112 protein-coding genes (1 of these 112 running past the window's edge) are annotated in these 111,352 nt (G+C 73.3%); 52 read left to right on the forward strand and 60 right to left on the reverse strand.

Going from position 1 to position 111,352, the window contains the following annotated elements:
* Window positions 1–181 precede the first annotated feature (181 nt).
* The 5 genes from ACFYXE_RS16265 (at window position 182) to ACFYXE_RS16285 (ending at window position 2,816) form a co-directional block, all read left to right on the forward strand.
* Window positions 182–613 (forward strand): hypothetical protein, encoded by a 432-nt coding sequence (locus ACFYXE_RS16265; RefSeq protein WP_389312896.1) that lies wholly within the window; start codon window positions 182–184, stop codon window positions 611–613.
* A 308-nt stretch (window positions 614–921) separates the two neighbouring features.
* Entirely contained in the window at window positions 922–1,173 is a 252-nt protein-coding gene (locus ACFYXE_RS16270; protein ID WP_361176396.1) for a hypothetical protein, read from the forward strand.
* Between the two features lie 212 nt (window positions 1,174–1,385).
* Window positions 1,386–2,042 (forward strand): hypothetical protein, encoded by a 657-nt coding sequence (locus ACFYXE_RS16275; RefSeq protein WP_389312898.1) that lies wholly within the window; start codon window positions 1,386–1,388, stop codon window positions 2,040–2,042.
* A 136-nt stretch (window positions 2,043–2,178) separates the two neighbouring features.
* The gene (locus ACFYXE_RS16280; RefSeq protein WP_389312900.1) at window positions 2,179–2,460 is read left to right on the forward strand and encodes a hypothetical protein; all 282 of its coding nucleotides are present in this window, start codon (window positions 2,179–2,181) and stop codon (window positions 2,458–2,460) included.
* 92 nt (window positions 2,461–2,552) lie between these two features.
* Window positions 2,553–2,816: a chaplin gene (locus tag ACFYXE_RS16285; RefSeq protein ID WP_389312902.1), complete on the forward strand. Its 264-nt coding sequence runs from the start codon at window positions 2,553–2,555 to the stop codon at window positions 2,814–2,816.
* Between the two features lie 71 nt (window positions 2,817–2,887).
* On the opposite strand, the gene ACFYXE_RS16290 is transcribed toward ACFYXE_RS16285, so the two are convergent.
* The 9 genes from ACFYXE_RS16290 to ACFYXE_RS16330 form a co-directional block, all read right to left on the reverse strand.
* Window positions 2,888–3,760 carry a tyrosinase family protein gene (locus ACFYXE_RS16290; protein ID WP_389312904.1) on the reverse strand — a complete coding sequence of 291 codons (873 nt, stop codon included), beginning with the start codon at window positions 3,758–3,760 and terminating at the stop codon, window positions 2,888–2,890.
* Between the two features lie 34 nt (window positions 3,761–3,794).
* Window positions 3,795–4,241 carry a tyrosinase cofactor gene (locus ACFYXE_RS16295; RefSeq protein WP_389312906.1) on the reverse strand — a complete coding sequence of 149 codons (447 nt, stop codon included), beginning with the start codon at window positions 4,239–4,241 and terminating at the stop codon, window positions 3,795–3,797.
* Window positions 4,242–4,243: 2 nt separating this feature from the next.
* Entirely contained in the window at window positions 4,244–4,750 is a 507-nt protein-coding gene (locus tag ACFYXE_RS16300) for a hypothetical protein (RefSeq protein WP_389312908.1), read from the reverse strand.
* A gap of 71 nt (window positions 4,751–4,821) precedes the next feature.
* On the reverse strand, window positions 4,822–5,505 hold the full coding sequence (locus ACFYXE_RS16305; protein WP_389312910.1) for a vitamin K epoxide reductase family protein: 684 nt from the start codon (window positions 5,503–5,505) through the stop codon (window positions 4,822–4,824).
* Entirely contained in the window at window positions 5,505–6,005 is a 501-nt protein-coding gene (locus tag ACFYXE_RS16310) for a DUF5949 family protein (protein WP_389312912.1), read from the reverse strand. The genes ACFYXE_RS16305 and ACFYXE_RS16310 overlap by 1 nt, the downstream gene beginning before the upstream one ends.
* 241 nt (window positions 6,006–6,246) lie before the next feature.
* Window positions 6,247–6,498, reverse strand: a complete 252-nt coding sequence (locus ACFYXE_RS16315; protein ID WP_389312914.1) for a chaplin — start codon at window positions 6,496–6,498, stop codon at window positions 6,247–6,249.
* Window positions 6,499–6,631: 133 nt separating this feature from the next.
* Window positions 6,632–6,913, reverse strand: coding sequence for a hypothetical protein (locus tag ACFYXE_RS16320; RefSeq protein ID WP_389312916.1), 282 nt, complete (start codon window positions 6,911–6,913; stop codon window positions 6,632–6,634).
* Window positions 6,914–7,234: 321 nt separating this feature from the next.
* A complete protein-coding gene (locus ACFYXE_RS16325; protein ID WP_389312918.1) occupies window positions 7,235–7,912 on the reverse strand; it encodes a hypothetical protein in 678 nt (225 codons plus the stop codon).
* Between the two features lie 274 nt (window positions 7,913–8,186).
* On the reverse strand, window positions 8,187–8,426 hold the full coding sequence (locus tag ACFYXE_RS16330; RefSeq protein WP_361176374.1) for a chaplin: 240 nt from the start codon (window positions 8,424–8,426) through the stop codon (window positions 8,187–8,189).
* A 384-nt stretch (window positions 8,427–8,810) separates the two neighbouring features.
* Here ACFYXE_RS16330 and ACFYXE_RS16335 point away from each other — a divergent pair, with 384 nt between their 5' ends.
* The 9 genes from ACFYXE_RS16335 to ACFYXE_RS16375 all read left to right on the forward strand — a co-directional run bounded on the left by ACFYXE_RS16335 (window position 8,811) and on the right by ACFYXE_RS16375 (window position 19,517).
* The gene (locus tag ACFYXE_RS16335; RefSeq protein WP_361176372.1) at window positions 8,811–9,893 is read left to right on the forward strand and encodes a DUF3344 domain-containing protein; all 1,083 of its coding nucleotides are present in this window, start codon (window positions 8,811–8,813) and stop codon (window positions 9,891–9,893) included.
* Window positions 9,894–9,944: 51 nt separating this feature from the next.
* Window positions 9,945–11,105: a glycosyltransferase gene (locus ACFYXE_RS16340; RefSeq protein WP_389312921.1), complete on the forward strand. Its 1,161-nt coding sequence runs from the start codon at window positions 9,945–9,947 to the stop codon at window positions 11,103–11,105.
* Window positions 11,102–12,616, forward strand: a complete 1,515-nt coding sequence (locus tag ACFYXE_RS16345; protein WP_389312923.1) for an exopolysaccharide biosynthesis polyprenyl glycosylphosphotransferase — start codon at window positions 11,102–11,104, stop codon at window positions 12,614–12,616. The genes ACFYXE_RS16340 and ACFYXE_RS16345 overlap by 4 nt, the downstream gene beginning before the upstream one ends.
* A gap of 73 nt (window positions 12,617–12,689) precedes the next feature.
* Window positions 12,690–14,024: an O-antigen ligase family protein gene (locus ACFYXE_RS16350; RefSeq protein WP_389313638.1), complete on the forward strand. Its 1,335-nt coding sequence runs from the start codon at window positions 12,690–12,692 to the stop codon at window positions 14,022–14,024.
* On the forward strand, window positions 14,021–15,772 hold the full coding sequence (locus ACFYXE_RS16355) for a lipid II flippase MurJ (protein WP_389312924.1): 1,752 nt from the start codon (window positions 14,021–14,023) through the stop codon (window positions 15,770–15,772). The genes ACFYXE_RS16350 and ACFYXE_RS16355 overlap by 4 nt, the downstream gene beginning before the upstream one ends.
* The gene (locus ACFYXE_RS16360; protein WP_389312926.1) at window positions 15,762–16,550 is read left to right on the forward strand and encodes a polysaccharide deacetylase family protein; all 789 of its coding nucleotides are present in this window, start codon (window positions 15,762–15,764) and stop codon (window positions 16,548–16,550) included. Before ACFYXE_RS16355 ends, ACFYXE_RS16360 begins: the two co-directional genes overlap by 11 nt.
* Entirely contained in the window at window positions 16,547–17,695 is a 1,149-nt protein-coding gene (locus tag ACFYXE_RS16365) for a glycosyltransferase (protein WP_361176364.1), read from the forward strand. Before ACFYXE_RS16360 ends, ACFYXE_RS16365 begins: the two co-directional genes overlap by 4 nt.
* Entirely contained in the window at window positions 17,692–18,345 is a 654-nt protein-coding gene (locus tag ACFYXE_RS16370; protein ID WP_389312929.1) for a lipopolysaccharide biosynthesis protein, read from the forward strand. The genes ACFYXE_RS16365 and ACFYXE_RS16370 overlap by 4 nt, the downstream gene beginning before the upstream one ends.
* A complete protein-coding gene (locus ACFYXE_RS16375; protein WP_389312931.1) occupies window positions 18,342–19,517 on the forward strand; it encodes a GNAT family N-acetyltransferase in 1,176 nt (391 codons plus the stop codon). The genes ACFYXE_RS16370 and ACFYXE_RS16375 overlap by 4 nt, the downstream gene beginning before the upstream one ends.
* A 30-nt stretch (window positions 19,518–19,547) precedes the next feature.
* Here the strand turns inward: ACFYXE_RS16375 and ACFYXE_RS16380 are convergent, their stop codons facing one another.
* Window positions 19,548–20,888: a glycosyl hydrolase gene (locus ACFYXE_RS16380; protein WP_389312933.1), complete on the reverse strand. Its 1,341-nt coding sequence runs from the start codon at window positions 20,886–20,888 to the stop codon at window positions 19,548–19,550.
* A gap of 129 nt (window positions 20,889–21,017) precedes the next feature.
* On the opposite strand from ACFYXE_RS16380, the gene ACFYXE_RS16385 reads away from it, so the two are divergent.
* Together ACFYXE_RS16385 and ACFYXE_RS16390 are read left to right on the forward strand one after the other, a co-directional pair.
* Entirely contained in the window at window positions 21,018–22,319 is a 1,302-nt protein-coding gene (locus tag ACFYXE_RS16385; protein ID WP_389313640.1) for an ATP-grasp domain-containing protein, read from the forward strand.
* Complete coding sequence (locus tag ACFYXE_RS16390; protein ID WP_389312935.1) at window positions 22,312–23,562, forward strand: NAD(P)-binding domain-containing protein; 1,251 nt, start codon at window positions 22,312–22,314, stop codon at window positions 23,560–23,562. Before ACFYXE_RS16385 ends, ACFYXE_RS16390 begins: the two co-directional genes overlap by 8 nt.
* Before the next feature lie 98 nt (window positions 23,563–23,660).
* On the opposite strand, the gene ACFYXE_RS16395 is transcribed toward ACFYXE_RS16390, so the two are convergent.
* From ACFYXE_RS16395 to ACFYXE_RS16405, 3 genes are all read right to left on the reverse strand, one after another.
* Window positions 23,661–24,488 (reverse strand): chaplin, encoded by an 828-nt coding sequence (locus ACFYXE_RS16395; protein ID WP_389312937.1) that lies wholly within the window; start codon window positions 24,486–24,488, stop codon window positions 23,661–23,663.
* A 97-nt stretch (window positions 24,489–24,585) separates the two neighbouring features.
* A complete protein-coding gene (locus tag ACFYXE_RS16400; protein ID WP_389313642.1) occupies window positions 24,586–24,777 on the reverse strand; it encodes a chaplin in 192 nt (63 codons plus the stop codon).
* A 309-nt stretch (window positions 24,778–25,086) separates the two neighbouring features.
* Window positions 25,087–25,485, reverse strand: a complete 399-nt coding sequence (locus ACFYXE_RS16405) for a rodlin (protein WP_361169682.1) — start codon at window positions 25,483–25,485, stop codon at window positions 25,087–25,089.
* Window positions 25,486–25,682: 197 nt separating this feature from the next.
* Between ACFYXE_RS16405 and ACFYXE_RS16410 the strand changes: the two genes are divergently transcribed.
* Window positions 25,683–26,111, forward strand: a complete 429-nt coding sequence (locus tag ACFYXE_RS16410; protein ID WP_389312940.1) for a hypothetical protein — start codon at window positions 25,683–25,685, stop codon at window positions 26,109–26,111.
* Window positions 26,112–26,187: 76 nt separating this feature from the next.
* Complete coding sequence (locus ACFYXE_RS16415; protein ID WP_361169676.1) at window positions 26,188–26,598, forward strand: rodlin; 411 nt, start codon at window positions 26,188–26,190, stop codon at window positions 26,596–26,598.
* A 95-nt stretch (window positions 26,599–26,693) separates the two neighbouring features.
* Here the strand turns inward: ACFYXE_RS16415 and ACFYXE_RS16420 are convergent, their stop codons facing one another.
* On the reverse strand, window positions 26,694–26,840 hold the full coding sequence (locus ACFYXE_RS16420) for a hypothetical protein (protein ID WP_361169673.1): 147 nt from the start codon (window positions 26,838–26,840) through the stop codon (window positions 26,694–26,696).
* A gap of 380 nt (window positions 26,841–27,220) precedes the next feature.
* Here ACFYXE_RS16420 and ACFYXE_RS16425 point away from each other — a divergent pair, with 380 nt between their 5' ends.
* The 4 genes from ACFYXE_RS16425 to ACFYXE_RS16440 all read left to right on the forward strand — a co-directional run bounded on the left by ACFYXE_RS16425 (window position 27,221) and on the right by ACFYXE_RS16440 (window position 29,972).
* Window positions 27,221–28,165 (forward strand): LCP family protein, encoded by a 945-nt coding sequence (locus tag ACFYXE_RS16425; RefSeq protein WP_389312943.1) that lies wholly within the window; start codon window positions 27,221–27,223, stop codon window positions 28,163–28,165.
* A 115-nt stretch (window positions 28,166–28,280) separates the two neighbouring features.
* Window positions 28,281–28,688: a rodlin gene (locus ACFYXE_RS16430; protein ID WP_361169667.1), complete on the forward strand. Its 408-nt coding sequence runs from the start codon at window positions 28,281–28,283 to the stop codon at window positions 28,686–28,688.
* Between the two features lie 209 nt (window positions 28,689–28,897).
* Window positions 28,898–29,296, forward strand: a complete 399-nt coding sequence (locus tag ACFYXE_RS16435; protein ID WP_389312945.1) for an ATP-binding protein — start codon at window positions 28,898–28,900, stop codon at window positions 29,294–29,296.
* 196 nt (window positions 29,297–29,492) lie between these two features.
* A complete protein-coding gene (locus tag ACFYXE_RS16440; RefSeq protein WP_389312947.1) occupies window positions 29,493–29,972 on the forward strand; it encodes a hypothetical protein in 480 nt (159 codons plus the stop codon).
* Window positions 29,973–29,987: 15 nt separating this feature from the next.
* On the opposite strand, the gene ACFYXE_RS16445 is transcribed toward ACFYXE_RS16440, so the two are convergent.
* Genes ACFYXE_RS16445 through ACFYXE_RS16455 form a run of 3 tightly spaced genes read right to left on the reverse strand, consistent with a single transcriptional unit; the run spans window position 29,988 to window position 31,749 of the window.
* Window positions 29,988–30,344 carry an Asp23/Gls24 family envelope stress response protein gene (locus tag ACFYXE_RS16445; RefSeq protein ID WP_389312949.1) on the reverse strand — a complete coding sequence of 119 codons (357 nt, stop codon included), beginning with the start codon at window positions 30,342–30,344 and terminating at the stop codon, window positions 29,988–29,990.
* Window positions 30,341–31,168 carry a hypothetical protein gene (locus ACFYXE_RS16450; RefSeq protein ID WP_389312951.1) on the reverse strand — a complete coding sequence of 276 codons (828 nt, stop codon included), beginning with the start codon at window positions 31,166–31,168 and terminating at the stop codon, window positions 30,341–30,343. The genes ACFYXE_RS16445 and ACFYXE_RS16450 overlap by 4 nt, the downstream gene beginning before the upstream one ends.
* Window positions 31,159–31,749 (reverse strand): RNA polymerase sigma factor, encoded by a 591-nt coding sequence (locus ACFYXE_RS16455; RefSeq protein WP_389312953.1) that lies wholly within the window; start codon window positions 31,747–31,749, stop codon window positions 31,159–31,161. Before ACFYXE_RS16455 ends, ACFYXE_RS16450 begins: the two co-directional genes overlap by 10 nt.
* Window positions 31,750–31,979: 230 nt before the next feature.
* Here ACFYXE_RS16455 and ACFYXE_RS16460 point away from each other — a divergent pair, with 230 nt between their 5' ends.
* The 5 genes from ACFYXE_RS16460 to ACFYXE_RS16480 all read left to right on the forward strand — a co-directional run bounded on the left by ACFYXE_RS16460 (window position 31,980) and on the right by ACFYXE_RS16480 (window position 35,649).
* Complete coding sequence (locus ACFYXE_RS16460) at window positions 31,980–32,495, forward strand: Asp23/Gls24 family envelope stress response protein (RefSeq protein ID WP_389312955.1); 516 nt, start codon at window positions 31,980–31,982, stop codon at window positions 32,493–32,495.
* A 73-nt stretch (window positions 32,496–32,568) separates the two neighbouring features.
* Window positions 32,569–32,754 (forward strand): hypothetical protein, encoded by a 186-nt coding sequence (locus tag ACFYXE_RS16465; RefSeq protein ID WP_361169646.1) that lies wholly within the window; start codon window positions 32,569–32,571, stop codon window positions 32,752–32,754.
* Window positions 32,751–33,731, forward strand: coding sequence for a DUF6286 domain-containing protein (locus tag ACFYXE_RS16470; RefSeq protein ID WP_389312958.1), 981 nt, complete (start codon window positions 32,751–32,753; stop codon window positions 33,729–33,731). The genes ACFYXE_RS16465 and ACFYXE_RS16470 overlap by 4 nt, the downstream gene beginning before the upstream one ends.
* On the forward strand, window positions 33,728–34,312 hold the full coding sequence (locus ACFYXE_RS16475; protein ID WP_389312960.1) for a hypothetical protein: 585 nt from the start codon (window positions 33,728–33,730) through the stop codon (window positions 34,310–34,312). Before ACFYXE_RS16470 ends, ACFYXE_RS16475 begins: the two co-directional genes overlap by 4 nt.
* 320 nt (window positions 34,313–34,632) lie before the next feature.
* A complete protein-coding gene (locus ACFYXE_RS16480; RefSeq protein ID WP_389312962.1) occupies window positions 34,633–35,649 on the forward strand; it encodes a hypothetical protein in 1,017 nt (338 codons plus the stop codon).
* Window positions 35,650–35,749: 100 nt separating this feature from the next.
* Here the strand turns inward: ACFYXE_RS16480 and ACFYXE_RS16485 are convergent, their stop codons facing one another.
* Complete coding sequence (locus ACFYXE_RS16485; RefSeq protein ID WP_389313644.1) at window positions 35,750–36,565, reverse strand: RNA polymerase sigma factor SigF; 816 nt, start codon at window positions 36,563–36,565, stop codon at window positions 35,750–35,752.
* A gap of 408 nt (window positions 36,566–36,973) precedes the next feature.
* On the opposite strand from ACFYXE_RS16485, the gene ACFYXE_RS16490 reads away from it, so the two are divergent.
* From ACFYXE_RS16490 to ACFYXE_RS16500, 3 genes are all read left to right on the forward strand, one after another.
* Complete coding sequence (locus tag ACFYXE_RS16490; protein WP_389312964.1) at window positions 36,974–37,507, forward strand: hypothetical protein; 534 nt, start codon at window positions 36,974–36,976, stop codon at window positions 37,505–37,507.
* 133 nt (window positions 37,508–37,640) lie between these two features.
* Window positions 37,641–39,506, forward strand: a complete 1,866-nt coding sequence (locus ACFYXE_RS16495) for a prolyl oligopeptidase family serine peptidase (RefSeq protein WP_389312966.1) — start codon at window positions 37,641–37,643, stop codon at window positions 39,504–39,506.
* 69 nt (window positions 39,507–39,575) lie between these two features.
* Window positions 39,576–40,442, forward strand: coding sequence for an SURF1 family protein (locus ACFYXE_RS16500; protein ID WP_389312968.1), 867 nt, complete (start codon window positions 39,576–39,578; stop codon window positions 40,440–40,442).
* Between the two features lie 69 nt (window positions 40,443–40,511).
* Here the strand turns inward: ACFYXE_RS16500 and ACFYXE_RS16505 are convergent, their stop codons facing one another.
* The 7 genes from ACFYXE_RS16505 to ACFYXE_RS16535 all read right to left on the reverse strand — a co-directional run bounded on the left by ACFYXE_RS16505 (window position 40,512) and on the right by ACFYXE_RS16535 (window position 47,086).
* Complete coding sequence (locus ACFYXE_RS16505) at window positions 40,512–41,834, reverse strand: hypothetical protein (protein ID WP_389312970.1); 1,323 nt, start codon at window positions 41,832–41,834, stop codon at window positions 40,512–40,514.
* Complete coding sequence (locus tag ACFYXE_RS16510; protein ID WP_361169621.1) at window positions 41,831–42,406, reverse strand: SigE family RNA polymerase sigma factor; 576 nt, start codon at window positions 42,404–42,406, stop codon at window positions 41,831–41,833. The genes ACFYXE_RS16505 and ACFYXE_RS16510 overlap by 4 nt, the downstream gene beginning before the upstream one ends.
* Window positions 42,407–42,863: 457 nt before the next feature.
* Window positions 42,864–43,919: an aspartate-semialdehyde dehydrogenase gene (locus ACFYXE_RS16515; protein WP_389312973.1), complete on the reverse strand. Its 1,056-nt coding sequence runs from the start codon at window positions 43,917–43,919 to the stop codon at window positions 42,864–42,866.
* The gene (locus ACFYXE_RS16520) at window positions 43,916–45,187 is read right to left on the reverse strand and encodes an aspartate kinase (protein ID WP_361169615.1); all 1,272 of its coding nucleotides are present in this window, start codon (window positions 45,185–45,187) and stop codon (window positions 43,916–43,918) included. The genes ACFYXE_RS16515 and ACFYXE_RS16520 overlap by 4 nt, the downstream gene beginning before the upstream one ends.
* Window positions 45,188–45,422: 235 nt before the next feature.
* On the reverse strand, window positions 45,423–46,082 hold the full coding sequence (locus tag ACFYXE_RS16525) for a DUF5063 domain-containing protein (protein ID WP_361169612.1): 660 nt from the start codon (window positions 46,080–46,082) through the stop codon (window positions 45,423–45,425).
* Complete coding sequence (gene recR / locus ACFYXE_RS16530) at window positions 46,075–46,674, reverse strand: recombination mediator RecR (protein ID WP_062774664.1); 600 nt, start codon at window positions 46,672–46,674, stop codon at window positions 46,075–46,077. The genes ACFYXE_RS16525 and recR overlap by 8 nt, the downstream gene beginning before the upstream one ends.
* A 70-nt stretch (window positions 46,675–46,744) precedes the next feature.
* Entirely contained in the window at window positions 46,745–47,086 is a 342-nt protein-coding gene (locus tag ACFYXE_RS16535; protein WP_361169608.1) for a YbaB/EbfC family nucleoid-associated protein, read from the reverse strand.
* 227 nt (window positions 47,087–47,313) lie between these two features.
* Between ACFYXE_RS16535 and ACFYXE_RS16540 the strand changes: the two genes are divergently transcribed.
* Complete coding sequence (locus ACFYXE_RS16540; RefSeq protein ID WP_361169605.1) at window positions 47,314–48,066, forward strand: SLATT domain-containing protein; 753 nt, start codon at window positions 47,314–47,316, stop codon at window positions 48,064–48,066.
* Between the two features lie 107 nt (window positions 48,067–48,173).
* Here ACFYXE_RS16540 and ACFYXE_RS16545 read toward each other — a convergent pair whose 3' ends face one another.
* The 6 genes from ACFYXE_RS16545 to ACFYXE_RS16570 all read right to left on the reverse strand — a co-directional run bounded on the left by ACFYXE_RS16545 (window position 48,174) and on the right by ACFYXE_RS16570 (window position 55,329).
* Window positions 48,174–48,818 carry a dihydrofolate reductase family protein gene (locus ACFYXE_RS16545; RefSeq protein ID WP_389312977.1) on the reverse strand — a complete coding sequence of 215 codons (645 nt, stop codon included), beginning with the start codon at window positions 48,816–48,818 and terminating at the stop codon, window positions 48,174–48,176.
* A 101-nt stretch (window positions 48,819–48,919) separates the two neighbouring features.
* Complete coding sequence (locus tag ACFYXE_RS16550; protein ID WP_361169599.1) at window positions 48,920–49,570, reverse strand: hypothetical protein; 651 nt, start codon at window positions 49,568–49,570, stop codon at window positions 48,920–48,922.
* A gap of 249 nt (window positions 49,571–49,819) precedes the next feature.
* A complete protein-coding gene (locus ACFYXE_RS16555) occupies window positions 49,820–52,231 on the reverse strand; it encodes a dolichyl-phosphate beta-glucosyltransferase (RefSeq protein WP_389312980.1) in 2,412 nt (803 codons plus the stop codon).
* Window positions 52,228–52,923: a GntR family transcriptional regulator gene (locus ACFYXE_RS16560; RefSeq protein WP_389312982.1), complete on the reverse strand. Its 696-nt coding sequence runs from the start codon at window positions 52,921–52,923 to the stop codon at window positions 52,228–52,230. The genes ACFYXE_RS16555 and ACFYXE_RS16560 overlap by 4 nt, the downstream gene beginning before the upstream one ends.
* A 205-nt stretch (window positions 52,924–53,128) precedes the next feature.
* Window positions 53,129–54,484 (reverse strand): aspartate aminotransferase family protein, encoded by a 1,356-nt coding sequence (locus tag ACFYXE_RS16565; protein ID WP_389312984.1) that lies wholly within the window; start codon window positions 54,482–54,484, stop codon window positions 53,129–53,131.
* A 329-nt stretch (window positions 54,485–54,813) separates the two neighbouring features.
* Window positions 54,814–55,329 (reverse strand): hypothetical protein, encoded by a 516-nt coding sequence (locus ACFYXE_RS16570; protein WP_389312986.1) that lies wholly within the window; start codon window positions 55,327–55,329, stop codon window positions 54,814–54,816.
* An 83-nt stretch (window positions 55,330–55,412) separates the two neighbouring features.
* Between ACFYXE_RS16570 and ACFYXE_RS16575 the strand changes: the two genes are divergently transcribed.
* The gene (locus tag ACFYXE_RS16575; RefSeq protein ID WP_389312988.1) at window positions 55,413–56,126 is read left to right on the forward strand and encodes a response regulator transcription factor; all 714 of its coding nucleotides are present in this window, start codon (window positions 55,413–55,415) and stop codon (window positions 56,124–56,126) included.
* Window positions 56,126–57,463 (forward strand): sensor histidine kinase, encoded by a 1,338-nt coding sequence (locus tag ACFYXE_RS16580; protein ID WP_389312990.1) that lies wholly within the window; start codon window positions 56,126–56,128, stop codon window positions 57,461–57,463. Before ACFYXE_RS16575 ends, ACFYXE_RS16580 begins: the two co-directional genes overlap by 1 nt.
* On the opposite strand, the gene ACFYXE_RS16585 is transcribed toward ACFYXE_RS16580, so the two are convergent.
* Window positions 57,402–58,208, reverse strand: a complete 807-nt coding sequence (locus tag ACFYXE_RS16585) for a VTC domain-containing protein (protein ID WP_389312993.1) — start codon at window positions 58,206–58,208, stop codon at window positions 57,402–57,404. The two genes, ACFYXE_RS16580 and ACFYXE_RS16585, sit on opposite strands and share 62 nt — an antisense overlap.
* Entirely contained in the window at window positions 58,205–58,852 is a 648-nt protein-coding gene (locus tag ACFYXE_RS16590) for a DUF4956 domain-containing protein (RefSeq protein WP_389312995.1), read from the reverse strand. The genes ACFYXE_RS16585 and ACFYXE_RS16590 overlap by 4 nt, the downstream gene beginning before the upstream one ends.
* A gap of 210 nt (window positions 58,853–59,062) precedes the next feature.
* Here ACFYXE_RS16590 and ACFYXE_RS16595 point away from each other — a divergent pair, with 210 nt between their 5' ends.
* The 4 genes from ACFYXE_RS16595 (at window position 59,063) to ACFYXE_RS16610 (ending at window position 63,911) form a co-directional block, all read left to right on the forward strand.
* Window positions 59,063–59,659 carry a DJ-1/PfpI family protein gene (locus tag ACFYXE_RS16595; protein ID WP_389312997.1) on the forward strand — a complete coding sequence of 199 codons (597 nt, stop codon included), beginning with the start codon at window positions 59,063–59,065 and terminating at the stop codon, window positions 59,657–59,659.
* Window positions 59,660–59,673: 14 nt separating this feature from the next.
* Entirely contained in the window at window positions 59,674–60,156 is a 483-nt protein-coding gene (locus tag ACFYXE_RS16600) for a MarR family winged helix-turn-helix transcriptional regulator (RefSeq protein WP_389312999.1), read from the forward strand.
* A gap of 79 nt (window positions 60,157–60,235) precedes the next feature.
* Window positions 60,236–62,197: a serine/threonine-protein kinase gene (locus ACFYXE_RS16605; protein WP_389313001.1), complete on the forward strand. Its 1,962-nt coding sequence runs from the start codon at window positions 60,236–60,238 to the stop codon at window positions 62,195–62,197.
* A gap of 157 nt (window positions 62,198–62,354) precedes the next feature.
* Window positions 62,355–63,911, forward strand: a complete 1,557-nt coding sequence (locus tag ACFYXE_RS16610) for a PstS family phosphate ABC transporter substrate-binding protein (protein ID WP_389313003.1) — start codon at window positions 62,355–62,357, stop codon at window positions 63,909–63,911.
* Between the two features lie 82 nt (window positions 63,912–63,993).
* Here the strand turns inward: ACFYXE_RS16610 and ACFYXE_RS16615 are convergent, their stop codons facing one another.
* A complete protein-coding gene (locus ACFYXE_RS16615) occupies window positions 63,994–65,277 on the reverse strand; it encodes an adenylosuccinate synthase (protein ID WP_389313005.1) in 1,284 nt (427 codons plus the stop codon).
* 176 nt (window positions 65,278–65,453) lie between these two features.
* Here ACFYXE_RS16615 and ACFYXE_RS16620 point away from each other — a divergent pair, with 176 nt between their 5' ends.
* Entirely contained in the window at window positions 65,454–66,323 is an 870-nt protein-coding gene (locus ACFYXE_RS16620) for a diacylglycerol kinase family protein (protein ID WP_361169563.1), read from the forward strand.
* A gap of 95 nt (window positions 66,324–66,418) precedes the next feature.
* On the opposite strand, the gene ACFYXE_RS16625 is transcribed toward ACFYXE_RS16620, so the two are convergent.
* From ACFYXE_RS16625 to ACFYXE_RS16665, 9 genes are all read right to left on the reverse strand, one after another.
* Complete coding sequence (locus ACFYXE_RS16625; protein ID WP_389313007.1) at window positions 66,419–67,645, reverse strand: cytochrome P450; 1,227 nt, start codon at window positions 67,643–67,645, stop codon at window positions 66,419–66,421.
* A 100-nt stretch (window positions 67,646–67,745) separates the two neighbouring features.
* On the reverse strand, window positions 67,746–68,414 hold the full coding sequence (locus ACFYXE_RS16630) for a response regulator (protein ID WP_389313009.1): 669 nt from the start codon (window positions 68,412–68,414) through the stop codon (window positions 67,746–67,748).
* Entirely contained in the window at window positions 68,411–69,754 is a 1,344-nt protein-coding gene (locus tag ACFYXE_RS16635; RefSeq protein ID WP_389313011.1) for a sensor histidine kinase, read from the reverse strand. The genes ACFYXE_RS16630 and ACFYXE_RS16635 overlap by 4 nt, the downstream gene beginning before the upstream one ends.
* Window positions 69,755–69,851: 97 nt before the next feature.
* Entirely contained in the window at window positions 69,852–71,018 is a 1,167-nt protein-coding gene (locus ACFYXE_RS16640; protein WP_389313013.1) for an acyltransferase, read from the reverse strand.
* Window positions 71,011–71,964 carry an alpha/beta hydrolase gene (locus tag ACFYXE_RS16645; protein ID WP_389313015.1) on the reverse strand — a complete coding sequence of 318 codons (954 nt, stop codon included), beginning with the start codon at window positions 71,962–71,964 and terminating at the stop codon, window positions 71,011–71,013. The genes ACFYXE_RS16640 and ACFYXE_RS16645 overlap by 8 nt, the downstream gene beginning before the upstream one ends.
* 258 nt (window positions 71,965–72,222) lie before the next feature.
* Complete coding sequence (locus tag ACFYXE_RS16650; RefSeq protein ID WP_389313017.1) at window positions 72,223–73,101, reverse strand: alpha/beta hydrolase; 879 nt, start codon at window positions 73,099–73,101, stop codon at window positions 72,223–72,225.
* Window positions 73,102–73,232: 131 nt separating this feature from the next.
* Complete coding sequence (kynU, locus tag ACFYXE_RS16655) at window positions 73,233–74,447, reverse strand: kynureninase (protein ID WP_389313019.1); 1,215 nt, start codon at window positions 74,445–74,447, stop codon at window positions 73,233–73,235.
* A complete protein-coding gene (locus tag ACFYXE_RS16660; protein ID WP_389313021.1) occupies window positions 74,440–75,321 on the reverse strand; it encodes a tryptophan 2,3-dioxygenase family protein in 882 nt (293 codons plus the stop codon). The genes kynU and ACFYXE_RS16660 overlap by 8 nt, the downstream gene beginning before the upstream one ends.
* 175 nt (window positions 75,322–75,496) lie before the next feature.
* Window positions 75,497–76,084: a CGNR zinc finger domain-containing protein gene (locus ACFYXE_RS16665; protein ID WP_361169536.1), complete on the reverse strand. Its 588-nt coding sequence runs from the start codon at window positions 76,082–76,084 to the stop codon at window positions 75,497–75,499.
* Window positions 76,085–76,217: 133 nt separating this feature from the next.
* Here ACFYXE_RS16665 and ACFYXE_RS16670 point away from each other — a divergent pair, with 133 nt between their 5' ends.
* Window positions 76,218–77,345 (forward strand): NADH:flavin oxidoreductase, encoded by a 1,128-nt coding sequence (locus ACFYXE_RS16670; RefSeq protein ID WP_389313023.1) that lies wholly within the window; start codon window positions 76,218–76,220, stop codon window positions 77,343–77,345.
* Between the two features lie 184 nt (window positions 77,346–77,529).
* Here ACFYXE_RS16670 and ACFYXE_RS16675 read toward each other — a convergent pair whose 3' ends face one another.
* The 8 genes from ACFYXE_RS16675 to ACFYXE_RS16710 form a co-directional block, all read right to left on the reverse strand.
* On the reverse strand, window positions 77,530–77,943 hold the full coding sequence (locus ACFYXE_RS16675; RefSeq protein WP_361169530.1) for a DUF3151 domain-containing protein: 414 nt from the start codon (window positions 77,941–77,943) through the stop codon (window positions 77,530–77,532).
* Between the two features lie 78 nt (window positions 77,944–78,021).
* Window positions 78,022–79,053 carry a class II fructose-bisphosphate aldolase gene (gene fbaA, locus ACFYXE_RS16680; protein WP_361169527.1) on the reverse strand — a complete coding sequence of 344 codons (1,032 nt, stop codon included), beginning with the start codon at window positions 79,051–79,053 and terminating at the stop codon, window positions 78,022–78,024.
* 156 nt (window positions 79,054–79,209) lie between these two features.
* Entirely contained in the window at window positions 79,210–79,761 is a 552-nt protein-coding gene (pyrE, locus tag ACFYXE_RS16685) for an orotate phosphoribosyltransferase (protein WP_361169524.1), read from the reverse strand.
* A gap of 66 nt (window positions 79,762–79,827) precedes the next feature.
* Window positions 79,828–80,616: an aldose 1-epimerase gene (locus ACFYXE_RS16690; RefSeq protein WP_389313026.1), complete on the reverse strand. Its 789-nt coding sequence runs from the start codon at window positions 80,614–80,616 to the stop codon at window positions 79,828–79,830.
* Between the two features lie 25 nt (window positions 80,617–80,641).
* On the reverse strand, window positions 80,642–81,556 hold the full coding sequence (locus ACFYXE_RS16695) for an SRPBCC domain-containing protein (RefSeq protein ID WP_389313028.1): 915 nt from the start codon (window positions 81,554–81,556) through the stop codon (window positions 80,642–80,644).
* Between the two features lie 59 nt (window positions 81,557–81,615).
* Window positions 81,616–83,184 (reverse strand): polyamine aminopropyltransferase, encoded by a 1,569-nt coding sequence (locus ACFYXE_RS16700; RefSeq protein ID WP_389313030.1) that lies wholly within the window; start codon window positions 83,182–83,184, stop codon window positions 81,616–81,618.
* A gap of 61 nt (window positions 83,185–83,245) precedes the next feature.
* Window positions 83,246–83,770 (reverse strand): DUF2617 family protein, encoded by a 525-nt coding sequence (locus ACFYXE_RS16705; RefSeq protein WP_389313032.1) that lies wholly within the window; start codon window positions 83,768–83,770, stop codon window positions 83,246–83,248.
* Between the two features lie 382 nt (window positions 83,771–84,152).
* Window positions 84,153–84,452 carry a hypothetical protein gene (locus tag ACFYXE_RS16710; protein WP_389313034.1) on the reverse strand — a complete coding sequence of 100 codons (300 nt, stop codon included), beginning with the start codon at window positions 84,450–84,452 and terminating at the stop codon, window positions 84,153–84,155.
* Window positions 84,453–84,590: 138 nt separating this feature from the next.
* Between ACFYXE_RS16710 and ACFYXE_RS16715 the strand changes: the two genes are divergently transcribed.
* Together ACFYXE_RS16715 and ACFYXE_RS16720 are read left to right on the forward strand one after the other, a co-directional pair.
* On the forward strand, window positions 84,591–85,781 hold the full coding sequence (locus tag ACFYXE_RS16715; protein WP_361176284.1) for a pyridoxal phosphate-dependent aminotransferase: 1,191 nt from the start codon (window positions 84,591–84,593) through the stop codon (window positions 85,779–85,781).
* A gap of 63 nt (window positions 85,782–85,844) precedes the next feature.
* On the forward strand, window positions 85,845–87,095 hold the full coding sequence (locus ACFYXE_RS16720) for a mannosyltransferase family protein (protein WP_389313036.1): 1,251 nt from the start codon (window positions 85,845–85,847) through the stop codon (window positions 87,093–87,095).
* Between the two features lie 9 nt (window positions 87,096–87,104).
* On the opposite strand, the gene ACFYXE_RS16725 is transcribed toward ACFYXE_RS16720, so the two are convergent.
* Together ACFYXE_RS16725 and clpB are read right to left on the reverse strand one after the other, a co-directional pair.
* Window positions 87,105–87,650 (reverse strand): YbjN domain-containing protein, encoded by a 546-nt coding sequence (locus ACFYXE_RS16725; RefSeq protein WP_361176282.1) that lies wholly within the window; start codon window positions 87,648–87,650, stop codon window positions 87,105–87,107.
* A 242-nt stretch (window positions 87,651–87,892) separates the two neighbouring features.
* Complete coding sequence (gene clpB, locus ACFYXE_RS16730; RefSeq protein ID WP_389313039.1) at window positions 87,893–90,505, reverse strand: ATP-dependent chaperone ClpB; 2,613 nt, start codon at window positions 90,503–90,505, stop codon at window positions 87,893–87,895.
* A 131-nt stretch (window positions 90,506–90,636) separates the two neighbouring features.
* Here clpB and ACFYXE_RS16735 point away from each other — a divergent pair, with 131 nt between their 5' ends.
* Window positions 90,637–91,083 carry a pyridoxamine 5'-phosphate oxidase family protein gene (locus ACFYXE_RS16735; protein WP_389313041.1) on the forward strand — a complete coding sequence of 149 codons (447 nt, stop codon included), beginning with the start codon at window positions 90,637–90,639 and terminating at the stop codon, window positions 91,081–91,083.
* Window positions 91,084–91,207: 124 nt separating this feature from the next.
* Here ACFYXE_RS16735 and ACFYXE_RS16740 read toward each other — a convergent pair whose 3' ends face one another.
* Both ACFYXE_RS16740 and ACFYXE_RS16745 read right to left on the reverse strand, forming a co-directional pair.
* A complete protein-coding gene (locus tag ACFYXE_RS16740) occupies window positions 91,208–91,564 on the reverse strand; it encodes a hypothetical protein (RefSeq protein WP_361176276.1) in 357 nt (118 codons plus the stop codon).
* Entirely contained in the window at window positions 91,561–91,782 is a 222-nt protein-coding gene (locus tag ACFYXE_RS16745; protein ID WP_389313043.1) for a hypothetical protein, read from the reverse strand. Before ACFYXE_RS16745 ends, ACFYXE_RS16740 begins: the two co-directional genes overlap by 4 nt.
* Window positions 91,783–91,912: 130 nt before the next feature.
* Between ACFYXE_RS16745 and ACFYXE_RS16750 the strand changes: the two genes are divergently transcribed.
* Window positions 91,913–92,902, forward strand: a complete 990-nt coding sequence (locus ACFYXE_RS16750; protein WP_361176272.1) for a helix-turn-helix transcriptional regulator — start codon at window positions 91,913–91,915, stop codon at window positions 92,900–92,902.
* A 200-nt stretch (window positions 92,903–93,102) separates the two neighbouring features.
* On the forward strand, window positions 93,103–93,990 hold the full coding sequence (locus ACFYXE_RS16755) for a helix-turn-helix transcriptional regulator (RefSeq protein WP_389313045.1): 888 nt from the start codon (window positions 93,103–93,105) through the stop codon (window positions 93,988–93,990).
* 10 nt (window positions 93,991–94,000) lie between these two features.
* On the opposite strand, the gene ACFYXE_RS16760 is transcribed toward ACFYXE_RS16755, so the two are convergent.
* The 5 genes from ACFYXE_RS16760 to dnaK form a co-directional block, all read right to left on the reverse strand.
* Entirely contained in the window at window positions 94,001–94,507 is a 507-nt protein-coding gene (locus tag ACFYXE_RS16760) for a hypothetical protein (RefSeq protein ID WP_389313646.1), read from the reverse strand.
* Between the two features lie 99 nt (window positions 94,508–94,606).
* Window positions 94,607–95,056, reverse strand: coding sequence for a heat shock protein transcriptional repressor HspR (locus ACFYXE_RS16765; RefSeq protein WP_361176268.1), 450 nt, complete (start codon window positions 95,054–95,056; stop codon window positions 94,607–94,609).
* Window position 95,057: 1 nt separating this feature from the next.
* Window positions 95,058–96,251, reverse strand: coding sequence for a molecular chaperone DnaJ (dnaJ, locus tag ACFYXE_RS16770; protein WP_361176266.1), 1,194 nt, complete (start codon window positions 96,249–96,251; stop codon window positions 95,058–95,060).
* Window positions 96,252–96,284: 33 nt separating this feature from the next.
* Window positions 96,285–96,989 (reverse strand): nucleotide exchange factor GrpE, encoded by a 705-nt coding sequence (grpE, locus tag ACFYXE_RS16775; RefSeq protein WP_389313048.1) that lies wholly within the window; start codon window positions 96,987–96,989, stop codon window positions 96,285–96,287.
* A complete protein-coding gene (gene dnaK, locus ACFYXE_RS16780) occupies window positions 96,989–98,854 on the reverse strand; it encodes a molecular chaperone DnaK (RefSeq protein WP_361176262.1) in 1,866 nt (621 codons plus the stop codon). Before dnaK ends, grpE begins: the two co-directional genes overlap by 1 nt.
* A 355-nt stretch (window positions 98,855–99,209) precedes the next feature.
* Here dnaK and ACFYXE_RS16785 point away from each other — a divergent pair, with 355 nt between their 5' ends.
* From ACFYXE_RS16785 to ACFYXE_RS16820, 8 genes are all read left to right on the forward strand, one after another.
* Window positions 99,210–101,492, forward strand: coding sequence for a (Fe-S)-binding protein (locus ACFYXE_RS16785; RefSeq protein ID WP_389313051.1), 2,283 nt, complete (start codon window positions 99,210–99,212; stop codon window positions 101,490–101,492).
* Window positions 101,493–101,731: 239 nt separating this feature from the next.
* Window positions 101,732–103,102, forward strand: coding sequence for an FG-GAP repeat domain-containing protein (locus tag ACFYXE_RS16790; protein ID WP_389313053.1), 1,371 nt, complete (start codon window positions 101,732–101,734; stop codon window positions 103,100–103,102).
* Between the two features lie 50 nt (window positions 103,103–103,152).
* Entirely contained in the window at window positions 103,153–104,637 is a 1,485-nt protein-coding gene (locus ACFYXE_RS16795; RefSeq protein WP_389313055.1) for an FG-GAP and VCBS repeat-containing protein, read from the forward strand.
* A gap of 352 nt (window positions 104,638–104,989) precedes the next feature.
* Window positions 104,990–105,397: a hypothetical protein gene (locus tag ACFYXE_RS16800; RefSeq protein WP_389313057.1), complete on the forward strand. Its 408-nt coding sequence runs from the start codon at window positions 104,990–104,992 to the stop codon at window positions 105,395–105,397.
* Window positions 105,398–105,471: 74 nt separating this feature from the next.
* On the forward strand, window positions 105,472–106,986 hold the full coding sequence (locus ACFYXE_RS16805) for an FG-GAP-like repeat-containing protein (protein WP_389313059.1): 1,515 nt from the start codon (window positions 105,472–105,474) through the stop codon (window positions 106,984–106,986).
* Between the two features lie 351 nt (window positions 106,987–107,337).
* A complete protein-coding gene (locus tag ACFYXE_RS16810) occupies window positions 107,338–108,822 on the forward strand; it encodes an FG-GAP repeat protein (protein ID WP_389313061.1) in 1,485 nt (494 codons plus the stop codon).
* A gap of 144 nt (window positions 108,823–108,966) precedes the next feature.
* Window positions 108,967–110,499: an FG-GAP-like repeat-containing protein gene (locus ACFYXE_RS16815; protein WP_389313063.1), complete on the forward strand. Its 1,533-nt coding sequence runs from the start codon at window positions 108,967–108,969 to the stop codon at window positions 110,497–110,499.
* A gap of 181 nt (window positions 110,500–110,680) precedes the next feature.
* Window positions 110,681–111,352, forward strand: partial view of a Yip1 family protein gene (locus ACFYXE_RS16820; protein ID WP_389313065.1) — the 5' portion only. It continues 336 nt past the right edge of the window; 672 of the gene's 1,008 nt are visible here — the first part of the coding sequence; the start codon lies at window positions 110,681–110,683; the stop codon falls past the right edge of the window.

Below are 111,352 nucleotides of genomic sequence, written 5' to 3' on the forward strand. Positions count from 1 at the left end.
CGGGGGGCGGTCTGGGTGAGCCTCGCGTGGCGGGGGGGGGGGTGTGGGCCGGGGTGGTTTGTGGGGGGTGTCATCCCCCGGGGGGGGGGCGCCCCCCCCCCCCCCCCCCCCCCCGTCTTGTGCTCCACGGCAGGAGAAGCCGCGGAAGACCGCGGAAGACACGACGACGAGCAGGAGTGTGATGAAGGTTCTTCAGAAAGGTCGCCGCGCGGCGCGGTTCGCGCTGCGGGCCGCGACGGTGTGCGCGCTGCCCGCGGCGGTCGCGCTGGGACAGGTCTCCCCAGCCCAGGCGGCCGACGGCCTCACGGTGCTGAGCGTGACGGCGGACACGGGCGAGCCGTCCGTGCACGTCCGCTACCGCTGCGACGCCCTGACCGGCCTGGACTCCGTACGGGTGGGCGTCTCGGACACCCAGGGCGGCGGAGTGTTCACGGGCACCGCGGCGGCCGTCTGCGACGGCACCTACCACCAGGCGCGCGTGCGGGCCTCCCGCGCCGGCGGCCCGCCGCTGGCCCCCGGCCACGAGTGCGTGGTCTCCGCCTCGTTGGGCACGGCCTCGTTCGGGATGTTCTCGCCCGTGGTGACGGCGGGCGCGACGAAGACCGTCGGCTGAGCCGACCCGGCGCCCTCGCGCCACCCCCTCATCACCCCTTTAGTGCACACCGAAAAAATCCCGCGCAAAGGGGTGGTGACGGGTCGTCACCGCAGGTCAACACGGCGTGTCGACATCGGTACGAGCGCGTCGCCGGGCTCTTCGGGCGGATCTCGACAGGCACAACCGCGCGGACCTGCACACGGTGATATCGGCAAGGCCCTGCGAGGGGGCCTTGACCGTGGCCGTCAGGAACACTCCTGAGCTCCCGAACCCGGGGAAACACGGCCACTTGGATTCTCGCGACCCAATCGAAGGGAATGCGTCTCATGCGCAAGCTTGCCAAGGCGATCGCCGTCGGAGCTGTCGTCGTCCCCGTCGCCCTCGGTGGTGCCACTGTCGCCTCCGCCCACGACGGCCCGGGCTACCAGAAGTCCGACAACTCGGCGACCGTCAACGGCGGTATGTCGTCCAAGACGAAGAGCGGCTTCGGCGAGGACGGCACGGCCTACTTCGTGAAGTCCTCGAAGATGGCCAACTCCACCGGTGCGACGGGCAACTCGACCGGTTCGCATTCCTGACCCCACGGCTCACTGAGAGCCGTCGGGCAGCAGGCCCCGAGGGAACGATTCCTCGGGGCCTGCCGGTGCTTGAGGCCGTCTGCCGCCCCCTTCGGAGGAACACCCCGGCGGGCAGCTCAGCAGATCGGATGATCTCCGGTAAAGAAGCACGAAACGCCCGGCGCCCCGGCCCGGGCGCCCGCACCCCCCGTACGACCCGACAAGGAGTCCCGATGCCCGCCCCCCGCAGAATGCTGAGCACCCTGGCCCTGGCCGCCGCCTGCGCGGCCGCCGGGACCGCCACGACGGCCACCGCCCTGACGGCCCCCGACACCCGGCCCGCCGCCGCGGCCGACACCACCCGCACCGCCTCGGCCATCACCGAGCTCTCCGCGGAGGAGATCAGCACCGGAGGCTCGGCGCGCGTCCGCGTCACCGGACGACTCGTCGAGGGCGCCACGCTCTCCTTCCCGCTGGCCCGGATCCCGCTCACCGTCCAGGTCACCGACACGACGTCCCTGACGCCCGCCAGCTGCCACGCCCGCACGACGGACAAGGGCACCTTCAGCTGCTCGGTCTCCGTGTCCCCGAACTCGGCGCGCTCGGTCAAGGCGGCCTTCGCGGGCAACGAACTGTTCGCCCCCTGCTCCTCGACGACCAGCATCGGCTCGGCGGACGACACCGGGCTCCCCGCCGACCCGCTGCTCCCCGACACCACGACCGAGCTGCCGGCCACGACGACGACCCCGGCCACCACCCCCACCCCGGCCGCCACCGCACCGGCCGCCCGCACCACCGCGGAGGACCTCGCCGCCGCGGACACCACGACACTGCCCACCGCCCCGGCCGCGCCCACCGCACCGGAGCTGCCCACCGCACCGTTGAACTGATCGTTGAGCTGATCGGGTTGGATGACAGGCCTACTCGTTCCTTCACCGCCAGGAGACCGTCCCGGCTTTGCACAATGGGTCCGCAGAGAGCGACCGGTCCGCACTCCTCTCGGCCATCCCCAGGGAAGGAAGCCTCGTGAAGGCACGTCATCTCCTCATGTCCGCAGTGGCGACGGCCGCCGTGCTGACGGTGGCGGGAGCGCCACTGGCCCAGGCCGCGCCGCACTCCCCCGCCGCCGGCGCCGAGGCGCCCACGCCCGAATGGGCCAAGGAGACGCTCTCGTTCGGCCCGGGCACGATGCGGCACACCAGCACCGCGTCCGGCTTCACCGACGACGGCACCGCCTATTTCACCCAGGAGGGGATCGGGTTCTCGCCGGACGGGATCGAGTTCAGCGAGATCTCCTCGCACTCCTGAGCCCCTACGCCGTGACCTCGCTTGACGGCGGACGTTAGGAAATTTGCGACTGCGTGTGGGCAGCCGCACTATCCGATTCAAAGGAGAACGTGATGTCTCGCATCGCGAAGGCAGCCGCTGTCACCCTCGGCACCGGAGCCGTCGTCCTCGGCGGCGCCGGCCTGGCCATGGCGGACGCCGGCGCGCAGGGCGAAGCCGTGGGCTCCCCCGGCGTGCTCTCGGGCAACCTGGTCCAGGTCCCGGTCAACGTCCCGGTGAACCTGTGCGGCAACACCGTCGACGTCATCGGCCTGCTGAACCCGGCGTTCGGCAACCAGTGCGTCAACGACGGCCACGAGGGCGGCTACGGCGGCTGACCAGCCCCCCGAGAAGCCCCCGGTACACGTTCCGCCGGGGGCTTCGTCGTGTCCGCGGGACCGGACGGGGCCTACGCCTCGTAGGTGTACTGCCCCTGGTGCGAGAGCAGGTCGTCCGGCTTGGCGTCCCACGGCGGCATCGGCTCGTGACGGGCGACGATGCGCCGGTACTGGGCCTCGCCGAGGGACGGCGGGCGCACGGGCAGATACCCGGCGGAGTCCGGATGCCTGCGCTGCCAGCGGTCCCACAGCAGGTCGACGAAGGAGTGGTTGAGCCAGAAGACCGGGTCGTTCACCGAGGCGCCGCCCAGCATGTGGCCGCCGACCCAGCGGTGCACCCGGTTGTGGTTGCGCCACCGCTCCTTGCCGCGCGCCGACGTCCAGCCCTCCAGCCGGTTGCGGAAGCCCTCGGGCGCCGTGGAGTCCCACGGCGCCACGTCGTAGCGCGGGTCGGCCATCGCCCACTCCAGGTCCTGCGGCGTCGGCAGCTCGACGGGATCCTGGGGCCGGCCGAAGTCCCGGGTGAGGAAGTCCCCGTCGGTGACCCCCTCCTTGATCGTCCACTGCCCGCCGCGGTACGCGAACGGACCCGTCATGACCTGCCGGTCCTCCCGCCGCCCGTTCCCGCCCATCAGGTCCTCGCCCCACATCGAGGCGGCCGGGCCGCGGTCCTTCGTCCAGTCCCAGTACGGGACGCTCACCCCCGAGTCGATGCGCTGCAGGGCCCGCTCGAACTCCAGCAGGAACCGTCGGTGCCAGGGGAAGAAGGAGGGGGCCATGTGCGCGACCCGCAGGCTCCGCTCCCCGTCCGACACGTAGAAGTCGATGTGCATGCGGACGAACTCGTCGTACTCCCCGCGGCGCTTCAGCTTCAGCAGCGCGTCCACGAAGCGGCGCCGCTCCGCGCGGCTCAGCCCGCTCTGGTTCCTGCGCGTGTGGGCCATGTACGTCCCTCCTGCGTCGGGTCCTGCGGCCGGGTCAGTGCAGGCGGCCGCTCAGGGTCTGCCCGGGGCCGAGCTCGTCGACGGCCCCCCGGGTGGCGGCCAGCGGCGTCGCGTACGACTGGTAGTGGTCGACCATGCTGAGGTAGCTGCCGTCCGCGCGGCGCATCAGGCCGAGCCGCTGCCCGTCGACGGTGACCTGCCAGCCGTCCGGGGCGTGCCCCTGGCCGGGGACCGCGGGCCGGCCCTGGATGCGCCGGCCCCGGTACATCTCGTCGAACACCGGGTCGCCGGACGCCGGGTCGCCGTCCGGTCCGGCCGCGGGCCGGCCTGCGGGCGGGTCCGGCAGGGCGCGGACGACGCCGACGGCGGCGAGGACCGCGCCGGCCGCGACCCCGATGAGGTGGCGGCGGGTCACCCGGTCGGTCAGGCCCCGCCGGGCCCGGCGCGGGTCCGGGCCCGCCCGGTTCGGGAGCGTCGCCACGGTCAGGCCAGACCGAGGTCGGTCGCGGGCTCGGCGCTCAGCGACGGCGCCTCGACGCCCGCGTTGGGCACCGCCGGGGCGGGCAGCCCCCACAGGTCGCCGCGCGGGGCGGTCACCGGCAGGTCGAGGTTGGCGCTCGGCGTACTGGCGTCCACGTCGGAGGCGTACGCCCGCACCCCGAGCGACTCGACGGTGTCCTCGCCGAGCACGTCGGACATCGGCGCGACCACGCTCGCCGAGGGAAGGCTGTTGCTGACCGGGATGCGGGGCACCATCCGCTCGGGCAGCAGGTGGTCCTCCGCGTAGTGCGGTCCGTCGAGGCTTCCGCTGGGCAGCGGCACGGGGATGCCGGTGGTGATCTCGGGGGCGTCCATGTCCAGGGCGTGCTCGAGTCCGTTCAGCGGGACGGGCACCTCGGGCTGTTCGGACGCGGTCGCCGCCGAGGCCCCGCCGACGGCCGCCGCGCAGGCCATGACCATCGCGAAGGCACCTCTGGTTGATTTCTTCATCGTGCTCGACTCGTCCTTTCACCGTGCGACCACAGGGCCCCGATATCGGTCAAACGATGCCGGGTCGGCATTCAGCTGGTCCAGAATTCCCACCAGCGCGTCAGGATGAGCATGCCGATGACGCCCATGTGCAGAGCGGGAAGAACCCAGGTGAACTCACCCAGGAATGTACGCATTCCCCGCGGGGCGGGCAGGAATCCACACCGTACGTTGTGCGAAGTCACGTACCAGAACATGAGAATGGTGGCGGCCCACGCCAAGCAGCACCACAAACAGAGCGAGTTGATGCGGTACAGCGACTGGAATTGCAGCCAGCCGCAGAATGCGACGCCGAACAGGGTGCCCGCGTTGAGGGTCAGCCAGTACCAGCGGGGAAAGCGCGCCCCACCGAGCACTCCGGCGCCGACGCAGATCACGACCGCGTAGGCGGCGAGCCCCAGCATCGGATTGGGGAATCCGAATGCGGCCGCCTGCTCGCTCTTCATGATGTTCCCGCAGGCGACCACGGGATTGAGACTGCAGCCGGGAATGAAGTCCGGGTCCTCGAGCAGCTTGAACTTGTCGAGGGTGATGACCCACGCCGCGAGCAGCCCCGCCGCTCCGGTGAGCACCAGGAGCAGGCCGAGCGCCCGTCCCGCGGCCTGCCCGGGCGGCCCGGACGGCCCGGCCGCGGCGGGCGGCGCGGCGGGGGCCGCACCGGATGCGCCGACGGCCTGGAGCGGCACCCGGTGCGGCAGTTCGGTGGTGCGGCGCATCAGCGCAGGCTGCGCGCGGGCAGCAGGCAGTGCGCGGCGTTCAGCATGGTCTCCTCGGCCCCGGCGAACTCGGCCAGCTTCTCCTCCGCGACGGGCTCGCCCGGCGTGGCCTCGGGCCACGCGCGCGTGGTGGCCATGAAGTAGGCGTGACCGCGCTGCTTGACGGCGGCGAGCCACTCCGGCGGCACCACGCACTGCGCGTTCAGGTGGGGCATGTTGACGACGGCCTGGTCGCCCTGGACGAGCAGGCTCACCGGCAGGGAGGGGGTGCGCGCCCCGTCGAGGACGGGGCCGCCGAGCGGCAGGCCCGCGTTGTCGAGGAGCGTGCGCATCGCCTCGGCGGTGGCCTCCGGGCCGCCCTCGGTGTCGCCGAGGGAGTAGGCCAGCAGGAAGGGCATGTCCTTCTCGTCCTCGGGGTTCTCGCCGCTCCAGGCGAGAACGGCCAGGGTTCCCAGATCAGTTGCTTGGAAGGGGCGCTGCTCACTGGAAGTTGAGGTCATGAGGGGAACCGTATAGACGCCCGGGGGCCGCGCCCGCCCCGTTGTCACCCGTGTGGCGCAGCTCAGCAGCGCCATCACACGATGGGGTCACCCGCTCGGCGTTGATGACGCGGCGGGGTCGAACTGGCCTTCCTGCACCTTGTGTTGTCGGGCTCCGCACGCGGCGAAGGGCCGGCCCGTGGAAGAGGTGACCGGCCCTTGCGTGCCGCGGGCGACCGCCCGGGGCGTCCCCGAGGAGGCGTCAGTCGTTGACGGACTGGTTGCCGAAGGCCGGGTTCAGGGCGCCGATGACGTCGACGGTGTTGCCGGTGGCGTTGACCGGGACGTGCACGGGCAGCTGGCCGACGTTGCCGGAGGCGACACCGGGGGAGTTCACGGCCGCGCCCTGGGCGCTGGCACCGTCGCCGTCACCGGCGAAGGCGCTGCCGGACGCGGCACCGGCGGCGATGCCCGCGGCGGCGAGGACGAGGGCGGCCTTCTTGGCAGTCTTCATGAGGAAACCTTCCTTTGGGGGTTTACCGCAGCCTATGGACCTTGTTACGGGAAACTCCGCAATAACACGCCCACATGCTTTCGTTCCCGGTCCTTGCCAATACCCCTCAACGGACCCGGGAATTGGGCCCGTACTACTTGGCCAGCGGAAGTCCGCCGAGGAGCTCGGTCGGGCCGCCCGCCGAGTTCAGGCCGTCCGTCGCGTCCTTGACGGTGTTGACCGCGGAGTCGGGGTTCTCGGTGTCGAGCATGTTGGTGCTCAGCGGCTGGGCGTCCAGCAGGGGCTGTCCCGCAAGGGTGTCAAGACCGCCGTTCAGGCTGGTGGGCGCCAGCTCTCCGGCGAACGCGGGCACGGCGGAACCGGCGATGGCGATCGAACCGGCAAGGACAGCAGCAGCCTTCAGGGCCTTCATCATGTTCCTTTCTTTGGCAACTCGCGTCGCCTCGTGGGAGAACCGTTCAGGCAACGTTTGCCCGGTGTCTCTCTGTACCGGGACCAACGAGCGCGGGCCGGTACGGAAACCCCTGGGCCACAAACTTCCGTGATCCCACTCGAATGAATAGCGCGTTACATCCTCATATCAACTGGCCGATTTGCCGGGGGCGTTCACCGCACACGGAAGACCCGCCGTACCGGCAGCGGCCGGCACGGCGGGTCGGGGCGGACGGCCTCGGCGGGGAGGCCGCTCACCGTGTCCTCAGAGGGCCGCAGAGGGCCGCAGAGGGCCTCGGAGGTCTCAGAGGGAGGGCAGGCCCGGGGCCTGCGGCAGGGCGGGCGCCTGCGGCAGGTCCGGCGCCTTGGGCAGGGCGTCGGTGGGCAGCGCGGGCAGCTTCGGCAGGCCCGGCAGGTTCGGGGCGGGCAGGCCGCCGCCGAGCACGGTCGCGACGGTGAGGTTCACCAGGCCGGTGAGGACCGTCGGGGCCGCCGCGAGCACGGCCTTCGGGTCGCCGGCCGTGGCGGCCTTGACCAGCTCGTCGACCGCCTTCTGCAGCGCGGCGACGGCGTCGGCCTTGACGTCGACCGGCGCCTTGGCATCGCGCGGCGAGCCGCCGGTCGGGAGCTGCGGCACCGCGGCCGCCGGGTCGGCGGGCGCCTTGACGGGCGGCTTGGCGGCCGCCTCCAGGGCCTTCTTGACCGCGTCGGCGTGCTTCTTGGCGTCCTCGGGGGCCAGCTTGCCGTCCTTGGCCTGGAGCGCCGCGCTGAGCAGGTCGGTGACCGGGGTCAGGACACCGCCGAGGCCGTTCAGCTGCTGGGCCTGGCCCAGCAGGGCGGCCGCGTCCGGGGCAGGCGCGCTGGACGCGGTCCGGGTCTCGTCGCGGGTGGCGTCGGAGGCGAGGGCCGGACCGGCCGTGCCGAGAAGCAGCGTCGCGCACAGGGTGGTGGTCGCGATACGCCGTACGGGCAGAGCGCGCATAGGTGTGTCCCTTTCGGTGATGCGTCGGATCTTGTGATCACCGTGAAAGCGGCGAACTCCGACCGCAACCGAGCGACTGCGGAACGTAGCGGGCATTCCTTGGCCGGGCGGGCATCTGCGCAGGTGAGAAGTGGATGTGACGGCCGGTCGGCGATCGGCGGGGCGCCCCCCATTCGGGGCACGGCCCTTACCAGGCGCACGCCGCCGCGGGTGCCGACACGCGGAACGGCCGCCCCCGGATTCACGGGGACGGCCGCTACGGTCCGACGGTGCGTCAGTCGTTGGCGCACTGGTTGCCGAACGCGGGGTTCAGCAGGCCGATGACGTTGACGCTGTTGCCGCACACGTTGACGGGAACGTGGATCGGCGCCTGGACGCTGTTGCCCGAGATCACGCCGGGGGAGTTGGTGGCGGCACCCTGCGCGCCGCTGTCGGCGGCAGCGATACCCGCGGATCCGGCCACGGCGGCGGCGGCGACGGCGGACAGGGCGAGAGCCTTGGTGGTACGCGACATGGAGTGCTGCTCCTTGGTGGTGATGCGACGGACGGGCGGGATGCCCGTCTGGAGGGTTCAACTGCCGACCGCGACGCCGAGTTGTGCGCCCATACGAGTGATCCGGCGCGCGATCCATTGCGGTGACGCCCCCCGGACCGTTGAACCGGCCGGGACGCGCGCCCCCTGCGGTCTGCCACAAGGCGTGCGCACGCCCCCTGAAGCCCCGCCTTCACCAATCCGACACACGTGCCGAGGTTGACCGGGCCACTCGATTCAGGGGCTACAGTTGCGCTTCGTTTAAGGGTCATTTCACTCATAAGCATTCAAATTCGTACAGACAGTACGAATTACTCATCTTCGCCGTGGTCAGCGTTCTTCACACTCCGGAAGGCCAACGCCGTCATGCGTCACCCCCTGGGCCTGCGTCGCGTGTTCGTCATCCCTCTCGCACTCGCCGCCTGCCTCGCGGCGACCGGAACCGGCTCGGCCGCCCCGCCCGGCGGCGAGCAGCCGCGCATCGACTTCGCCCAGCGCCACCATGCGCTGCAGCACGGCGGGATCGTCCGGGCCGCCAACTCGGCGATCACCTGCCGCCGCCCGGTGGAGCGCACGGCACAGTCCTGCGCGCGCACGCGTGCCGGGCGGCCGGGCGTCAACGACGACTTCGACATGTTCTACATCGACGTCGACGACGACCCGAACACCTACAACTCCAGCCGGGGCGAGGTCCGCCTGCCCCCGCACTCGCGCGTCTCGTACGCCCGCCTGTACTGGGGCGGCAACCTGCGGGTCGGCGAGCAGAAGCCGCCCAAGGACAACGGCCGGGTGCTGATCGCCGAGCCGGGCGGCAACTACAAGCCGGTCATCGCCGACACCCTGGTCGGCCACCGCGTCACCGGTGACGCCGACGCCTTCCAGGCCTCGGCCGACGTCACCGACCTGGTGCGCGGCGCGGGCGCGGGCGCGTACACGGTGGCCCAGGTCAACGTCGCCATGGGCCACTCGAAGGCCGGTGCCTGGGGCGGCTGGACGCTGGTGGTGGCGTACGAGAACGCCGCCGAGCCGCTGCGCCACCTCGCCGTCTGGGACGGCTTCGACACCACCGGCGAGCGCGGGAGCAAGCACGAGGTGCGGCTGCGCGGCGTACCCGGACCCCAGTCCGGCGGCATCGCCGGAGTGGTCGCCTACGACGGCGACCGCGGGCGGCGCGGCGACACGGTGGACGTGTCGGCGGGCGACGGCCGGGCGGTCCCGCTGTCCGACGACGCCAATCCGGTCGGCGACGCGCTCAACTCCACCATCAGCGAGCCCGGCACGCCGATCCGCAGGACCCCCGCGTACGCCAACACCCTGGGCTACGACTCCGACGTCTTTCCGCTGGCCAAGGCCGCCGGCGGACAGAGCGGGGATCTGACGGTCCACCTTTCCTCGCAGGATTCCGCGTGGGTCGGCGTGGTCTTCGCCGCCGTCGACGCGAAGCGATAGCGCGCGTTGCCCCGCACGGACCCGCGCCGCACTGATTCAAGGGAGTCGCGCATGCCTCTGCCTTCAGCACCCCTCAGCCGCCCGCGGGTCCTGCACGTCAGCCAGCCGGTGGACGGCGGAGTGGCCCGGGTCGTCGTCGACCTGGCCGCGGCGCAGACCGCGGCCGGCCTCGACGTGCACGTGGCCTGCCCGCCCGAGGGCTTCCTGCCCCGCGCGCTGGCGGCCCTCGGCGTTCCCGTCCACCCGTGGACGGCCACCCGCTCCCCCGGCCCCGGCCTGCGCGCCGAGACCAGGGACCTGGGGCGCGTCGTCGCCGACGTCGCCCCGGCGCTCGTCCACGCGCACAGCGCCAAGGCCGGACTCGCCGCACGCCTCGCGCTGCGCGGCTCCCTGCCCACCGTGTTCCAGCCGCACGCCTGGTCCTTCGAGGCGGTCGGCGGCGTCACCGCGCTGCTGGCCCGCCGCTGGGAGCGGCACGCGGCCCGGTGGGCGGCGCGCATCGTCTGCGTGAGCGAGGCCGAGTGGGTCACCGGGCGCCGGGCGGGCATCGCCGGTGCGTACACGGTCATCCCCAACGGCGTGGACACCGAACGGTTCGCGCCCGCCGGACAGGGTTCGGCCGACGCCGCCGCCCGGCCGACCGTCCCGCTGGTCGTCTGCGTCGGACGGCTCTGCCGCCAGAAGGGGCAGGACGTGCTCCTGCGCGCCTGGCCCGCGGTGGCCGCGCAGGTGCCCGAGGCCCGGCTGGTGCTCGTCGGCGACGGGCCCGAGGCCGACCGGCTGCGCGCCCGCGCCGGGCCACGCGTGGCCTTCGCCGGGGAGGCGGCCGACGCCGCGCCCTGGTACCGGGCGGCCGACGTGGTCGTCCTGCCGTCCCGCTGGGAGGGCATGGCCCTCGCCCCGCTGGAGGCCATGGCCTGCGCGCGGCCCGTCGTGGTCACCGACGTCGACGGGGCCAGGGAGAGCCTGCCGACGGCCGACCGCGCGCACGCCCTCGTACCACCGGAGGACCCCGCCGCGCTCTCCCGGGCGCTGACCGCCCTGCTGCGGGACGCGGAACTGCGGGACGCGCTGGGGCGGCGGGGCCGCCGGCACGTCCTGGACCACCACGACGCACGGCACACCGCGGCCGCGATCGGCGCGGTCTACGGCGAGCTTCTGGGCACGGCGACCACCGGACCCACCGAGTACAGGGAGTGCACGACCACGTGAGTGCGGAACGGACCGTCGCCTCCTCATCGGCCCAGTCACGGCAGGACACCCAGGCCCCGCCCGGGGCCTTCGTCGTCGCGCCACGCGAAGCCACCGTCCCCCGCGCCGGCGCGTCGACGTGGCGCCCCGCCCTGCGGCAGCGCTCGGCCGCCGCCCTGCTGGCCGTGGACTGCGCCGCCGCCCTGGCCTGCCTGCTGCTGCTCGCCACACCGCGCCAGCAGACCGTCCTCGCGCCGGTCCTGGTGGCCGTGGTGCTGCTCCTGAACGCGCAGGGCCGCCTGTACGCGCACACCGCGCTGCCCGAGACCCTCGGCCAAGTGCCGTCGCTGGCCGGGCGGATCGCGCTCGGCTGGTCCGTCACCGCGCTGCTGGCCTCCGCGCTGCCCGCCGCGGGCCCCCTGTCGGCGGAGCCGCCGTCCCTGCGGACGCTGGCCGGCGCCGCCGCCGTGCAGTGCCTGCTGAGCTGCGGCGGACGCGCACTGGTGCACTGGCACCGGCGCGCCGAGACCGTGCGCAGACCCAGACCCGTGCTCGTCCTCGGCCCCGGCGGCGCGGCGCGCGGCGTGGCCGCCGCGCTGCTGCGGCGCCCCGGCTGCGGCATGCGGCCCGTCGGCATCGTGAGCGAGGCGGACCAGGACCGGGACGCCCCGGCCGCCGCGGCGGAGGCCGTACCGGAACCGGGGCCCGAACTGCCGGTCCTGAGCACCACCGACGAACTCCACCGTGCCGTCATCCAGAACGACGTGCGGGCCGTCTTCGTGCTCGCCGACCGCGGCCCCGGGTACAGCGGCTGGCTGCCCGCACTGAGCGGGCTCGGCTGCGACCTGTGGGAGCTCGACCCGCGCTGCCCCGAGGTGGCGCACGCGCCGGGCGGGCCACGGGAGTTCATCGCCGGGTACCCCTGCCGCCCGCTGCTGCCGACCCGGCCCCGCGGCACCAGCCCCGGCAAGCGTCTCCTGGACGTCGGCGTCTCCGGTGTGCTGCTGCTGGCCGCCGCGCCGGTCCTCGCCCTGTGCGCCCTGGTGCTGCGCGTCTTCGAGGGACCCGGCGTGATCTTCCGGCAGGAACGCGTCGGCAAGGACGGGCAGTTGTTCACGCTGCTGAAGTTCCGCACCCACCGGCCCGCCGACCCGACGGAGGCCGCCACCCGGTGGAGCGTCGCCGACGAGCACCGGATGAGCGCCTTCTGCCGGTTCCTGCGCGGCACCTCGCTCGACGAGCTGCCGCAGCTGTGGAACGTGCTGCGCGGCGACATGAGCCTGGTCGGCCCGCGCCCCGAACGGCCCTTCTTCGTCGCCCAGTTCAGCCAGACCTATCCGCACTACGCCCAGCGGCACCGGATGCCGACCGGCATCACCGGCCTCGCCCAGATCCACGGACTGCGCGGGGACACCTCCATCGAGGACCGGTGCCGCTTCGACAACGCCTACATCGACAGCTGGTCGTTCTGGCAGGACCTCTGCATCCTGCTGCGCACTCTCGGCTGCCTCGTACGCCGCACGGGGAGCTGACCACGTGACCCACAGCCCGACCACCCTCCTGCCCCCGGCAGGGCCGCTGTCCCAGGCCGTACGCCGGTCCCGGCTGCACGACGTGGTGCTGCCCGAGCTGAGACGGCACGGCCCCGTCCTGCCGGTGGTGCTCCTGGTCGCGCTGCTCGCGCTGCCGGTGCCCGCCGAGGACCCGGCCGCGGGCGGCGGCACCGGCACCGTGGCCGACGCGGTGTCCGCCCTGGTCGTCGCCTACTGCCTGGTCCGCCTCGTGCGGGAGCGGCGCCGCCCGCTGACCCGGACGGCCGCGGTGCTCCTGGGCCTGCCGGTCGTCGGCATCACCGTGGCCGCCTTCGGCGCCTCCACCGCGGCGACCGGTGTCGCCGGTGCCGCGCGCTACCTGCAGATCTTCGTGCTGGTCCCGGCCGCCGTCCTGATGCTCGTCCGCGACGCCGCCCACTTCCGGCTGCTCGCCTGGTCGTTCGTCGGCCTCGGGCTCTACCAGGGCGTCATCGGCGTCCACCAGAACCTCACCGGCACCGGCGCCTCGTACATGGGCGAGGACATCCGGGCCGTCGGCACGTTCGGCTCCACGGACGTCATGGGCATGGCCACCGTCGTCTCGTACGGGCTGGTCTGCGCGCTGGCCCTCGCCTTCCGGCCCGGCGCGCCCCGGCAGCGCACGGCGGCCGTGGCGTGCGCCGGGCTGCTGACCGTGCCGCTGGCCCTGTCCTTCAGCCGGGGCGCGTGGATCGCCACGGCGGCGGCCTGCGCCGCCGTGCTGCTGCTCGCCGGGGTGCGCCGGGCGGGCCAGGTGCTGCTGGCCGCGGGTGCGGCCGCGGTCGTCCTGGTGGCCGGGCTCGGCGTCGGTTCCGCGATGCTCCAGGAGCGCCTGAGCAGCATCACCCAGGTGACGGACACGCCCGACCAGTCGGTCACCGACCGGTACACGATGTGGGCCGCTTCGGCCGACATGTGGCGCGGCCACCCGGTGACCGGCGTGGGGCTCAAGGGCTTCCCCGAACACCGGGACGGCCACGCCTCGCTGGCCCTGTCCTCCGGCAGCGACACCGCGGGCGCCGGCAGCGGCTTCGTACGCCAGCCGCTGCTCTCCCCGCACAACATGTATCTGCTCGTGCTGAGCGAACAGGGGCTGCTCGGCCTGACCACGCTGGTCGGCGGCTGGGCGGCGCTCGTGGTGTGCGCGGTGCGCCGGTGGCGGCGGCAGCGGCCGCGCCGCGGACGGCCGGGCGGCGCCCACTTGGACTGCGCGCTGGTCGCCTGCGGGCTGCTGGTCTGGCAGTTGATCGACTTCATGTACGCCGACATCGGCGGCCCGTCCACCGTGCTGCTGGCGATCGCCCTGGGCCTGGCGGCCTGGTGGGCGGTCGGCGCCCGCGTACGACCGGGAGAGGCGGGCCCGCGATGACGACCGTCCCGCCCACGGTGGCGGACCCCGACCCCGAACCGGACGCGGGAGCGGTCTCCGTACCGGCCCCGCAGCCCCACTCGACGGCCCCGGAGACCTCGGCCCCGACGACCCCGGCGACCCCGGCGACCCCGGCGACGGACGAGCCCGCGGACACCGCCGAGAAGGCGCCGGGATCCGAGAAGACCGGCAGCTCCTTCCTCGCCAAGGCCGCGCTCGTCACCGCCGTGCTGTCCGTCGCCGGTTCCCTGCTCGGGCTCGTCCGCGACCAGGCGCTCGCGCACTTCTTCGGCGCGGGGACCGACACCGACGCCTTCCTCGTCGCGTGGACCGTGCCCGAGCTCGCCGCGACCCTGCTCATCGAGGACGGGCTCGCCTTCTTCCTCGTGCCCGCGTTCAGCCTGGCGCTGGCGCGCCGCGCGGACGGGCCGTCCGCCGTCGACCCGGTGCGCGAACTGGTCCGGGCCTCGCTGCCGCGGATGACCCTGTGCTTCGTGGGCACCGCCGCGCTGCTCGTCGCGGCGGCGCCCTACCTGGTGGCGGTGCTGGCCCCCGGCCTGCCCGACCCGCAACTGGCCGTCGACTGCACGCGGTTGACCGCCACCTGCGCGCTGACCTTCGGGCTCGCCGGGTACTGCAGCGCCGCGCTCCGGGCCCACCAGCGGTTCGTCGCGCCCGCGACGGTGTACGTGGCCTACAACGCGGCGATCATCGCAGCCCTGTTCGCGCTGGCCCTGCCGCTCGGCGTACGGGCCGCGGCGGCGGGCGTGGCGGTGGGCGGCGTGCTCATGGTGGTCGTCCAGGCGCCCTCGCTCTGGCGCCAGCTGCGGACCGTACCGGTGCCGGAGGCGGCGCCCGCGCCGAAGCCCGCCGGGGACTCCCCCGCCAGGACCCTGCAGACCGCGATCATCTGGACCGTCCTGCTGTTCGCGCTGTGCCGCCAGTCGCAGGTCCTCATCGAGCGGTTCCTCGCCTCCTCGCTGCCCGCCGGGGCGATCTCGCACCTGAACTACGCGCAGAAGGTCGCGCAGATGCCGATGGTGCTCTCGCTCATGCTCTGCACGGTCACCTTCCCCGTCGTCGCGCGGGCCCTGGCCGACGGACAGACCGAGCGCGCCCGCAAGCGCGTCGAGCGGGACCTCGTCCTCGCCGGGTGCATGGTGCTGCTCGGCGCGGCCGCCGTCATCGCCGCCGCGCCCCCGCTCATCCAACTCCTCTTCCAGCGCGGCGCCTTCACCGCCCAGGACACCGCGGCCACCGCCGCGGTGATGCGCGTCTACTCCCTGGGGCTGCTCGGCCACACCCTGGTGGGCGCGCTGGCGCGGGCCCACTTCTCCGTCGCGCGGACCACCTGGGTCCCGCTCTACGCGATGTTCATCGGGATCGTCACCACCGCCGGGATCGGCTTCCTGTCCGTCGGGACCTGGGGCGTCTACGGCATCGCCGCGGCCAACGCGACCGGCATCTGCGTCACCGCCCTGCTCCTGCTGCGCGCCATGGGTCCGCGCACCGTCCCGATCAGGACGCGCGCCGTGGTCGGCCAGCTGGCCCGCCTGGCGCTCGCGGCCGCCGGGGCGGCGGTGCTCGGCGCCGCGTGCGCCGAGCGCGTCGCCGGTCCCGCGCTCGCCGTCCTCGCGAGCTTCGCGGTGGTGACCGTCTCCTTCGTGCTCCTGGGCCTGCTGCTGGGGGCGCAGCCCTGGGCGTCCGTCGTCCGCTCCGTCACCAGAAAGCTGCGCCATGTCCGTTGATGTCACCCCGCCCGCGCCGTCCGGCACCGAGCCCTTCCTGCGGCTGAGGCAGCCCCGCACCCCGGCGTGGGTGGCGATGTACCACTCCGTCGCGGACCCGTCCGACGACCCGTACGAGATCACCGTCTCCCCCGAGCGGCTCGGCGCCCAACTGCGCTGGATGCGGCGTCAGGGGCTGCGCGGCGTCTCGATGAAGTACCTCCTGGAGGCGTGCGCGCAGGGCCAGGAGCACAACCTGGTCGGGCTCACCTTCGACGATGGCTACCGCGACTTCGCCGAGCACGCGCTGCCGCTGCTCCAGCAGCACGACTGCACCGCCACCGTCTTCGTCCTGCCCGGCCGCCTGGACGGCGAGAACGCCTGGGACCCGCTCGGCCCGCGCAAGCCGCTGCTCGGCGCCGAGGGCATCCGGCAGCTGGCCGAGTGCGGCATGGAGGTCGCCTCGCACGGGCTGAGCCACGTCGACCTGACACAGGCCGACGACCGGCAGCTGCGCCGCGAGGTCAGCGGCAGCCGGGCGGCGCTGCACGACCTGACCGGCACCGACGTGCAGGGCTTCTGCTACCCCTACGGCCACGTCGACGAGCGCGTGGTCGCCGCGGTCCGCGAGGCCGGGTACGGCTACGCCTGCGCCATCGCGCCGGGCCCGCTCGCCGGGACGTACGCGCTGCCCCGCGTGCACGTCGGCCAGGGCGACACGGCCTGGCGGCTGCGGCTGAAGCTGCGCACGAACCGGCTGCGGCGCCGCGTCCTCGACGGCACGGCGGTGGCCCGGTGAAGGTCCTGCACATCATCACCGGGCTCGGCGTGGGCGGCGCCGAACAGCAACTGCGCCTGACATTGCGGCACTTGCCGATGTCGAACGACGTGGTGACGCTGACCAACGCGGGCGCCGTCGCGCGCGGCATCATGGCCGACGGATCCCGGGTCGCCGACCTCGGCATGTCCGGCAACCGGGACGTGTCCGCGCTGCCGCGCCTGGTCCGGCTGATCCGCGCGGGCCGCTACGACGTGGTGCACACCCACCTGTACCGGGCCTGCCTGTACGGGCGGATCGCGGCCCGGATGGCGGGCGTGCGGGCGGTGGTGGCCACCGAACACTCGCTGGGCGACTCGCAGATGGAGGGCCGCGCGCTGACGCCGGGGGTGCGCGGGCTGTATCTGGCCGGGGAGCGCCTGGGCCGGATGACGGTGGCGGTCTCGCCCGCCGTCGGGGCGCGGCTGCACCGCTGGGGCGTGCCGCGCCGGCGCATCCGGGTGGTGCCCAACGGCATCGAGGTCGAGCGGTTCCGCTTCGACCCGGCCGCCCGGACCCGTACGCGCGAGCAACTGCAGCTGCCCGAATCGGCGTTCGTCGTGGGCGGGGTGGGACGGCTCGCCGCGGGCAAGCGCTTCGACGTCCTGCTGCGGGCGGCCGCCCAGCTGCCCGAGGACGTCGTCGTCCTGCTGGTCGGCAGCGGCCCCGAGGAGCCGGAGCTGCGGCGCCTCGCGCAGCGGCTCGGCCTCGCCGGGCGGGTGCGGTTCGCGGGCGAGTCCACCCACGAGGACAGCGGCGCCGCGACCGGCGGGGTGCCCGACCTGCCCTCGCTGCTGGCCGCGATGGACGCGCTGGCCTCCCCCTCGCCGGAGGAGGCCTTCGGTCTCGCGCTGGTGGAGGGCCTGGCCAGCGGGCTGCCCGTGCTCTACGCGTCCTGCCCCGCCGTCGAGGGCCTCGGCGCCGGGGAACGCACCGGCGCCGCGTACTGCCCGAGCGACCCGGACTCCTTCGCGCAGGCCCTGTACGGCCTGCGCGGCGACGTCCGCCCGCACCGCTCGGCACCGGCCGCGGTGCGGCACTACAGCATCACCCGAAGCGCCGAGCAGCTGATGAGCGTCTACGCGACAGTTGCGCCCGGCCCGACCCTGGAGGTGAACCCTCGATGAGCGACTCCCTCAACCAGCGCCCGCGCACCGTGCCCCTGCGAGCCCGCCTCGCCCGGCTGCCCCGCTGGTGGCCGCTGCCGGTCTGCGCGGTGCTCGGCGCCGCGGCCGGCGGCGCCTACGGCACGCTGCAGACCCCGCAGTACACGGCGACGAGCTACGTCGTCGCCGTCCCCCAGGAGAAGGCGGACCCGCAGACGGCGCTCGGTTTCGCCCAGGCGTACGGCCGGGTGGCCACGCAGCTCGCCGTGCTGGCCGACGCCCAGGTCGCGGCCGGTCTGTCGCCCGCGGAGCTGCAGGACAGCGTGAAGGTGGCCACCTCGCCCGACGCGCCGATGATCGCCGTGTCGGCGACCGCCGCCAAGCCGTCCTCCGCGGCGACCACCGCCAACGCGGTCGCGCGGTCGCTGGCGGGCAGTGCCAACCACTCCAAGGACAGCACGCAGGTCAAACTCCTGACGTTCTCCCGGGCGTTGACGCCGAACGCGCCCTCCTCGCTGTCGCCGGGCGTGACCACGCTGGTCGGCGGCTGCGCGGGCGGGCTGCTCGGCGCGCTCGCGCTCCTGGTCCGCCCGCGCGCCCGTACGGAGGAGGTGCCGACCGGCGCGTCGGTCCCCGGGCCCGCGTCCGCCCTGGTGCGGAGCGCCCCGTGAGCACGGCGACCGAGACCGATCTGCACGCCGAACTCTGCGTCGATGAGTCGGAGTTCGAGGCGCTCGCCGAGCCGTGGGGGCGGCTGCACCGGGCCTGCCCCGCGGCCACCCCGTTCCAGAGCCACGCCTGGCTGTCGTCCTGGTGGCGGTCCTACGGCCGGCCCGGGCGGCTGCGGGTGGTCCTGGTCCGCGACGGCGACCGGCTGGTCGCCGCGGCGCCGCTGATGCGGGTCAGCCGCCCGCTGCCCGCGCTGAAGCCGCTGGGCGGCGCGATCTCCGACTTCACCGACGTGCTGCTGGACGGCGGGTGCCGCGAGGCGGGCCTGGAGGCGCTGCTCGGCGGCCTGTACGCGCTGGCCGGGACCGCGCCGATCGACTTCGGCGAGGTGCGCCCCGGGGCCTGCGTGGAGAGCCTGTACGCCCGGTGGCCCGGCCCGCGCCGGACGCTGGCCGACTCGGAGTGCCTGGAGCTGCCCGCGCTGCCCATGGAGGAGCTGCTCAAGCGGCTGCCGACGCCGCGGGCCCAGCGCACCCGGGCCAAGATGCGCAAGCTGTCGGCGATGGGCGTGGAGAGCCGTGTCGTGCCCGTGGAGGAGGTGGAGTCCTCGGTGCGCACGCTGCTGCGCCTGCACCAGCTGCAGTGGCAGGGGCGCAAGGTGACCACCGAGCACCTCCAGCCGCGCTTCCACGAGCACCTGCTGCGCTCGATGCGCCCGATGGTCGCGGCCGGCGAGGCGGTGGTGACGGAGTTCCGGCTGGACGGCGAGGTGATGGCCGCGGACCTGACGCTGCTGTCGGGCACGCTGGCGGGCGGCTACCTGTACGGGGCGCATCCGCAGCTCAGGGAGCGCAAGGTCGACGTGGCCACGATGCTCCTGGACGCGTGCACCCGGCACACCGGCGGCGAGCACCGGCGGGCGCTGAGCCTGCTGCGCGGCAACGAGCCGTACAAGCACCACTGGCGCCCCGAGCCGGTCGCCAACCGGCGCTTCCTGCTGGCCCGCAGGCGCACCGCGCCGCTGGCCTGCGCGGCGGCCTGGGGCGCCGAGGGCCGCAGGTGGGCCAAGGAGCGGCTGCGCGAGCGGGACGAGCGCCGGGCGGCGGGCCGGGACGGCGGGCGCGCCAAGGACGGCGGGGGCGGCGGGCGGCGCGGGGGCGGAGCCTCGTCATGACGGCTGCCGCCACCGCGCCCGCGCGGCGGGTCAGGAGCCCTGCTTCTCCTTCCACCAGTCGAACTTCAGGCAGAGCTTGCCGCCCAGCCAGTACTCGACCCAGTCGCCGAGATCCACCGGCGAGCAGCTCGGCGGCGTCACCGGCTCGGTCGGCTGGGTCGGCTCGGTCGGTGTCCCGTCACGGCCGGACAGCAGCTTGCGGTAGACCGCCGCGGACTCGGGGTTGTCCTTGCACTGCCACACGCCGTGCGGGCAGTAGTCGGTGACCGTGTTGTACAGGGGCTTCTTGTCGTCCATCCATTCCAGCATCCGGCGCATGTACTCCTCGTTGTCGCCGTTGCGGAAGAGACCCCATTCCGGATACGAGATGGGCTTCTTGTGAGCGGCCGCGAAGTCCACGTGCTCCTGGAGCCCATAAGGCTCCTTGACCTGCTCGTCGAATGACATTCCGCGCGGCTGGTCGTACGAGTCCATGCCGATGATGTCGACGACGTCGTCCCCGGGATAGCACTGGGTCCAGGGAATGGCGTCGCGCCCCCTGCTGGGCGTGAAGTCGAACTGAAACTTCTGTCCCGGTACCGAGCGCATCGTGGTGACGATCCTGTTCCAGTACTTCTTCCAGGACTCCGGGTCCGGACCGCAGCGATGGGTGTAGGTCGTGCCGTTCATCTCCCAGCCCGGCACGATCACCGTGTCCGGCACGCCCAGGTCGACCAGGCGCTCGGCGAGCACCCGGAAGTGCTCGTCGAAGTCGCCCGCGGCCCCATGCTTGAGGAGCCGGGCCACTTCGGGGTCGCCGACGCCGGCCTCGTTGCGTTCGAGCATCGGGACGTTCAGGACGAACATCCGGTCGTCCTTCTCCTTGCGCCACTCCGCCCAGTCCTCCAGGAAGTCCGGGGTGCCCTCGATGTCCTTCCAGCTCCCGCCGCCGAGGTACGTGTGACCGACGCGCAGATCGGCGCCGCCGAGCCACCGGCTGAGCTCGGCGATGCGCTTGACCCCGCTGGCGTCGTAGTGGAGGTAGGCGCCGAAGGCGGGTGCCTTCTGTCCGGCGGCGGGGCTCGGGGACGCGGACGGTCCGGGCGTCGCGGCCGGGCTCACCGCGGGCACGGGCGTCGCGGCCGGCGTGTCCGCGGCCTTGCCCGGTTCCGCGGAGACCTGGGGCAGCGGGACCACGGGGTCCGGCACGATCGGCAGGGCCGGCCCCGAGGGGTCGGCGGACGCGGGCGCCGAGGGCACGGCCCCCGGCGGCTCACCGTCGCGCACGACACCCACGGTGTGTCCCGGCACGGCGGCAAGGGCCACCGACGAGACGATTCCTGCAGCGATGAAGGCGATACGTGTACTGCGTGGACGACGCTGTGGGGTCATGACTTCTCCTCGTTTCCGGACCTCACTTCACTGACACTCCGTCATATTTATTTCTATTGCGCCAATCGGGTTTCTAATCCTGTGTTCCGCCACATCGCCCGCATGGGCGATCGATAAGCGAGGGTGACGTTGCAGCCTCTGGATACACGAATTCCTGCGGTTCTTTTGCGGATCGACAGGAATCCCTTTCACCACGGCACGCTGGGCGCCGTCCGCTCCCTCGGCCGCGCGGGCGTCGAGGTGCACCTGGTCGCCGACGACCGGGAAAGCCCCGTACGGCGCTCCCGCCATCTGCACCGGATGCACGCCCCACCCGCCCCCGGGGCGTCCCTCGCCGAGGTGGCCGCCGTGCTGCGCCGCGTCGCGCGCCGCCTGGCCGGGCCCGCCGTCCTGATCCCGCTGGACGACGCGAGCGCCCTCGCCGTCAGCGCCCTGTACGAGGAGCTCACCGACCACTTCCTGCTGCCCCGCGCCCCCGGCGACGTCGCCGAACGCGTCGCCGACAAGGCGTCGCTGGCCCAGGTCTGCGCGCTGGCCGGGGTCGCCCACCCGACGACGCTGGCCCCGGAGTCCGCCGCCGAGGCGGCCGGCGCCGTCGACCGCCTCGGCTCCCCCGCCGTGGCGAAGTGGAGCCGCCCCTGGCTGCTGCCCCGCGACGCCGGTCTGCGCAGCACCACCGTGATCGGCACCCCGCACGAGGCCGTCGCGCTCTTCGAACGCCGTGCCGAGGCCGGCAGCCGGCTGCTGCTGCAGGCCTTCGTGCCCGGTGCCCGCGACGCGGACTGGTTCGTGCACGGCTGCGCGGGCCAGGACGGCGTCGTCCGCGGCGGCGGCACCGGCCGCAAGCACCGCTCCTGGCCGCGCTCGGCCGGTCTCACGGTGAGCGGCGAGTGGACCGCGAACCCCTCGCTGTGGTCCGCCGCCGCGCAGGTCGTGGCGGCCCTGGAGTACCGGGGCATCTTCGACCTCGACTTCCGCAGGGACGCGACGACCGGCGACTTCCACCTCATCGACTTCAACCCGCGCCCCGGCGCCCAGTTCCGCCTCTTCGCCGACGGCACCGGCACGGACGTGGTGCGCGCCCTGCACCGCGACCTGACGCACCGTCCGAACCCGGCGCCCGAACCGCTGGTGGGCCGCACCTTCGTGGTGGAGAACTACGCCCCCCTGACCGCGCTGCGCACCGTGTCCTGGCCGGTGCAGCGCACCGCGTCGCCGTCCGGCGAGCTCGCCTGGCACGCCGCCGACGACCCCGCGCCCGGCGCCGCGCTGCGCCGCCTGTGGCGCCGCCATGTCCTGCGGCGGCTGCGCGAGGGCGTGGGCCGACGCTCGCACAGGGTCCTGACGGCCCTGTCGATCCGGGCGCGCGCACACGCGCCCGCCGTTCTTCCCGGTACGACGAACAGAGAGCGAGCAGTCACCGATGCATGACCTGCTGATTGTCGGAGCGGGCCCCTACGGCCTTTCGGTCGCCTCGCACGCCGCGGCGGCCGGCCTGGACGTACGGATCTTCGGCAGGACGATGGCGTCCTGGCGCGACCACATGCCCCGCGGCATGTTCCTGAAGTCCGAGCCGTGGGCCTCCGACCTGTCCGACCCGGCGGGCCGCCACGGCCTGGCCGCGTACTGCGCCCGCGAGGGCCTGCCCGCCGAGCACGGCAGACCGCTGCCCATCGAGCACTTCGCCGCCTACGGCCAGTGGTTCGCCCGGCAGGCGGCCCCGCCGGTCGACGAGCGCCTGATCGCCTCGGTGCGCGCCACCGGGGACGGCTTCGAGGCCCGCACCCGGGACGGCGAGGCCTACCGCGCGCGCTCGGTGGTCCTCGCCGTCGGCGTCATGCCGTTCACCGAGATCCCCCGCGCCGTACGGGACCTCGGCGGCGACCACGTCTCGCACAGCAGCGACCACGGCGACCTGCGGCGCTTCCGGGGCCAGGACGTGACGGTGCTCGGGGCGGGCCAGGCGGCCCTGGAGACCGCGGCCCTGCTGGCCGAGCAGGGCACCCGGGTCCGCGTCCTGGCCCGCTCCCCGCGGGTGGACTGGAACACCGTGCCGCCGGCCTGGCAACGGCCCTGGTGGGAGTCCCTGCGCGCCCCGCACACCGGCCTCGGCTGCGGCTGGCGCAACCGCTTCTACGCCGAGACGCCCGGCCTCTTCCGCCGGCTCCCGGAGCCCGCGCGGGCCCGGGTCGCCGAGGGCGCGCTGGGCCCGGCGGGCGCATGGTGGATCAGGGAGCGCGTCGAGGCGGGCGTGGAGGTGCGGGTCGGCCACGAGGTCGTGTCGGCCGAACGCGCCGACGGGCGGGTGCGGGTGCGCACCGGCACGGGGGCGCGGTTCACGACCGACCACGTCATCGCGGCCACCGGCTTCCGGGCGACGACCGCCCGCATCGACGTCCTGGACCCGTTGCTCCGCGGCGGCCTGCGCTCCCTCGCGGACGGCACGCCCTACGTCGGCGACCGCTTCGAGTCGTCGTGCCCGGGCCTGTTCCTCGCGGGCCTGACGACGGCGTCGAGCTTCGGCCCCGCGATGCGCTTCGTGTACGGCGCCGCGTTCACCGCCGAGCGTCTCGTGCGGGGCGTCGAGCGGCACGTACGCCGGGGCCGCGGGACCGCGCTGCCGGTCCGGTCGTACGAGGAGACGGCGCCGCGGGCGGCCGCCGCCGTGCGGTGACCCGGCGGCGGGGACGGGCGGCGCACGGCCGCCCGGTCCCCACCCCCTCGAGCCGGCAGGGAAGCGTTTCCGTCCGGCTTCCCTGCCGGGGTACGGCCCTAGCTCCGGGCGGCGGCCAGCCCGCGCCGGTACAGGATCGCCCCGCCCAGCAGCAGGCCCGCGCTCGCGCCCGCGGCGCCGAGCAGCGTGGCGTCCGCGCCCGTCTCGGCCAGCCGGGCCGTGGGCGCCGCCGCGTGCACCGGGCGCTCGGCGCGCTCGCCGTGCGGCGCGTGGTGCGGGGCCGGGGGCGTCACCTGGTGGGGGATCTCGGGGCGGGGCACCGGGGGTACGGCGCGGGGCCTCGGGTCGGGGCCCTGCGGCGGCGTGACGGCTGGCGGCGTGACCGTGTCGGGGGTGTCCTGCGGGGCGCTCTCGCAGTGGTTGCCGAAGACGCCGGAGAGCAGGGCCACCACTCCCACGCCGTTGCCGCAGACGTTCACCGGCACGTCCAGCGGGGCCTGCACGTCGTTGCCCGCGAGCACGCCGGGCGAGTGGGCGGCGTCGCCGTGGGCGCTCGACCCGGCCGGGTCCTCGCCGGGCCGCGGCGCCGCGGGTGCGGCGGGCGCCGTGCGCGAGGTGCTCGAGCTCTGCTCGGAGCGGCCGGGCGCGGGGGCCGAGCGCTCCTCGGCGGGGGCGGCGGAGTGACCGGCGGACGCACAGCCGTTGCCGGTGGCCGGGTTCCCCGCGGCGACACCGTTGGCGGTGTTGCCGCACACGTTCACCGGCACGTCGAGCGGGGCCTGCACGCTGTTGCCCGACAAGAATCCGGGCGAGTCCAGCGCCTGCCCGTTCGCCTCGGAGGCGGCGAACGCGTGGGTGCCGGACAGGGACAGGATGCTCGTGGCGGCCGCCGCGGAGAGCATTCCTTTGCTGAGGGCCTGTCGCAATCTAGTGGTCTTTCTCTGTCCGAGGGGGAGCCGGCCTTGGCGCCGGGAGGGCTGCCAAGGCCGGCCGAGGCGCAGCAGGAACAGCTAGGCCGCTACGTCAGTCGTTGGCGCAGGTGTTGCCGAACGCCGGGTTCAGCAGCGCGATGACGTTGACGCTGTTGCCGCACACGTTGACGGGAACGTGGACGGGGACCTGGACGACGTTGCCGGAGAGGACGCCCGGGGAACCGACGGCCGCACCCTCGGCACCCGCGTCGGCGAACGCCGGGGCACCCAGGCTCAGGGCCATGACGGCACCAGCGATGAACGTTGCGCTCTTCTTGAGCTTCACAGCTTTTCCCTTCTTTCGGGTCACGCCTGAACGCCGGCCGAAACCGGGCGGGCAGTTCCTGTTCCCGCACCGTGACCTGAGCCCTGCTTAACGAGCGGTAAGGGCGAAGGAAACCGCGAAGTTGACACGCCTCGGAAGTTCACTCGAATGCAACCCGTGACCGAAATCACGGAGAGGAAAAGGAAGTTGGGCCCGGGCATGAGAAAGCCCGGGTCGCCCGAGGAGGAAGGAGTCGGGCGACCCGGGCTGTCTCGGCAGCACGACGGATCAGCCGTTGTGCGCACCGTTGCCGGCGAGAACCGGGATGTCGCTCAGGATGTGCGAGAGCGGCTCGTCACCCTTGGCCTGGGTGGAGTTCTCGGTGCACTGCTGGTTCTGCGGGGCCGACAGGACCGGGATGTCCTGGACGGCGATCGGCACGAGGCCCACGAGGGAGCCGACGTTGCCCTTGACCGGCAGGCCGACACAGGGCTTGTTCAGCGAACCCTGCACGAGGGAGAGCTGCGGGCTCATGTCGCCCTTGGTGGCCGAGTTGCCGAACACCTGCTTGGCACCGTTGCCGCTCAGCGACGTGGTGCCGCCGTCGTCACCGATGGCCATCGCGGGAGAGGCGATACCGGCGACCGAGACCGCGACCGCAGCAGCGGCCATTGCCTTCTTAAGCATTTGATGTTCCTTTTCTGGCGGACGCTCAGGTTACTGCGAGCTGTTCAACTCGCCCTGCCGCGTTTAGTTGTGGTCGTTCACTCCATCGGATCCTTCGCGCATCACCGTGCTGCCATCGTCACCCCGCGCGTCCCGCCCCTCTCGGCATGAAGGTCGGATTATCCTCAGAACGTCCGGCCGGTCCTGGAAGGGAATTCATGAAACGTGTGCGAGGCAAGACCGCAGATTCCTGTGCCGGCCCCTCGACCTCCTGGAGCGAACGCGAGCTGCGCCTGGTGGAACGGCTGGCGACGGTGCACCAGGAACTCGATCTGGTGCGCAGGGAACGGGCGGCACTCGTCTCCTACGTGTGGCGGGTGCACGGCGGAAGCGTCGGGCGGCCCGACGGAGCGGGCGGGCGCGCGGTGCACATCGACACCGCCGCGGGGAGCCTGTCGTGGCGCATCGACGCCGAGGACACGGACCTGCTCTCGGAGTCCGGCGGACCGGCCCCGGGCCCGGCGGGCACGGCGGCCGAGACGCTGACCCGGCTGTCGTTCCTGCACCTGCACCGACGGCCCAACCGGCCCACCAGACGGCGCAGGAGGACCGCCTCCGTCGGCACGAACGATGGGCCATCGGAGTGAACCCCAGCAACTCATCACTCCTGAGGCAGTTGCTCAGGGTGCTCCTTGGACGGGGCTCACTCAGAAGGGAATACCTGTGCTGAAGAAGGTTATGACCGCCGCGGCGGTCACGGCTTCCGTCGTCGGCATGTCTGCTGCTGCCGCTCCCACGGCTCTCGCCATCGGGAACGACGGCGGCACGACGACCATGAGCGGCAACGACGCCATGCAGGAGTTCGGCAACTCCGCCACGTACGGCAACATGAGCCCGCAGATGGCGCTCATCCAGGGCTCGCTGAACAAGCCCTGTATCGGTCTGCCGGCCAAGGCCAACGTCGGTTCGCTCGTCGGCGTCGTGCCGATCGCGGTCCAGGACATCCCGGTCCTGTCGGCCCCGCAGAACCAGCAGTGCACCGAGAACTCCACCCAGGCCAAGGGCGACGAGCCGCTGTCGCACCTCCTGGAGGACATCCCGGTCCTGTCGGGCAACGGCGTGCACAACAACTGACGCCGACCACAGTTCAGCGGGCCGCCATTTCTCTCCTTGGCGGCCCGCTGTCCGGCGTTTCGGCGCCGGATTTCCCCGTACCGTTCCGCAATTCCTCAGTGGCGGGGCCAGGGGTCGTGCTCGACCAGGCTCGTCCATTCGGGATCGGGCCGACCGGGGAGGGTCCTGCCCTGCTCGCGCCATTTCCTGAGCATCGATTCGTAGATGGGGTCCGCGGGTGAGTCCGGGGGCTGCCTGCTCACCGGAATGACACCTTGCCGCTTCCATGATCCTGCGCGGTCAGCCATATGTCCTCGTCACGAGTGGGGGCGTATCCGGTTTCGTTCCTGGCGAAGTCGCGAACGAAACAGCACCGTTGAGGCGAAAGAGTTGTTCGGTTGCGCCACACGCGCTTCTCGACGCCCTGCGACGTCTGCCGGTTTATCGTTTAAGGGTTCTTCTTTTCCCCTCATCACATGTGCGGAGAATCAGCATGGGGAAGGTCTCCTGTACACCCGGCCCCGGGCGGCGTTCCAAGCGTCTGGGAATCGTCGCCACGGGGATCGCGCTCGCCGCCGCCCTCACCGGAATCACCGCGGCCGCCACGCCTCTTCCTGTTCAACGCGTCGATGTCTTCAGCGGCATGAAGAATCGTCCGAACGACGGACCCGGTACGAATATTCTGCTGCTCGGCACCGACAGCCGCGCCGGACTCTCGAAATCCGAGCGACGCCGTTTCTCCACCGGCAGCAGGGGCTGCAACTGCTCCGACACGATGATGCTCGTCCACCTGTCGGCGAAGGACGACCGCGTCAGCGTCGTGGGCCTGCCGCGCGACTCACGGGCCGTCATCCCCGCCTACCGCGACGAGGCATCGGGGCAGAGCCGCCCCGCGCATCCGTCCAAGATCAACGCGGCCTACGCCGAGGGCGGGCCCGGTCTCGCGGCGCACACCGTCGAGCAGATGACGAAGGTCCGCATCGACCACTACCTGGAACTCGACTTCCGGCGCTTCATCGACGGCGTCGACGAGGCCGGCGGCGTCCGCGTCTGCACGCCGCGCCGCCTCAAGGACTTCGCGACCCGGCTCGACCTCAAGCCGGGCACCCACACCCTGTCCGGCGGCCGGTCCCTGCAGTACGTCCGCTCCCGGCACGTCGACCACAGCGCGGACTTCGGCCGCATCCAGCGTCAACAGCGCTACCTCGTCGGCGTCCTGAGCAAGCTCTCCGCCGACCGGACCTTCGCCGACCCGGTCAGGACCGCCAAGGTCGCCCGCGCGATGCTCGGATCCGCCCGCGTCGACCAGGGCTTCACCGTCGACCAGCTGGTCGCGCTCGCCGCCACGCTGCGCCGGCTCAAGCCGTCCGCCACGGAGTTCACCACCGTCCCCATCCGCGGCTTCGGCCCACCTCAGGACGGTCTCGGCGCGACGCTCGAATGGGACGGGCCGAAGGCCGCGAAACTCTTCGGCGCCCTCGCCGAGGACCGCGCCGTGACCGGGCGGACCTCGAAGGTCGTGCCCGCCGACCCGCCGCGCCTCGGGCACCAGGCGGCCTTCCGCGGCGACAAGGTCACCTGCGACTGACGTTCAACACATTAATCCGCTGAACGGGGCACAGGCCGCAACCGCTGCCCCATCACTCAGTTGATCACCATGCGGCTCCGCAGCGGAGCCTCTCTTCGAAGGGAACATCACCACCATGAAGAAGCTGTTCGCGACGGCCGCCCTCGCCGCTTCCGTCGCCGGTATGTCCGCCGTCACGGCCCCCCAGGCCATGGCCATCGGTGACGACCAGGGCACGACCTCGATCAGCGGCAACGGTGCCGAGCAGACGTTCGGCAACTCCGCCACGCACGGCGACATGAGCCCGCAGATGTCCCTGGTCCAGGGTTCGCTGAACAAGCCCTGCATCGGCCTGCCGGCCAAGGTCAACGCGGGCTCCCTGGTCGGCCTCGTGCCGATCGCCGTCCAGGACATCAACGTCCTCTCGGCCCCGCAGAACCAGCAGTGCACCGAGAACTCCACCCAGGCCAAGGGCGACGAGCCGCTCTCGCACATCCTGAGCGACATCCCCGTCCTCGCGGGCAACGGCGTCAACAACCACTGATCCCGCGAGCAGACCGACCCGGCCGGGACCACCCGGCCGTCGGCGTCGCGGCGTGGTACGCCCGGCGCGGTGGCCGCCACGGACTCCGTGGCGGCCACCGCCCATTTCGGGCGGTCGGGGCGAACCACCCGAACGACGCGTGTGGGCACGGCCCGGTGGGGCAGCCGAAGGACAACGGTCCCCCACAAGATCGGTGGAAGTGATGCGCTGTGACCCTCGACAGCACGCAGGACACCGGCCTGCTCAGCCGCCCCCGCAGCCCCGGCGCCGCCCGGGACGTCGTCCGCGCCCTGCTCCACGGGGAGCGGCGGGCCGTCGATGAGATGACCGTGGCCGACGCGGTGCTCGTGACCTCGGAACTGGTCACCAACGCGATCCGGCACGGCGAAGGACTGCGCGGATTCGGCTGCCGGGTGCACGCGGGCCACGTCGAGATCGCCGTGGAGGACGCCAGCGACGCGGTCCCGGTGACCCGCCCCCGTACCGCCCTCCTCGTCAGCGGCGGGCACGGCTGGCCCTCGGTGTGCCTGCTGGCCCGCGACGTGACCGTCACCCATCTGCCCGGCGGCGGCAAGCGCGTCGTCGCCCGCATCGCCCTGCCCGGCTGAACCGGCACGGCGGCGGGACGGGCCGCCGCGGGCAACCCTGCCGGCCCAGCGGAGCGCGCCGTCACCGTGTGGCTACCCGGCGGACCGGCGGTGACGCGGTTCCATGGCGTCGAACGCCTCCCCCCGGCGTCGTCCCACGCCTCACCTCCCGAAAGGGCCGGTCCCCGCGGTGCATCCCCTCCTCAAGACCCTCCTCGTGACAGCAGTGGCCGCCTCCTCGGCGCTGCTGCCCGCCGTGGCGCACGCCGCCGACCGGTACGAGGTCACCCTGGACAGCACGGCGCGCCTCGGCGCCGACGGCAAGGCCCGCGTCGCCGGGACGTACACCTGCGAGGGCTTCACCGGGCCGGTGCGGCTGAAGGTCAGGGTGCGCACCGAGGTCACGCGCGACCTGACGCCCGCGGAGACCGAGACCGTGCAGGGCATCTACGACTGGGTGGGCATCCCCGGGACGACGCAGGTGCCGAAGACGTCCACGGTCCACACCACGCGGGAGCGGATCCTCGACGGGACCTGCGACGGCAGCGCCACGGCCCACCCGTGGGAGCACGGCTTCTCCGGAGTGGGCACGAAGGACGGCACCGGCACGGTGACCGTGGCGATGACCTCCGTGGACCCCGCAACCGCAGAGGTGACCCCGCTCGCCGACACGACGGGCGAGGTCACCTTCGCCTGACCCCGGGCGGGGCGCTCACATCCGGCCGGTCACCGTCACCGAGACCCGCGGCGGGCGCTCCTCCCCGGTCGTGCGGCGCAGCGCCCCGGTCACGGCGGCGCGCACCGCGCGGGTGACGTCCAGGGCCCGGTGGCCGCGGCCGAGGACGACGTACACCTCGACGTGCCACCGGTCGGTGCCGGCGTCGCGGGTGACCCGGACGGCCGAGGTGCGCGCCGAAGGGGCGGCGGCCGGTGCCTGCCGTCCGGCCAACGGGTTCGCCGCGCGCAGGAGTTCGGCGAGGCCGGGGCGCAGGAAGGCGACGCCGGGCGTGCCGAGCACCGCCTCGCGGACGGCTGCGGCCGGCGCAGCGGATTCGAGTCGGTCCGTCACGGCCGCCACCCCTGCGCGTCGTCGTCGATGATGTCGGCGACCGTCACGTCGACGGTCGCCACCCGCATGCCCAGCTCGGCCTCCACGGCCTCCAGGACCCGACGGCGGACGCTCGCCGCGATCTCCTGGAGGCTGTGGGTGAGCGCCACGGCCACTTCGACGCGGATGTGCACCGGGCCGCGCGGCCAGCGGCCCCGCGGTGGCCCGGAGCGGCCCTCGTCGGCGAGTGCCTCGATGCGGCAACTGCCCGCCCGTACGCCCGGCAGGCTCTCCGCGGCGGCACGGACCGTCCGGGCGGCCGCGGCCTCCACGATCCACGCGTCCTCGTCGGGATCGCCCAGCGGAAGCGTGCGGCCCGGCCGCAGTTCGAGCCGGACCACGTCCATGACGCGGCCGACGAGCGCGGTGGCGTCGGGGTCGGGGGCATCGTCCGGGTCCGCGTCGCGGGCCGCCGAGACGACGTCCTCCAGGCGCCGCAGGGTGGCCAGGGCGTCGGTGCAGTGCGGGCAGGTGGCGGCGTGCGGATCGGGCTCGCCGTCCTCGGCGCGCTCCCATACGTCCCACAACCGGCGCCCGCAGGGCAGCAGTTCGTCGGGATCGCCGGTCGCCGGATCGCCGGCCGTGGGATCGCCGGCCGTGGGATCGTGATTCGTCGGGTCGTGGTCCGTCAGGTCGTGGTCCGTCAGGTCGTGGTTTGTCGGTTCGTGGTCCGTCAGGTCGTGGTCCGTCGGGTCGTGGTTCGTGGGTTCGTGCGTCATCGGTTCGTGGGTCATCGATCCGTCCCGCAGCGGTTCGTCTGGACCGCGCTCCTCGTTCACCGCCATGCGGCCATCGCCTCCGTGAGATAGCGCCGCGCCCGGAACACGCGGCCCCGGACCGCTTCCGGGCTGATGCCGACCGTCTCGGCGATGGCTTCGTAGTCCAGTCCGTTCAGTTCGCGCAGCACCCAGCACACGCGCTGTTCCGGGGAGAGCCCCTCCATCGCCCTGCCGAGGTCCGCGACGGCCGCGTGCCCCTCGGCGACCCGGGAGGGCGAGGCCTCGTGCTCCGGCGCCTGCGGCTCGGGCACCTCCCCCAGGTCCACGGCGGGTCTGCGCCCCCGCAGCACGTTCAGACAGCGGTTCGTGACGATGCGGTGCATCCACGTGCCGAACCGCGCGTCCCTGCGGAACTCCGGCATCTTGCGCCAGGCGCTCACGAAGGACTCCTGCACGGCGTCCTCGGCCTCCGTCCGGCTGCCCAACAGCCGGGTGGCCAGGCGCAGCAGGCCCGGCGCGTGGCGCCGCACGAGCGCCTCGAAGGCCTCCTCGTCGCCCTCGGCGGCCCGCACCGCCAGCAGTCCGTCGTCGCGCCACGAGGCTTCGTCCGCCTCTTCCTCCTGCGCTCTGCCCCGGTCGCCCGGCACACGCGGCTCCTCTCACTCGGGTCGTACTCCTGGGACACGCCGCGTCCGCCCGCGTTACGCGACGCGGTCATGTTCTCCGCCGCCCGAAGAAATTCTCGGGAGGCGCGTAACGAATCCCGGCCCCCCGTGTCAGACAGGCGTGGGACCGGGCACCCGGACCCGGTGAGCGAGCGGACGACCGACGGACGACGACACGTCCCGACGAGTACCCCGACGAGGAGATGCCTTTCATGACCACCCAGGAGATCACCCCGAAGACCGCGACGACCGGTGGCGACCGGGGCCTGAGCGCCCCGCACCAGAGCGTGCCGGGCAGCACCACCGTGACGGGCCGCACCGGGGCCGCCGAGCCCGCCGCGACCCGCGGCAAGACGTCCATCGCCGACGTGGTGGTCGTGAAGATCGCCGGGATGGCGGCGCGCGAGATCCCCGGCGTGTACGACATGGGCGGCGGCCTCTCCCGCACCCTCGGCGCCGTGCGCGATCGCGTCCCCGGCGGGCGGCCGAACGTGGGCCGCGGCGTGAAGGTCGAGGTCGGCGAGCGGCAGACGGCCATCGACCTGGACATCGTCGTCGAGTACGGCGTGCCCATCACCGACGTCGCCCACGACGTGCGCGAGAACGTCATCTCGGCCGTGGAGCGCATCACCGGCCTGGAGGTCGTCGAGGTCAACGTGGCCGTCAACGACGTCCGGCTGCCCGACGACGAGACCGCGGACTCCACCGGCGAGACCCGCGTCGAGTAGGCACGCGCACCGGCCGCCGAGCCGTTCCTCGGCACGTTTTCCGTGAGGTGGGTCCTGTGGTGAGGGGTGAGTGGTGAGCACAGCTCTGGTAGGCCTGATCGCCGGGATGGCGCTGGGATTCGCCGGGTGGTTCGGCGGCTTCGGAGCCTTCCTCCTGGTGGCCGCGCTCGGTGCGGTCGGCTTCGTCCTGGGACGCCTGGTGGACGACGGCACGGACATCCGGGGTTTCCTCGGCGGACGTGACCGGGAGCGGCGATGAGCACACCCGCGGCGGACCGCGGCTCGACGAGCATCGCCGACCGCGCCGTGCGCCGGATCGCCGAGCGGGCCGCCACGGAGGCGCTCGCGCCCGGCGAGGTCAGGACCGCCCGCGCCGCGGCGGCGGTACGCGGCCGCCGGGCACGGGTGGCCGTCACCGTGGCGCTGCCCTACCCCGCGCCGCTCGACGACGCGGGCGAACGCGTCCGGTCCCATGTGGCGGGCCGCACGGCGCAGCTCACCGGGCTCGCCGTGCCGTCCGCGCGGGTCCGGGTCAAGGAGCTGCGGCTGCGGGCGGCGGCGGAGACCGGTCCCGAGGGGTCGGCCTCCGCCGCCGGGCGGCCGGACGAGGGCGGCCGTAGGCTCCGCTCGCCGCGCCCGTGGTCCCCGCGGCGCGTCCCCGTCGCGCTGGCGGCGCTCGTCGCGGCCGCGGTGTGCGGGGTGTTCCTGTACGACGTCGTGGCCGTGCACGCGGCCGACCGCGCCCCCGCCCGGTGGCGGGCCGACCTGATGGACCGGCTGACCGCGCACGGCCCGGACGGCGGCGCCTGGCCCGGTCTGGCGGCGGCCGCGGGCCTGCTCGCGCTCGGCGTGGTGCTGCTGGTCCTCGCCGTCACGCCGGGCCGGCGCGGCAGGCTCCCGCTGCGCACACCGCTGCCGGGGGTCCGCGCGGTCATCGACCGGACGGCCGTGGCGTCGCAACTGCGGGACGCCGTGACGGAGTTGCCGGGCATCACGCGCGTGCGGGTCGACGTGGGCCGCCGCAGGGCACGCGTACGGGCCGGGCTCGCCTTCGGCGAACCGGGGCCCGCACGCCAGGAGTTGACCGAGTCGGCCGCACGGGCCCTGGCGGCCTGCGGCCTGGCCAGGCAGCCGCGGCTGCGGGTCCGCCTACGCACCGAGCCCGCCTGGCGCGCGCCCGCGGGGGCGGGTGAGCCGGGGGCTGGACCCACCGACCGAGGAAGCAGTTCCCGATGAGCCGTATGCGCAACGCCACCAACCGGACGGTCCTCTTCTGCCTGGCCGCGGTGCTGCTGGGCGCGGGCGCCGTGCTGGCGTCCGCGACCGGGCCCGTGCGCGACCGGCTGCCGGCCGGCTGGCCGCGGCTCGGCACCGACCGGGTGTGGCTGGACGGCGAGGAGCTCGGCCGGTGGCGGGACGAGGGCTGGTGGACGCCCGCGGTGATCGCCGCGCTCTCCGTCGCCGTACTCCTGCTCGCGGCCCTGGTCCTGGTCCAGGTGCGCCGCGGGCTGCTGCGCGAACTGGCCCTGGGGCAGCCCGAGGTGACCCTGTCCGGGCCCGCGCTCGCCGCCGCGCTCGCCGAGCGGGCGGGCGCCATCGACGGCGTGGACGACGCGCGGGTCCGCCTGCGGGGCAACGCGCGACGGCTGCGCGCCCGCATCACCCTGACCCTGCGGCCCGACACCTCCCCCGACGCGGTGCTGCACCGGCTCGCGCACGGCGCGGTGGCCGAGGCGCGGGCGGCGACGGCGCCCCGCGCGCTGGACGCCGACGTGCGTCTCACGGTGCGCTCGCACCGGGCCCGGCGGCTGCGCTGAGCGGACCCCGGGCGTCACCCGGTCGTGTCACCCGGCGTATCGCATTGTAAGAACGATTCTGCGCCATTAGGTGGCCTTCAATTTCTCCTGAAAGTATGGCTGTTGAGTCGGAAATTGAACCCGTTCGGCGGGCTCCTCACCTGCCTGACGACATCGGACGGAGCAACCGTCCGACCAGCAGTCAGGCGGTAAGAATGACTCGCCTGCTCATCGGAGAAGTAGGGCCGACCGGAGTACTCGGCGGCCAACGCCATTTCCTTCAAAGACGTTGATCCGTTCAGCCGGTCATGGAACTCAGGGACCGGCTTGAGCGACATGCCGTGCTCGCAGACATGTATTGCGAGGCCAACGAACGTGTCGTGGACGCGCAGTTGACACTGGAGGAGCTGAGAAAGAACAGAAACCGTGTGCTGGCGGCCCTCGCCGTCACTCTGGGCAGCGACACGGGAGCCGCGCACGTGCTGGGCCTGCCGGAGCGCGACGTCCGGACCGCCCGCAAGTCCGTGAACCGCGAGGAAGCCCTGGACCTGGCGACCAACGCGCTGGAACTGGTCGCGGACACCGCCCCGAACCCGGCGTACGCGGCCCAGCCCGCCGCCGCGGAACCGGCCGAGGCCCAGGAGGCCAGAGCCGTGCCGGAACCGGCCGCCGCCGCCCCCGCGGAGACCGTGGCGGCCCCCGCCGCCGCCCGGGAGCCCGTCGCGATGCCCGCGCCCGCACCGGCCCCCGCACCCGCACCCGCACCCGCGCCACCTCCTCCCTCGCCCTCTCCCGTGGCCGCGCCGCAGCCGGCCATGGCCGCGGCGCAGGCGGCCCCCACGGCCGCGCCCGCTGCCCCGCACGTGCAGGTCGCGGCCCCCACGGCGGTACCCGAAACCGTCTCGTGGACCGCGCCGATGGACCACCTGCTGGTCCAGGGCTGGCACGAGGGGGTGAACCCCAGCGTGCTCGCCACTCAGCTGGGCTGCGATCTGTCGGCACTGGCACTCAGGGTGCAGGAGCTCTCCTACGCGGAGAGCGCGCCCGCCCAGGCAGCCTCGGCACAGGCCGAAGTCCGGACGGGAGGTGACACTTGGGAGCCCGCGCAGGCTCCCTCGCGACAACCCGGGCGCCACCGGCGCCACCGAGCCAACGGGTCTGCTCATGGCCTTTTCCCGCAAGAGACGATGACCCAGCCGGGTCTGCAGGGCCAGCAGCTGCACCAGGGCCTGCAGGGGGTCCCGCAGGACGCCCATCCGACGGACCTGGCCTACCACCCCTCGTACGCCCCCCAGGGGCAGCCCGCGGACTACCACCTGCCCTACGGGGACGTGCACGCGTACCCCGTGGGCATGTGAGCCGCCGGTGGGCGAGGGGGACGGACGGCGAACGGACCGCCCGCGTGCCGTGGAAGCACGCGGGCGGCCCGTCGAGGTCCGCGGAGAGGGGGCCGGCCGGTCAGCGCTCGGCGAGCATCCCGGAGCGCAGCCGGTCCAGGGTGCGCGACAGGAGACGCGAGACGTGCATCTGCGAGATGCCGAGCACCTCGCCGATCTGGCCCTGCGTCATCTCCCGGCCGAAGCGCATCTCGATGATCCGGCGCTCCCGCTCGTCGAGCTGCTCGACGAGCGGCGCGAGCGTGTGCAGGTCCTCGAAGAGGTCGAGCGCCGGGTCGTCCTCGCCGAGGATGTCGGCGTAGTCCCGGCCCTGCGAGCCGTCGTCCTGGCCGACGGGCACGTCGATCGATCCGGCGGTGTAGCCGTTCGAGGCGACGAGGCCGTCGTTGACCTCCTGCTCGGTGATCTCCAGGTGCTCGGCGAGCTCGCGGACCGTGGGGTCGCGGTCGAGCTCGGCGGACAGCCGCTCCTTGGCCCTGGAGAGGTCGACGCGCAGCTCCTGGAGGCGGCGCGGGACGTGCACGGCCCACGTGGTGTCACGGAAGAACCGCTTGATCTCGCCGGTGATGTACGGCAGCGCGAAGGTGCTGAACGCGACGTCGCGGGAGAGCTCGAAGCGGTCGATGGCCTTGATCAGGCCGATCGTGCCGACCTGCACGATGTCGTCGATGTCGCTGCTGCCGCCGCGGAAGCGCGAGGCCGCGTACTGCACGAGCGAGAGGTTCATCTCGATCAGGGTGTTCCGCGCGTACTGGTACTCGTGCGTGCCCTCTTCGAGGTGCTGCAGCCGGTCGAAGAAGATCTTCGACAGGGAACGTGCGTCCTTGGGCGCGACGCTTCCGGCGTCCTCGACCCACGGCAGCTCGCTGCCGGACATCTCCTCCCAGGGGCCCGCCGTGCGCGCTTCCTCGTGCGGAGACACTGCAGTCGACTGAGTAGGCGGCCTCACGTGTTCACCTTTGGTCGGGGACAGCTGTCGGAACATCTGTCGCGTACATCGGGCGGATGCGTCTGTCGGTACGTCAACAGACCGCCTGCCCCGTACCGACGAAGTTACGCCCCTCATCATGACGGGACTTCATGACGGGACTTCATGACGGGACTTCATGACGGGGCTTCATGACGGGACTCATGACGGGACTTCGGCACGTGACGTCGGGACGGACTTGGGGAAGGCCCCGGAGCGGCCCGACGCACCGTTCCCCTGGCCGGTCCGTGCTGTCACCATGCGGAGTCCAGGGTGTAGGGGGAGTCGCCCTCAGCGGGGGCGGGGCGGGAGGGGTACATGCCCGAGGTGTTCTTGCGGCGGCTGAGCCGCTGGCAGGCCGAACAGCAGCGCGAGGCCGTGGCCGACCTCTACGTAGAGGCCCATCGCGACCATGACGGCACGGAGTACAACGACCGGCGGGCGTTCCTGCGCCGCTTCGAACACGACGTGCAGCAGACCGACTTCGACATGGTGGTCGCGGACGCGTCGGGTCTGGTCGGCTGCCTCTACGGGTACCGCGCCGAGCGGGGCGGCGTGTGGTGGCAGGCGCTGCGCGGTGTGCTGTCCCCGGGGATCGAGGAACGGACGGCGTCGGGGCGGGTGTTCCTGCTGGGCGGCCTGATGGTGGCGCCCGGCGAGCGCGCGCCGGACGTCGCCTCCCGGCTGCGGACGCTCCTGCTGACCCGGCACACGTCCGAGGTCGTCGTCGCCGTGATCCAGCGCGACGACGACCGGGGGCGGGAGGTCCTGGAGGCGTGGGACTGGACGAAGCTCGGCGAGTTCGAACCGGAGCGGGAGGGCTGGCTGCGGCCGCCGTCGCCGCTGCCGTGACCGGGCGGGGCCGGGCGGGGACGGTCGGGTCCGGGCGGGTCAGGGCCGGGGCAGGGCGACGGGGCCGGAAAGTTATCCACAGGCTGGGGAATCCCGTCCGCGGATTGTCGGCGGGGCCAGGCAGTATGGGGGCATGAGCGAGACGGGTGCAGAGAAGGACGCGGTGCCGACGGCTGCCGCGGGGTCGGACGCGGCGGCGGACGGGACGCCGGACTGGGAGAAGCGGTTCAGGGCACCGCGGGTGTCGCTGCCGGACTGGGCGGAGGACGCCCCGCAGCGCTCCTTGTTCGTGTCGAACGCGACGGGGACGTACGAGCTGTACGCCTGGGACCGCGGGACGGGCGCCCAGCGCCAGGTGACCGACCGGCCGAACGGCACGACGGACGGCGCGCTCTCGCCCGACGGCGAGTGGATCTGGTGGTTCGACGACACGGACGGCGACGAGTTCGGCGTGTGGCGGCGCCAGCCCTTCGGCGGCGGCGCGGACGAGCCCGCGGTGCCGGGCCTGGCGGGTTCCTACCCGGCGGGGCTCGCCCTCGGCAGGGACGGCGGGCCGGTCGTGGTGGGCCGCTCCACGGACGAGGACGGCTCGACGATCCACGTCGTGCCGCCCGGCGCCGGCGAGCCCGTGGAGATCTACCGGCACCGGGAATCGGCCGGCGTCGGCGACCTCTCGCACGACGGCACCCTGATCGCGATCGAGCACACCGAGCACGGCGACGCGATGCACTCCGCCCTCCGGGTCATCCGTCCCGACGGCTCGGCGGTCGCCGAGCTCGACGACACCAAGGGCGGCACGGTCGAGCTGGGCCTCGAGGTCCTCGGCTTCGCCCCGGTCGCCGGGGACACCCGCCTGCTGATCGGGCACCAGCGGCGCGGCCGCTGGGAGCCGCTGGTGTGGGACGTCGCCTCCGGCGAGGAGAGCGACCTCGCCCTCGGCCTGCCGGGCGACGTCAGCGCCGAGTGGTACCCCGACGGCTCGGCCCTGCTGATCGCGCACGGCTTCGAGGCCCGCGGCGAGCTCTTCCGGTACGACCTCGCCTCCGGCGGGCTGACGCGGATCGACACGCCCAAGGGCTCGGTGTCGGGTGCGACCGCCCGCCCCGACGGCAGCGTGGAGTACATGTGGTCCTCGGCCGCCGAGCCGTCGGTGGTCCGCTCCACCGCGGGCGGCGTGGTCCTGGACCCGCCCGGCATGAAGGCCCCGAAGTCCGTGCCCGTGGAGGACGTGTGGGTGGAAGGCCCGGGCGGCCGCATCCACGCGCTGGTGCAGCGGCCCGCGGGCGCCACCGGACCGCTGCCCACCGTCTTCGAGGTGCACGGCGGCCCCACCTGGCACGACAGCGACTCCTTCGCGGCAGGACCGGCCGCCTGGATCGACCACGGGTACGCGGTCGTGCGGGTCAACTACCGCGGCTCCACGGGCTACGGCCGGGAGTGGACGGACGCCCTCAAGCACCGGGTCGGCCTCATCGAGCTGGAGGACATCGCGGCGGTGCGGGAGTGGGCGGTCTCCTCCGGCCTCGCCGACCCCGACCGGCTGGTCCTGGCGGGCGGCTCCTGGGGCGGCTACCTCACCCTGCTCGGTCTCGGCACCCAGCCCGGGGCGTGGGCGGTGGGTCTGGCCGCGGTGCCCGTCGCGGACTACGTGACGGCGTACCACGACGAGATGGAGGCGCTGAAGGCGATGGACCGCACGCTCCTCGGCGGCACCCCCGAGGAGGTCCCGGACCGCTTCCGTGCCTCCTCCCCGCTGACGTACGTGGACGAGGTCAAGGCCCCCGTCTACATCTCGGCCGGGGTCAACGACCCGCGCTGCCCGATCCGCCAGATCGACAACTACGTGGACCGCCTCGCCGCCCGCGGCGCGGTCCACGAGGTGTACCGCTACGACGCGGGCCACGGCTCGCTGGTCGTGGACGAGCGGATCAAGCAGGTGGCCCTGGAGCTCGACTTCGCGGCGCGGCATCTGGCGCCCGCCGCGGGCCGGGAGGCCTGAGCCCGGCGGGGCGCGGCGAGCGCGCACCCCACGGTTCGGCGGGCCGCGGGGCCCCCGTACCGTGGGGGTGTGTACCGGTTTCTGCTGACGCCCCGCTGGTGGGGGATCAACGTCTTCGTCGTGCTGGCCATCCCCTTCTGCGTCTTCATGGGTTCCTGGCAGCTCGGCCGCTTCGAGGACCGCGTACAGGACCACGAGTCCGCCAAGGAACAGGTCAAGGAGCAGGCCGACGCGGAGCACGGGCCGGGCAGGCCGCTCGCGTCGCTGCTGCCCGTCGACAAGGACACCTCCGGCGAGCAGGCCACGGTCACCGGCCGCTACGGCAAGCAGTTGCTCGTGCCGGACCGCGAGCTGGACGACAAGAACGGCTTCTACGTCCTGACGCTGCTGCGGACCGACGGCGGCAAGTCGCTGCCCGTCGTGCGCGGCTGGCTCCCCGGCCGGGCGAGTGCCGCGAAGGCGCCGGCCGCGCCCCGGGGCGAGGTCACGGTGACGGGCGCGCTGCAGGCGTCGGAGAGCCCCGGTTCCAACGGGGTCAGCGCGGCGGGCGGGCTGCCGCGGGGCCAGCTGGGCGCGATCAGCTCGGCGTCGCTCGTCAATCTCGTGCCCGACGACCTGTACGACGCGTGGATCACGCTCGGCAAGGGCGACGCGGGGATGAAGGCGGTGCCCGCGGCCGCGCCCAACAACACAGGGCTGGATCTGAAGGCCTTCCAGAACCTCGGCTACACCGGCGAGTGGTTCGTCTTCGCGGGCTTCGTGCTCTTCATGTGGTTCCGGCTGTTCCGCCGCGAGGCGGAGTTCGCCCGCGACGCCCGGCTCGGGCTGCTCCCCGAGCCGGAGAGCGCGCGGGCGGGCGAGGACGGCGAGTACGGCGAGAACGGTGAGAACGGCGAGAACGCAGAAGGCGAGCCCGGGAAGCCCGTCGAGGCCTGAGAGGGCCGCCGTCGGGCACGCGGGCACGGAGGCCGTGCGGCCGGGTGCCGGGGGTTCGTCGCGGCGGGCCTAGGAGGCGGGGAGCACTCCGGTCCTGTACACCGTTCCCGCGCAGGCGTTGCCGATGGTCGTCGAGGCCGAGGGGGCTCCCGCCTCCGCCGTCAGGGAGATCGCGACGCTGCCGTCGGCCGTCCCGCCGTCGGTCCGGCCGAGCTGGGTCGTCGTGCCGTCCGGCGTGCCGCCCTCCGTGGCGCCGCTGCCGCCCTCCGAGGGCGTCGGGTTGGGCGAGGGCTCCCCGCCGTCCGACGGGCACGACTCCGAGGGCACCCAGGCGAAGCGCACCTCGTAGGACGCGCCGGGCTGGAGCACCAGCGGGCTGGCCTCCTGCGAGGGGTCGGGCAGGCCGGTCGCCTGGTCGCCCGACGTGTGGTCGACGACGCCGACCTTCGCGGCGTCGGCCGCGCCCTGTGCCACCGCGCCGACGGCGCCCGCGGCCTCGACGGTGCAGCTGCTGTCGGAGATGTTGGAGACGCGGAAGGAGCCGTACACCTTGTTGTCGGCCTCGGGGGTGCCCGCGCTGCCGGTGGCGCCGAGCTGGGCCGCGTCGCAGACGGGCGAGCTGGCGGCCTCGGAGGTGGAGGGGTCGGGCGAGCCCGTGCCGCCGCCGCCCGTACCGCCCTTCTCCTTGCCGTCCTTCTTGTCCTTCTTGTCCTTGTGGTCCTTGTCCTTGGACCGGTCGGGCTTCTCGCCGGAGCCCTTCTTGCCGCCCTCGGGGTCCTTGCCCTGACTGGAGCCGCCCTGCGCCTCCTGGCTGTTGCCCGCGATGGAGGTGCGGTCGTCCGCGTCGCCGCTGGAGTTGGTGACGTGCACCAGCGCGGGGACGGCGGTGCCGATGAAGAGGGCGGCGGCGGCGAGGCCGACGACGGCCTGGCGCTTGCGGGCCCTGCGGGCGGGAACCGCCTTGCGCAGATGGTCGAGGGCGCGGTCGTCCGGTTCGATCTCCTGGACGGCCTCGTGCAGCAGGCGCCGCAGTGCGAGCTCGTCGGCGGCGGGCTCGGCGGCCGGCTCGGCGGCGTCCCGCTCGGCCTCGGGACCGCGCCCGGGGCCGTCCACCGAGCGGAGGCCCGCCGCCGCGCGGAGCCGGTCCAGCGGGTCCTTCACCTGTGCGGTGTCCGGCGCGTCCGACGTGTCCGGCGCGTCCGGCTCGCCCGCGGGACGGCTGCCGTCCGCCGGGTCCGGCCGGGCCTCGGCACCGGGCCTTGCGGGCCCGGCACCGGATCCGTCGGGCCCGCCGTCCGGCCCGCGGGCGTCTTCGGGGCCGTGGTTCACGTTTCCGTTCCTGCCATGGTGCTTGAATCCGCCCTGCTCGTCACGCTTGTCGCGCTCGCTCATGCCGGCGCCTCCATGGCGACCCTGAGGGCCGCGATGCCGCGCGAGCCGTACGCCTTCACCGAGCCCAGCGATATCCCCAGGGTCTCGGCGACCTGCGCCTCGGTCATGTCGGCGAAGTAGCGCAGCACGAGGACCTCGCGCTGGCGCCGCTGGAGGCCGCGCATCGCCTTGATCAGTTCGTCGCGCTCGAGCTGGTCGTACGCCCCCTCTTCCGCGCTCGCCATGTCGGGCATCGGCTTGGAGAGCAGCTTGAGCCCGAGGATGCGCCGGCGCAGGGCGGACCGCGAGAGGTTCACGACGGTCTGGCGCAGATAGGCCAGCGTCTTCTCGGGGTCGCGCACCCGCTTGCGCGCCGAGTGCACCCGGATGAACGCCTCCTGCACCACGTCCTCGCAGGACGCGGTGTCGTCCAGGAGCAGCGCGGCGAGGCCGAGGAGCGACCGGTAGTGGGCGCGATAGGTCTCGGTCAGATGGTCGACTGTGGTGCCCGCGGTCATCGTGTCGTCAGCGCCCTCGCGCTGCGTCGGGATGCGGGCGGGCCGCGCCGCGGGCATGGGTGCGATCACCGGCATGCCACCGGTCGCGCGGGAACGGCGCGGGGGACGCAGTGTCGCTGCGCCTCTCGCCTGTACCGCTGTGAAGTCGAGTACCTCTGCCACGCTTGTTGGACACGCTTCCCCCCATCAGGGTTGTACGCATCCGGCATCGCGTTTGCGGCATGTCGCGCGGGCATCGCTCGTGACGATGCATCAAATGCCCCCATGCGTACCAGCTCTTCCCCTATGCCCCATATTCGCAGCGGTGCTCAGGCCACCCCTGAAGGCGACCGCTAAAGACGCCCCCGGCCCCGCCGTCGGTTGCAGTGATCAGTCGCCGAATCTTCGAACGCGGAGATGATCCAGTTCAAGCGCTCACTGCCACCAAGTTGGACACAGAACTTACACAGATCCCACAAAGATCTTCGCCCTGGGGTGGTCCATACCAATCAGGGGGTCTTCCCCCGCCGGCCGGCCGGGGCGGTCCCGCGGATCAGGCGGTGAACTCACCCGCGACCAGCTCGGCGATCTGGGCGGTGTTCAGCGCGGCTCCCTTGCGCAGGTTGTCCCCGCACACGAAGAGCTCCAGCGCGGTCGGGTCGTCCAGCGACCTGCGGACCCGGCCGACCCACGTCGGGTCGGTGCCCACGACGTCGGCGGGGGTGGGGAACTCGCCCGCGGCGGGGTTGTCGAACAGCACGACGCCCGGCGCGGTCGCGAGGATCTCGCGCGCGCGGTCCACGGTGACCTCGTCCTCGAAGCGTGCGTGGACGGTCAGGGAGTGGGTGGTCACGACGGGCACCCGGACACAGGTGGCGGCCACGCGGAGCCCGGGCAGCCCCAGGATCTTGCGCGACTCGTCCCGGACCTTCATCTCCTCGGACGACCAGCCGTCGTCCTTCAGGGACCCGGCCCAGGGCACGACGTTCAGCGCGACGGGCTCGGGGAAGGGGCCGGTGTCGTCGCCGACGGCCCGGCGCACGTCGCCCGGGCTGGTGCCGAGTTCGCTGCCCGCGACCAGCTGGAGCTGGCGGCGCAGCGTGTCCACGCCGTCCCGTCCCGCCCCGCTCACCGCCTGGTACGAGGAGACGATCAGCTCGCGCAGGCCGAACTCGGCGTGCAGCGCGCCCACCGCGACGATCATCGAGAGCGTCGTGCAGTTGGGGTTGGCGACGATGCCGCGCGGGCGTACGCGCGCGGCGTGCGGATTGACCTCGGGCACCACGAGGGGGACGTCCGGGTCCATCCGGAAGGCCGCGGAGTTGTCGACCACGACGACGCCCTTGGCGGCCGCGACGGGCGCCCACTGCGCGGACACCTCGTCGGGGACGTCGAACATCGCGACGTCGACCCCGTCGAAGACGTCCTCCGACAGGGCGAGCACCTCGGTCTCCGCACCGCGCACGGCCAGCTTGCGGCCGGCCGAGCGCGGTGAGGCGACGAGTCTGATCTCGCCCCAGATGTCGGCGTGCTGCGACAGGATCTGGAGCATGACGGTGCCGACGGCCCCGGTCGCTCCGACGACCGCGAGCGTCGGCTTCCGGTTCATCGCCCGGTGCCTCCATAGACCACGGCCTCGTCCGTGTCGGAGTCGAGTCCGAAGGCGGTGTGGACGGCCTGGACGGCCTCCGTCACGTCGTCGGCGCGGGTGACGACCGAGATGCGGATCTCGGAGGTCGAGATGAGCTCGATGTTCACCCCGGCGTCGCTGAGCGCCTCGAAGAAGGTCGCGGTCACGCCCGGGTTCGTCTTCATGCCGGCGCCGACCAGGGAGATCTTCGCGATCTGGTCGTCGTAGCGCAGCGAGTCGAAGCCGACGGCCGCACGGGTCTTCTCCAGGGCGTCGACGGCCTTGCGGCCCTCGGCCTTGGGGAGCGTGAAGGAGATGTCGGTCAGGCCCGTCGAGGCGGCCGACACGTTCTGCACGACCATGTCGATGTTGACCTCGGCGTCCGCGATGGCGCGGAAGATCGAGGCGGCCTCGCCCGGCTTGTCCGGCACGCCGACGACCGTGACCTTGGCCTCGGAGGTGTCGTGCGCGACACCGGAGATGATGGCCTGCTCCACCTTGCGGTCCCCTTGCGGTTCGTTGCTGACCCACGTGCCCTGCAGCCCCGAGAAGGAGGACCGCACGTGGATCGGGATGTTGTAACGGCGGGCGTACTCCACGCAGCGGTGGAGGAGCACCTTGGAACCGGAGCTCGCGAGCTCCAGCATGTCCTCGAACGAGATCCAGTCGATCTTCCGGGCCTTCTTCACCACACGCGGGTCGGCGGTGAAGACGCCGTCCACGTCCGTGTAGATCTCGCAGACCTCGGCGTCGAGCGCGGCGGCGAGGGCGACGGCGGTCGTGTCCGACCCGCCACGGCCCAGCGTGGTGATGTTCTTGCCCTCCTGGCTGACGCCCTGGAACCCGGCGACGATGGCGATGTTGCCCTCGTCGATGGAGGTCCGGATGCGTCCCGGGGTGACATCGATGATCCGCGCTTTGTTGTGGACGGAGTCGGTGATGACGCCGGCCTGGCTGCCCGTGAACGACTGGGCCTCGTGGCCCAGGTTCTTGATCGCCATGGCCAGCAGGGCCATGGAGATGCGCTCACCAGCGGTCAGCAGCATGTCGAATTCGCGTCCGGCAGGAATCGGGGATACCTGTCCGGCGAGATCGATCAACTCATCCGTCGTGTCACCCATCGCCGACACCACGACAACGACCTGGTGGCCGTTCTTCTTGGCGTCGACAATTCTCTTGGCGACCCGCTTGATGCCCTCGGCATCGGCTACGGAGGAGCCTCCGTACTTCTGCACGACAAGGCCCACGTGCGCTCCTCGCTCAATCCGTTGTGCGGTCGGCACAGTCTAACGAGCGGCCGAAATTCGCCTCGGCTATATCAGATCGTGAGATGTCCCGCTCACAAGTTGATCACCCGGCATACGGTCCCGCTCTTCGGGGCGTACGTTCCGGCCGCTCGGCTTGGCACATGCCCGCTTCGGAGCACTGCACTCCGGAAAGTGGGGCGGGTCACAGCTCCCGGCGGGGCGCCCCGGCGAAGGGCTACTTGACCGTGCGCAGGCCCAGCGGGCCCGCGATCTCCTCCGCCATGACCTTGCCCGCCTCCTCGGCGAGGGCGTCCTCCGTGAGGTCCTCGTCCGTGTCGAGGCCGTCGAGGTCCTCCAGGGGCTGGTTCAGGCGGACGTGGGCCACCAGGGACTGCAGGGCGCGCAGCGCGCCGGAGGCCGTGGAGCCCCAGTTCGAGAAGTAGGAGAACTGCCACCACCACAGGGCCTCGGTCGTGCGGCCCGCGCGGTAGTGGGCCAGACCGTGGTCGAGGTCCGCGACGACGTCCGCCAGGTCGTCCGAGATGCGGCAGGCCACCGGGGCCTTGCGCGGCTCGTACGGGTCGAAGACCTCGGAGTAGACGTCGATCGGGTCCAGAAGGGCGGCCAGGCGCTCGCGGAGGTCGTCCACGTCCTGCTCGGGGCCGAGATCCGGTTCGTAGCGCTCCTCGGGGACGATGTCCTCGTGCGCGCCCAGGCGGCCGCCGGCCAGCAGCAGCTGGGAGACCTCGAGCAGCAGGAAGGGGACGGCCGAGTCGGGCTCGTCGCCCTTGGCGACCTCCTTGACCGAGACGATGAAGCTCTCGACCTGGTCGGAGATCTGGACCGCGAAGTCGTCCGGGTTGTCGGTCACGGTGTTCAGCGTGGCGTCAGACATCTAGGAGTCGTCTCCCCTCGAAGGCGCGGCCCAGGGTGACCTCGTCCGCGTATTCCAGATCTCCCCCGACAGGGAGTCCGCTGGCCAGGCGGGTGACCTTCAGGCCCATGGGCTTGATCATGCGCGCGAGGTACGTGGCCGTGGCCTCGCCCTCCAGGTTCGGGTCGGTGGCCAGGATCAGCTCGGTGACCGTGCCGTCGGCCAGGCGCGCGAGGAGCTCCCGTATGCGCAGGTCGTCCGGGCCCACGCCCTCGATCGGGCTGATCGCGCCGCCGAGCACGTGGTACTTGCCCCGGAACTCGCGGGTCCGCTCGATCGCGACGACGTCCTTCGGCTCCTCGACCACGCAGATCACCGAGGGGTCGCGGCGCGGGTCGCGGCAGATGGCGCAGAGCTCTTCCTGCGCCACGTTCCCGCAGGTCGCGCAGAAGCGGACCTTGTCCTTCACCTCCAGCAGGGCGTGCGCGAGACGGCGTACGTCCGTGGGTTCCGCCTGGAGGATGTGGAAGGCGATCCGCTGCGCGCTCTTGGGACCGACGCCGGGCAGCCTGCCCAGCTCGTCGATGAGGTCCTGAACCACGCCTTCGTACAACGGAACGCCTTTCCTGAAGTCCTCTTGAGGGTGTCGGCTCTCTACGTACGGTAGTTGGCCGGGGGGTTTCTTAGAAGGGAAGTCCCGGGATGCCGCCGCCGCCCAGACCCTGGGTCAGCGGGCCGAGCTTCTGCTGCTGGAGCGTCTGCGCGTTCTCGTTGGCCGCCTGGACAGCGGCGACGACGAGATCCGCCAGCGTCTCGGTGTCCTCGGGGTCGACCGCCTTCGGGTCGATCACCAGGCCGCGCAGCTCACCCGAGCCGTTGACCGTCGCCTTGACGAGACCGCCGCCCGCCTGGCCTTCGACCTCCGTGTGCGCGAGCTCCTCCTGGGCCGCGGCGAGGTCCTGCTGCATCTTCTGGGCCTGCTGGAGCAGCTGCTGCATGTTGGGCTGGCCACCACCGGGGATCACGATCAGCTCCGTTTCGTACGGTCCATCTGGCGGGGTTCTCCGCCAAGAACGAGCCTACGTGGTCGGCGGGTGCGTCGCCCCAGCACTCTTTCGAGTGAGATCGGCCGTCTTCCTATACCTGATCAAGCACCTCTTCCGGGCGGAAAAGCCGCGAAAGCGGGCTCATGGCCACCCATTGGGCGGTAGGACTGAGCGTCGATACGCGCGATCTCGTAGAGGAGTACCGGGTGAGCCAGCCGGAGATGCAGCCCGAGGGGGTGCCCCCCGAGGGGCAGGGTTCGGGGGCGGGTGCCGGTCCGGGTGCACGGCTCGGCGATCTGACCGGACGTGCCTTCCCCCTCGGCGACTGGGGCGAGCCCGCCGAGCGGCTCGACGAGCTGTACCGCTGGGTGGAGCGGGGCGCCCTGAACACCGCCGAGTGGTACCTCACCGACCGCGGCCGCAAGCGGCGCGCCGCGCGGCTGCTGCGGGCGGGCGCGGCACTGGGCGCCGTCGGCGGCGGCGTGCTGCCGCTGCTCGACCTTGCGGGGTCCGTGGGGTCCGTGGCCACCTGGGGTTTCGTGTCGCTGCTCGCCGGGGTGGCGTGCGTGGGGTGCGACCGGTACTTCGGGCTCACGTCCGGGTGGATGCGGGACGTGGCGACCGCGCAGGCCGTGCAGCGGCGGCTCCAGGTGCTGCAGTTCGACTGGGCGTCGGAGAGCGTGCGGGAGGTGCTCGGGCCCACCGAGGGGACCGCGGGCGAGGCGGCCGAGCGGTGTCTCGGGGTGCTGCGGAAGTTCTGCGAGGACGTGACCGAGCTGGTACGGGCGGAGACCTCGGACTGGATGGTGGAGTTCCGGGCGGGGCCGGTGCCGCTCGCCATGCAGGCGATGGTGCCCGGCGGCGCGCCCCGGGAGGCGCCCGCCGCCCCCGGGCGGTTTCCGCTGCCGCCCGGGGCACGGCCGAACATGCCCCGGCAGCGGCCGCCGGAGCCTCGCTGACCCGCTTCCGCCGGAACGGTCGGTGACCTGCGTCCGCCGGAGCCGGCCGGGGGCCCGCTTCCGCCGGGCCGTGCCGGGGACCTGCTTCCGCCGAGCCGGTTACGGGCCTACTTCCGCCAGAACAGGTGGTGCGTCACGCCGCTCGGGCTGGGCACCACGTCCAGGTGGTAGCGGTCGAGCAGCTCCTCGGGCGACTCCCACAGGCGGACGCCCGAGCCGAGCTTCACCTGCGAGACGGCCACGTGCAGGGTGTCGACGAGACCGGCCGCCAGGAACTCGCGGACGACGGTGGTGCCGCCGCCGAGCCGCACGTCCTGGCCGCGCGCCGCCTCCTTCGCCTGCGCCAGGACCTCGGCCGGGTCGCCGGACACGAAGTGGAACGTGGTGTCGGAGAGCGTGAACGAGGGGCGCGGGTGGTGCGTCAGCACGAAGACGGGGGTGTGGAAGGGCGGCTCGTCGCCCCACCAGCCGCGCCACTCCTCGTCCTGCCAGGGCCCGCGCTGGGGCCCGAACTTGTTGCGGCCCATGATCTCGGCGCCGATGCCGTGGGAGAAGTCCCGCGCGAAGTAGTCGTCCAGGCCGCGGCTGCCGCCCGGCTCGGTGCGGCCCGGCCAGCTCGCCGTCGCGCCGGCCCAGGAGAACAGGGCTCCCGGGTCGGCGTGACCGAACGGCCGCTCCAGGCTCTGGCCCTCGCCGGCGCCGAAGCCGTCCTGCGACACCGTGAAGTTCTGGACCCTCAGCAACTGGCTCATGTGGCTCCGCTCCTCTGTCGGCCGGTACGTGCGTGCGTCCGGGGCCCGCGGCCCCGGCCGTGGATGATCCGCCCTGCCTGTGGATCATCGGGATCATCGCCTCAGCTGTAGATGATCATCGAGCCCTGCGCCAGGCTCCGGGTCGCCGCCGCGTGCAGGCCCAGCCATACGTGCCGCTCCCGGGCGAAGGGGCTCTCGTCCGGCGGGGGCGGGGCCGCCGGTTCCTCCAGGGAGGTGGGGGCGGCCGGCGGGGCCGGGGCCAGCGGCGGGTTCGAGGGGTCTATGCCGATCGAGGGGGCGACGAACTCCAGCTCGCGCAGCAGCGCCTGCGAGGAGCCCAGCGGGCCGCCGCCGGCCAGCAGCTCGTCGTTGGAGAGCGGGGCCGGGAAGTCCACGGGGACGTACGCGCCCGCGTGGTCGTAGTGCCAGACCAGGTGCGACTGCTGGGCCGTGGCGTCGAACATCTCCAGGAGCTGTTCGTAGTCGCCGCCCAGCTCGTCGACCGGGGTGACCTCCAGGCCGCAGATCTGCAGGAGGTAGGCGCGGCGCAGGAAGTGCAGCGCGTCGTAGTCGAAGCCCGCGACCGGGGCGACGTCGCCGGACAGGCCCGGCATGTAGGCGAAGACCGGCACGGACGGCAGTCCGGCCTCGTGCAGCGCCTTGTCGTAGACGGCGAGCTCTTCCGCGAACGGGTTGTCGGCGCTGTGGCACAGCACGTCGACGAGCGGGACCAGCCACAGGTCGCAGGCCAAGAAGGTCTCCTCGGGTCGGTCGGACGATGCGTGGGACGGAGCGGGGTGCGGGTGGCGCCGGGCGGTGGTCGTAGCCGTGAGGTGCCCGGCGTGCAGGCAGCGTAGTCGGGCTCCGGCGCGCCGGAGGGTGTCTCGCCGGTCTTGGGGCCGGTCTTCGCTCGTGTCGTGCTGGCGGTCTCGGGTCCGGTCGTGCTGGCGGTCTCGGGTCCGGTCGTGCTCGCCGTCTCGGGTCCGGTCGTGCTCGCGGTCTCAGGTCCGGTCTTCGTGCAGGTCCCATACCCACACGCCGCCTACCCACTTTCCGGGACGCCCAAGGAGCGCGTCCACGGTCGCGCGCAGTTCTCCGTCGTGGCGCTGCGGTGCGAGCACCAGGACGCCCGCCTTCCAGAACGCGAGGTCCTGGCGGGCCGCCGCGCGCCAGGCGGGCGTGACCTCGGGGACGCGGCCCGAGGTGCGGACGTCGCGCAGCAGGTTGGAGGTGTTGCGCGGCGAGGGGCCGTAGATGCCGATGCGGTCCGGGCCCCAGGGCCCGTTGAAATAGCCGCCCGGAATGCGGAACTGCAGGTCGGCGACGGTCTGCCAGTGCAGGCCCTCCGCGTTCGCGGGGTCGGGGACCGGCACCGGGACGAGGGTCTCGCCCTCGCCGAGGTAGGCGCGCCAGGTGCCCTGCGCGATGAACGGCGGCACGTCCACCCGGTCCACCGCCTTCAGCGGCGCGGGCACGATCGGCAGCAGCGCGAGGACGACGGCCGCGAGGCCCGCGTACTGGTGCGCGCGGCGCGGGGCGGGCAGCAGGCGGGCGAGGGCCAGCGCGAGCAGCATGCCGAGCGCCGGGGCGCACACCATCGCCACCCGCGACTCGATGACGGACTCGAAGAGCGGACGGCCGGAAAGCGCCGCCCACGGCCCGGGCAGGACGATGTCCGTCAGCGGAATGCGGAACTTCGGTCCCAGCGAGAGCAGCGCGGCCCCGACCGCGGTGAACGCCAGCGCCTTGACCACGGCGCGGTCCCACAGGCGTACGACGACCGCGAAGGCGAGGGCGATCAGCGGCCAGCCGAAGAAGGCGTTCTGCTCGGTGGGGTTCAGGGAGAGCGGGCCCGCGCTCTCCTGGCTGCCCGCGAGGGAGCGCTCGGCGAAGGAGAGGAAGGCGAGCGGGCTGTTGCCCGCGTTGTCGCCGTGCAGCACGCTCTTGTAGCTCTGCGGGCCGAAGAACTGCCAGTACAGCGGGAAGGCGACCAGCGGCACGGTGACCGCGAGCGCGATGCCGAGGCCGCGGGCGAGCGGGCGCCAGGAGGCGCGGGCGACGTCCGGGCGTACCGCCGCGTAGGCGAGGGCGAAGAGCAGCATGCCGAGCGCGGCGAGCAGCAGCGGCTCCTCGCCCAGGAAGATCTGGTACGTCGTGAGGAGGCCGAGGACCACGCCGTCGCGGACGACCCGGGTGCCCTCGCAGAGCCGCAGCGCCCGGTCGATGATCAGCGGGATCATGAACAGGACGATGAAGTTCGGGTGCGCGTTCGCGTGGCTGACCATCGGGGGCGCGAAGGCGGCGAGGGCCGCGCCGAGGGCGGCGGCGCCCCGGTGCGGCACCAGGCGGCGCCGGATGAGCCGGTACCAGGTGGCGGCGGTGGCGGCGAGGCCGCCGGTCATCGCCACGTTCAGGGCGACCGCGGGGCCCAGCAGCCAGGTCACCGGGGCGAGCGGGACGGAGAGGCCGAGCATGACCGTGTTGGCCATGAGGTTCACGCCGTCGGGGACGTTCTGCAGGGTGGTGACCAGGGGGTTGTTCAGGTGGCGGACGTTGTCCGCGGTCACCGCGAAGAACCACTCCCACTGGTTCTGGTCCTGCATCGAATCCGGGAAGTAGCGGTGGGCGGGAGAGATCCAGCGCCCGGAGAAGAGGACGAGGGACAGCGCCAGGAACAGCAGCCCGACCAGCACGTCCGCCCGGTGGACCGCGCGGGCCTTCAGCGCGGTCAGCTCGGCGAGGACCCGGACGTAGTCCAGCGGCCTGACCTTGGACCCCTCCTGGTGGGACCAGCGCACCGGCACCTCGGCGACGGGCCAGCCCGAGCGCCGGAAGTACTGCAGTATCTCCACGTCGATGCCCCAGCCGTGCAGCCGGGACGCGGCGAAGGCCTCGCGGGCGCGGTCGCCGTCGAAGAGCTTGAACCCGCACTGGGTGTCGCGCACTCCGGGGACGGCGACCGTGCGTATCAGGAAGTTGCCGGTCCGCCCGAGGAGCTCGCGCAGCCGGTGCTGGTGGGCGCCGATGGTCGCGCCGGGCCGGGCGCGGGAGCCGATCGCCGCCGCGTGGCCGTCGGCGAGCGCCTTGTCGAGGTGGTCGATCTCCTCGATGGGCGCGGCGAGGTCGGCGTCGGTGACCAGGACGCGGCGGCCGTAGGAGGCGAGGACGCCCAGGCGCAGCGCGTGGCCCTTGCCGCGGTTGCGGCCGCCGCGCACGAGCTGGACGCGCGAGTCGGCGGCGGACGCCTCGGCGGCGATCTCGGCGGTGCGGTCGGTGGAGCCGTCGTCGACGACGATCAGCTCCCACGCGCCGCGCTGCGTCGACTCCAGGTGCTCCTGGATGGCGGCCAGCGTCGGGCCGAGGCGCCGTTCCTCGTTGTACGCGGGAACGACGACCGTCAGTTCCACGCTCATGCAGCGGCCAGCCGCTCGATCAGGGACAGGGAGTGCGCGTTGTACTCGACGACGATCGCGCGGGCGGCCGCCGGGTCGCGGCGCACCAGGGCGTCGACGAGCTCGGTGTGCCGGGACCAGAGCAGGCCGCGCAGGTCGCCGCCGTTGAGGTCGCTCCAGCGGCGCAGGTGGGTGACGGCGCAGACCCAGGACTTCACCCGCAGCCGGTGCAGGAAGTCGGAGAGGTAGGGGTTGCCGAACAGGGCGCTGAGCTCGCGCCAGAAGCGCAGGTCGTAGCCGATCAGGATGGTGAGGTCGCCGGCGCAGGCGGCGCGCGCGGCCTCCTCGCCCCGGCGGCGTACGGAGATCAGCGCGTCTGCGGTGTCCCGGCGGGCGCCGTGCGCGGCGAGGTCGCGGAAGATGCCGTCCGCGACGAGGGCGCGGGCCTCCAGCATGCCGCGGTAGTCCGCCAGCGTGTGTTCGTGGACGCGGAAGCCGCGGTGCTGGTCGGCGTCGAGCAGGCCCTGCGCGGTGAGGTTGACCAGGGCCTCGCGGACGGGGGTCGCGGAGACGCCGTACTGCTCGGCTATCTCCTTGACCGTGAACTCCTGCCCCGGTTCGAGCCGGCCCGCGAGCACCTCGTCGCGGAGCGCGTCGGCGATCTGCTGGCGCAGCGTGCTGCGGATGACGGCGGAGCCGTCGCTTCCGGGCATGGTGGTGGGCCTCCCCCGCGGAGTCTGACGCGGTCGCCGGTGTTCGTACTTGCTTACGAGCACGTCAGACTACGTGGTCCGGGTTCCCCGGAGCCGGGCCGACGTGATCACGTCGGTCGTCGGCCGGCTCCGGGGCCGGTGCGCCGTGCGGGGCGCGTGGGGCGGGAGGGCGCGGCCCGGTGGGCCGGTGGGGCGGGTGGGGCGGTTACGCCGTGTGCGCGTCGGCCGCCGTCAGGGCCTCGTCCAGGGCCGCGAGGCCCTCCTTCGCCTCCGCCTCGGTGATGTTGCACGGCGGGACGACGTGGGTGCGGTTCATGTTGATGAACGGCCACAGGCCGCGCTTCTTGGCGGCCGCGCCGAACGCCGCCATCGGCGCGTTCGCCTCGCCGGTGGCGTTGTAGGGGACCAGCGGCTCCCGGGTCTCCCGGTTCTTCACCAGGTCCAGGGCCCAGAACATGCCGACGCCGCGCACCTCGCCGACCGACGGGTGGCGCTCGGCGAGCTCGCGCAGGGCCGGCTCGATGACCCGGGCGCCGAGGTCCGCCGCGTGCTCGACGACGCCCTCCTCCGCCATGACGTTGATCGTGGCGACGGCGGCGGCGCAGGCCAGCGGGTGGCCGGAGTAGGTGAGGCCGCCCGGGTAGGGGCGCTCGGCGAAGGTCTGTGCGATCTTCCCGGAGATGGCGACGCCGCCCAGCGGCACGTAACCGGAGTTCACGCCCTTGGCGAAGGTCATCAGGTCCGGCGTCACGTCGAAGAGGTCCGCGGCGAACCACTCGCCGGTGCGGCCGAAACCGGCCATGACCTCGTCCAGGACGAAGACGATGCCGTACTTGTCGCACAGCGCGCGCACGCCCGCGAGGTAGCCGGGCGGCGGGATCATGATGCCCGCGGTGCCCGGCACGGTCTCCAGGATGATCGCGGCGACGGTCTGCGGGCCCTCGAAGACGAGGGTGTCCTCCAGGTGCTGGAGCGCGCGCTCGCACTCCTGCGCCTCCGTCTCCGCGTAGAAACGGGAGCGGTAGAGGTACGGCGCCCAGAAGCGGACGACGCCCGCCGAGCCCGTGTCGGAGGCCCAGCGGCGCGGGTCGCCGGTCAGGTTGATGGCCTGGTGGGTGCCGCCGTGGTACGAGCGGTAGGCGGAGAGGACCTTGGGGCGGCCCGTGTGCAGGCGGGCCATGCGGGTGGCGTGCTCGACGGCGTCGGCGCCGCCGTTGGTGAAGAAGATCTTGTCCAGGTCGCCGGGGGTCCGCTCGGCGATGAGGCGTGCGGCCTCGGAGCGGGCCTCCACGGCGAAGGCGGGGGCGAAGGTCGTCATCGTCGCCGCCTGCTCCTGGATCGCGGCGACGACCTTCGGGTGCTGGTACCCGATGTTGGTGTAGACGAGGCCGCTGGTGAAGTCGAGGTAGCGGTTTCCGTCGTAGTCCCAGAAGTACGAGCCCTCGGCGCCGGCGACGGCCAGCGGATCGATGAGCTCCTGTGCGGACCAGGAATGGAAGACATGTGCGCGGTCCGCGGCCTTCACGGCTGCGCCGACCTGGGGATTCGGCTGAGGGGTCATGGGCCCGAGGGTAAATGTCCACGGAGTGGACGGGACATGGGCGTCCTGTCGGGCGCGGGGCCCGGGGCTCGACACACTGTCGCGTGCGCTGGCTTGGCGGGTGGGGGTCGTCTCTTGGCCGCGGGTGTGTGGGGGCCGGGTGCGCAGTTCCCCGCGCCCCTGGGGAGGCGGGCCGCTGCCCCCGGGCGGGCTCGGGCAGCGTGGGTGGGGGACTGCTTCTTTGGGTGCGGGTGTGTGGGGGCCGGGCGCGCAGTTCCTCGCGCCCCTGGGGAAGCGGGCCGCTGCCCCCGGGCGGGCTCGGGCAGCGTGGGCTAGGCCCAGGGGCCAGGTCAGTCGTCCTTGTCCGGGGTCACCCTCGCCCGGGGGCCGTCGCCCGTGCAGCGGATCTCGTACGGGAGGTCGTCCTGCTCGTCGTCGTCGCCCGGTTCCGCCTCCAGGCGGACCACCGCCGCCGGGCCCCGCTCCACGTCGTCGTCGATGTGGAAGCCGTCCGCGGGGCTCCAGGAGACGAGGTAGACCGTCCCGTCCGCCCGGCACTCCACGGTCGCGGAGCCTCCCGTGAAACGGACCGTCGACCGCTCGGCGGTGGGCGAGGCCGGCGCGGACGACGGGGGAGAGGAAGGGCGTGCGGGTGAGGGGGTGGGGGTGGGCGTGGGGGGTTCGGAGGGGCCCGCCGTGGGGGACGCCGCCAGGGCCCTGCGTACCGCCGCCTCGTCCAGCGGACGGCTGTGCGCCGCCCCGTCCCCGCCGTCCGCGCTCGCCAACTGCCAGGCGCCCAGCGCCCCCGCCGCCGTCCCCACGGCCACCCACGCCGCCGTCACGACGGCGTTCCGCCACTTCCTCATGCCGCCACTGTGCCGCATCGTTTCCTAACGCCCGGTTAAGACCCCGCCAACGCCCGCGCCCCGCCCCTGACTACGGTGGTTGTATGGCCCATCTTCTTGTCGTCGAGGACGACCCCCAGCTCCGCGGCGCGCTCGTGCGTGCCCTGCGCGACAAGGGGCACGCGGTGGCGACCGCGCCGAGCGGCATGGCGGGCCTGGACGCGGCGGTGACCGACGGGCCCGACCTGGTCGTCCTCGACCTCGGCCTGCCGGACGTCGACGGCGCCCAGATCCTGCGCATGCTGCGCGCGGTGAGCGACGTCCCCGTCATCGTCGCCACCGCCCGCGACGACGAGCCCGGCATGGTCACCGTGCTCGAGGCGGGCGCCGACGACTACATCGTCAAGCCGTTCGGCGCCGCCCAACTGGACGCCAGGATCAAGGCGGTGCTGCGCCGCCTCGGCGTCACGGAGACCGAGGAGCCGCTGCGGGTGGGCGCCCTCTGCGTCGACCCGGCCGCGCGCGAGGTCACCCTCGACCGCGCGCCCATCGACCTCACGCCCCGCGAGTTCGACCTGCTCGCCTATCTGGCCCGCCGCCCCGGCCAGGTCGTCTCGCGCCGCGAACTGCTCGCCGAGGTCTGGCAACAGCCCCTGGGCGGCGCCGACAAGACGGTCGACGTGCACCTGTCCTGGCTCCGCCGCAAGCTGGGCGAGACCGCGCAGCAGCCCCGCTACCTGCACACCGTCCGCACGGTCGGCGTCAAACTGGCCGCGCCCGGCGCGGCGGACACCGCGACCGCCCGAAGCGCCGACTGATGCGCCGCAGCCTGCTGATCCTGACCGCCGCGACCACCGCCCTGGTCCTCACCGCCCTCCTCGTCCCCCTCACCCTCCTGACCCGCTCGCACGCCGCCGACCGGGCCACCGCCGAGGCCACCGCCCGCGCGCAGTGGGTCGCCCACGCCCTGGGCCCCGCCCTGGCCACCGCCGACGAGCGGGAGACGGCGGAGCAGACCGTGGAGAGCGTCAACGGCCGAAATCTGCCCAGCACTTCGCTGATCCTCGCCGACGACCGGGTCATCGGCCCGCGGCCGCCCGGCGTCCCCGCCGCCACCGCTCCCGTCCGCCTCGCCCGCACCGGCCGCGCCTTCACGTACGAGAAGGGCTCCGGCGACCGTCTGGTGCTCGTCCCCGTGCAGGGCGCCGAGGACGGCACCGCGGTGGTCCAGGTCACGCTGACGAAGCGGCAGTTGTACGCGGGCACGCTGACGTCCTGGCTGGTCCTGGCCGGCATCGGCGTCGGCCTCGTCCTCATCGGGCTGCTCCTCGCCGACCGCCTGGGCGCCCGCCTCGTCGGCGCCACCCGCCGCCTCGCCCGCACCGCGGACCGGCTCGCCGCGGGCGACCTGACGGCACGGGCCACCCCGGAGGGCCCGCCCGAACTCCGCCTGGTCGCGGGCGAGCTGAACCGGCTCGCGGCCCGCATCGACGAACTGCTCGCCGCCGAGCGGGAGAACGCCGCCGACCTGGCCCACCGGCTGCGCACCCCGGTGGCCGCCCTGCGCCTGGACGCGGAGACCCTGCGCGACCCGGACGAGGCGGACCGCATCGCCGCGGACGTCGCCGCCCTGGAGCACAGCGTCGACGAGGTGATCCGCAAGGCGCGGCGGCCCCTGCGCGCGGCGCCGCGCGCGGACCTGGCGGCGGTGGCGGGCGAACGGGCCGCGTTCTGGCAGCCGTTGGCCGAGGACCAGGGCCGCGCGGCCTCCGTCGCGGCCCCGCCGGACGAGGTCCTCGTGCCCGTCCCCGCGGACGAGCTCGCCGCGGCCCTCGACGCGCTGATCGGCAACGTCCTCGACCACACCCCGCAGGGCACGGCCTACTCCGTGACGGTCCGCGCGGGCGCCGGCGGCGAGGCGGAGCTGACCGTCGCCGACGAGGGCCCCGGCTTCCCGGACACCACGGCCCCCGACCGCGGCACGAGCGGCGCGGGCTCCACCGGGCTCGGCCTGGACATCGCCCGCCGCACCGCCGAGGAGGCCGGCGGCCGCTTCGCCGCGGCGAGCACCGCCGACGGCGCCCGGGTCACGCTCACCTTCCCGCGCGCACGCCCCCGGGGAACGCCGTCCGCACGGCCCGCGCCCACTTGTTGATGCCGAGCTCGGGGCGCACCGCCGCGTACCCGCCGCAGTACTTGGTGAAGTCGGCGGCGCGCACCCCGAACCGGTGCAGCACCCGGTCGGCCTCGGTGAGGTGGCCCCTGGTCTTGGTCTCCACCAGGACGAGTCCGCTGTCGGCGGCGGCGCTGCGGCCCGTCGCCGTGTCACGCACGACGAGCCCGGCGTCGCAGGTGACGCGCTGCCCGTCGGCGACGAAGGTGGCCCGCTGGTACTCGGTGACGAGCGAGGTGGTGAGCCCGCCGGGCGCCTCGACGCCGTACGACCCGCGCAGCACGCCGTCGAGGAAGCCGCGCCGGTCCGCGTCCAGGACGTGGTCGTCGCCCTCGAGCCGCTGGCGGTGCTTGACGGTCTCGCCGCGCCCGCTCTTCAGCTTGATCTCGAACTGCCGCTCGCCGCTGTCCTGGTAGACGCGCTCCCGGATGCGGTAGCGCAGCCGCCGGCCCTGCCGGTGGTCGTGGAAGGTGACCAGTTCGGGGGTGTCGTAGTACGTCGAGTGGTACCGGAACCAGCGCTTTCCGCCGATGCTGAGGGCCCGGAAGGGGCCCCCGGCGCGGCGCGGGTCGGTGAGCAGCGCGGCGAGATCCTCGAAGATCTCCACGGGTACGAGGTAGCTGTTGTCGTAGCGGGCGAGGAGCTCCGCCTTGGCGTTGACCTCGTCAAGCGCGATGGGGTGCGCGGCGAGTGCGGCGCGGCCGATGGCGCGTACGGCGGGGTTCACACGGTCTCCTTCGGGTGGCTGGGGGCGATCGTGCGGGACCGGGTCGTGCGTCGTCGTACCGTCAACTCCCGGGGCGGCACGGAAGGTTCCGGCTGGCGGAAGCGGACTTCCAGCACCATGAGGTCGCGTACGTAGTCCACTTCCTGGACCGTCCAGCCCAGCGGCTGCCCGAGGCGCCGCTCCAGCTCCTCCCTGAGCGGCCCCTCCTCGCGGTGGACGGCGTCCAGCGTGACGATGGCGCGGCGGTCGCGGGCGAACAGCCGGGGGTGGTCGGCGCCGTACATGACGGCGAGCAGCACCCCGGCGAGCAGGGCCGCCACGGGCAGGCCGAGCGCCGGGAGGCCGCAGAGCAGGCCGAGCACCAGGGTGATGAAGTAGTACGCGACCTCCTGGTGCTGCAGCGCGTCCGAGCGCAGGCGGACGATCGACAGCACCCCGAAGAGGCCGAAGCCCAGGGCGAGCCCGCCGTCGCCGCCCACCGTCCCGAGCCCGGCGACGATCGCGAACAGCGCGACGTTCAGGGCGAGGTAGGCGGGCACGAGCTCGCGCCGGTGGTGGCGCGGATAGAAGACGCCGAAGGTCAGCAGGGCGACGGCGGCCAGGTCGAGGCCCAGGTGGGCGCTGAGGGTCAGGGTGCTGTCCATGCCGAGGACGCTAGGGACCGCCGGGTTAAGGCCGCCCCTCGTGGGCGTTAACGAACCCGGCCGCCGGGGGCCGTCCGCCCGGCTTCCCGCGACCGACACCATTGACAGCATGCTGTCTATTTGACAGCATGCTTACAGACGCCGCACGCGAAAGGCACGCAGCACCGCACGGGAAAGCACCGCACGGCACCACGAGCCCCGGAGGCCCTCATGTCCCGCAAGCCCGTACACCTCGCCGTCTACGACGCGTTCGCCGACTGGGAGACCGGCCACACCACGGCCTGGCTGGCCCGCGTCGGATACGAGATCCGCACGGTGGGCCCCTCGGCCGCCCCGGTCGCCTCCATCGGCGGGCTGCGCGTCCAGCCCGACCTCTCGCTCGCCGAGCTGCGCCCCGAGGACAGCTCGCTGCTGATCCTGCCGGGCGGCGACCTGTGGGACACCGGCGACGACCTCGCCCCCTTCGCCGCCGCGGCCCGCGCCTTCCTGGCCGCCGGGGTGCCCGTCGGCGCCATCTGCGGGGCCACGGCCGGGCTCGCCCGCGAGGGGCTCCTGGACGACCGCGCGCACACCAGCGCGGTGTCGTACTACCTGGCGGCCACCGGCTACCAGGGCGGCGAGCGGTACGAGGAGCGGGACGCGGTCACCGACGGCGACCTCGTCACGGCGGGCCCGACCGAGCCCGTCGCCTTCGCCCGGGAGATCTTCGGCCGGCTCGGCGACGTGTTCCCCGGCGAGAAGCTCGACGCCTGGTACCGGCTCTTCCACGACTCGGACCCGGCGGCGTACGAGACCCTCAACTCCTGAGCGGGGAGCGCACGATGACCGACGCAGCACGGCGCGAGCGGCAGGACCTGCTCAGCCGCACCGCCCTGACCGTCTTCCGGCTGAACGGCCAGTTCCTCGCGGTCTCCGAGGAACTGGCCGGGCCCGCCGGACTGACCGCGGCCCGCTGGCAGGTCCTGGGCGCCGTCCTGCGCGAGCCGCTGCCGGTGTCCGGGATCGCCCGCGCGATGGGCATCACCCGGCAGAGCGTGCAGCGCGTCGCCGACCTCCTGGTCCGCCAGGGCCTCGCCGCCTACGCGCCGAACCCCGCCCACCGCCGCGCCAAACTGCTCCGTCCCACGGACGCGGGACGGGCCGCCGTCGCCGGGATCGACCCCGGCCACGCGGCCCTCGCGGACCGGCTCGCGACGGCGCTGGGCACCGATGGATTCGCGGAGACCGCACAGGTGTTGGAACGCCTGGCCGCCGCGCTCGACACGGTCACCGGGGACGGCCGGGAACCCGTTATGGAACCGTAGAGCGAAGGCCGCCCCGCCCCGTCCCGCGCCCGCACTATCCTCACTCTGTTGCACACCAATGGGGGAGGTCGGTGCGGCGATGGAAAAGCTCGTGCCTGGAGATCCGCAACGGATCGGCGCATACCGACTGCTGGCCCGGCTCGGCGCCGGCGGCATGGGACAGGTCTACCTCGCGCGCTCCGGCCGGGGACGCACGGTCGCGGTCAAGCTCGTCCGCCAGGAGCTCGCCGAGCAGGACGAGTTCAGGAACCGCTTCCGGCAGGAGGTGCGGGCCGCCCGGCAGGTCGGCGGGGCCTGGACGGCGCCGGTCCTGGACGCGGACACCGAGGCGACGATCCCGTGGGTCGCCACCGGTTACGTGGCCGGGCCCTCGCTGCAGACCGTCGTCTCGCACGACCACGGGCCGCTGCCCGAGCGCTCGGTGAACATCCTCGGGGCCGGACTCGCGGGCGCGCTCAAGGACATCCACGCGGCGGGCATCGTGCACCGCGACCTCAAGCCGTCGAACGTCCTGGTCACCATCGACGGCCCGCGCGTCATCGACTTCGGCATCGCCCGCGCCCTGGAGACGGTCACCGACGGCGGCCTGACCCGCACCGGCGCGCTGGTCGGCTCGCCCGGCTTCATGGCGCCCGAGCAGGTGCGCGGCGACCGCATCACGCCGGCCTGCGACGTGTTCTGCCTCGGCTCCGTCCTCGCGTACGCGGCCTCGGGCGCCCTGCCCTTCGGCACGGCCAACAGCGGGGTGCACGCCCTGATGTTCCGCATCGCGCAGGAGGAACCGGACCTCACGGGGCTCCCCGAGAGCCTCGTCGAGCTGATCGGCGCGTGCCTGCGCAAGGACCCGGCGGCCCGGCCCTCCCTCGACGAGCTGCTCGCCCGCACCGGCGCGGCCGACGCCCTCGGCGACGGCCGCACGGTCGACCCCTGGTTGCCCGGCGCCCTCGTCGCCCAACTCGGGCGGCACGCGGTGCAGTTGCTCGACTCGGAGGACCCGGAGGAGACACCGTCCGGGGCCACCGGTGCGGTGGCCGCCGCCGCGGCCGGTTCCGGGCCCGGGACCGACGGGCCGCCCTCCCCGGACCCCGCGGATCACGGCGGCGCGGGCCCCGACGGCTCCGTCAACGGCCGCGCACCCGGGGCCCCGACTCCCGCGGGCGACACCCGGGACGGCGAGGCCACTCCCCCGCCCCCGGGACCGCCCGGCTCCGCGCCCCTCAACCACCTGCCGACCATGGTGTCCGGCCAGGCCCCGCCCCCCGCCTCCCCGCCCGGCGCCCCGGGCTACGGCTACCCCCAGCAGCACCAGCAGCCCGCCGCGTACGGCTACCCGCAGTACGCCCCGCACCCCCAGCAGCTCCCGCCCGGCTACGGCCCCACACCCCCCTACGGCCCCGGGTCCACGCCTCCCTACGGCCCCGGCGCCACCCCGCCGTACGGTCCCGTCCCGCCGCCCGAACCCCCGCGCCGCAGCAGCCGTTCGACCGCCGCGCTGATCGTCGTCGCGCTGATAGTGGCCATCGGGGCGGGCGGCGCCGTCTACGCCGTCATGAACGAGGACGGCACCGACGGCAAGGGCGACGACGCCAGGAACAGCGCCGGCAGCGGGCCGCGCACCCCGGACGGCGGCTCCTCCTCGCCCTCGACCGAGCCGACCGGCCCGGACCCGACGACGCCGAGCGCGACCGGGGGCACCGTCCCGGACAAGTACCTGGGCACCTGGTCCGGCGGCCTGACCACGGACAGCGGCCGCAGCACCCGCGAACTCACCCTCCAGCAGGGCAAGGTGGGCGAGACGGTCCTCTCCGTGACGGCGGACGGCCCGACCAAGGACGGCGGCACCTACCACTGCGTCTTCCAGGGCAAGCTGCAGTCCGCGTCCGGCGACCGGCTGCACATCGGCCCGACCGACGTCACCGTCGGCGAGCCCATGGCGTCCTGCACACCGGGCGAGCCGAGCGTCATCACCATCCTCGGCAACGGCAAGCTGCGGCGCGCCAACACCGACGGCAGCGGCGAGCTGACGTACGACAAGGGCTGACGGGCCTGCGCCACCGGCCGCGGGGCGCGCACGCCGGGCGAGGCGCGCACGCCGGGCGAGGGGCGCACGCCGGGCGAGCTGAACCCGCGGCGAACAGCGGCCGACGGATCGGCGATGCAGGCCCCGGCCCGCGCCGGGCCGCCTACCGTCACCGCCCATGGACTGGTTGAGCGCCGAGAACACCATCGCCGTGCTCACGGCCGTGCTCGGCCTGGCCGCCACCGTCGGCGCGCTCTGGTACGAACGCCGGGTGCCGCGCCGCAAGCGCATCGGCTACCGCGTCCAGCTCGACACCGCCATAGGGGACAACGTCCGTACCGGCGGCGCCAACACCCGCCTCGGCCTCTTCGACGAGACCCCCGAGATGTCCGACGCCACGCTCGTCCTGCTGCGCGTCGAGAACGACGGCTCGCAGGCCGTGTCCGACGCCGACTACAGCGGCCGCGCCCTGCACGGCCTGACCGCCGTCTTCGCCGGCCGCACCGTGCGCGGCCTCGCCGTCACCGCACCGGCCGGCGACGACCACCTGATGGAGCACTTCACGCCGGGCGCGGGCCTGCGCTACGAGGGCAGCACCCTCTGCGTCCCGCGGGTGCCGCTCAACCGGGGCCAGCACTACAAGCTCCTGGTGCTGCTCACCGGCGGCCCCGTCGGCGGCGACATCACGCTGTCCGGCGGCATCCAGGCCGGCGAGGTGCAGCCCAACCGCTCGACCACCACCCTCGACGGCAAGCCGCCGCTGCTGTCCCGGCCCGCCCGGCTCCTGACGGTCCTGCTCACCCTGTCCGTCGTCACGCTGGCCTCGATCATCGTGCTGCGGGAGAGCGACCCGCCGCCCATCGAGTGCACGACGGGCGAGCTGACGGTGCTCGGCTCGACGGCGTTCGCACCGGTCGCCGAGGAACTCGCCACGGCCTACGAGGACGACTGCCCGGGATCCGAGATCACCGTCGACGCGCACGGCAGCGCGGCGGGCGTGCGCGAACTGGACGACCGGGGGCGCGCGTTCACCGGCGGCGCGAACCGGGGCAAGGGGGCGCCGCCGCTGCTCGCCTTCTCCGACGGGCCCAAGTCCGACGGCCTGCCGCGCCTCGCCGAGACACGCGTGGCCGTCTCCGTCTTCGCCCTCGTCCTCAACGACCGGGTGCCGCTGCGCAACCTCACCCTGCCGCAGGTCCGCCGCCTCTACCGGGGCGACGTGCGCAACTGGAAGGAGCTCGGCGGCCCCGACCTGCCGGTGGTCCTGGTCAGCCGCGGCTCCAGCTCCGGGACCCGCGACACGCTGCAGCGCCGGCTCCTGGCCGGCGCCTTCGAGATCAAGGCGTCGTCCAACGACTGCCTCGGCAAGGACGACCCGTCCGTCCCCGTCGTGCGCTGCGAGCTCGACTCCACCGACCAGGTCCTGGAGACCGTCGGCCGCATCCCCGGCGCCGTCGGCTACAGCGAACTGCGCTCCGCCCGGGGCCTGAAGGGCCTGCACCGCCTCGATCTGGAGGGCCACGCGCCCTCCGCCGACCAGCTCACGAAGACCGGCTACCCCTACCGCGAGATCGAGTACGCCTACACGTACGGCCAGCCGCCCGCCGACTCGCTGGCCGCCGGGTTCCTCGCCTACGCGCGGGGCACCGGCCTGGACGTCGTCCGCACCCACGGCCATCTGCCCTGCTCGACCCCGGAGGGCCTGCGCGTCTGCGGCGACGACCTGCCGCGGTGACCCGCGGGCACCCGGGCGGACACGGGAAAGGGGCGCCCCGTACGGGACGCCCCTTCCGTGTCGCGCGGGTCCTGCGGTCCGCCTAGACGAAGGAGTTGATCTCGATCGTCTCGGTACGGCCCGGGCCCACGCCGATCGCGGAGATCGGGGCGCCGGACATCTCCTCCAGCGCCTTCACGTAGGCCTGCGCGTTCTTCGGCAGGTCGGCGAAGGTCTGCGCCTTGGTGATGTCCTCGGACCAGCCGGGCAGCATCTCGTAGATCGGCTTCGCGTGGTGGAAGTCGGTCTGGTTGTACGGGAGCTCCTCGACGCGCTTGCCGTCGATCTCGTACGCCACGCAGACCGGGATCTGCTCCCAGCCGGTGAGGACGTCGAGCTTGGTGAGGAAGAAGTCCGTCAGACCGTTCACGCGGGTCGCGTAGCGGGCGATCGGGGCGTCGAACCAGCCGCAGCGGCGGTCGCGTCCCGTGGTGACACCGCGCTCGCCGCCGATGCGGCGCAGGTCCTCGCCGTCCTGGTCGAAGAGCTCGGTCGGGAACGGGCCCGCGCCGACGCGCGTGGTGTACGCCTTCAGGATGCCGATGACGCGGGTGATCTTCGTCGGGCCCACGCCGGTACCCGTGCAGGCGCCGCCCGCGGTCGGGTTCGAGGAGGTGACGAAGGGGTACGTGCCGTGGTCCACGTCCAGGAGCGTGCCCTGGCCGCCCTCGAACAGGACGACCTTGTCCTCGTCGAGCGCGTTGTTCAGGATCAGCGTCGTGTCGGCGACGTACTGCTTGATGTTCTCGCCGTGCTCCAGGAGCTGCTCGACGATCTGCTCCGCCTCGATGGCGCGGCGGTTGAAGACCTTCGTCAGGAGCTGGTTCTTCTGCTCCAGGGCGGCTTCGACCTTCTGCTGCAGGATCGACTCGTCGTAGAGGTCCTGCACGCGGATGCCGGTGCGGTTGATCTTGTCGGCGTAGGTCGGGCCGATGCCCCGGCCCGTGGTGCCGATCTTGCGCTTGCCGAGGAAGCGCTCGCCCACCTTGTCGACCGTCACGTTGTACGGCGTGATGACGTGCGCGTTACCGCTGATCAGCAGCTTCGACGTGTCGACGCCGCGCTCGTTCAGACCGCTCAGCTCGGAGAGCAGGACCGACGGGTCGACGACGACTCCGTTGCCGATGACAGGCACACAGTCCGGGGAGAGAATCCCGGAAGGGAGGAGGTGCAGCGCGTACTTCTGGTCGCCTACGACGACCGTGTGGCCGGCGTTGTTGCCGCCCTGGTAGCGCACCACATAGTCCACCGAGCCACCGAGCAGGTCGGTGGCCTTTCCCTTGCCTTCGTCACCCCACTGAGCACCGAGCAGCACAAGTGCGGGCACAGGCGTACACCCCTTCCGGGCGGGGCATGTCCAAGGTCAGGGGCCGTAGCCGCCGTATGGGTGTGCCTTGGATGCTGCCCCGGAATAGACGAAGCCCCTGGCGCAATAGCGCAAGGGGCTCTTGCACAAAGATGCTACCCGAGGTCTCAAAGAACGGCTAAAAGAAAGGGAGCACGTTGTCGGCTCGCGACCAGCTCCTAGTCGTCATCGACCCGGTCGCCCGGCGCACGGACGGTGAGTCGGTACGGATCGCGAAGGACGTGCTCGGCGCGGCTGCGGCGGTCCGTGTCTGTCTGCCCGACGGCCCCGAGGACTTCACGAAAGCCCTGGCCAGGAGGGGTGCGCGCCGCCTGGTGGTGATCGGGGACGACCGGGCGCTGCTGCGCGCGGTCGGCGTCCTGCACCGGGAGCGGGACCTCGCGGGGTGCACGCTCTCGGTCGTTCCCGTGGGCGCCTCGCAGACCCTCGCGCGCGGCCTCGGAGTGCCCTCGGGGGCGGTCGCGGCGGCCCGCGCGGTCCTGGAGGGATGCGAACGAAGACTCGACCTGCTGGTCGACGACAGCGACGGCGTGGTCCTGGGCGACCTGCGGATCCCGCCGGTGGGGGCGACCGCATCCGCCGAGGGCACCGCCGACCTCCCCGCGGGGGCCGCCGTGCCCGCGGGCGGCCCCGCCGAGGGCCACGCCTGGCTGCGGACCTGCCAGTCCTTCGTCCGCACCCTCGCCGCGCGCCCCGCCCGGCCCACGGCGACGGCCGGGCGCCCGCCCGCGCGGCTGCGGATCGAGGCGGACGGCGTCACGCTGGTCGACCTGGACCAGCCGGTCGACGCGGTCCGCGTCACCGCGGGGCACGGCGGCCTCGCCCAGGTCGAGGTGCGGCCGTCCTCGGCGGGCGCGCAGGCGGCGCCGCTGCGGGTGCGGGCGCGGACCCTGACGGTGTCCGGCGCCGACTTCCGCTACCGGGCGGACGCGGTGGTGGCGGGCCCGGTGCGCACCCGGACCTGGACGGTCCACCCGCGCGCGTGGGGGCTGACGCTGCCGCGCTGACCGGGGCGCGGGCAGGGGCAGGGGCAGGGGCAGGGGCAGGGGCAGCCGGGACGCGCCCGTCCTCGCGGGACTCACACCTCGGCGCCTCGCGGGACTCACACCTCGACGAGCAGCTCCGCCAGGCCGCGGATCACGAAGTTCGGGTTGCGGCGCGGCTCGGCGGCCGGCCTGAGCCCCGGCGCCCCGCGCAGCAGCGCCCGCAGCGACGCGGTCAGTTCCAGCCGGGCCAGCGGCGCGCCGATGCAGTAGTGGATGCCCGCGCCGAAGGAGAGGTGCGGGTTGTCGCGACGGGCCAGGTCGAGACCGGCCGGGCGGTCGAAGACGGCGGGGTCGTGGTTGGCGGAGCCGAAGAGCAGCGCCAGCTCCGCGCCGCGCGGGATCGTCACCCCGCCGATCTCGATGTCGTCCAGGACCCAGCGCTCGAAGAGCTGCAGCGGGGAGTCGTACCGCATCAGTTCCTCGACGGCCGCGGGCACCAGGCCCGCCGGGTCCGCGCGCAGCGCGGCCAGCTGCGCGGGGTGGCGGAACAGCGCGTACCAGCCGTTGACCGTGGCGTTCACCGTCGCCTCGTGCCCCGCGTTCAGCAGGAGCACGCACGTCGAGATCATCTCCTGCTCGCTGAGCGACTCCCCGTCCTCGTGGGCCGCGATCAGGCCCGAGATCAGGTCCTCGCCCGGCTGGCGCCTGCGCACCGCGATCAGCTCCCGCAGATACGCGGTGAACTCCACGGACGCGCGCACCGCGCGGGCCGCCGTCTCCGGCCCCGGATGCAGCTCGTACATCCCGCAGATCGCCGCCGACCAGGGGCGCAGCAGCGGCCGGTCGGCCTCGGGGACGCCCAGCATCTCGGCGATGACCGCGACCGGCAGCGGCTCGGCGATCCGCGCCACCAGGTCACCGCCGCCGTCCGCCACGAGGCCGGCCACCAGCCGGTCGGCGAGCCCCGTCACGTACGGCCGGAGCCGCTCGACGGTCCGGGGGGTGAACGCCTTCGCCACCAGGCGCCGGATGCGGGTGTGCGCGGGCGCCTCCAGGTCGAGCATGCCGTGGTCGTTGAGGACGTGGAACGGCTCGTGCGCGGCGGGCGGGGCCGGGCGGCCGAACTCCTCGTGGGTGAAGCGGTGCAGGTAGCTGCGGCCGAGGCGGCGGTCGCGCAGCAGCGCGGAGACGTCCGCGTGGTGCGGGATCAGCCACTGGTCGGTCGGGGCGTAGTGGTGGGCACGGCCCGCCTCGCGCAGCCGGGCGTACGCCGGATACGGATCGGCGACGAACTCCCGCGACGCGGGGGCGAAGACCTCGGTGACCTCGAACGCTGCGTCCATGGCGGGACGCTAGTGCGGACCGCCCCGGCGTGGCCAGCCTCCGTCCGCATCCCGGGGCGACCGGTCCCGGTACGTCGCCCCGGCACGTCGCCCCGGTACGTCAGCCCGGCGTGACCAGCCGCGCCTCGTACGCGAACACCGCCGCCTGTGTGCGGTCGCGCAGGCCGAGCTTCACCAGGACCCGGCTGACATGCGTCTTGATCGTCGACTCGGCGACCACGAGCCGGGAGGCGATCTCCGCGTTCGACAGGCCCTGCGCGATGAGGACCAGGACCTCCGTCTCGCGCTCGGTGAGCTCGCCGTACTGCTGCGCCTGGACCGCCGCCGAGAGCCGCGGCGCCTCCGCGAGCCTGGAGAACTCCGTGATCAGCCTGCGGGTGACCGTGGGGGCGAGCAGCGCCTCGCCGGACGCCACCACCCGCACGCCGTCGGCCAGCTGGCGGGCCGAGGCGTCCTTGAGCAGGAAGCCGGAGGCGCCCGCGCGCAGCGCCTGGTAGACGTATTCGTCGAGGTCGAAGGTGGTCAGGACCAGGACCTTGGCGTCGCCCTCGGACGCGATGATCTCGCGGGTCGCCTCGATGCCGTTGAGCTCCGGCATCCGGATGTCCATCAGGACGACGTCGGGGGCGAGTTCGCGCACCCGCCGCACGGCCTCCCGGCCGTTGACGGCCTCGCCGACGACCTCGATGTCGGGCATCGCGTTCAGCAGCACGGAGAAGCCCTCGCGGACCATCATCTGGTCGTCCGCGATCAGCACGCGGATGGTCATGCGACGTCCTCCCCCGCGGGGTCGATGCGCTCCGCGTGCGGCACGGGCAGGAAGACGGTGACCTCGTAGCCGCCCTCGGGCGTCGCCTCCGCCGTCATCTCGCCGTCCAGCATCGAGACGCGCTCACGCATGCCGGTGATGCCGTGTCCGGCGCCCGGGGACGGCTGCACCAGGCCGGTCGCCGGGCCGTTCACCACGCGCAGGCCGAGGCCGCCCAGGACGTAGCCGACCTCGACCCTGGCCGGGGCGCCGGGCGCGTGGCGCAGGCTGTTGCTGAGCGCCTCCTGCACGATGCGGTACGCCGACAGCTCGACGCCCTGCGGGAGTTCACGGACGGCGCCGGTGATCACCTTGTCGACGGTCAGGCCCGCGTCACGGACGTTGTCCAGGAGCCGGTCGAGGTCGCCGAGCGTGGGCTGCGGGGCGTCGGGCGCCTCGTAGTCCTCGGCCCGTACGACGCCGAGGACGCGGCGCAGCTCGGTGAGCGCGGACACCGCGTTCTCGCGGATCGTCACGAAGGCCTGCTCCAGCTCCGGCGGCGGGTTCTCCACGCGGTAGGGCGCGGCCTCCGCCTGGATGGCGACCACCGACATGTGGTGGGCGACGACGTCGTGCAGCTCGCGGGCGATGGTGGTGCGCTCCTCCAGGAGCGTGCGCCGGTCGCGCTCGATGGCGGTGACGGTGCGCTGGGCGGTCACCTCGTGCTGCGCCTCGCGGCGCACGTGCACCACGGTGGTGACCAGCAGGGCCAGCGCGGAGAAGAACAGCATCGGCGGGGCGTCGGAGGGGACGGGACCGCCGAGGAAGACCTCGGCGCCCATGGAGTACGCCGCCGTGCCGAGCCACATCCACACGGCGGTGCGCGGGCCGGTCCTCGCGGCGACGACGACCATCACCGCGATGTGCCCGAAGAGGGCGGGGGGCGTCCAGGGCCAGCCGTCCCAGCTGTTGCCGAGGGCCGCGGTGAACGGCGTCGAGGCGAGCGACACCCAGAACGCGCCGACCGGCCTGACCATCGTCATCAGGACGGCCGCCGCCGGGACGAAGCCGGTGAGCAGGTGCACGATCCCGCTGCTCTGCAGGCCCACCTGGTAGGAGATGGCCACGGTGATCACGGCGGCGGTCGCGATCAGGGCGTGCCGTGACCAGACGGCGTACCCCCGTATCCGCCGGGGCAGGAAGTGGGCGGCGCGCCCGCCGGTCGCCTTGGGCGGCAGCAGCCGGTACGCGAAGGGGTCGTGGAACAGCGCCTCGCGCAGGCCGCCGAAGGCTTCCCGCACGAGGTGGTACTCGGGGCTCTTCAGGCCTCTGGCCTTGAGCTGCTCAGTCGTTTCGGTCACGGCTACGACGGTACGGGGGGCCCGCCGCCCGGGCGTCCGCTGTGAGAGGGGTTCCGGGGGGTCCGTCGCAGGTACTACGCGGGCTGTCCGTGTCCCCCTAGGCACGTTGCACCGCCTTCGCGCCCGGGGCCCGTGCCGTGCCGCCGCGCTCGTGCGTGCGGAACGCCGTCCAGCACACCGCGAGCGCGACCGCGAAGAGCGGCAGCCACGCGAGCCGCGCGAGCACCCAGCCCGGCCCGTCGGGGACGGTGTGCAGACCCGGCAGCGGGCGGCCGGCCAGCAGACCGAGCGCGGTGACCGCCATCAGGGCCGTCTGGTGCCAGAGGAATATCGTCATCGCCGACAGGTTGGCGAACGCGACCGCCGTCCAGACCAGGGGGCGGCGCGTCCACCGGGCGAGCGGCTCGCGCAGCAGCAGCGCGAGGCCGCACTGGGCGATGCCGAAGGTGACGGCGGCCAGGGTGGGCGGGTTCAGGTTCGACACGGGCGCGCCGGGGACGCCGACCATCGCGGCGGGGTAGCCCGCCCACAGGACGAGCCCCGCGGTCGCCGCCGCGCCGCCCGCCAGCAGCACCCGGCCCGCGTGCCGGGTCGGTTCGCCGCGCGCCCAGGCCGCGCCCAGGGTGCAGGGCACGAGCCAGCCCGCCGCCACATTGACCCAGCCGAGCCAGGCCGGGCCGCCGAGGCCGAAGCGCGCGAGGTCCACGTGGAGCACGACGGCGAGGGGCCACAGCGGGTGGAGCCGCCGCACCAGCGGGGTGGCCGCGGTGAGGGCGAGGAGCACCAGCAGGAACCACAGCGGGGACAGCGCGAGCTTGACCAGGGTGTGCACCGTGGCCGGGTCCGCGCCGGACAGGACCAGGCCCGCGCCGACGGCCGCCCACAGCGCGAGCAGCGCGCCGAGGGGCCGCAGCAGGCGGCCGAGCCGTGCGGCGAGCCACGGGCCGTATCCGGTGCCGCGGGCCCGCGCCGCGGCGTGGCTCTTCGCGCAGACGTACCCGGCCACCAGGAAGAACACCGCGAGGGTCTGCAGCGGCCAGGAGACCGGCGCGAGCCACGGCATGGGGCCCAGCGGGCTCGCCGCGCGGAGCGCCGCGCCGTCCGCGACCAGGGCGGTGACCAGCCAGTGCCCGGCCACGACGCCGAGGATGGCGAGGGCGCGCAGGGCGTCGACGGCGCGGTCCCTGCCGGGGGGTGTGGCGGCGTCGACGCGGCGGGCGAGGGCGGTCAGGCGGTGTGCCGGGGTCTGTACGGACTCACGCACGGGTGACCTCCGTCGTGTCGCCGCGGGCGATGCGGGCGAGGTTGCGCAGGGACGGGGAGCCGGGCTTCAGATAGTCGCTGTGGCCGCCGTCGCCCGCCGCGAAGACGCGGGCGCCGAAGCCGTCGGACACCGGGTCGGTGCCGAAGCCGACGGTGGCGCCGAACAGGCCGACGCTGGTGTGCGGCACGTCCGCGATCCAGTCGCCGGCGCCCCGGCCCGCCCAGATCCGCGCCGGGGTGCGCAGGTCGGCGGCGCGGTCGGCGCCGGTGCCCGGGCTGCCGTAGAGCGCGATGTCGGCGACGTCGAGGCCGCGCGGGCCCGAGGCGCCCGCCGCGCACACCACCGAGCCGTACGAGTGGCAGAGCAGGGACACGCGCGCGTGGGCGTTGATCCCGCGCAGGTCGTCGACGAAGGAGCGCAGGGCGGGCGCCGCCGCGTCGGCGCGGCCCGTGGTCAGGACGGCGGGGCTGACCGTGCCCGGCGTCTCGTACCCGAGCCAGGCCACCACCGCCGTGCGCGGGCCCGTCCGGGCGTGCAGGGCGCGGGCTCCGGCGCGCAGCCTGCCGTACGTGTCGAGGGAGGTGTCGGAGCCGGGCACCAGGACGGCGACCCGGTCGGCGTGCGCCAGGTCGCCGAGGACCTCGGCGGTGCGGCCCGTGCCGCGCGCGTCGAAGGCGAGGAACTGGCGGCCGGGGGCGGCCATCGCGCGCAGGGCGGCGGCCCGCTCCGCCGCGCCGTACCCCTCGGCGAGGCGGGCGGCCTCGGTGGCGTTGGCCCGGTTCGCCGCGTACGCCGCGGGGAGCGCCGGTGCCGTGACGCGGCCGAGGGCGGCGGGTGCGGGGGCCGGGATCTCGGGGCGCGCGGCGCCGGACACCGGGATCACCACGGCGGCGGCGACGCCGAAGGCCAGCAGGGTGCGGCGCGGCCGCCCGGCCCTGATCCTCATCGAGTCTTCCTTCCGTCCCGCGCCGCCGGTGCTCCGACTCGCGCTCATGGGAAGGAAGTTATGGATCAGGTGCCGTCGCCCACATCACACCGGGGTATACAGCTGCGGGGTAGCTCCCAGGTACTACGGGTATCCCTCGGGAGGTGCCCCAGGGGCCGCCCTGTCACCCCCGGTCGTACCCCCACGTGCCCCACGTGCCCCACGTGCCCCACGTGCCCCACGTATCGCCGTGCCGCGCGGGCCCCGGCGGCAGCCCGGTCAGAACGCGAGCTGGGCGATCTCCTCGGCGACCACCGCGCACGCGTCCGCCGCCGGGTCGATCAGCGGGAAGTGGCCCACGTCCTCCAGCAGCGTGAGGCCCACGACCTCGCCGGCCTGCGCGGCCGCGTCGGCGTACGCCTCGGACACCGCCTGCGGCACGACGATGTCGGTGCGGCCCTGCACCACGGTCGTGGCGATGCCGGTCGGCAGCAGCGCGGCCGGGTCGGCGTACGGCAGCCGCTCGTCGAACCTCGCCGCCCCGCCCAGGAGTTGCCCCGCCGCCCCGCCGCACACGTCCAGGCCCTCGGCGGCGCGCAGGTCGGCGATGGGGGCGAGCGCGACGACGCCGCGCAGCGGCGCCGGGCGGTCGGTGCGCCAGGGCGCGTCGGCGGGCAGCAGGTGCCGTGCGGCCGCCCACAGCGCGAGGTGCCCGCCCGCCGAGTGCCCGGTCACGACGGTGCGCCGGACGTCGGCGGCGGGCAGCGCGGCGCGGACCAGCGCGGGCAGCGCGTCCAGGGCCGCCGCCACGTCGTCGAAGGTCTCCGGCCAGCGCCCGGCCACCGGCCCCGTGCCGCCCTGCGCGGGCAGGGAACTCCCCCGGCGGTACTCGACGTTGGCCACGGCGAAGCCCCGGCGGGCCAGGAAGTCCGCGAAGGGGGTCACGTGCCGCCGGTCGTAGGGGGCGCGCCAGGCGCCGCCGTGCAGCACGACGACGAGGGGCGCGGGGCGGTCGGCGTCACCCCGGGGGGCGTAGAAGTCGACGACCTGGTCGGGGTGTTCCCCGTACGCGGCGGTGGTGTCCGGCTCCACGGCGGGATGGGCGAAGGCGGCGTCGGCCTCGGCGGCATCGCGGGCCACGGCGGCGTCGTCCGGCATGCGGCAACCTCTCCACAGCAGTGCGGTCGGCGGTTCCGCCCCCGCCCTGCCGCGGCCGGGCGCCCTCCCGGTGCGGGAGGCCTCCGCGGCGCGGCGGGGCGGGAGCGAGAAGCAAGATCCGCCGGACGCTATCAGTCCAGCGTGTCCGCCAGCACCCGCGCCGCCCGCTCCGCGTCGGCGAAGGAGACGTACAGGGGCGTGAATCCGAACCGCAGGACGTCCGGCGCGCGGTAGTCGCCGACCACGCCCCGCTCGACGAGCCGGCGCATCACGTCGCCCGCCCCCGGGCAGCGCAGCGCGACCTGGCTGCCCCGCTCGGCGTGCGCCACCGGGGTGAGGGACTCGACCCGCCCCTGCGGCACGTACGCCTCGACGCAGCGCAGGAAGAAGTCCGTCAGGGCCAGCGACTTGGCGCGCACCTCGGCCACACCGACCCCGTCCCAGACGTCGAGCGACGCCTCGAGGGCGAGCATCGACAGGATGTCCGGCGTGCCGACGCGCCCGCGCGGTGCGCCCTGCGCCGCCTCGAAATCGGGCCGCATGCCGAAGGGTTCGGCGTGCGAGTTCCAGCCGGGCAGCGGCGAGTCGAAGCGGTCCTGGAGCCCTTCGCGCACGTACAGGTAGGCGGGCGAACCCGGCCCGCCGTTGAGGTACTTGTACGTGCAGCCCACCGCGAGGTCGACGCCGTGCTCGTCCAGGCCGACCGGCAGCGCGCCCGCCGTGTGGCACAGGTCCCAGACGGCGAGGGCGCCCGCCGCGTGGACCGCGGCGGTGAGGCCGGGCAGGTCGTGCAGGCGCCCGGTGCGGTAGTCGGCGTGGTTGAGCAGGACGGCGGCGGTGCGCTCGCCGAGGACGCCGGGGACGTCGGCGGGGGCCGCCGGCAGCAGCCGGCAGCCGGTGAGGCGGGCCGCGGACTGCGCGATGTACCCGTCCGTGGGAAACGTCGTGGCGTCGACGACGATCTCGTCCCGTCCCCCGACGGTGGCATCGGGGCCGTCGGTGCCGCCGCGCGCGATGCGGACGGCGGCCACCAGGGCCTTGAAGACGTTCACGCTGGTCGAGTCGCCGACCACGATCCGTCCCGGGCCCGCGCCGACCAGCGGGGCGATGCGGTCGCCGATCCGCTCGGGGGCGGTCCACCAGCCGCTCTCGTCCCAGGAGCGGATGCGCAGGCTGCCCCACTGGCGGGTGATGACGTCGGCGACGCGCTCGGGCACGTGCGCGGGCAGCGCGCCCAGCGAGTTGCCGTCCAGGTAGACGGTGTCGTCCAGGACGAACTCCTTGCGCTTGCCGCCCAGTTCGTCGCGGGCGTCCAGCGCCTCGGCCTCGGCGCGCAGGTCAGACATGGCTCCTCGCAGTCCACAGCTCGGGGAAGACGTTCTTCGTGGCGCGCTTCTCCAGCCAGGCCACGCCCGCCGAGCCGCCGGTGCCGGTCTTGGAGCCCATGGCGCGGCGGGTGGCCACCAGGTGGTCGTTGCGCCAGCGCCAGACCAGCTCGCCGACGTCGGTGAGCACCTCGCCGAGCCGGGCGAGCTCACTGCCCTGGTCGCCGGAGTAGAGCTCGGTCCAGACGGCCTCGACCTCGGGGGACGGCTCGTAGCGGCGGGCGAGGTCGCGGTGCAGGACGGCGTCCGGGATCGCGTACCCGCGCCGGGCGAGCAGCCGCAGCACCTCGTCGTACAGGCTCGGCTCCTGCAGCGCCTTCTCCAGCTCCGCGTGGACGCGGGGCGCGCCCCGGTGCGGGACCAGCATGGACGCGGACTTCTCGCCGAGCAGGAACTCCATGCGGCGGTACATCGCGGACTGGAATCCGGAGCCCTCGCCGAGCGCGCCCCGGTAGGAGTTGAACTGGGCGGGGGTGAGCTGGGCGAGCGGGCGCCAGGAGGCGTTCAGGGCCTCCAGCTCGCGCAGGCTGCGCTTGAGCGCGTCCACCGCCACGGGGATGTCGTCGCGGCGCAGCGCGTGCGCGGCGGTCTCCCACTCGTGGACGATCACCGTGAACCACAGCTCCATGACCTGGGTGGTGACCAGGAAGACCATCTCGCCGGGGTCGTCCGAGCGCAGGTGCTGGAGGTGGGTGAGGACGTCCGCCTGGACGTAGTCCTCGTACGGGGTGGTGCCGGCGAAGTCGAGGTTCGGGCTCTCCGCCTCGGGGACCTCGGTGGACGCCGCGGGCTCCGCCGGTGCCGCGGGTGCCGCCTCATGCGTCTGTGGGGACATCGCTGTCTCCTCGATACGTACTCCGGGTAGCGGTCCGCCCCTGCCGTTACCGGCACGGGGGCCCCGGTCCCCACCGGAATCTTCTGCAACTTTCCCGGAATCGGCAAGGCACCCCGGCCACCCACCGGACAGCACTCAAAGCTTTACGCAGATGTCACACGGCAGGGCGCGGCCCTCAGGCCCGCGTCCGGCGGCGCTCCCGGCAGGCCCGCAGGTGGGCGGCGTTCCCGCAGCCGCGCACCGAGTGCCAGACGCCGCTGTTGTTGCGGGAGCGGTCGTAGAAGGCGGCCGAGCAGGTGTCGTTGCGGCAGATCTTGAGCCGCCGCAGCAGGCCGGACGCCTGGGCCAGCAGCGCCTCGGCGAGGACGGCGGAGGCCAGCCAGCGGGCACCGGCGCCCTCCGGCTCCACGGTCAGGGCGCCGTCGCCCGAGAGCGCGACCACGACCGGCGCCGAGGTGAAGCGCACCGCGGCCCCCGCCGCGTCGTCCGAGGCGAGCGCCCGCCGCAGCTGGTCGCGCAGGCAGCGCAGCTTGGGCAGGTCCGCCGCGGACAGGGTCAGCCGCACGTCGCCCCGGCCGGTCTCGCCCGCCCACCCGCGCACGGCCAGGTCGGCCCAGTCCTGGGCGGCGTCCAGCGCCCCGTCGGCGAGCAGGTCGACGGGGTCGGGGTGGCCGGCGGGCGCGGTGTTCAGGAGGTCCTGGACGAGGGCGAGACCGCCGGGCGCGGGGGTCAGACCGTGGCGCTCGGTCGCGGGCCAGTTCATGCCGTTCACCGTACCCGCCTGGACGACGACAGGGGTAATCGGCTTACAGTGCTGTCAGACGCGTATGACGGTGCTCGTGCGGCACGCCCCGACGAACCGCCGACCGCACACCGACGAACCTCCAGGAGAGCGCATGGAAGCCACGGAAACCCCCACGTCACGGGCCGCGCGGATCCTCGCCCGCCCCCTCGACATCAACGGCCTCACCCTGCGCAACCGCATCGCGATGGCCCCGATGACGCGCGAGTTCTCGCCGGACGGCGTGCCGGGCACGGACGTGGCCGAGTACTACGCGCGCCGGGCGGCGGGCGGCGTCGGCCTCATCGTCACCGAGGGCACCTACGTCGACCACGCGTCGGCGGGCAGCAGCCACCGCGTCCCGCACTTCCACGGCGAGGCCGCGCTCGCGGGCTGGCAGCGGGTCGCCGAGGCCGTGCACGCCGAGGGCGGCCGGATCGTGCCCCAGCTGTGGCACGTCGGCGCGACCCGCGACGAGGGCCAGGGCCCCGTCCCCGCCGCCCCGCCCGCGGGCCCCTCCGGCCTCGACCTGGAGGGCGGCCCCAAGGGGCGGGCGATGACCTCCGCCGACGTCGACGCGGTGATCGGGGCGTTCGCCGACAGCGCGGCCGCCGCCGAGCGGACCGGCTTCGACGGCGTCGAGCTGCACGGCGCGCACGGCTATCTGATCGACCAGTTCCTCTGGTCCCGCACCAACCGGCGCACCGACGGCTACGGCGGCGACCTCGCCTCCCGCGCCCGCTTCGCGGCGGAGATCGTCGCGGCGGTCCGCGCGGCGGTCTCGCCGGCCTTCCCCGTGATCTTCCGGCTCTCCCAGTGGAAGGCGTCCGCCTTCGACGCGAAGCTCGCCACGGACCCGGCCGAACTGGACGCGCTGCTCGCCCCGCTGGCCGCCGCGGGCGTCGACGCCTTCCACGCCTCCACCCGGCGCTACTGGCTCCCCGAGTTCGACGGCGACGACCTGAACCTCGCGGGCTGGGTCAAGAAGCTCACCGGGAAGGCCACGCTGTCCGTGGGCTCGGTCGGCCTCGACAAGGAGTTCGTGGGCCCGCAGGGCTGGGCCAAGCAGCCGACGTCCACGGGCATCGACCTGCTCCTGGACCGCATGGAGCGCGACGAGTTCGACGTCATCGCGGTGGGCCGCAGCCTGATCGCCGACCCCGAGTGGGCGAACAAGGCACTGACGGACCGCCTGGCAGAGGCGGCCCCGTACGACGCGACCCTGCTCAGGAAACTGCACTGACCCCGCCTTCGTCTGAGCCCCCGGGAGGGATTTCGAGCCCGTCCGAGAGAGACTTCGAGCCCGCCGGGACGGATTTCAAGCCCGTCCGGCGATTGAGGACGAGCCCGAAGGGCGATGAGGGGGTCCGGGGCACAGCCCCGTGACAGGGGCCCCGGGGTGACAGCACCCCGGGGCCCCGCCCACGTCAGCCGAGCGTCTCCGCCGCGGTCTGCGAGGAGTCCCGCAGGAAGCCCGCGCAGCGCTCGTACTCCTCCTGCTCGCCGATCGACTGCGCGGCCCGCGCAAGGGCGTGCAGGGCGCGCAGGAAGCCGCGGTTGGGCTCGTGCTCCCACGGCACCGGGCCGTGGCCCTTCCAGCCCGCGCGGCGCAGCGAGTCCAGGCCGCGGTGGTAGCCGGTGCGGGCGTACGCGTACGACTCGACGACGCTGCCGCGCTCGAACGCCTCGTCGGCCAGGCGGGCCCAGGCGAGCGAGGACGTGGGGTACTTCGCGGCGACGTCGGCGGCCGCCGTACCGTTCGCGAGGAGCTCGCGCGGCTCCGGGTCGTCGGGCAGGTGGGTCGGGGGCGGTCCCCCGAGCAGATCCTTGTGAATGGCCATGGGTTCCAGTCTGCTCCATACGCGGACGGGCCCGGCACCCAGGGAAGGGGTACCGGGCCCGTACGGACGCCGTGGGCGTTACTTCAGCTTCGTGCCCGTGGAGCGCAGGTTCGCGCAGGCCTCGGTGACGCGCTTGGCCATGCCCGCCTCGGCGGCCTTGCCCCAGGTGCGCGGGTCGTACGTCTTCTTCGAGCCGACCTCGCCGTCGACCTTCAGGACGCCGTCGTAATTCTTGAACATGTGGTCCGCGACGGGACGCGTGAAGGCGTACTGCGTGTCCGTGTCGAGGTTCATCTTCACGACGCCGTTCTCCAGGGCGGTCGCGATCTCCTCGGCGGTCGAGCCGGAGCCGCCGTGGAAGACGAAGTCGAACGGCTGCGCACCGGCGGGCTTGCCGTACTTGCCGGCGACACCCTCCTGGAGGTCCTTGAGGAGCTCCGGACGCAGGACGACGTTGCCCGGCTTGTAGACGCCGTGCACGTTGCCGAAGGACGCGGCCAGGAGGTAGCGGCCCTTCTCGCCCAGGCCCAGGGCCTCGGCGGTGCGCAGCGCGTCGTCGACGGTCGTGTACAGCTCGTCGTTGATCTCGTGGGTGACGCCGTCCTCCTCGCCGCCGGTCGGGGTGATCTCGACCTCGAGGATGATCTTCGCGGCGGCGGCCTTGGCCAGCAGCTCCTGGCCGATGGCCAGGTTGTCGGCGAGGGTCTCGGCCGAGCCGTCCCACATGTGCGACTGGAAGAGCGGGTTGCGGCCGGCCTTGACGCGCTCCGCGGAGACGTCGATCAGGGGCCGGACGTAGGTGTCCAGCTTGTCCTTGGGGCAGTGGTCGGTGTGCAGCGCGACGGTGATGTCGTACTTGGCGGCGACGATGTGCGCGAACTCGGCGAGCGCGACCGCGCCGGTGACCATGTCCTTGTTGTGCTGGCCACCCAGGAACTCCGCACCACCGGTGGAGATCTGGATGATGCCGTCGCTCTCCGCCTCCGCGAAGCCGCGCAGGGCCGCGTGCAGGGTCTGCGAGGAGGTCACGTTGATCGCCGGGTAGGCGAACTTGCCTGCCTTCGCCCGGTCGAGCATCTCGGCGTAGACCTCGGGGGTTGCGATGGGCATGTGTCCGCTCCTTGTGATGTGCGGGTGTGTGCTTGGCCCTGACCTAAGGGGGCGACGTCATCGTCGCCTCCATCTTTCCAGATCCGGCGGACGGCTCCGGCCGCAGTGCGGCGGGACCCGCGGGACTTAGGGCCCGCCCGGGAAGTCCCCGGGTCCTCAGTCGGCCAGTCCGAGATCGTCCTTCGAGTACGCGAAGAGGTAGGGCACGCCCGCGCCCTCGGTGATCTTCTCGCCGGCGCCGGTCGCGCGGTCCACGATCGTGGCGACGCCGACGACCTCGGCGCCCGCCTCGCGGACCGCCTCGACGGCGGTCAGCGGCGAGCCGCCGGTGGTGGAGGTGTCCTCGACGACCAGGACGCGGCGGCCCTTGATGTCCGGGCCCTCGACGCGGCGCTGCATGCCGTGCGCCTTGGCGGCCTTGCGGACCACGAAGGCGTCCAGGTGCCGGCCGCGCGCGGCGGAGGCGTGCAGCATCGCGCCCGCGACGGGGTCGGCGCCCATGGTCAGACCGCCCACGGCGTCGAAGTCGAGGTCCTTCGTCAGGTCGAGCAGGACCTGGCCGACCAGCGGGGCGGCCGCGCCGTCGAGGGTGACCCGGCGGAGGTCGATGTAGTAGTCGGCCTCCAGGCCGGAGGAGAGCGTCACCTTGCCGTGCACGACGGCCTTGTCCTTGATCTGCTGCAGCAGCTCGCCGCGTACGTCAGTCATGCCTAAGAGCTTAAAGCCGCCGCACGGCCGGTTGACGCACCGCACGGGACCGCCCCCGCGGGCCCCTCAGAGCCGGCGCCAGGTCCAGGTCGTCGCGGTCTCCAGGGGCTCGATGGGGGTGACCAGACGCGGGTCGGTGTTGAGCCCGTCCGGCGGTCCGGTCTGCGGCTCGACGCACACCGCGGCCTTCTGCTCGTCGTAGACGACGACCCACTGCTCGCGGCTCGCCACCCGCACCTCGACCTGGCCGGGCCAGGTCAGCGTCACGTCGACGCCGTCGGGCATGCCGAAGCAGTCGTCCCAGGGGCCGGGCGCGGGGGCGACGCGGCGGCCGGTGGGCAGGTGGTCGTCGCCGCGCTCCTCCTGCCAGGCGGGGCTGAAGTCGACCCGCACGTCCTGGTCGCCGAGGTTCCGGTTGAACCACGGGTGCCAGCCGGCCTGCGCGGGGAAGGAGTCGCCGTACGTCTCGACGCCCAGGCGCAGCGTCAGAGCGTCCTCGGTCAGCTCCACGATCTGGGTGACCCGGCCGGGGTGGGGCCAGGGGTCGGTCAGGTCGTACGTGAACACGGCCTCGGCCGGCGAGGTGCGCGCGGTGCGCCACTCGGCGTCGCGGGCGAAGCCGTGGATGGCGTGCGGCGGGGAGTTCAGCGGCATCTGGTGGACGGCGGCGCCGTCCCGGAACCGCCCGTCGCGGATCCGGCCGCACCACGGCACCATCGGGAAGCAGCCGTACTTCTGCCCCTGCCGGAGCAGCTCGACGCCGCCGATGCGCAGACTTCCGATGCGGCAGCCGTTGCCCGGCTGCACGGTCACTTCCGCGTCGCCCGCGGTGAGGGTCACGTTGTCGGTACTCACGGGGCCGACCCTACGGCGTGGGTGCTCAGCGGCGGCGGCGCAGGGCCCGGCCGACGACGATCGCCGAGGCCAGCGCGACGGCGGCGGCGGGCGCCGCCCAGCGCAGCGTGGCGCGGCCGGTGAGGGACTCGGGGGCGGGCGCCGGGGCGTACCGGCCGCGCGGCGGGGCGTGGTCGACCTCCTCGGCGCTGCGGCCGATCATGGTGCGGCGCGCGTGGGCGGCCTCGGCGGGCGGTACGTCGATGCTCTCGACGTCGTCCGCGGCATCGAGGTCGTCCAGGGCGTCCAGGGCCTCCAGCACCTCGTCGTCGTCGAGGTCGTCGGCGGGGTCGTCGGGCTCGTCCGCCGCGTCCAGGTCGTCGTTCAGCCGGGCGAGGGAGGGCGGCGGGACCTCGGTCTCGAACACGGTGGGGGCGGGGGCGGCGGCTGCCGGTCCGGGCTCCGGTGCGTCGTCCGGTGCGTCGTCCGGTGCGTCCTCCGGTTCGTCCTCCGCATCGGGGGCGGTGTCCGGGGGCGCGCCCGCGGCGAGGCCCTCGGCGAACCGTTCCAGCAGCTTGCGCGCCGCGGATTCCACAGCCTGTGGAGAACTTTCCGTGATCCGCCCGTCCGCGGCGGCGCTCCCGGCGAAGGCGAGCGTCGTGCCGTCGGCGGCCGGCACCAGCCGCACGGTCAGCGAGACCTGCACCGCTCCGGAGCCGCGCACCTCGGCGCCCTCGGCCTCGACGGCGTACGTCCCGTCGTCGCGGGCGTCGGCGCGCCCCGACCCGCGATACGTGATGGTGTGCCCGGCGACGCGCACCTTCAGGCGCCCGGAGAGCGGCCCCGCGCCCTCCTCCGCGTCGCGCTGGAGCCCCGGGACCGCCCCGGCCACCCGCTCGGGGTCTGCCAGGACCTCCCGGAGCCGCTCTGCCGAGACCGGAACGAACACCTCATGCTCCATGGCAGCCGAGCCTACCCACGCGGCCGCCACTTGTACGACAGTTCGTCGGACCGTGTACGTCAGTTCGCGTAACGGGGGTGCACCAGGGTGGAGGGCTCCAGGCCGGTCCTGCGGGTCCGCTCGGCCGCCCCGGCCCCGGCGCGCACCAGCTCCGAACCGGCCGCGCGCAGCAGGACGGGGGTGCTCCGCGAGGCCAGCACGAACCCCCAGTCGCGGGGCGCCCGCGCGCCCTGCGCCGTGCGGTCGGGCCCGGCGGCGAACCCGGCGCTGCGACCGCCCACGCGGTAGGGCACGGTCTGCAGGCCCGCCGCGCGCAGCGTCGCCTCGACGGTCCAGAAGATCCGCGCCCGGCCGGCCAGCGGGCCCGCGTGCACGGCGAGCCTGCCGCCGTCGGCGAGGACCCGGGTGGCGAGGCCGTAGAACTCCTGGGAGTAGAGCTTCGTGCTGGCGGTGATGCCGGGGTCGGGCAGGTCGGAGATCACCACGTCGTAGCGCGCGCGGGCCGAGCGCAGCCAGCGGAACGCGTCGGCGTTCACCACGCGCACCCGCGGGTCGCGGTAGACGTGGTCGTTCAGTTCGCTCAGGGCCGGGTCGTGCCGGGCGAGGTCGACGACGCCCGCGTCCAGCTCGACGACGTCGACGCGGCGCACCCCGGGGTGGCGCAGCACCTCGCGGGCCGCGAGGCCGTCGCCGCCGCCGAGGATGAGCACGCGCGCGTGCGGGCCGCGCAGGGCGGGGGTCACCAGGCCCTGGTGGTAGCGCTTCTCGTCGCGGCCGCTGATGCGCAGGCGGCCGTCGAGGAAGAGGTCGAGGGAGCCCTCCTTGCCGCCGGTGAGGACGACCTCCTGGACGTCGGTCTGCACGGCGACCCGGACGTCCCCGCCGTACACCGCGCGCCGGGCGGCCCGCTCGAAGTCGTCGACGAGCACGGCGGCGGAGGCGAGCAGGGAGAGCACGACGACGTTGGCCGTCAGGAGCACCCAGCGGCCGCGCACGCTCAGGTCCCGCCCGAACAGGCCGAACACGAGCGCACCGCCCGCGAGGGCGTTGACCGAACCGGTGAACAGGGCGCCGGTGAGCTGGCCGAACAGCGGGAGCAGCAGGAAGGGGAAGGCGAGGCCGCCGACCAGGGCGCCCACGTAGTCGGCGGCGAAGAGGTCGGCGACGGCGCCGCTGGCGTCCTGGCGCCGGATGCGCTGGATGAGCACCATCAGGAGCGGCACCTCGGCGCCGATGAGGATGCCGATGGCCAGGGAGAACGCCACGAGCAGCGATCTCGACCCGCCCGCCCACACCTCGCCCCGGTCGCCGGTCCACGCGAACGCCGCGTACAACGCCATGGCGCTGCACCCGCCGACCAGCGCGAGCGCCGCCTCGACCAGGCCGAACCAGACCGAGGCCCGGCAGCGCAGCCGCTTGGCGAGCAGCGAGCCGATGCCCATGGCGAAGACCATCACCGAGAGCACGACGGAGGCCTGGGTGACGGAGTCACCGATCAGGTACGAGGCCAGGGCGACCAGTTCGAGTTCGTACACGAGGCCGCAGGCAGCGCAGACGAACACCCCTGCGAGGACGAAGAAGCGTCCTGTCCGGGGCGAGACCGGCAAGGGCACCGACGACTCGATCACCCTGGCACGCTACGTCACGGCGCGCTCACACCGGGTCCCCCACATGGGTGCAACTCCCCCCTCACAGCGCCGCGGGCAGGGGCATCCGCGCCCCTACCCGCGTCCGGGTGGCCACCAACTGGCCGTCCTGCGGATACGCGTGCCACGTGCGCCACATCAACGCCCCTTCGTGGCGCTGCGCGAGCAGGGCGGTGAAGGCGTGCGGGCTGCCGGGGAACACGCCCGCGAGGCCGTGCGGGTGTTCGGCCACCAGGGCGAGCAACTCCTGGGCGCGCCCGGCGAACTGACCGCGCGACAGGGTCTCGACGCGCGCGGCGAATTCGTACTCCCATTCGCCGAGGCGCTTGGAGACGCCGAGGGGGAGGGGGGTACTGCTGCCGGGGATGCAGGCCACCGTCTCGGAACAGCCGCCCTGGTCCTCCTCCACGAGCACCTGGTGCGATGCCCCGAGCAGTCTCAACTGCATCTTCGCGCCCGTCAGTTCCACGTCGAGGGTGGCCAGGGCGGGCAGCGGCTCGCGCCCCAGGGCCCAGGCGAGGTCCGCGGCGCGCGTGTCGGTATAGACAGTCTTCAGGGTCGTGAGCATGGGTCGGCTCCGCTAACACGCAATGGAGGTGGGGCCGGCGCACCCGGTTCGGACACCGGGAGGTCGGAATGCCGGCTCGTGCCCACGAGAACGTCGGGGGACGGGTGTCCGGACTTCGGTCCGCGAAACCTGTGCCTGACGTCCGAGGGCGGTGCTGACGGTTAAGAGGGAATCATGGTCGGCGACACTGCCACAGCGTTTTTACCCAACTTCGTAGGGTTTCCATCCCCATGAGGGCTGCACAGTTCAACTGTTCAGTACGGCAACGACAGCACGCACCGGAGCGCACCCCCGCCGCGCTCCCCCGCACAACGACGAAGCGCCCGGCGGGAATTGTCCGCCCCCGGGCGCTCCATGGAATCGGTGGACCAGCTGCCCCGTGTCAGCTGCCTCCGCCGCATCCACCCCCGCCGCCCCCGCACGAGGACCCACCGCCGCCGCAGGACGAACCGCCCCCGCACGAGTGACCCCCGCCGCAGGAGTGCCCGCCGTGATGGCCGCCCCCGTGGTGGCCGCCGCTGTCGCCGCCGCCCGCCCACCAGCTGCCGCCGCCCGCCGTCGTACCGGACGCGCCGCCCGAGCTCCACGGCCTGCGGGGCTTGCGCCGCTTGCTGCCGCGGACACCGAACCCCGCGGCCACGGCGAACACCAGCACCGCAACGAAGACGAAAGCCAGGATCATGGCCCTCACACTCCTTCCGTTCCCCCGCAGCAAGGTCCCCCGTGGGCCGTGCTTCTCGCGTGCCAGGGGGATGCCCCCGCCCGCCGCGGCGCAAAGCAGAGTTGAGGAACTCCAGAGGTTCGGCGCAGGATGGCGGCCATGACGTCCTCCTCCGGGCGCGAGCGCCCGCTGCTCAACCGCCGCCTCGCCGAGTTCGGCACGACGATTTTCGCCGAGATGTCCGCACTCGCGGTGTCCACGGGCGCGATCAACCTCGGCCAGGGCTTCCCCGACACCGACGGCCCCGAGGCCGTGCGGGAGGCCGCGGTGCGGGCGCTGCGCGACGGGCGCGGCAACCAGTACCCGCCGGGCCCCGGCGTCCCCGAGCTGCGCACGGCGATCGCCGCGCACCAGCAGGACCGCTACGCCCTCGCGTACGACCCCGACCGCGAGGTCCTGGTCACCGCCGGCGCGACCGAGGCGATCGCGGCGTCGCTGCTCGCCCTCGTCGAGCCCGGCGACGAGGTCGTCGCGCTGGAGCCCTACTACGACTCGTACGCCGCCTCGATCGCGCTGGCCGGCGGCACCCGCGTACCGGTCACCCTGCGCCCCCGCGACGGGCGCTTCGTCCTCGACCTGGACGAGCTGCGCGACGCGGTCACCGACCGCACCCGGCTGCTGCTGCTCAACACCCCGCACAACCCGACCGGCACGGTCCTCACCCGCGCCGAGCTCGCCGAGATCGCGAAGCTCGCGGTCGAGCGCGACCTGCTGGTCGTCACCGACGAGGTGTACGAGCACCTGGTGTTCGACGACGCCGAGCACATCCCGCTCGCCTCCTTCCCCGGCATGCGCGAGCGCACGGTCACCATCGGCTCGGCGGGCAAGACGTTCTCGTTCACCGGCTGGAAGGTCGGCTGGGTGACGGCCTCGCCCGAGCTGGTCACGGCGGTCCGCTCGGCCAAGCAGTTCCTCACCTATGTCTCCTCGGGGCCCTTCCAGTACGCGGTCGCCGAGGCGCTCGCCCTGCCCGCCGCCTACTTCGACGGCTTCCGCGCGGACCTGCGCGCCAAGCGCGACCTGCTCGCCGACGGCCTGGCGGCGGCGGGCTTCGACGTCTACCGCCCGGCGGGCACCTACTTCGTGACGACCGACATCACCCCGCTCGGCGAGACGGACGGCTTCGCCTTCTGCCGCTCGCTCCCCGAGCGCGCCGGTGTCGTGGCGATCCCCAACGCCGTCTTCTACGACCACCGCGACGCGGGCGCCCCCTTCGTGCGCTTCGCGTTCTGCAAGCGCACGGCGGTCCTGGAGGAGGCGGTCACCCGCCTCAAGTCGCTGGCGGGCTGACCGGCCTACCCCGCACGGCTCCCCCGGGTCGCGCCCGGTCCGCGGGGAGCGCAGGGTGCGGATGTGAGCCAGTCCAGCACCCTCCTCACCGCCCCCGGCACGACGGCCGGTCCGGCTCCCGGCGGGCACACCCCCCGCCCGCGCCGTGCGGGCCGCCTGCCCGCGACGGTCGCGGGCCCCGCGGTCGCCCTCGGGCTCTTCGCCGCCGCCCGCCTCACCGGCCTGGCGTGCGTCGCGCTGGCCGCGCACCTCACCCACCAGGACACCGGCCGGCTGCTCGGCCAGTCCTGGGACTCCCGCTGGTACACGGGGATCGCCGCGCACGGCTACGGGCACACCCTGCGCTTCGGACCCGACGTGGTCCAGAGCGACCTCGCGTTCTTCCCCCTCTACCCGGGGCTGGTGCGGGCCGTCGCCGCCGTGCTGCCGGTGGGCCACGCCACGGCGGGACTGCTGCTGTCCTGGCTCGCGGCCGGTGCCGCCGCGTGCGGCCTGTACGCGATCGGGGAGCGGCTGCACGGGCGGCGCGCCGCCACCTACCTGGTGCTGCTCTGGGCGCTGCTCCCGCACTCCGTGGTGCTCTCGCTCGCCTACACCGAACCGCTGCTCACCGCTTTCGCCGCCTGGTCGTTGTACGCGGTGCTGACCGGGCGGTGGCTGTGGGCGGGCGCGCTGGCCGCGCTCGCCGGGCTCGCGCGGCCCAACGGCTTCGCGGTGGCCGCGGCGGTCTGCGCGACGGCGGCGTACGAGCTCGCCGTACGGATCGTGCGGATCGCACGGATCAAAGAGGAGCGCGGCCGAAAAGTTGCCCACAGCCTGTGGACAGTCGCGGCGGGCGCGGCGCTCGCCCCGCTCGGATGGGCATCCTATGTCCTCTATGTGGGCATTCGTGAGGGCGATCCGCTGCACGGTTATTTCGCGGTGCAGCGCGGCTGGGGATCCCGCTTCGACTTCGGCGCGGGCTCGCTCGTCTTCGTCAAGCACCTGCTGCGCGACGGCGACAAGCTCGTCTTCCCGATCGCCCTCGTCGTCGTGGCGGTGTCCCTGCTGCTCTTCGCGCTGCTGCTCGCCGGGCGCGCACCGCTGCCGCTGGTCGCCTACACGGCCGTCCTGGTGCTCGTCACCGTCGGCGGCTCCGGCTTCTTCGAGTCCAAGCCGCGCTTCCTGCTGCCCGCGTTCCCGCTGCTGATCCCGCCGGCCCTGGCCATGACGAGAGCCCGGTCCAGAAGCGTCCACCTGGTGGTGTGCGCCCTGGCCGGGCTCTCGCTCGCGTACGGGACGTATCTGGTGACGACCGCCCGCATGCCCCTGTAGGACGAGGGCTCAGGCCTCGTCGTCGGGCTTGTCGCCGGTCTCGCCCTCGGCCGAGTCGACGTCGGCCTCCAGGCCGAGCTGCTCGACGAGCCAGCGGTCGAACTCGATCGCGGCGCGCACCCAGCTGACCGTCGACGACACGAAGTGCTCCAGGGAGACACCGGTGCCGATCAGCATCTGGGCCTCGCCGATCAGGCGGACCGTGCCGTCGTCGTGCGTGTGGCTGTAGACCTTGGGCCACAGCGTGCGGCGGTTCCAGTCGTCGATCGACTCCAGGAGCTGCTGCTTCTCCTCGATCTGGTGCGGCCGGTCGTAGAACGTCCGCACCGAGAAGACCTGCTGGTCGTCCTCGCCGCGGAACATGAAGTACGTACGGAACTCCTCCCACGGCGCCGCGAGGTCACCCTCGTCGTCGACGACGTGCTTGAGCTCCATCTGGTCCAGGAGCTGCTTGACCAGATCCTGGTCGGGGACGACGGGGCCCGCCGGTCCTGCGCCCTGCTGCGGTTCGGGCTGGCCCCCGAAATTCGGAATGGAGGACGGGTCGATGCTCACGTACTTTGTCCCTTCGTATGGATGGGCCCATCCTCTCTCAGGGTGGGCCCCCCGGGGCAAGCCCGGCCCCTCGGCTATCAGGTTTCCGCCGTTCGCCGACTGCGGACAGGCCCTGGCCGGTCGCGCGGTCCCCCGCCCCCTGAGACGGGCGCTGCGCGCCCTCCGAGGGGCGCGGGGAACTGCGCGAGGACGGACCACTGCCCGCAGACGGACTCTGTGCGTCCCGGGCAGACGGGATGCCGTTACAGCGACTTGCCCCCCGCGGCACCCGCCGGGCCCACGATCAGCCCGTCCCCGGCGTGGTCCACGCGGACCACGTCGCCGTCCTTGACCTCGCCCGCCAGGATCTCCTTGGCGAGACGGTCGCCGATGGAGGTCTGGATCAGGCGCCGCAACGGCCGCGCGCCGTACGCCGGGTCGTTGCCCTCGTCCGCCAGCCAGGCCAGCGCCGCGGGCGTGACCTCCAGCGTGAGCCGCCGGTCGGCGAGCCGCTTGGCGAGGCGGTTGATCTGCAGCTCGGCGATGTGCGCCAGCTCGTCCCTGCTGAGCGCCGAGAAGACGACGAGGTCGTCGAGGCGGTTGAGGAACTCCGGCTTGAAGGAGGCCCTGACGACCTCGAGCACCTGCTGCTTCTTCTCCTCCTCACCCGTCAGCGGCTCCACCAGGTACTGGCTGCCCAGGTTGGAGGTGAGGATCAGGATGGTGTTGCGGAAGTCGACCGTCCGCCCCTGTCCGTCGGTCAGCCGCCCGTCGTCGAGCACCTGCAGGAGCACGTCGAAGACCTCGGGGTGCGCCTTCTCGACCTCGTCGAGGAGCACGACGCTGTACGGCCGGCGCCGCACCGCCTCGGTCAGCTGGCCGCCCTCCTCGTACCCGACGTAGCCGGGCGGGGCGCCGACGAGCCGCGCGACGCTGTGCTTCTCGCCGTACTCGCTCATGTCGATGCGGACCATGGCCCGCTCGTCGTCGAAGAGGAAGTCCGCGAGGGCCTTGGCCAGCTCGGTCTTGCCCACGCCGGTCGGGCCCAGGAAGAGGAAGGAGCCGGTGGGGCGGTCGGGGTCGGCGATCCCGGCACGGGTGCGCCGCACCGCGTCGGACACCGCGCGCACCGCCTCGCCCTGGCCGATCAGCCGCTTGCCGAGCTCGTCCTCCATGCGCAGCAGCTTCTGCGTCTCGCCCTCCAGGAGGCGCCCCGCGGGGATGCCGGTCCAGGAGCCCACCACGTCGGCGATGTCGTCGGGGCCGACCTCCTCCTTGACCATGGTGTCCTTGGCCTGGACGGCCTCCTCCTCGGCCTCGGACGCGGCCTCCAGGTCGCGCTCCAGGGTCGGGATCTCTCCGTAGAGCAGCTTGGATGCGGTGTCGAAGTCGCCGTCGCGCTGGGCCCGTTCGGCCTGGCCGCGCAGCTCGTCGAGCTTCTCCTTCAGCTCACCGACGCGGTTGAGGGACTGCTTCTCCTTCTCCCAGCGGGCGGTGAGGCCGCGCAGCTCCTCCTCCTTGTCGGCGAGGTCGCGGCGCAGCTTCTCCAGGCGCTGCTTGCTCGCGGGGTCGGTCTCCTTGTCGAGCGCGAGCTCCTCCATGCGCAGCCGGTCGACGGAGCGCTGCAGCTCGTCGATCTCGACCGGCGAGGAGTCGATCTCCATGCGCAGCCGGGACGCGGCCTCGTCGACGAGGTCGATGGCCTTGTCGGGCAGGAAGCGTGAGGTGATGTAGCGGTCCGAGAGCGTGGCGGCGGCGACGAGCGCGCTGTCGGCGATCTGGACCTTGTGGTGCGCCTCGTACCGCCCCTTGAGGCCGCGCAGGATGGCGATGGAGTCCTCGACGGACGGCTCGGCGACCAGCACCTGCTGGAAGCGGCGCTCCAGGGCCGGGTCCTTCTCGATCCGCTCGCGGTACTCGTCGAGGGTGGTGGCGCCGACCATGCGCAGCTCGCCGCGGGCGAGCATGGGCTTGAGCATGTTGCCCGCGTCCATGGCGGAGTCGCCGCCGGCCCCGGCGCCCACGACGGTGTGCAGCTCGTCGATGAACGTGATGATCTGCCCGTCGCTCTCCTTGATCTCGGAGAGGACGGTCTTGAGGCGCTCCTCGAACTCGCCGCGGTACTTCGCTCCGGCGACCATGGCGCCGAGGTCCAGTGAGACCAGGCGCTTGTTCTTCAGCGACTCGGGGACGTCCCCCTTCACGATCCGCTGGGCCAGGCCCTCGACGACGGCGGTCTTGCCGACGCCGGGCTCGCCGATGAGGACGGGGTTGTTCTTCGTGCGCCGCGACAGGACCTGCACCACGCGGCGGATCTCCTGATCGCGCCCGATGACCGGGTCGAGCCTGCCCTCGCGGGCGGCGGCGGTGAAATCGGTGCCGAACTTCTCCAGCGCCTTGTACTGACCCTCGGGGTCGGGTGTGGTCACCCGGCGCCCTCCCCTGCTCGTCTCGAATGCCTCCAGCAGCTTCTTGCTGCCGGCTCCGTGCCCGGTGAGTACGTCCCCGGCCTTGCCGCCCTTGGCCGCGATGCCGATGAGCAGGTGCTCCGTGGACAGGTAGTCGTCGCCCAGCTCCTTGGCCCGCTTGCCGGCGTCCGCGACGACGGCGAGCAGCTCGCGGTCGGGCTGCGGGGCCGCGACGGTGGACCCGGTCACGCTGGGCAGCGCCGCGAGGACCCGCTCGGTGTCCGCGCGCACCGCCGCCTGGTCGGCGCCGGCCGCGGCGAGCAGGTCGGTGATGTTCTCGTTGTCCTGCCCCTCCAGCAGCGCGAGCAGCAGATGCGCGGGGGTCAGATCGGGGTGGCCGTCCTGCACGGCCCGGCTGCTGGCCGCGTTGATCGCGTCCCGGCTCCTGTTGGTCAGCTCTGCGTCCACGTGCGCTTCTCCTCCTTACGGGTCCTGCTTACGGGGCCCACCACTAACACTGACTACATCAGCGTACACAAAGTTGAGTCTATTCCACTCAAGTAAGGCCGGGGAAGGCCGGGCGGCTATGTTCCGTAGCCATGACCGAGTCCCCCTCCGCACCGCGTGCCACTCCCCGCATCGACCCGCTGGATCCGCCCGAGCCCTATCTGAGCTTCTGGCGGGAACGGCACCACTGCACCCTGACGACGCTGCGCCCGGACGGCAGCCCGCACGTGGCGCCGGTGGGCGTGACGTACGACCCGGCGGCGGGGGTCGCCCGGGTGCTCGCCCGCAGGACCAGCCGGAAGGTCGCGCACATCCGCGCGGCGGCGGGCGAGGACGGCTCCGGGGCGCGGGTGGCGGTGTGCCAGCACGCGGGCCGGCGCTGGGCGACGCTGGAGGGGCGGGCGCGGATCCGTACGGAGCCGGCGGCGGTCGCGGAGGCGGAGCTGCGCTTCGAGGAGCGCTACGGGCGCAGGCCGACGCCCAACCCGGACCGGGTCCTCATCGAGATCACGCTGACGCGGGCGATGGGCAAGCCGTAGGGCGCGCCGCCGCGCTCGGGACCGGCGGCCGGGCACACCACAGCGGCGCCACCGTGTTCAGGTCCACGGTGGCGCCGCTGCTGGGGGAAGCGCCTGCGCGATTTACAACGACGGGGGAATCGCGTCAGGCACTGCGGGGGGTGGCTGTGATGTTGTCCGGGACACCCAGGGCGTCCGGTCCGTGCTGTTCCTGCTGCCCGACCACCTGGTGGTCGCGCCGGTCGAGATTGACGAACACCATCCCGTACCGGATCGCGCAGCGTACGGGCTGCGGCGCGCCGCGCGGCCTGCGCAGGCACCGGTAGGCCCGGATCTCCTCCTCGTCGTCACGCGTGACGACGATCGGCTCGCCGAGCAGGGTCACCATCAACGAGTCGCCGCGGTGGGGGATCGCGGTCACCAGATCGATGAAGTGCCAGCCGGAGCGGTAGGCGGTGGCCATTTCTCGGCGGAAGGTGCGGTCGTCGGGAGGGGTGCTCATGCCTTGCCCCCCGCTCCCACACCCCAGGACAGGTCCTGAGTGCTCCACGCGAGATCCTGCGCCTGCGAGTGCCAGGACAGGTCCGAGCGCGGCGCGGACACTGCCGTCCGGCCGGCCGGCTCGCTGTTCCAGGAGAGATCAAGAGTGGTCACCGCACCCAGGCCCAGCCCGACGGAGAAGGTGGTGACAAGCACCGAGCGAAGCATGCGCTTAAACATGATCGGCTTCGTCCTCACTTGGTAGATTTCTCTCCCCCGGCTCTAGAGACGATGTCTCAATTGAGCACGTCAAAGCCACAGGGTCGATGCATCATGTTCCTGCACGTTCAGGACCCTGGGGGGTGGAGATTTGCTTACAACTGGCACTAAACCGACACATCCTCACCCCTCGGCGCCTCTCTGTGCCGACGGGTCGAGGCTGTACGCCCACGCGCTGGCCCACGGACGGCTCGCCCGGCCCGAGGCCGAGAACGCGCCCTGCCTCCTGGAATCCGGTCTGCTGCACCCGGACCCGGACGACAGCGCCTGGCTCTGTCCGATTTCTCCGGCCACCGCACTCGCCCAGCGCCTCAACCCGCTGGAACGGGAGATCCGGGACCGGCGGAGACTCGCTGTACAGCTCACAGACATTTTCGAGCCATTCATGGCGATCACCGCGCGCGCCGAGCCGACGTCCCCCTCGATCACCGTCCTGGAGAACGACGGGCACATCGACGCCGCCATCGAGCGGGCCACGGCCGAGTGCACCTTCGAGATCCTCACCGCCCAGCCCGGCGGCGGCCGCAGCGAGGACTCGCTCACCGTCGCGCTCCAGCGCGGGCAGACCGTGCTCGACCGCGGCATCACCATGCGGACCCTCTACCAGCACACCGTCCGGCACAGCCAGGGCACGCTGGCCTACGCGGCCCGGATGGCCAAGGGCAACGTACAGATCAGGACCCTCGAGGAACTGATCGACCGACTCATGATCTTCGACCGCACGGTCGCCCTCATCCCCGCCCGCGAGGACCGCCAGGTCGCCCTCGAACTGCGCCACCCCGGCATCGTCGAGTACCTCGCCAAGGTCTTCGAGCACCAGTGGAGCAAGGCCACGCCGCTGATCGACGAAGTGCCCTACGCCCCCACCTCGGACGGGATAACCGGCGTCCAGCGCTCCATAGCCAAACTCCTCATCGACGGCCACGTCGACGAGGCCATCGCCCGCCGCCTCGGCATGAACGTCCGCACCTGCCGGGCCCACATCGCGAAGATCGCCGCCGCCCTCGGCAGCGGCAGCCGCGCGCAACTGGGCTACCTCATCGCGCAGTCGGGCATCCTCGACCAGGACCGGCCGACCTGACACGAGGACCCGCCCGGCGGGCGCCCGCCGGCCGTCCCCCGCGCCCCGCCCACGGCGGATCCGGCACCGGAACCCGACGCCCGGAACAAGACACGTGGAAGCCGCCGTCCAGAAGCAGACACTTCCACCACGGCATCCGGCCCGGCCCGTCACCGCCTGCATAGAATCGCGACGCTTCAACCAGGCAGGAGGGGGCTCGCATGGCCACGAAGCACTTACTGCACGCCGTCGAAGAACTCTGTGAAGCGGGGCTGCACGTGTACACCCGGGCCTTGCACGGAGGCCGGATCCACCACAGCGAGGCCCGCGCGGTCCCCTGCCTCGTGGACCTCGGTCTGCTGCGGCCCGACCTCGTCGACCTGCAGTGGCTGCGCCCCGCCGCCCCCGCCGCGCTGCACGACCTGTGCGGCGTCCTCGGCACCGACGTCGAGGGCCCCACCCTCACCGTCCTCGACGGCCTCGACCAGATCAACTCGGCCATCGACCGCGCGATGTACGACGTCACGGACGAGTTCCTCGCCGTCCAGCCCGGCGGCACCCGGCCGCCGGAGACCTTGGCCGAAGTCTTCCCCCGGGACCAGGCGATCCTCACCCGCGGGTGCCGCATGCGCACCCTGTACCAGCACACAACGCGCCATTCTCTGCCCGTCCTCGCCTACTTCGAACAGCTCGAAGGCGACACCGAGGCCCGCACCCTGGACGAGGTCACCGACCGGCTCTTCGTCTTCGACCGGACCGTCGCCTTCATCCCGGCGAGCAAGGACCGCACCATCGCCCTGGAGCTGCGCCACCCGGCCCTCGTCGAGTACTTCGCCACCACCTTCTGGCGGCTGTGGCGGCTGGCCACCCCCATGTGGCCGCAGGCCGCCCCGCAGCCCTCCGAGGGCGGCATCACCGCACGCCAGCGCGCCATCGCCGGTCTGCTCGTGGAGGGCCTGACCGACGCCGAGATGGCCGACAGGCTCGGCATGAACATCCGAACCGCCCGCGTCCACATCGCCAAGCTCGCCGCCACCCTGGGCAGCAGCAGCCGCGCCCAACTCGGCTATCTGATCGGCCAGTCGGGACTGCTCGACCGGGAGCCGTGAGGGGCCCGGGTCAGGGCGCCCCCGCCGCCCACTCCCGCAGCAGCGCCTCCCGCTCCCCCGCCCGCGGCGAACCGCCCTCGTGGCGGCGGCCCCAGTCCGACATCGCGGTCAGCGTGGTCAGCAGCGAGCCCGCGCCCTCGGTCAGGCGGGACAGCAGCTCGCGGGAGAGGTCGTACTCCTTCTGCGAGTAGCCGATCGCCGCCGCCGTGTACGCCGTCAGCTCCGTCTCGGCGCCCTCGGCGTCCGTGAGCCGGACCGTCATCGTCGGCGCCTCGTCGCCCCCGCCGAGGCCCACCGTGAGCACCAGGTCGACGGCCACGCCGACGTTCCGCTTCAGCGACCGCACCGGCACGTCGTCGATCGCCAGCGCGTGCACGTCCTCCCACGGCCACATGCCGGTCTGCCGGTCGCCGAGGGCGAGGATGCCCTCCGGCGTCAGGCGCACCCCGGGCGCGAGCCCGACCGGCTTGGCCCCCACATAGACATCGCCCTCGGCGATCCAGAACAGCCCCACCATGGCCACGGCCGGCCCCCCACTCCCGTGAAAATTCCCCTGAAAACAGCGATACAGGGCCGGGAGGCGGTCACCTCCCGGCCCTGTATCAGGGTACGGAACCTACTGCTCCGTCGATCTCTTCGGCCGCCACACCACCAGCGCGCCCGCCTGCTGCACGTCCTGGTAGGGGACGAGATCGCGGCGGTACGAGGCGTGCACCGCCGCTTCACGTTGCTGCATGGCGACGGCGGCTCCCTCCACGGCCGCGGACAGCTCCGCGATCCGCGACTGGAGCGCCGTCACCTGGTTCTCCAGCTCGATGATGCGCTTGATGCCGGCGAGGTTGATGCCCTCCTCCTGCGACAACTGCTGCACGGTGCGCAGCAGTTCGATGTCGCGGGCGGAGTAGCGGCGGCCGCGGCCCGCGGTGCGGTCCGGGGAGACCAGGCCCAGGCGGTCGTACTGCCGCAGGGTCTGGGGGTGGAGGCCGCTCAGCTGGGCGGCCACCGAGATGACGTACACCGGCGTCTCGTCGGTGAGTTGATACGGATTGCGACGACGGCCGTCCATCTCATGCTCCCTTCGCGGCCTGGAACAGTTCTGCCCGCGGGTCGTCGCCCGCAGTCGCCTCGCGGTAGGACTCCAGCGCTTCCTTCGCGGCGTCGGACAGCGATGTCGGGACCGACACCTCCACCGTCACCAGCAGGTCGCCCCGGGTGCCGTCCTTGCGGACCGCTCCCTTGCCGCGGGCCCGCATCGTACGGCCGTTCGGCGTGCCGGCGGGCAGCTTCAGGGTGACCGGCGGGCCGCCCAGGGTGGGCACCTTGACCTCGCCGCCCAGGGCCGCCTCGGGGTACGTCACCGGCACCGTGACCGTCAGGTTGTCGCCCTTGCGGCCGAAGACCGGGTGGGCGTCGACGTGCACGACCACGTAGAGGTCGCCGGCCGGGCCGCCGCGCTCGCCGGGCGCGCCCTTGCCGCGCAGGCGGATGCGCTGCCCGTCCGACACACCGGCCGGGATCCGCACCTGCATCGTCCGGGACGACTTGGCGCGGCCGCTGCCGCCGCAGACCTCGCACGGGTCCTGGGCGATGAGGCCCCGGCCCTTGCAGTCCATGCACGGATCGGTGAGGGAGAACCCCCCGCCGCCGCCCCGCGAGACCTGCCCGGTGCCGACGCAGGTCGGGCACACGCGCGGCGTGCCGTTCTTGTCGCCGGTGCCGGAACAGGCCTTGCAGGCCGCCTGGGAGGACATGCGCAGCGGCACCGTCGCGCCGTCGACCGCCTCCGTGAAGCTCAGCGTGACCTCGGACTCGATGTCCTGGCCGCGCCGCGGCTGCGTCCGGGTGCCGCCCGGGGCACCCGCGCCGCCGCGGTTGAACAGGCCCCCGAAGACGTCACCGAGACCGCCCCCGAAGCCGCCGCCGGCCGCTCCCCCGCCGCCCTGGGCGGTGCCTCCGAAGAGGTCGCCCAGGTCGAAGTTGAACGAACCGCCGCCGCCTCCGGGGCCCTGGCGGAATCCGCCGTTGCCGAAGAGAGCACGTGCTTCGTCGTACTCCTTGCGCTTCTTGGGGTCACCGAGGACGTCGTTCGCCTCGGAGACCTCCTTGAAACGCTCCTCCGCCTTGGGATTGCCCTTGTTGGCGTCCGGGTGGTTCTCGCGGGCGAGCTTCCGGTACGCCTTCTTGATCTCGGCCTCGGTGGCGTCCTTGGGGACGCCGAGGACCTTGTAGTAGTCCTTCTCGATGAAGTCCTTGGTGCTCATCCCCGACGTCCCTCCTCACTCATGTCGTGACCGTCAGCCCTCGTCCGGGCCACCGGTCTCCTTCTTCTCGTCGGCCGCGTCCGCCGTGGCCTCGGCACCCTCGGGTGCCTCGCCCTTGACGGTCTGCGCGCCCGGCTGGGGCTCGGCGACGGCCACCCGCGCGGGGCGGATGGTGCGCTCGCCGATGCGATACCCCGGCTGCAGGATCGCGACGCACGTCGTCTCGGTGACGTCCGGTGCGTAGCTGTGCATCAGGGCCTCGTGGATCGTCGGGTCGAAGGGCTCGCCCTCCTTGCCGAACTGCTGCAGCCCCAGCTTGGCGACGACGGTCTCCAGGGACTCGGCCACCGACTTGAAGCCGCCCACCAGCTCGCCGTGCTCGCGCGCGCGGCCGATGTCGTCGAGGGTGGGAAGGAGCTCGGAGAGGAGGTTCGCCGAGGCGATCTCCTTCACCGTCACCTTGTCCCGCTCCACCCGACGGCGGTAGTTCTGGTACTCGGCCTGCAGCCGCTGCAGGTCCCCGGTGCGCTCGTTGAGCGCGGTGCGCACCTGGTCCAGCTGGGCGGTCAGGCCCACGTCCTGCGCGGACGTCTTGCTGCTTGCGTCCCCGGCCGGGGCCGCCGGGCCCTCCTCGGTGGAGGGCTCGGCGGCCTTCGGCGCCGCGTCATCAGGGGTGGCGCCGGAGGGGACGTCAGGCTTCTCGGCGTTCTCGCCGAAGCCCGGGGTCTCCTCGGTCATCAGGCGGCGCCGCCCTTCGCGTCACCGGGCTTCTCGTCGTCGACGATCTCGGCGTCCACGACGTCGTCGTCGGCCTTGGGCTGCTCGGCACCCGGGGCCGCGCCCTCGGGACCGCCCGCGGCCTGCGCGCCCTGGGCGTCGGCGTACATGGCCTGGCCCAGCTTCTGCGAGACGGCGGCGACCTTCTCGGTGGCGGTGCGGATCTCGGCCGTGTCCTCGCCCTTGAGCTTTTCCTTCAGCTCGGTGACGGCTTCCTCGACCTCGGTCTTCACGTCGCCCGGGACCTTGTCCTCGTTGTCCTTGAGGAACTTCTCGGTCTGGTAGACGAGCTGCTCGCCCTGGTTGCGCGACTCGGCGGCCTCGCGGCGGGCGTGGTCCTCGTCCGCGTACTTCTCGGCCTCCTCGCGCATGCGGTTGACCTCGTCCTTCGGCAGCGAGGAGCCGCCGGTGACGGTCATCTTCTGCTCCTTGCCCGTGCCCAGGTCCTTCGCGGTCACGTGCATGATGCCGTTGGCGTCGATGTCGAAGGCGACCTCGATCTGCGGGACACCGCGCGGGGCCGGCGGCAGGCCCGTGAGCTCGAACATCCCGAGCTTCTTGTTGTACGCCGCGATCTCGCGCTCGCCCTGGTAGACCTGGATCTGCACGGACGGCTGGTTGTCCTCGGCCGTCGTGAAGATCTCCGAGCGCTTGGTCGGGATCGTGGTGTTGCGCTCGATGAGCTTGGTCATGATCCCTCCCTTGGTCTCGATGCCGAGGGAGAGCGGGGTGACGTCGAGGAGCAGGACGTCCTTGACCTCGCCCTTGAGGACACCGGCCTGGAGGGCGGCGCCGATGGCGACGACCTCGTCCGGGTTCACGCCCTTGTTGGCGTCCTGGCCGCCGGTCAGCTCCTTGACGAGCTCCGCGACGGCGGGCATGCGGGTGGAGCCGCCGACGAGGACGACGTGGTCGATCTCGGAGAGCTGGATGCCCGCGTCCTTGATGACGTTGTGGAACGGCGTCTTGCAGCGCTCCAGGAGGTCGGACGTGAGCTGCTGGAACTGGGCGCGCGTGAGCTTCTCGTCCAGGTGCAGCGGGCCCTCGGCGGACGCCGTGATGTAGGGCAGGTTGATCGTGGTCTCCGTGGAGGAGGAGAGCTCGATCTTGGCCTTCTCGGCCGCCTCGCGCAGGCGCTGGAGCGCCATCTTGTCCTTGGCGAGGTCCACGCCGTGGCCGTTGTTGAACTGCTTGACCAGGTAGTCGACGACGCGCTGGTCCCAGTCGTCACCACCGAGGTGGTTGTCGCCGTTCGTGGCCTTCACCTCGACGACGCCGTCGCCGATCTCCAGGAGGGACACGTCGAAGGTGCCGCCACCGAGGTCGAAGACGAGGATCGTCTGGTCGTCCTTGTCGAGGCCGTACGCCAGGGCGGCGGCGGTGGGCTCGTTGACGATGCGCAGGACGTTCAGGCCCGCGATCTCGCCGGCCTCCTTGGTGGCCTGGCGCTCGGAGTCGTTGAAGTACGCGGGGACGGTGATGACCGCGTCGGCCACCTTCTCGCCCAGGTACGACTCGGCGTCGCGCTTCAGCTTCTGCAGGATGAACGCGGAGATCTGCTGGGGGTTGAACCCCTTGTCGTCGATGTCCACCTTCCAGTCGGTGCCCATGTGGCGCTTGACCGACCGGATGGTCCTGTCGACGTTGGTGACCGCCTGGCGCTTGGCGACCTCGCCGACGAGCACCTCGCCGTTCTTCGCGAAGGCGACGACGGACGGCGTGGTCCTGGCGCCTTCGGCGTTGGTGATGACGGTGGGCTCGCCGCCTTCGAGAACGCTGACGACGGAGTTAGTCGTGCCCAGGTCGATGCCGACCGCACGTGCCATTTCGATTCCTCCAGAGGTACATCTTGAGTGGATCTGACTCAAGGATGCACGGTCGCCCCGCCGGAGTCAACAGAGCTGAGTCGAGGGGACTCAACTCTTATCCGGCCCTTACGCGCAGGTATGGGCATGCGCCGGGGTTCATGCCGCACGGCGGCCCCGCCCCCCTACCCCTCGCGGGAGGCGCAACACGGGCAAGGGTTGCCTGAGCGACGCAGATCACCGCCGTGCTGGCTACAGTGCGGCGGGGTAAGTGGGTAGTCTCAGACGGACTGCATAAGTTACCGCTTAGTAATCACTCGTAGCCCGTCTCAGCCGTCGCTACGAAGTCCGCCTCGCAGGCCCGAGGAGCCCCCAAATGCAACTCGCCGCGATCATCGTGTCGCTGGTCCTAATCGCGGTCGGCGTCGCGCTGTTCGGCCGTGCCATCCTCCAGATCTACCAGTTCGTGCGGCTCGGCCAGCCCGTCCCCGCCGGCCTCAGGACCGACAACCCCGTCCAGCGCACCCTCACCGTGGCCAAGGAGTTCCTCGGCCACACGCGCATGAACCGGTGGGGCATCGTCGGCTTCGCGCACTGGTTCGTGGCGGTGGGCTTCTTCACCCTGCTGCTGACGATCGTCAACGCCATCGGCCAGCTCTTCCAGGCCGACTGGATCCTGCCGGTCATCGGCGACTGGGCGCCGTACAACGTCTTCGTCGAGTTCATCGGCACGATGACGGTGGTCGGCATCCTCACGCTGATCGTCATCCGCCAGCTGAACCGCCCCGACAAGCCGGGCCGCAAGTCCCGCTTCGCGGGCTCCAAGACCGGCCAGGCGTACTTCGTCGAGACCGTCATCCTCATCGTCGGCGTCTGCATCTTCACGCTGCACGCCCTGGAGGGCGCCCAGCACCACGTCGACGGCTACGAGGCCTCGTTCTTCATCTCGTACCCGTTCGTGTCCTGGTTCGGCGGGATGGACCTGTCCACCCTGCAGAACCTCACGTACTTCTTCGCGGGCCTGAAGATCGCCACCTCGTTCATCTGGATGATCGTCGTCGGCCTCAACACCAACATGGGCGTCGCCTGGCACCGCTTCCTCGCCTTCCCGAACATCTGGTTCAAGCGCGAGGCGAACGGCGGCACGACGCTGGGCGAGCTGCAGCCGATGACCTCCGGCGGCGAGCCGATCGACTGGGAGGACCCGGCCGAGGACGCGGTCTTCGGCGTCTCCCAGGTCGAGCAGTTCAGCTGGAAGGGCCTGCTCGACTTCTCCACCTGCACCGAGTGCGGCCGCTGCCAGTCGCAGTGCCCCGCCTGGAACACCGGCAAGCCGCTCTCCCCCAAGCTCCTGATCATGTCGCTGCGCGACCACGCGCACGCCAAGGCCCCGTACCTGCTCGCGGGCGGCGGCAAGGACATGGAGGGCAACGAGAAGGCCACGCCCGAACAGCTCGCGGACGTGCCCGCCGCCGCCCTCGCCGAGGCCGAGCGGCCCCTCATCGGCACCGCCGAGGAGAACGGCGTCATCGACCCGGACGTGCTGTGGTCCTGCACCTCCTGCGGCGCCTGCGTCGAGCAGTGCCCGGTCGACATCGAGCACATCGACCACATCGTCGACATGCGCCGCTACCAGGTGATGATCGAGTCCGCGTTCCCGTCCGAGGCGGGCACGATGCTCAAGAACCTGGAGAAGAAGGGCAACCCCTGGGGCCTGGCCAAGAAGCAGCGCCTGGAGTGGACGAAGGAAGTCGACTTCGAGGTGCCGGTCGTCGGCAAGGACATCGAGGACCTCACCGAGGTCGAGTACCTCTACTGGGTCGGCTGCGCCGGCGCCCTGGAGGACCGGGCCAAGAAGACCACCAAGGCCTTCGCGGAGCTGCTGCACATGGCGGGCGTCAAGTTCGCGATCATGGGCGGCGACGAGAAGTGCACCGGTGACTCGGCCCGCCGCCTCGGCAACGAGCCGCTGTTCCAGCAGCTCGGCCAGGAGAACGTCATGGCGCTGAACACGGCGTTCGGCGAGGACCTCGACGACGACGGCAAGGTCACGCCCGAGTCGGCCAAACCGAGGACGGCCAAGAAGATCGTCGCGACCTGCCCGCACTGCCTCAACACCCTGGGCAACGAGTACCCGCAGCTCGGCGGCGACTACGAGGTCATCCACCACACCCAGCTGCTCCAGCACCTCGTCGACGAGGGCAAGCTGATCCCGGTGACCCCGGTCGAGGGCCTGATCACCTACCACGACCCCTGCTACCTGGGCCGGCACAACAAGATCTACACGCCCCCGCGCGAGATCATGGACAAGGTCCCGGGCCTGCGCCAGCAGGAGATGCACCGCCACAAGGAGCGCGGCTTCTGCTGCGGCGCCGGCGGCGCGCGGATGTGGATGGAGGAGCGCATCGGCAAGCGCATCAACACGGAGCGGGTCGACGAGGCGCTCAGCCTCGACCCGGACATCGTGTCGACCGCGTGCCCGTTCTGCCTCGTCATGCTCACCGACTCGGTCAACGGCAAGAAGAACGACGGCGCGGCCAAGGAGTCGCTCCAGGTCGTGGACGTCGCGCAGTTGCTGCTCGACTCGGTCAAGACCCCGGTCGACCCGGCCGGTGACGCCGAGTCCGTCGACGAGCCGGAGCCCGAGCCCGTCAAGTAGCGCCACGACGACGCCGTCAGGGCCGGTCCCGCCTCCGGGCGGGACCGGCCCTTCGCGTCTCCGTGGGGTACGAACCGACTCCGTGGGGTACGAACCGACCTCCGTGGGATACGCACGGACCTCCGTGATGCACAAGTGACCAAAGCGGCACCCCGCCGGGCTTAACGGCTCCGCGGAACGGGAGCATCATGTGCTGGTTGTTGTCTCATGGGGCGGTCGGGGCGGGGTTGATGGCAGGCATGCGAAGTGGCATACGGAGTGACGGCGGACGGGGCGTGCCGGTGCGGCTCGCCGCGGGCGCGCTCGGCTGCGCGCTGCTGCTCGCGGGCTGCGGCGGCTCCGGCGGCGGCGAGGACGGCAAGGACACCGGCCGGCCCGTCGGTGCCGCGGGCAAGGGCGCGGCGCAGCGCCCGGTGCCGGCCGGCAAGGGCAGCAAGGCCGACGACGACTTCAACGGCGACGGCGCCCGTGACCTGGTGCTCGACGACCTCGTGCACCGCGACCACGGCGACGACGCGGGCATCGGCATCGTCTACGGCAGCCGGGGCGGCCTCGTGCCCGGCGCCCGTCAGCTGGTGAGCGCGCACGCCAACGGCGCCCGGACCAAGGGCCGGTTGCCCGCCGCCTTCGACTCCGAGGCCACCTGCGACCTCGACAAGGACGGCTTCACCGACCTGCTCGTCTCCACCGACCCGCCGTACGACGGGCAGGGGCAGCCGCCCGTGCCGCTGCAGATCCTCTTCGGCTCGCCCAAGGGCCTGACCGGCAAGGCGGTGAAGCTCGAAGTGCCCGCGCAGGCACGTTTCGGCAACGACTGGCCGGACCAGCCGGTGTGCGGCGACTTCGACGGGGACGGCGCCGACGACCTCGTCCTGCACGCGAGCGGGGCCCGTCTCACCTTCCTGCGCGGCCCGTTCAAGCGGACCGGCGCCCCGCGCGCCGCGGGCGCCCCCGTCACCGCCCCCGGCAACAACCTGGTGAGCGGCCGGGCCACCGACGTCGACGGCGACGGCTACGACGACGTCCTGGTGCGCAAGCCGGCGAACGCGTCGGGCGCCGCCACCGGCGCCCTCGTCCTCGGCGGCCCCAAGGGCCCCGACGAGACGGGCGTGCTCTTCCCCGCGGGCGACGACACCGCCTTCGGCCGCTTCGGCAGGGGCAAGGGCACGGACGCGGCGATCGCCTCCGCCCGGGGCGTCGCCCTGCGCTACGACGTGCCGGGCACCCTGCGCGGCTCCCTGGAGGCCAAGGACGTCGCCGTGGACGCGGGCGACCTGGACGGCGACGGACTGAGCGAGCTCGTCCTGAGCGGCCGGGGCAGCGGGAGCGGCGGCGGCGCGGGCGACGTACGGGTCTTCCGGGGACGCACGACCGGGCTCGCGGCCAACGCCACGGCGCTCGTCACCCCGGCGGCGAAGGGCACCACGCAGGTCCTCCAGGTCGCGGACTTCGACGGCGACGGACGGGCCGACCTGGTGCTGCGCACGTACCGCGGGGACAGCGAGGACACGGTGGGCGTGTACCCGGGCCGCAAGGGCGACCTGGTCGCGCGCGAGCCGGCGCTGACCTTCTCCACCGAGGAGTTCCGGTCGCCGGGCGCGGGCCGGTGACCGGTCGGGCCGGGCGCTCGCGGAGGCGGCGGGCCCGCGGGTGGCGGGCCGTGGCGCTGGGCTGTGCGGGGGTGCTGCTCGCGGGGTGCGGGGCCTCGGACGACGGCGCGGACAAGCGCTCCGGCGACGGGCTCCTGAAGGGCTCGCCCGCCGTCGGCAAGGCCTCCGGGCACCCCGACACGGGGGACTTCAACGGGGACGGCTACGACGACTACGCGCGCGTGCTCGACGCGGAGGACAAGCGCCGGGTCCCCGCCTCGCTGGTCGTCCTCTACGGCTCCGCCAAGGGCCTGCTCACCGGCTCGCCCGCCCGTCTGACGGCGCGCGACGGCGACACGTTCTTCACCCGGCCGCACCGCGCCGACCTGGACGGCGACGGCTTCACCGACCTGGTGGCCGCGCGCGGCGCGTCCGACGACCGGCAGACCTTCGTGATGTTCGGCGGTCCGCGCGGCCTGTCCGCCCCGCGGGCCCTCGCGGTGGCACCGGCGACCCGCGTCCTGGCCGCCGGGGACTTCGACGGCGACGGGTCCGCCGACCTCCTCGACGGCGGGCGCGGCGGCTCGGGCGACACCAGCGCGACGAGCGGGCCCGACCCCGCGGCCGTGCTGCACGGCCCGTTCACCCGCGCGGGCAGGCCCGCCCGCACCAGCCCCGTCGACCTCGGCCAGCACGGTTACATCAGCCCCTACGAGGCCCTGGTCGGGGACGTCGACGGCGACCGGCGCACGGACGCGCTCCTCCTCTACAGCTTCGACGCCGAGCAGGACGACTCGGCGCCCGCGGGCCTGACGGCCCTGGCCCACTTCCGGGGCGACCCGGGCAGGGGCCTCGTACCGGGACCCGAAGTGCCGTCCGCGGTGTACGAGTCGATGGCCGGCACCGACGGCCTGCGGGGCGGCGCGGTCGCCGACGCGGACGGTGACGGCATCGCGGACCTCGTCGGCTCCTCGCAGGTCTCCTACGGCCGCTCGGCGGGCGGCGGCAATCCCGGCAGGGTCACGGTCACCCCCGGTGCGCGGGCCGGGCTCGGCGCGGGCCGCCCCGCCACCGTCCTGCAACTTCCCCGGCGTAGGGGGGCGTTGTGGGGCGAGCGCCCGCTCGTCGGCGACGTCGACGGCGACGGGCGGCCCGACCTGGTCGTCAGCGATCCCCGGCCGAACGCCGCGGCCGGCGGCGAGGTCACCCTGCTGCCCGGCGGCGGCAAGGGCCCCGAGGCGGGCCGCGCCCAGTACCTGAGCCCCCTGACCGAGGACCTGCCCAGCAGGAACGACCGCCCGGACACCTGGTCCGGTTTCGTCGCCGAGGACCTGCTCGACGTCGACGGGGACGGCCGCGACGACGTCGTCGTCCACGCGGACGAGTGGGAGAGCGGCCGGCACCGCACCGAGAGGCCCAGGCAGTACGGCGCGGAGGGCCAGGCGAAGACGCACGCGGGATTCCTCGTCTTCCGCGGCACGAAGAAGGGCCTGGATCCGGATCGGGTGCAGTACTTCACACCGGGCGAGGTGCGGGGCGCCACGACGATCGGGTAGCGGGGGCTTCGATACGGACGGGCAGCGGGGCGCCGACGGGGGCGGACAGCTGGGCGGCACCAGGGGCGGACAGCCGGGCACCACCAGGGGCGGACAGCGGGGCGCCACCAGCGGCGGATAGCGGCGCGCACCAGCGCCGCGCAAGGGCCCGGAGCCCGTAAATCCCGCTCGCTCAAGGCCACTTGTCCGTCCACATCGCGTTCACCCGCACGCCACCCCACCACCCCCGTCGCACAACCCTTCGTACGCCCCACGCGTCACACACCCCGGAAGCCATACCCAGAGGCTCACTCAGAGACCGCGGCCGGCCGCGGTCCATCAGGGCCCCGTCCCCCACATCCGGGAGTTCCACGTGCGCGCAAGACACAGGGACGGCTACGCCGGCCTCGCGGTGGGCGCGCCCGGCGAGACGGTCGTCGGCGTCGCCGGGGCGGGCAGCGTCACGCTGCTCAAGTCCACCGCCGGCACGTTCACTTCCGGCAGGGCCTGGCACCAGGAGACCGCGGGCGTACCCGGCGCCGCCGAGGAGGGCGACCGCTTCGGCACGTCCGTGCGCCTCAAGGACATCAACAAGAACGGCAGGCTCGACCTGGCCACCGGCGCGACCGGCGAGGACAGCGGCACGACGCGCGACGTCGGCGCCGTGCGGGTCCTGCGCGGCACGGCCACCGGCCCGACCTCGTCGTACGCGGCGTCCTTCAACGGCAAGGACTTCGGCGTCGGCGCACCGGGTGCGGGCTTCGGCCGCACCGTGCGCTGACCCGCCGCACCCCGGCGCGCCCCGCACACCCGGCGCGTCGACCACCCCACGAACCAGCACAGTTGGAGAGATCAGTGCCTCACTCCGCACACAGGACCAGCCGCAGGACCACCGGCGAGCCCGCCCGCAAGCCCGCCCGCAAGCCCGCCCGCAACACGATCCTCGCGGCCGGCGCGCTCTGCGCCGCCACCGCACTCGGCGTGACCGGCCTCGCGGCGGGCGCCGCGTCCGCCGCCCCCGCCGCCCCCTCGAAGCTGCGGGCCGACTACAACGGCGACGGCTACGTGGACCTCGCGGTCGGCGTCCCCGACGCGACCGTGTCCGGCAAGGCCAAGGCCGGTTACGTCAACGTCGTCTGGGGCGGCGCCGACGGCCTCGGCAAGCACGGCTCCACCACCGTCAGCCAGGCCACCGCCGGAGTCCCCGGCACCGTCGAGGCGGGCGACGGCTTCGGCACCGCCGTCGCCTCGGACGACATGAACGGCGACGGCTACAGCGACCTGGTCGTCGGCACGCCCGGCGAGGACAGCGGCGACCAGCAGTCCGCGGGCACCGTCGCCGTCGTATGGGGCTCCGCGAGCGGCTTCAAGGGCGGCTTCACCGCCGCCAACGGCGACCTCGGCGGCAGCACCTACGGGCAGCTGCTCGCCACCGGCGACTTCGACAAGGACGGCGTCAAGGACATCGCCTTCCGGGCCCGCTCCGACGAGCGCGCCTCGATCAAGGTGCGCCCCGGCCCCTTCACCCCGGGCTCGCCCGCCACCGTCTCCCAGGTCAAGAGCTGGCACTTCGGCCAGGGCCCGACCGCCCTGGCCACCGGCGACTTCGACGCCGACGGCCGCGACGACATCGCCGTGTCCCACAACGCCATGGAGGACACCGGCACGGAGATCCTCACCAAGGCGTCCGGTTCGTGGCGGACGACGTGGGAGACGTCGGACTACACCCCGTCCGGCCTGGCCACCGGCGACTTCGACGGCGACGGCACGGCGGACCTCGCCATCGGCGACGTACGGCCCAACCCCGAGACCGAGTCGACGCACTGCGAGGACCGCCTCGGCGGCGCGATCCTCACCGTCTTCAACAAGAAGGGCGGCGCGCTCGGCGACGGCGGCCACTCCTGCACCACGCAGGACTCGCCCGAGGTCGGCGGCACCGCGGAGGCCGACGACGACTTCGGCGCGCACCTCGCCGCGGGCGACCTCGACGGCAGCGGCGGCGACGAACTCGTCGTCGGCGCCGACACGGAGGCCGTCGGCACCGCGAAGAACGCGGGCACGTACTGGCTGCTCGCCTCGACCGGCGCGGGCAAGCCGTTCACCGGGCCCGCCGCCAGCCAGAACACCGCGGGCGTGGCGGGCACGGCCGAGGCGGACGACCGCTTCGGCGCGGCCGTCGCGACCGGCGACTACGACGGCGACGGCCGCGCGGACGCGGCGGTGGGCGCGCCCGGCGAGGACGCGGCCAAGGGCGGCGTCTGGTACGCCCCGAGCGCGCGGAGCGGCGCCGACCCGGCCGTCACGTCGGTGACGCCCGGCAAGCTCGGGCTCGCGGGGGCGCGGGCGTACGGGGGTGTGCTGGGGCGGTAGGGGTCACCCTTCGGCTCCGGTGGTCCGTGCGGCGCGGTCGTCCTTCGTGCCGCCCGGACCACCGGCTCCCGTGCCGCCCGGACCACCGGCTCCGCCGGGTTCGTCCTCGAACGCCGGACGGGCTGCCGACCCCCCATCCACGCAAATCCGGCCAATCCGGCCTAGCAGGCCAACCCCACCGACAACGGCCAACTCGCCACCCCCGTACAACCCTTGCGCCCCACCGCAGGTCTTCTCATAGCCGATCACGGCGTGACGCCAGGGCCAACGCCCGGTGAACGCGGCCGTGTCCGGCGTACCCATCGACTGCGGATGCCCGCCAGGCATCCCCGCATGCCGCAGGAGACCCGCATGGCACAGCACAAGCGCACCTCCACCATCCGCTCCAGACGCGGCCGCATCGCCGCGGCGACGGCCGTGACGGCCGCACTGACCGGTGGCCTGCTCGGCCTCTCGGCCACCGCCTCGTCCGCCGCGCCCGCCGCCCCGCTGCCCTCGCACGAGACCGACTTCAACGGCGACGGCGTCGCCGACCTCGCCACCTCCGCCCCCCACGCCACCGTCGGCGGCAAGGACTCGGCCGGCCAGGTCACCGTCACGTACGGCGGAAGCACCCTGCGCCACAAGACCTTCAGCCAGAACAGCACGGGCGTCCCCGGCACCGCGGAGTCCGGCGACCTCTTCGGCTACGACCTCGCGTACGGCGACTTCGACCGCGACGGCTACGACGACCTCGCGATCGGCGCGCCCGGCGAGGACGTCGGCAGCGACAAGGACGGCGGCACCGCCCAGATCCTGTGGGGCTCCGCGAGCGGCCTCGGCGGCGGCACGACGGTGCAGGACCCCCGGCCGACCGGGCACGACTTCTTCGGCGCGCCCCTCGAGGCCGGCGACTTCGACGGGGACGGCACGGACGACCTCGCCGTCGGCGCCCGCTCCGGCGCGGCCACCATCGACGTCCTGGACGGCAAGATCTCCCGTACCCACGGCACCGGCAGCAGCCGCTACACGGTCAAGCCCGCCATCATGAGCGGCGAGGGCGCGGGCCCCTTCAACCTGCACTCCGGCGACGTGAACGGCGACGGCAGAGACGACCTGATCGTCGACGGCTACTCCACGGCGGACGGCGACAACGCCAACCTGTGGCTGCCCGGCACGGCCAGTGGCGTCAGGACGACCGGCCAGCAGCGGCTGCCCGCCGGCGTCATCACCGACATCGGTGACACGGACGGCGACGGCTACGGCGACATCATCATCGGCCTGGAGTGGGACGACGGGATCTCCGGTGCCAACAAGGGCGGCTCGGTCTACGTGGTGCACGGCGCCGCCAACGGCCCCTACGGCGACACCCAGGTGATCACCCAGGACAGCTCCGGCGTGCCGGGCTCGGGCGAGAAGGGCGACTCCTTCGGCAACGAGCTCGACCTCGGCGACATCAACGGCGACGGACACCTCGACCTGGTCGTCGGCTCCGCGGGCGAGGACATCGACGGCGTCGAGGACGCGGGCGCGGTCACCGTCGTCTACGGCGCCGCGGACGGCTCGGGCCTGTCCACGCGCGGTGCGGTGCTGCTCAGCCAGGACTCCGCGGGCGTGCCCAACACCAACGAGAAGCACGACTTCTTCGGCTCCGACGTGCACGTCGACGACCTCAACGGCGACGGGCGCGGCGACGTCACCGTCGGGGCGTACGGCGAGAACGGCGGCAACGGCGCGATCTACCCCCTGACCAGCAAGGCGAACGGCACCCTGGCGGGTTCGGCGGGCGTCTACACGTCGACGGTCGGCATCTCCGCCACGGGCACGCCCCACTTCGGCGTGAACTTCGCGGACTGACGGGGCAGTTCGCAGAACGGGCGCCCGCACCCGCACCCGCGTCCGCCCCCTGCCCCTTCCGCCGCTCCCCCTCCGCCACTCCCCTCCCGCCCGCCGGTCCCGCCTCCCCGATGCGGGACCGGCCCTCCCACCCCCGGAGCCCCCGTGCGCAGCCACCCGGAACCCCGTATCCCCCGCACGCCACGCACGCCACGCGCCCGCACCCTCGCCCTCGCCGCCGCCACCGCGCTGGCCGCCACCGGCCTGGCCCTGCCCCTCGCGGCCACCGCGAGCGCCGCCCCCGCCACCGCCCCGGCCGCCTCCGAACCCACCGAACCGGGCGGCGTGCAAAGCGACTTCAACGGCGACGGATACGCCGACCTCGCCGTCGGCGTGCCCAGCGGCACGGTCAACGGCAAGGCGAAGGCCGGATACGTCAGCGTCGTGTTCGGCAGCCGGAACGGGCCGAACCCGCACGACGTGCGCCGCATCACGCAGTCCACCGTCGAGATCCCCGGCACCCCGGAGGCCGGTGACCGCTTCGGCGGGGCGCTCGCCACCGCGTACGTCGACGACGACCGGTTCGCCGACCTCGTCATCGGCGCCCCCGGCGAGGACATCGGCGCCGCACAGGACGCGGGCTCCGTCACCGTCCTCTACGGCACCGGCGACGGCTTCGCCCTGGCCGACACCGTGGCCCGGGGCCCCAGGTCCGGCGACGCCTACGGCAACGCCCTGGCCGCCGCCGACTTCACCGGGGACACCGACGTCGACCTCGCGATCGGCGGCAAGGACCGGGTCGTCGTCAACTACAACCCGTACGCCGCGGTGACCGAGCCCCTCATGGCCGACCGGATGGGCGGCCGCGCCCCCGTCCTGACCACCGGCGACTTCGACAGCGACGGCCGCGCCGACCTGGCCCTCGCCTACTACACGCAGAACCAGCCCTACACCCAGTCGCACGTGCAGGTGCGCACCTACGACCCGGCCGAGGGCGCCTTCGGCCTGACGTTCAGCAGCGACAACAGCGCCGCGGGCGCACTCGCCGCCGGCGACTTCAACGGCGACGGCCACGACGACCTCGCCCTCGGCAACTGCCGCGAGATCGCCGACGAGAACATCGACGACCCGTGCGGCCCCGAGGAACTCACCGAGGGCGGCGGCATCCACATCCACTACGGGGACGGCCACGGCCTCGTCTGGGAGGGCCAGACCCTCAACCAGGACACGCGGGGCGTCCCCGGGGTCGCCGAGACGGGCGACGACTTCGGCAACGCGCTCGCCACCGCGGACGTCGACGGCGACGGCAAGGACGACCTGATCGCGGGCGCCCCCGGCGAGGCGATCGGCAGCGCCGCCCGCGCGGGCTCCGTCACCGTCCTGAAGGGCGGCGCGAAGGGCATCCTCAAGGCGGACGGCTCGGTGTACGGCGCGGTCGCGTACCAGCAGGACTCCCCGGGCATCCCGGGCGTCGCCGAAAAGGGTGACGCCTTCGGCACCGCGCTCGACACCGCCGACCGCGACGGCGACGGCCGCCCGGACCTCTCGGTCGGCGCGCCCGGCGAGAACGCGTCGTCCGGCGGCGTGTGGACCCTCCCGGCCGCCCGGTCCGCGGGCACGGCCGCCGTCACCCCGAACTCCCTGGACCTGCCCGCCTCCACCGACCCGCCGGCCTACGGCGCGGTCCTGGCCCGCTGAGACACCCCGGACCCCACCCGCGCCCCACCCGCCCCACACCCACATCCGCGCCCCACCCGCACCGGCCGACCTGCGGCAAACCCCTCAGGGTCCCCCTAGGGGTTGTCACAGGTCGGCCGCAAAGCCGGTCTCCTCCCGAGGAGGGACGCCCCGGCCCCCGAAGACCAGGTACGTTCGATTCGTGGCTGGATTCAGGATTGGACGCGGCCGGGACAACCGCGCCCCGCAACCGCAACCGCAACAACAACCGCGGCAGCAGCCGTACGGACAGCAGGCCCCGCAGGGCCGCCCGTACGGCTACCCACCCGCGCCCTCGAACCCGCAGCAGCCGTACGGCGGGGGCGGCCCCCAGTACGGCGGCGGCCCGCAGTACGGCGGAGGCGGGGGCAGCGGCCAGCAGTGGCCGCAGGCCGGCGGAGCCCACGGCGGACACGGTCGACCCGGGCAGCACGGAAACCACGGCCAGCACGGAAACCACGGCGAGCCGGAGTACTTCGGCGGACCGGGCGACCACGGCCAGGGCCAGGGCGGCTACGACCCGTACGCGGCCAACAACCCCGGGCACACCCAGGCCTTCTCCATCGGCGAGGACGCCTACACCCAGGGCGACACCTACCGCGCGGGCCAGGCCGGCGCCCCGCCCATGGGCCCCCGCCTGCACTGGAAGGACCTGCTGCGCGGCATCGTGCTGCGCCCGGCACCCACCTTCCTGCAGATGCGGGACTACGCGATGTGGGGCCCCGCCCTCGTCGTCACGTTCCTCTACGGCGCGCTCGCGATCTTCGGCTTCGACGAGGCCCGCTCGGACGCGATCAACGCCACGCTGTCCTCGGCGATCCCGTACGTCCTGACC

The sequence above is a fragment of the Streptomyces sp. NPDC002564 genome (assembly GCF_042889645.1).
GTDB lineage: Bacteria > Actinomycetota > Actinomycetes > Streptomycetales > Streptomycetaceae > Streptomyces.

Excerpts from the sequence above, each read along its gene's own strand:
- ACFYXE_RS16265 (WP_389312896.1), top strand. The coding sequence starts at position 182 with ATGAAGGTTCTTCAGAAAGGTCGCCGCGCGGCGCGGTTCGCGCTGCGG.
- ACFYXE_RS16270 (WP_361176396.1), top strand. The coding sequence starts at position 922 with ATGCGCAAGCTTGCCAAGGCGATCGCCGTCGGAGCTGTCGTCGTCCCC.
- ACFYXE_RS16275 (WP_389312898.1), top strand. The coding sequence starts at position 1,386 with ATGCCCGCCCCCCGCAGAATGCTGAGCACCCTGGCCCTGGCCGCCGCC.
- ACFYXE_RS16285 (WP_389312902.1), top strand. The coding sequence starts at position 2,553 with ATGTCTCGCATCGCGAAGGCAGCCGCTGTCACCCTCGGCACCGGAGCC.
- ACFYXE_RS16290 (WP_389312904.1), bottom strand. The coding sequence starts at position 3,760 with ATGGCCCACACGCGCAGGAACCAGAGCGGGCTGAGCCGCGCGGAGCGG.
- ACFYXE_RS16300 (WP_389312908.1), bottom strand. The coding sequence starts at position 4,750 with ATGAAGAAATCAACCAGAGGTGCCTTCGCGATGGTCATGGCCTGCGCG.
- ACFYXE_RS16305 (WP_389312910.1), bottom strand. The coding sequence starts at position 5,505 with ATGCGCCGCACCACCGAACTGCCGCACCGGGTGCCGCTCCAGGCCGTC.
- ACFYXE_RS16310 (WP_389312912.1), bottom strand. The coding sequence starts at position 6,005 with ATGACCTCAACTTCCAGTGAGCAGCGCCCCTTCCAAGCAACTGATCTG.
- ACFYXE_RS16315 (WP_389312914.1), bottom strand. The coding sequence starts at position 6,498 with ATGAAGACTGCCAAGAAGGCCGCCCTCGTCCTCGCCGCCGCGGGCATC.
- ACFYXE_RS16320 (WP_389312916.1), bottom strand. The coding sequence starts at position 6,913 with ATGATGAAGGCCCTGAAGGCTGCTGCTGTCCTTGCCGGTTCGATCGCC.
- ACFYXE_RS16325 (WP_389312918.1), bottom strand. The coding sequence starts at position 7,912 with ATGCGCGCTCTGCCCGTACGGCGTATCGCGACCACCACCCTGTGCGCG.
- ACFYXE_RS16330 (WP_361176374.1), bottom strand. The coding sequence starts at position 8,426 with ATGTCGCGTACCACCAAGGCTCTCGCCCTGTCCGCCGTCGCCGCCGCC.
- ACFYXE_RS16335 (WP_361176372.1), top strand. The coding sequence starts at position 8,811 with ATGCGTCACCCCCTGGGCCTGCGTCGCGTGTTCGTCATCCCTCTCGCA.
- ACFYXE_RS16340 (WP_389312921.1), top strand. The coding sequence starts at position 9,945 with ATGCCTCTGCCTTCAGCACCCCTCAGCCGCCCGCGGGTCCTGCACGTC.
- ACFYXE_RS16355 (WP_389312924.1), top strand. The coding sequence starts at position 14,021 with ATGACGACCGTCCCGCCCACGGTGGCGGACCCCGACCCCGAACCGGAC.
- ACFYXE_RS16360 (WP_389312926.1), top strand. The coding sequence starts at position 15,762 with ATGTCCGTTGATGTCACCCCGCCCGCGCCGTCCGGCACCGAGCCCTTC.
- ACFYXE_RS16370 (WP_389312929.1), top strand. The coding sequence starts at position 17,692 with ATGAGCGACTCCCTCAACCAGCGCCCGCGCACCGTGCCCCTGCGAGCC.
- ACFYXE_RS16380 (WP_389312933.1), bottom strand. The coding sequence starts at position 20,888 with ATGACCCCACAGCGTCGTCCACGCAGTACACGTATCGCCTTCATCGCT.
- ACFYXE_RS16390 (WP_389312935.1), top strand. The coding sequence starts at position 22,312 with ATGCATGACCTGCTGATTGTCGGAGCGGGCCCCTACGGCCTTTCGGTC.
- ACFYXE_RS16400 (WP_389313642.1), bottom strand. The coding sequence starts at position 24,777 with ATGGCCCTGAGCCTGGGTGCCCCGGCGTTCGCCGACGCGGGTGCCGAG.
- ACFYXE_RS16405 (WP_361169682.1), bottom strand. The coding sequence starts at position 25,485 with ATGCTTAAGAAGGCAATGGCCGCTGCTGCGGTCGCGGTCTCGGTCGCC.
- ACFYXE_RS16410 (WP_389312940.1), top strand. The coding sequence starts at position 25,683 with ATGAAACGTGTGCGAGGCAAGACCGCAGATTCCTGTGCCGGCCCCTCG.
- ACFYXE_RS16425 (WP_389312943.1), top strand. The coding sequence starts at position 27,221 with ATGAAGAATCGTCCGAACGACGGACCCGGTACGAATATTCTGCTGCTC.
- ACFYXE_RS16430 (WP_361169667.1), top strand. The coding sequence starts at position 28,281 with ATGAAGAAGCTGTTCGCGACGGCCGCCCTCGCCGCTTCCGTCGCCGGT.
- ACFYXE_RS16450 (WP_389312951.1), bottom strand. The coding sequence starts at position 31,168 with ATGGCGGTGAACGAGGAGCGCGGTCCAGACGAACCGCTGCGGGACGGA.
- ACFYXE_RS16460 (WP_389312955.1), top strand. The coding sequence starts at position 31,980 with ATGACCACCCAGGAGATCACCCCGAAGACCGCGACGACCGGTGGCGAC.
- ACFYXE_RS16470 (WP_389312958.1), top strand. The coding sequence starts at position 32,751 with ATGAGCACACCCGCGGCGGACCGCGGCTCGACGAGCATCGCCGACCGC.
- ACFYXE_RS16475 (WP_389312960.1), top strand. The coding sequence starts at position 33,728 with ATGAGCCGTATGCGCAACGCCACCAACCGGACGGTCCTCTTCTGCCTG.
- ACFYXE_RS16485 (WP_389313644.1), bottom strand. The coding sequence starts at position 36,565 with ATGTCCGGCAGCGAGCTGCCGTGGGTCGAGGACGCCGGAAGCGTCGCG.
- ACFYXE_RS16490 (WP_389312964.1), top strand. The coding sequence starts at position 36,974 with ATGCCCGAGGTGTTCTTGCGGCGGCTGAGCCGCTGGCAGGCCGAACAG.
- ACFYXE_RS16495 (WP_389312966.1), top strand. The coding sequence starts at position 37,641 with ATGAGCGAGACGGGTGCAGAGAAGGACGCGGTGCCGACGGCTGCCGCG.
- ACFYXE_RS16505 (WP_389312970.1), bottom strand. The coding sequence starts at position 41,834 with ATGAGCGAGCGCGACAAGCGTGACGAGCAGGGCGGATTCAAGCACCAT.
- ACFYXE_RS16510 (WP_361169621.1), bottom strand. The coding sequence starts at position 42,406 with ATGCCGGTGATCGCACCCATGCCCGCGGCGCGGCCCGCCCGCATCCCG.
- ACFYXE_RS16515 (WP_389312973.1), bottom strand. The coding sequence starts at position 43,919 with ATGAACCGGAAGCCGACGCTCGCGGTCGTCGGAGCGACCGGGGCCGTC.
- ACFYXE_RS16525 (WP_361169612.1), bottom strand. The coding sequence starts at position 46,082 with ATGTCTGACGCCACGCTGAACACCGTGACCGACAACCCGGACGACTTC.
- ACFYXE_RS16545 (WP_389312977.1), bottom strand. The coding sequence starts at position 48,818 with ATGAGCCAGTTGCTGAGGGTCCAGAACTTCACGGTGTCGCAGGACGGC.
- ACFYXE_RS16555 (WP_389312980.1), bottom strand. The coding sequence starts at position 52,231 with ATGAGCGTGGAACTGACGGTCGTCGTTCCCGCGTACAACGAGGAACGG.
- ACFYXE_RS16560 (WP_389312982.1), bottom strand. The coding sequence starts at position 52,923 with ATGCCCGGAAGCGACGGCTCCGCCGTCATCCGCAGCACGCTGCGCCAG.
- ACFYXE_RS16565 (WP_389312984.1), bottom strand. The coding sequence starts at position 54,484 with ATGACCCCTCAGCCGAATCCCCAGGTCGGCGCAGCCGTGAAGGCCGCG.
- ACFYXE_RS16570 (WP_389312986.1), bottom strand. The coding sequence starts at position 55,329 with ATGAGGAAGTGGCGGAACGCCGTCGTGACGGCGGCGTGGGTGGCCGTG.
- ACFYXE_RS16575 (WP_389312988.1), top strand. The coding sequence starts at position 55,413 with ATGGCCCATCTTCTTGTCGTCGAGGACGACCCCCAGCTCCGCGGCGCG.
- ACFYXE_RS16580 (WP_389312990.1), top strand. The coding sequence starts at position 56,126 with ATGCGCCGCAGCCTGCTGATCCTGACCGCCGCGACCACCGCCCTGGTC.
- ACFYXE_RS16590 (WP_389312995.1), bottom strand. The coding sequence starts at position 58,852 with ATGGACAGCACCCTGACCCTCAGCGCCCACCTGGGCCTCGACCTGGCC.
- ACFYXE_RS16595 (WP_389312997.1), top strand. The coding sequence starts at position 59,063 with ATGTCCCGCAAGCCCGTACACCTCGCCGTCTACGACGCGTTCGCCGAC.
- ACFYXE_RS16600 (WP_389312999.1), top strand. The coding sequence starts at position 59,674 with ATGACCGACGCAGCACGGCGCGAGCGGCAGGACCTGCTCAGCCGCACC.
- ACFYXE_RS16605 (WP_389313001.1), top strand. The coding sequence starts at position 60,236 with ATGGAAAAGCTCGTGCCTGGAGATCCGCAACGGATCGGCGCATACCGA.
- ACFYXE_RS16610 (WP_389313003.1), top strand. The coding sequence starts at position 62,355 with ATGGACTGGTTGAGCGCCGAGAACACCATCGCCGTGCTCACGGCCGTG.
- ACFYXE_RS16625 (WP_389313007.1), bottom strand. The coding sequence starts at position 67,645 with ATGGACGCAGCGTTCGAGGTCACCGAGGTCTTCGCCCCCGCGTCGCGG.
- ACFYXE_RS16630 (WP_389313009.1), bottom strand. The coding sequence starts at position 68,414 with ATGACCATCCGCGTGCTGATCGCGGACGACCAGATGATGGTCCGCGAG.
- ACFYXE_RS16645 (WP_389313015.1), bottom strand. The coding sequence starts at position 71,964 with ATGAGGATCAGGGCCGGGCGGCCGCGCCGCACCCTGCTGGCCTTCGGC.
- ACFYXE_RS16650 (WP_389313017.1), bottom strand. The coding sequence starts at position 73,101 with ATGCCGGACGACGCCGCCGTGGCCCGCGATGCCGCCGAGGCCGACGCC.
- kynU (WP_389313019.1), bottom strand. The coding sequence starts at position 74,447 with ATGTCTGACCTGCGCGCCGAGGCCGAGGCGCTGGACGCCCGCGACGAA.
- ACFYXE_RS16660 (WP_389313021.1), bottom strand. The coding sequence starts at position 75,321 with ATGTCCCCACAGACGCATGAGGCGGCACCCGCGGCACCGGCGGAGCCC.
- ACFYXE_RS16665 (WP_361169536.1), bottom strand. The coding sequence starts at position 76,084 with ATGAACTGGCCCGCGACCGAGCGCCACGGTCTGACCCCCGCGCCCGGC.
- ACFYXE_RS16670 (WP_389313023.1), top strand. The coding sequence starts at position 76,218 with ATGGAAGCCACGGAAACCCCCACGTCACGGGCCGCGCGGATCCTCGCC.
- ACFYXE_RS16675 (WP_361169530.1), bottom strand. The coding sequence starts at position 77,943 with ATGGCCATTCACAAGGATCTGCTCGGGGGACCGCCCCCGACCCACCTG.
- fbaA (WP_361169527.1), bottom strand. The coding sequence starts at position 79,053 with ATGCCCATCGCAACCCCCGAGGTCTACGCCGAGATGCTCGACCGGGCG.
- pyrE (WP_361169524.1), bottom strand. The coding sequence starts at position 79,761 with ATGACTGACGTACGCGGCGAGCTGCTGCAGCAGATCAAGGACAAGGCC.
- ACFYXE_RS16695 (WP_389313028.1), bottom strand. The coding sequence starts at position 81,556 with ATGGAGCATGAGGTGTTCGTTCCGGTCTCGGCAGAGCGGCTCCGGGAG.
- ACFYXE_RS16705 (WP_389313032.1), bottom strand. The coding sequence starts at position 83,770 with ATGCTCACGACCCTGAAGACTGTCTATACCGACACGCGCGCCGCGGAC.
- ACFYXE_RS16710 (WP_389313034.1), bottom strand. The coding sequence starts at position 84,452 with ATGATCCTGGCTTTCGTCTTCGTTGCGGTGCTGGTGTTCGCCGTGGCC.
- ACFYXE_RS16715 (WP_361176284.1), top strand. The coding sequence starts at position 84,591 with ATGACGTCCTCCTCCGGGCGCGAGCGCCCGCTGCTCAACCGCCGCCTC.
- ACFYXE_RS16735 (WP_389313041.1), top strand. The coding sequence starts at position 90,637 with ATGACCGAGTCCCCCTCCGCACCGCGTGCCACTCCCCGCATCGACCCG.
- ACFYXE_RS16740 (WP_361176276.1), bottom strand. The coding sequence starts at position 91,564 with ATGAGCACCCCTCCCGACGACCGCACCTTCCGCCGAGAAATGGCCACC.
- ACFYXE_RS16745 (WP_389313043.1), bottom strand. The coding sequence starts at position 91,782 with ATGTTTAAGCGCATGCTTCGCTCGGTGCTTGTCACCACCTTCTCCGTC.
- ACFYXE_RS16755 (WP_389313045.1), top strand. The coding sequence starts at position 93,103 with ATGGCCACGAAGCACTTACTGCACGCCGTCGAAGAACTCTGTGAAGCG.
- ACFYXE_RS16760 (WP_389313646.1), bottom strand. The coding sequence starts at position 94,507 with ATGGTGGGGCTGTTCTGGATCGCCGAGGGCGATGTCTATGTGGGGGCC.
- ACFYXE_RS16765 (WP_361176268.1), bottom strand. The coding sequence starts at position 95,056 with ATGGACGGCCGTCGTCGCAATCCGTATCAACTCACCGACGAGACGCCG.
- dnaJ (WP_361176266.1), bottom strand. The coding sequence starts at position 96,251 with ATGAGCACCAAGGACTTCATCGAGAAGGACTACTACAAGGTCCTCGGC.
- grpE (WP_389313048.1), bottom strand. The coding sequence starts at position 96,989 with ATGACCGAGGAGACCCCGGGCTTCGGCGAGAACGCCGAGAAGCCTGAC.
- dnaK (WP_361176262.1), bottom strand. The coding sequence starts at position 98,854 with ATGGCACGTGCGGTCGGCATCGACCTGGGCACGACTAACTCCGTCGTC.
- ACFYXE_RS16785 (WP_389313051.1), top strand. The coding sequence starts at position 99,210 with ATGCAACTCGCCGCGATCATCGTGTCGCTGGTCCTAATCGCGGTCGGC.
- ACFYXE_RS16790 (WP_389313053.1), top strand. The coding sequence starts at position 101,732 with ATGCGAAGTGGCATACGGAGTGACGGCGGACGGGGCGTGCCGGTGCGG.
- ACFYXE_RS16810 (WP_389313061.1), top strand. The coding sequence starts at position 107,338 with ATGGCACAGCACAAGCGCACCTCCACCATCCGCTCCAGACGCGGCCGC.